This window comes from Pseudomonas sp. PAGU 2196, assembly GCF_022179005.1.
In the GTDB taxonomy this organism is placed as follows: Bacteria; Pseudomonadota; Gammaproteobacteria; order Pseudomonadales; family Pseudomonadaceae; genus Aquipseudomonas; species Aquipseudomonas kermanshahensis.
Window position 1 is genome coordinate 45,511 of sequence record NZ_BNTL01000004.1, and the last position, 115,050, is coordinate 160,560.

At 63.0% G+C, this 115,050-nt stretch carries 96 protein-coding genes and 3 tRNA genes (1 of these 99 only partly in view); 59 read left to right on the plus strand and 40 right to left on the minus strand.

Annotation, left to right across the window (positions count from 1 at the left end):
• The first annotated feature begins 67 nt into the window (after window positions 1-67).
• The 9 genes from MFF34_RS04625 (at window position 68) to MFF34_RS04665 (ending at window position 9,587) form a co-directional block, all read left to right on the plus strand.
• Window positions 68-152, plus strand: a tRNA-Leu gene (locus MFF34_RS04625).
• Between the two features lie 36 nt (window positions 153-188).
• Window positions 189-264, plus strand: a tRNA-His gene (locus MFF34_RS04630).
• A gap of 295 nt (window positions 265-559) precedes the next feature.
• Window positions 560-859, plus strand: a complete 300-nt coding sequence (locus MFF34_RS04635) for a DUF6388 family protein (protein ID WP_238210583.1) — start codon at window positions 560-562, stop codon at window positions 857-859.
• Between the two features lie 247 nt (window positions 860-1,106).
• Entirely contained in the window at window positions 1,107-2,420 is a 1,314-nt protein-coding gene (gene tig / locus MFF34_RS04640; protein ID WP_085273229.1) for a trigger factor, read from the plus strand.
• 91 nt (window positions 2,421-2,511) lie between these two features.
• A complete protein-coding gene (gene clpP / locus MFF34_RS04645) occupies window positions 2,512-3,153 on the plus strand; it encodes an ATP-dependent Clp endopeptidase proteolytic subunit ClpP (RefSeq protein ID WP_027593952.1) in 642 nt (213 codons plus the stop codon).
• Window positions 3,154-3,261: 108 nt separating this feature from the next.
• A complete protein-coding gene (clpX, locus tag MFF34_RS04650) occupies window positions 3,262-4,545 on the plus strand; it encodes an ATP-dependent Clp protease ATP-binding subunit ClpX (protein ID WP_033699106.1) in 1,284 nt (427 codons plus the stop codon).
• 166 nt (window positions 4,546-4,711) lie between these two features.
• Window positions 4,712-7,108: an endopeptidase La gene (gene lon, locus MFF34_RS04655; RefSeq protein WP_027593950.1), complete on the plus strand. Its 2,397-nt coding sequence runs from the start codon at window positions 4,712-4,714 to the stop codon at window positions 7,106-7,108.
• 152 nt (window positions 7,109-7,260) lie between these two features.
• The gene (locus tag MFF34_RS04660) at window positions 7,261-7,533 is read left to right on the plus strand and encodes an HU family DNA-binding protein (protein ID WP_027593949.1); all 273 of its coding nucleotides are present in this window, start codon (window positions 7,261-7,263) and stop codon (window positions 7,531-7,533) included.
• A gap of 182 nt (window positions 7,534-7,715) precedes the next feature.
• Window positions 7,716-9,587, plus strand: a complete 1,872-nt coding sequence (locus MFF34_RS04665) for a SurA N-terminal domain-containing protein (protein WP_186679025.1) — start codon at window positions 7,716-7,718, stop codon at window positions 9,585-9,587.
• A gap of 73 nt (window positions 9,588-9,660) precedes the next feature.
• Here MFF34_RS04665 and MFF34_RS04670 read toward each other — a convergent pair whose 3' ends face one another.
• A complete protein-coding gene (locus MFF34_RS04670; RefSeq protein WP_238210585.1) occupies window positions 9,661-10,701 on the minus strand; it encodes a patatin-like phospholipase family protein in 1,041 nt (346 codons plus the stop codon).
• Window positions 10,702-10,863: 162 nt separating this feature from the next.
• Here MFF34_RS04670 and MFF34_RS04675 point away from each other — a divergent pair, with 162 nt between their 5' ends.
• From MFF34_RS04675 to MFF34_RS04685, 3 genes are all read left to right on the plus strand, one after another.
• Complete coding sequence (locus MFF34_RS04675; RefSeq protein WP_027593946.1) at window positions 10,864-11,142, plus strand: hypothetical protein; 279 nt, start codon at window positions 10,864-10,866, stop codon at window positions 11,140-11,142.
• A 14-nt stretch (window positions 11,143-11,156) separates the two neighbouring features.
• A complete protein-coding gene (locus MFF34_RS04680) occupies window positions 11,157-11,924 on the plus strand; it encodes a CHAD domain-containing protein (protein WP_238210587.1) in 768 nt (255 codons plus the stop codon).
• A 117-nt stretch (window positions 11,925-12,041) separates the two neighbouring features.
• Window positions 12,042-12,839: an acyl-CoA thioesterase II gene (locus tag MFF34_RS04685; protein WP_238210589.1), complete on the plus strand. Its 798-nt coding sequence runs from the start codon at window positions 12,042-12,044 to the stop codon at window positions 12,837-12,839.
• 16 nt (window positions 12,840-12,855) lie between these two features.
• On the opposite strand, the gene MFF34_RS04690 is transcribed toward MFF34_RS04685, so the two are convergent.
• The 3 genes from MFF34_RS04690 to MFF34_RS04700 all read right to left on the minus strand — a co-directional run bounded on the left by MFF34_RS04690 (window position 12,856) and on the right by MFF34_RS04700 (window position 15,704).
• The gene (locus MFF34_RS04690) at window positions 12,856-13,224 is read right to left on the minus strand and encodes an Mpo1-like protein (RefSeq protein ID WP_099453475.1); all 369 of its coding nucleotides are present in this window, start codon (window positions 13,222-13,224) and stop codon (window positions 12,856-12,858) included.
• An 88-nt stretch (window positions 13,225-13,312) separates the two neighbouring features.
• On the minus strand, window positions 13,313-14,791 hold the full coding sequence (locus MFF34_RS04695; RefSeq protein ID WP_099429934.1) for a methyl-accepting chemotaxis protein: 1,479 nt from the start codon (window positions 14,789-14,791) through the stop codon (window positions 13,313-13,315).
• Between the two features lie 115 nt (window positions 14,792-14,906).
• Window positions 14,907-15,704, minus strand: a complete 798-nt coding sequence (locus MFF34_RS04700) for a TatD family hydrolase (protein WP_238210591.1) — start codon at window positions 15,702-15,704, stop codon at window positions 14,907-14,909.
• Between the two features lie 158 nt (window positions 15,705-15,862).
• Between MFF34_RS04700 and MFF34_RS04705 the strand changes: the two genes are divergently transcribed.
• From MFF34_RS04705 to greB, 4 genes are all read left to right on the plus strand, one after another.
• A complete protein-coding gene (locus tag MFF34_RS04705) occupies window positions 15,863-17,269 on the plus strand; it encodes a transglycosylase SLT domain-containing protein (RefSeq protein ID WP_238210600.1) in 1,407 nt (468 codons plus the stop codon).
• A 112-nt stretch (window positions 17,270-17,381) separates the two neighbouring features.
• A complete protein-coding gene (locus MFF34_RS04710; protein WP_085273231.1) occupies window positions 17,382-17,819 on the plus strand; it encodes a DoxX family protein in 438 nt (145 codons plus the stop codon).
• Between the two features lie 208 nt (window positions 17,820-18,027).
• Window positions 18,028-18,345 (plus strand): hypothetical protein, encoded by a 318-nt coding sequence (locus MFF34_RS04715; protein ID WP_027593938.1) that lies wholly within the window; start codon window positions 18,028-18,030, stop codon window positions 18,343-18,345.
• 11 nt (window positions 18,346-18,356) lie between these two features.
• The gene (gene greB, locus MFF34_RS04720; protein ID WP_099429931.1) at window positions 18,357-18,827 is read left to right on the plus strand and encodes a transcription elongation factor GreB; all 471 of its coding nucleotides are present in this window, start codon (window positions 18,357-18,359) and stop codon (window positions 18,825-18,827) included.
• A 115-nt stretch (window positions 18,828-18,942) separates the two neighbouring features.
• Here the strand turns inward: greB and MFF34_RS04725 are convergent, their stop codons facing one another.
• Window positions 18,943-21,450: an ABC transporter permease gene (locus tag MFF34_RS04725; RefSeq protein ID WP_238210602.1), complete on the minus strand. Its 2,508-nt coding sequence runs from the start codon at window positions 21,448-21,450 to the stop codon at window positions 18,943-18,945.
• A gap of 4 nt (window positions 21,451-21,454) precedes the next feature.
• Window positions 21,455-22,138 (minus strand): ABC transporter ATP-binding protein, encoded by a 684-nt coding sequence (locus tag MFF34_RS04730; protein ID WP_027593935.1) that lies wholly within the window; start codon window positions 22,136-22,138, stop codon window positions 21,455-21,457.
• A 10-nt stretch (window positions 22,139-22,148) separates the two neighbouring features.
• Between MFF34_RS04730 and MFF34_RS04735 the strand changes: the two genes are divergently transcribed.
• From MFF34_RS04735 to MFF34_RS04745, 3 genes are all read left to right on the plus strand, one after another.
• On the plus strand, window positions 22,149-22,754 hold the full coding sequence (locus MFF34_RS04735; protein WP_238210604.1) for an arylesterase: 606 nt from the start codon (window positions 22,149-22,151) through the stop codon (window positions 22,752-22,754).
• 58 nt (window positions 22,755-22,812) lie between these two features.
• Entirely contained in the window at window positions 22,813-23,094 is a 282-nt protein-coding gene (locus MFF34_RS04740) for a hypothetical protein (RefSeq protein WP_099453482.1), read from the plus strand.
• 119 nt (window positions 23,095-23,213) lie between these two features.
• A complete protein-coding gene (locus tag MFF34_RS04745) occupies window positions 23,214-24,191 on the plus strand; it encodes a L,D-transpeptidase family protein (protein WP_085273233.1) in 978 nt (325 codons plus the stop codon).
• A 121-nt stretch (window positions 24,192-24,312) separates the two neighbouring features.
• On the opposite strand, the gene oprI is transcribed toward MFF34_RS04745, so the two are convergent.
• Window positions 24,313-24,564, minus strand: coding sequence for an outer membrane lipoprotei OprI (gene oprI / locus MFF34_RS04750; protein ID WP_003259780.1), 252 nt, complete (start codon window positions 24,562-24,564; stop codon window positions 24,313-24,315).
• Between the two features lie 506 nt (window positions 24,565-25,070).
• Between oprI and MFF34_RS04755 the strand changes: the two genes are divergently transcribed.
• A complete protein-coding gene (locus MFF34_RS04755; RefSeq protein WP_025338432.1) occupies window positions 25,071-25,352 on the plus strand; it encodes a GNAT family N-acetyltransferase in 282 nt (93 codons plus the stop codon).
• 38 nt (window positions 25,353-25,390) lie between these two features.
• Here MFF34_RS04755 and MFF34_RS04760 read toward each other — a convergent pair whose 3' ends face one another.
• Window positions 25,391-26,467: a 3-deoxy-7-phosphoheptulonate synthase gene (locus tag MFF34_RS04760; protein ID WP_099429929.1), complete on the minus strand. Its 1,077-nt coding sequence runs from the start codon at window positions 26,465-26,467 to the stop codon at window positions 25,391-25,393.
• A gap of 233 nt (window positions 26,468-26,700) precedes the next feature.
• On the opposite strand from MFF34_RS04760, the gene MFF34_RS04765 reads away from it, so the two are divergent.
• From MFF34_RS04765 to cysB, 3 genes are all read left to right on the plus strand, one after another.
• A complete protein-coding gene (locus MFF34_RS04765; protein WP_238210606.1) occupies window positions 26,701-27,648 on the plus strand; it encodes a putative 2-dehydropantoate 2-reductase in 948 nt (315 codons plus the stop codon).
• Between the two features lie 105 nt (window positions 27,649-27,753).
• Complete coding sequence (locus tag MFF34_RS04770; RefSeq protein ID WP_027593929.1) at window positions 27,754-28,251, plus strand: universal stress protein; 498 nt, start codon at window positions 27,754-27,756, stop codon at window positions 28,249-28,251.
• A gap of 129 nt (window positions 28,252-28,380) precedes the next feature.
• Window positions 28,381-29,355, plus strand: coding sequence for an HTH-type transcriptional regulator CysB (gene cysB / locus MFF34_RS04775; protein ID WP_027593928.1), 975 nt, complete (start codon window positions 28,381-28,383; stop codon window positions 29,353-29,355).
• Window positions 29,356-29,410: 55 nt separating this feature from the next.
• Here cysB and MFF34_RS04780 read toward each other — a convergent pair whose 3' ends face one another.
• From MFF34_RS04780 to MFF34_RS04800, 5 genes are all read right to left on the minus strand, one after another.
• Window positions 29,411-30,145, minus strand: coding sequence for a phosphoadenylyl-sulfate reductase (locus MFF34_RS04780; protein WP_238210614.1), 735 nt, complete (start codon window positions 30,143-30,145; stop codon window positions 29,411-29,413).
• A 104-nt stretch (window positions 30,146-30,249) separates the two neighbouring features.
• Window positions 30,250-31,593: an aminodeoxychorismate synthase component I gene (pabB, locus tag MFF34_RS04785; RefSeq protein WP_238210616.1), complete on the minus strand. Its 1,344-nt coding sequence runs from the start codon at window positions 31,591-31,593 to the stop codon at window positions 30,250-30,252.
• Window positions 31,594-31,814: 221 nt separating this feature from the next.
• Window positions 31,815-32,795, minus strand: coding sequence for an alpha-L-glutamate ligase-like protein (locus tag MFF34_RS04790; protein ID WP_099429926.1), 981 nt, complete (start codon window positions 32,793-32,795; stop codon window positions 31,815-31,817).
• Window positions 32,795-34,330, minus strand: coding sequence for an inactive transglutaminase family protein (locus tag MFF34_RS04795; protein ID WP_027593924.1), 1,536 nt, complete (start codon window positions 34,328-34,330; stop codon window positions 32,795-32,797). The genes MFF34_RS04790 and MFF34_RS04795 overlap by 1 nt, the downstream gene beginning before the upstream one ends.
• Window positions 34,331-34,335: 5 nt before the next feature.
• Window positions 34,336-34,872, minus strand: coding sequence for an ATP-dependent zinc protease (locus tag MFF34_RS04800; protein ID WP_027593923.1), 537 nt, complete (start codon window positions 34,870-34,872; stop codon window positions 34,336-34,338).
• A 293-nt stretch (window positions 34,873-35,165) separates the two neighbouring features.
• Between MFF34_RS04800 and MFF34_RS04805 the strand changes: the two genes are divergently transcribed.
• The 6 genes from MFF34_RS04805 (at window position 35,166) to prpD (ending at window position 43,732) form a co-directional block, all read left to right on the plus strand.
• Entirely contained in the window at window positions 35,166-35,882 is a 717-nt protein-coding gene (locus MFF34_RS04805) for a GntR family transcriptional regulator (RefSeq protein WP_027593922.1), read from the plus strand.
• Complete coding sequence (gene prpB / locus MFF34_RS04810; RefSeq protein WP_027593921.1) at window positions 35,879-36,769, plus strand: methylisocitrate lyase; 891 nt, start codon at window positions 35,879-35,881, stop codon at window positions 36,767-36,769. Before MFF34_RS04805 ends, prpB begins: the two co-directional genes overlap by 4 nt.
• Window positions 36,770-36,943: 174 nt before the next feature.
• Entirely contained in the window at window positions 36,944-38,071 is a 1,128-nt protein-coding gene (gene prpC / locus MFF34_RS04815; RefSeq protein WP_238210618.1) for a 2-methylcitrate synthase, read from the plus strand.
• A 165-nt stretch (window positions 38,072-38,236) separates the two neighbouring features.
• The gene (acnD, locus tag MFF34_RS04820) at window positions 38,237-40,825 is read left to right on the plus strand and encodes a Fe/S-dependent 2-methylisocitrate dehydratase AcnD (protein WP_238210619.1); all 2,589 of its coding nucleotides are present in this window, start codon (window positions 38,237-38,239) and stop codon (window positions 40,823-40,825) included.
• A 163-nt stretch (window positions 40,826-40,988) separates the two neighbouring features.
• Window positions 40,989-42,179, plus strand: coding sequence for a 2-methylaconitate cis-trans isomerase PrpF (gene prpF / locus MFF34_RS04825; RefSeq protein ID WP_238210621.1), 1,191 nt, complete (start codon window positions 40,989-40,991; stop codon window positions 42,177-42,179).
• A 68-nt stretch (window positions 42,180-42,247) separates the two neighbouring features.
• Complete coding sequence (gene prpD / locus MFF34_RS04830; protein ID WP_238210630.1) at window positions 42,248-43,732, plus strand: 2-methylcitrate dehydratase; 1,485 nt, start codon at window positions 42,248-42,250, stop codon at window positions 43,730-43,732.
• Window positions 43,733-43,940: 208 nt separating this feature from the next.
• Here prpD and acnB read toward each other — a convergent pair whose 3' ends face one another.
• Complete coding sequence (acnB, locus tag MFF34_RS04835) at window positions 43,941-46,550, minus strand: bifunctional aconitate hydratase 2/2-methylisocitrate dehydratase (RefSeq protein WP_099429920.1); 2,610 nt, start codon at window positions 46,548-46,550, stop codon at window positions 43,941-43,943.
• 404 nt (window positions 46,551-46,954) lie between these two features.
• Here acnB and MFF34_RS04840 point away from each other — a divergent pair, with 404 nt between their 5' ends.
• A complete protein-coding gene (locus MFF34_RS04840; protein WP_238210798.1) occupies window positions 46,955-47,434 on the plus strand; it encodes a DUF1289 domain-containing protein in 480 nt (159 codons plus the stop codon).
• Between the two features lie 120 nt (window positions 47,435-47,554).
• Here MFF34_RS04840 and queD read toward each other — a convergent pair whose 3' ends face one another.
• A complete protein-coding gene (gene queD / locus MFF34_RS04845; RefSeq protein WP_033699061.1) occupies window positions 47,555-47,911 on the minus strand; it encodes a 6-carboxytetrahydropterin synthase QueD in 357 nt (118 codons plus the stop codon).
• Between the two features lie 134 nt (window positions 47,912-48,045).
• On the opposite strand from queD, the gene MFF34_RS04850 reads away from it, so the two are divergent.
• The 5 genes from MFF34_RS04850 to MFF34_RS04870 all read left to right on the plus strand — a co-directional run bounded on the left by MFF34_RS04850 (window position 48,046) and on the right by MFF34_RS04870 (window position 52,095).
• Window positions 48,046-48,354: a PepSY domain-containing protein gene (locus tag MFF34_RS04850; RefSeq protein WP_238210641.1), complete on the plus strand. Its 309-nt coding sequence runs from the start codon at window positions 48,046-48,048 to the stop codon at window positions 48,352-48,354.
• Window positions 48,354-48,668, plus strand: coding sequence for a PepSY domain-containing protein (locus tag MFF34_RS04855; protein ID WP_238210643.1), 315 nt, complete (start codon window positions 48,354-48,356; stop codon window positions 48,666-48,668). The genes MFF34_RS04850 and MFF34_RS04855 overlap by 1 nt, the downstream gene beginning before the upstream one ends.
• Window positions 48,669-49,337, plus strand: coding sequence for a response regulator transcription factor (locus MFF34_RS04860; protein ID WP_027593911.1), 669 nt, complete (start codon window positions 48,669-48,671; stop codon window positions 49,335-49,337).
• The gene (locus MFF34_RS04865) at window positions 49,334-50,653 is read left to right on the plus strand and encodes a sensor histidine kinase (protein ID WP_238210645.1); all 1,320 of its coding nucleotides are present in this window, start codon (window positions 49,334-49,336) and stop codon (window positions 50,651-50,653) included. The genes MFF34_RS04860 and MFF34_RS04865 overlap by 4 nt, the downstream gene beginning before the upstream one ends.
• 284 nt (window positions 50,654-50,937) lie before the next feature.
• Window positions 50,938-52,095: an HPP family protein gene (locus tag MFF34_RS04870; RefSeq protein ID WP_238210658.1), complete on the plus strand. Its 1,158-nt coding sequence runs from the start codon at window positions 50,938-50,940 to the stop codon at window positions 52,093-52,095.
• Here MFF34_RS04870 and MFF34_RS04875 read toward each other — a convergent pair.
• Entirely contained in the window at window positions 52,069-52,935 is an 867-nt protein-coding gene (locus tag MFF34_RS04875) for a LysR family transcriptional regulator (RefSeq protein WP_238210667.1), read from the minus strand. The genes MFF34_RS04870 and MFF34_RS04875 overlap by 27 nt on opposite strands.
• 181 nt (window positions 52,936-53,116) lie before the next feature.
• On the opposite strand from MFF34_RS04875, the gene MFF34_RS04880 reads away from it, so the two are divergent.
• Entirely contained in the window at window positions 53,117-55,006 is a 1,890-nt protein-coding gene (locus MFF34_RS04880) for a propionyl-CoA synthetase (RefSeq protein ID WP_238210669.1), read from the plus strand.
• 114 nt (window positions 55,007-55,120) lie between these two features.
• On the opposite strand, the gene zapE is transcribed toward MFF34_RS04880, so the two are convergent.
• Both zapE and MFF34_RS04890 read right to left on the minus strand, forming a co-directional pair.
• Window positions 55,121-56,206, minus strand: a complete 1,086-nt coding sequence (gene zapE / locus MFF34_RS04885; RefSeq protein WP_238210671.1) for a cell division protein ZapE — start codon at window positions 56,204-56,206, stop codon at window positions 55,121-55,123.
• 117 nt (window positions 56,207-56,323) lie between these two features.
• Window positions 56,324-56,566, minus strand: coding sequence for a hypothetical protein (locus MFF34_RS04890; RefSeq protein ID WP_027593905.1), 243 nt, complete (start codon window positions 56,564-56,566; stop codon window positions 56,324-56,326).
• Between the two features lie 269 nt (window positions 56,567-56,835).
• On the opposite strand from MFF34_RS04890, the gene MFF34_RS04895 reads away from it, so the two are divergent.
• Window positions 56,836-56,910, plus strand: a tRNA-Gln gene (locus tag MFF34_RS04895).
• Window positions 56,911-57,155: 245 nt separating this feature from the next.
• Here the strand turns inward: MFF34_RS04895 and MFF34_RS04900 are convergent.
• Genes MFF34_RS04900 through MFF34_RS04910 form a run of 3 tightly spaced genes read right to left on the minus strand, consistent with a single transcriptional unit; the run spans window position 57,156 to window position 62,283 of the window.
• On the minus strand, window positions 57,156-59,543 hold the full coding sequence (locus MFF34_RS04900; RefSeq protein ID WP_238210678.1) for a hybrid sensor histidine kinase/response regulator: 2,388 nt from the start codon (window positions 59,541-59,543) through the stop codon (window positions 57,156-57,158).
• Window positions 59,544-59,556: 13 nt separating this feature from the next.
• Complete coding sequence (locus tag MFF34_RS04905; protein WP_027593903.1) at window positions 59,557-60,018, minus strand: response regulator; 462 nt, start codon at window positions 60,016-60,018, stop codon at window positions 59,557-59,559.
• A gap of 15 nt (window positions 60,019-60,033) precedes the next feature.
• Window positions 60,034-62,283 carry an ATP-binding protein gene (locus MFF34_RS04910; protein ID WP_238210800.1) on the minus strand — a complete coding sequence of 750 codons (2,250 nt, stop codon included), beginning with the start codon at window positions 62,281-62,283 and terminating at the stop codon, window positions 60,034-60,036.
• A 307-nt stretch (window positions 62,284-62,590) separates the two neighbouring features.
• On the opposite strand from MFF34_RS04910, the gene MFF34_RS04915 reads away from it, so the two are divergent.
• From MFF34_RS04915 to MFF34_RS04945, 7 genes are all read left to right on the plus strand, one after another.
• A complete protein-coding gene (locus MFF34_RS04915; RefSeq protein ID WP_238210681.1) occupies window positions 62,591-63,118 on the plus strand; it encodes a spore coat U domain-containing protein in 528 nt (175 codons plus the stop codon).
• A gap of 30 nt (window positions 63,119-63,148) precedes the next feature.
• Window positions 63,149-63,685: a spore coat U domain-containing protein gene (locus MFF34_RS04920; protein WP_099429911.1), complete on the plus strand. Its 537-nt coding sequence runs from the start codon at window positions 63,149-63,151 to the stop codon at window positions 63,683-63,685.
• Window positions 63,686-63,703: 18 nt separating this feature from the next.
• The gene (locus tag MFF34_RS04925) at window positions 63,704-64,237 is read left to right on the plus strand and encodes a spore coat protein U domain-containing protein (RefSeq protein ID WP_238210683.1); all 534 of its coding nucleotides are present in this window, start codon (window positions 63,704-63,706) and stop codon (window positions 64,235-64,237) included.
• Window positions 64,238-64,240: 3 nt separating this feature from the next.
• Window positions 64,241-64,744 carry a spore coat U domain-containing protein gene (locus tag MFF34_RS04930; RefSeq protein WP_238210685.1) on the plus strand — a complete coding sequence of 168 codons (504 nt, stop codon included), beginning with the start codon at window positions 64,241-64,243 and terminating at the stop codon, window positions 64,742-64,744.
• A gap of 39 nt (window positions 64,745-64,783) precedes the next feature.
• Window positions 64,784-65,560: a molecular chaperone gene (locus MFF34_RS04935; protein WP_099429910.1), complete on the plus strand. Its 777-nt coding sequence runs from the start codon at window positions 64,784-64,786 to the stop codon at window positions 65,558-65,560.
• Window positions 65,561-65,722: 162 nt separating this feature from the next.
• Entirely contained in the window at window positions 65,723-67,966 is a 2,244-nt protein-coding gene (locus tag MFF34_RS04940) for a fimbria/pilus outer membrane usher protein (RefSeq protein ID WP_371918142.1), read from the plus strand.
• Entirely contained in the window at window positions 67,963-68,931 is a 969-nt protein-coding gene (locus MFF34_RS04945) for a spore coat U domain-containing protein (RefSeq protein ID WP_238210687.1), read from the plus strand. Before MFF34_RS04940 ends, MFF34_RS04945 begins: the two co-directional genes overlap by 4 nt.
• Before the next feature lie 53 nt (window positions 68,932-68,984).
• On the opposite strand, the gene MFF34_RS04950 is transcribed toward MFF34_RS04945, so the two are convergent.
• Entirely contained in the window at window positions 68,985-70,133 is a 1,149-nt protein-coding gene (locus MFF34_RS04950; RefSeq protein WP_238210689.1) for a M14-type cytosolic carboxypeptidase, read from the minus strand.
• 209 nt (window positions 70,134-70,342) lie between these two features.
• Between MFF34_RS04950 and MFF34_RS04955 the strand changes: the two genes are divergently transcribed.
• A complete protein-coding gene (locus tag MFF34_RS04955) occupies window positions 70,343-71,308 on the plus strand; it encodes an ABC transporter substrate-binding protein (protein ID WP_099429906.1) in 966 nt (321 codons plus the stop codon).
• Window positions 71,309-71,441: 133 nt separating this feature from the next.
• On the opposite strand, the gene MFF34_RS04960 is transcribed toward MFF34_RS04955, so the two are convergent.
• Together MFF34_RS04960 and MFF34_RS04965 are read right to left on the minus strand one after the other, a co-directional pair.
• Complete coding sequence (locus MFF34_RS04960) at window positions 71,442-71,684, minus strand: hypothetical protein (protein WP_238210691.1); 243 nt, start codon at window positions 71,682-71,684, stop codon at window positions 71,442-71,444.
• A complete protein-coding gene (locus tag MFF34_RS04965; RefSeq protein WP_238210693.1) occupies window positions 71,677-72,459 on the minus strand; it encodes a VacJ family lipoprotein in 783 nt (260 codons plus the stop codon). The genes MFF34_RS04960 and MFF34_RS04965 overlap by 8 nt, the downstream gene beginning before the upstream one ends.
• 168 nt (window positions 72,460-72,627) lie before the next feature.
• Between MFF34_RS04965 and MFF34_RS04970 the strand changes: the two genes are divergently transcribed.
• Complete coding sequence (locus MFF34_RS04970; protein WP_238210695.1) at window positions 72,628-73,341, plus strand: response regulator; 714 nt, start codon at window positions 72,628-72,630, stop codon at window positions 73,339-73,341.
• On the plus strand, window positions 73,338-74,693 hold the full coding sequence (locus tag MFF34_RS04975) for an ATP-binding protein (RefSeq protein WP_238210697.1): 1,356 nt from the start codon (window positions 73,338-73,340) through the stop codon (window positions 74,691-74,693). The genes MFF34_RS04970 and MFF34_RS04975 overlap by 4 nt, the downstream gene beginning before the upstream one ends.
• 14 nt (window positions 74,694-74,707) lie before the next feature.
• On the opposite strand, the gene MFF34_RS04980 is transcribed toward MFF34_RS04975, so the two are convergent.
• The 3 genes from MFF34_RS04980 to dkgB all read right to left on the minus strand — a co-directional run bounded on the left by MFF34_RS04980 (window position 74,708) and on the right by dkgB (window position 77,643).
• Complete coding sequence (locus MFF34_RS04980; protein ID WP_027593888.1) at window positions 74,708-75,172, minus strand: nuclear transport factor 2 family protein; 465 nt, start codon at window positions 75,170-75,172, stop codon at window positions 74,708-74,710.
• Between the two features lie 340 nt (window positions 75,173-75,512).
• Complete coding sequence (locus MFF34_RS04985; protein ID WP_027593887.1) at window positions 75,513-76,694, minus strand: MFS transporter; 1,182 nt, start codon at window positions 76,692-76,694, stop codon at window positions 75,513-75,515.
• A 145-nt stretch (window positions 76,695-76,839) separates the two neighbouring features.
• Window positions 76,840-77,643 carry a 2,5-didehydrogluconate reductase DkgB gene (gene dkgB / locus MFF34_RS04990; protein ID WP_238210719.1) on the minus strand — a complete coding sequence of 268 codons (804 nt, stop codon included), beginning with the start codon at window positions 77,641-77,643 and terminating at the stop codon, window positions 76,840-76,842.
• Between the two features lie 288 nt (window positions 77,644-77,931).
• Between dkgB and MFF34_RS04995 the strand changes: the two genes are divergently transcribed.
• Both MFF34_RS04995 and MFF34_RS05000 read left to right on the plus strand, forming a co-directional pair.
• Window positions 77,932-81,960, plus strand: coding sequence for a leucine-rich repeat domain-containing protein (locus tag MFF34_RS04995; RefSeq protein WP_238210721.1), 4,029 nt, complete (start codon window positions 77,932-77,934; stop codon window positions 81,958-81,960).
• 89 nt (window positions 81,961-82,049) lie between these two features.
• Window positions 82,050-87,266, plus strand: a complete 5,217-nt coding sequence (locus MFF34_RS05000) for an NEL-type E3 ubiquitin ligase domain-containing protein (RefSeq protein ID WP_238210723.1) — start codon at window positions 82,050-82,052, stop codon at window positions 87,264-87,266.
• A 70-nt stretch (window positions 87,267-87,336) separates the two neighbouring features.
• On the opposite strand, the gene MFF34_RS05005 is transcribed toward MFF34_RS05000, so the two are convergent.
• On the minus strand, window positions 87,337-87,831 hold the full coding sequence (locus MFF34_RS05005; RefSeq protein ID WP_099453512.1) for a DUF934 domain-containing protein: 495 nt from the start codon (window positions 87,829-87,831) through the stop codon (window positions 87,337-87,339).
• A complete protein-coding gene (locus MFF34_RS05010) occupies window positions 87,815-89,467 on the minus strand; it encodes a nitrite/sulfite reductase (protein ID WP_099429897.1) in 1,653 nt (550 codons plus the stop codon). The genes MFF34_RS05005 and MFF34_RS05010 overlap by 17 nt, the downstream gene beginning before the upstream one ends.
• 215 nt (window positions 89,468-89,682) lie before the next feature.
• Between MFF34_RS05010 and MFF34_RS05015 the strand changes: the two genes are divergently transcribed.
• Window positions 89,683-90,759 (plus strand): ABC transporter substrate-binding protein, encoded by a 1,077-nt coding sequence (locus MFF34_RS05015; RefSeq protein ID WP_238210725.1) that lies wholly within the window; start codon window positions 89,683-89,685, stop codon window positions 90,757-90,759.
• A gap of 74 nt (window positions 90,760-90,833) precedes the next feature.
• Complete coding sequence (locus tag MFF34_RS05020; RefSeq protein WP_238210727.1) at window positions 90,834-95,570, plus strand: hypothetical protein; 4,737 nt, start codon at window positions 90,834-90,836, stop codon at window positions 95,568-95,570.
• 288 nt (window positions 95,571-95,858) lie between these two features.
• Here MFF34_RS05020 and MFF34_RS05025 read toward each other — a convergent pair whose 3' ends face one another.
• Together MFF34_RS05025 and metH are read right to left on the minus strand one after the other, a co-directional pair.
• Window positions 95,859-96,077, minus strand: a complete 219-nt coding sequence (locus MFF34_RS05025) for a DUF2970 domain-containing protein (protein WP_099453514.1) — start codon at window positions 96,075-96,077, stop codon at window positions 95,859-95,861.
• A gap of 161 nt (window positions 96,078-96,238) precedes the next feature.
• Window positions 96,239-99,946, minus strand: coding sequence for a methionine synthase (gene metH, locus MFF34_RS05030; protein ID WP_027593879.1), 3,708 nt, complete (start codon window positions 99,944-99,946; stop codon window positions 96,239-96,241).
• Between the two features lie 136 nt (window positions 99,947-100,082).
• Here metH and MFF34_RS05035 point away from each other — a divergent pair, with 136 nt between their 5' ends.
• The 5 genes from MFF34_RS05035 (at window position 100,083) to MFF34_RS05055 (ending at window position 105,645) form a co-directional block, all read left to right on the plus strand.
• On the plus strand, window positions 100,083-102,422 hold the full coding sequence (locus tag MFF34_RS05035; RefSeq protein ID WP_374707379.1) for a fatty acid cis/trans isomerase: 2,340 nt from the start codon (window positions 100,083-100,085) through the stop codon (window positions 102,420-102,422).
• A gap of 234 nt (window positions 102,423-102,656) precedes the next feature.
• Window positions 102,657-103,691, plus strand: a complete 1,035-nt coding sequence (locus MFF34_RS05040; RefSeq protein WP_238210729.1) for an acyltransferase — start codon at window positions 102,657-102,659, stop codon at window positions 103,689-103,691.
• Window positions 103,692-103,749: 58 nt separating this feature from the next.
• Window positions 103,750-104,334: a Fe-S biogenesis protein NfuA gene (nfuA, locus tag MFF34_RS05045; protein WP_012271640.1), complete on the plus strand. Its 585-nt coding sequence runs from the start codon at window positions 103,750-103,752 to the stop codon at window positions 104,332-104,334.
• Between the two features lie 214 nt (window positions 104,335-104,548).
• Window positions 104,549-105,157 (plus strand): SCO family protein, encoded by a 609-nt coding sequence (locus tag MFF34_RS05050; protein WP_027593876.1) that lies wholly within the window; start codon window positions 104,549-104,551, stop codon window positions 105,155-105,157.
• On the plus strand, window positions 105,157-105,645 hold the full coding sequence (locus MFF34_RS05055; RefSeq protein ID WP_238210731.1) for a copper chaperone PCu(A)C: 489 nt from the start codon (window positions 105,157-105,159) through the stop codon (window positions 105,643-105,645). Before MFF34_RS05050 ends, MFF34_RS05055 begins: the two co-directional genes overlap by 1 nt.
• 35 nt (window positions 105,646-105,680) lie before the next feature.
• Here the strand turns inward: MFF34_RS05055 and MFF34_RS05060 are convergent, their stop codons facing one another.
• The 8 genes from MFF34_RS05060 to MFF34_RS05095 form a co-directional block, all read right to left on the minus strand.
• Window positions 105,681-105,908 (minus strand): hypothetical protein, encoded by a 228-nt coding sequence (locus MFF34_RS05060; protein WP_033699008.1) that lies wholly within the window; start codon window positions 105,906-105,908, stop codon window positions 105,681-105,683.
• Between the two features lie 76 nt (window positions 105,909-105,984).
• Window positions 105,985-106,818, minus strand: a complete 834-nt coding sequence (locus MFF34_RS05065; RefSeq protein WP_085273250.1) for an AraC family transcriptional regulator — start codon at window positions 106,816-106,818, stop codon at window positions 105,985-105,987.
• Window positions 106,815-107,129, minus strand: coding sequence for an AzlD domain-containing protein (locus MFF34_RS05070; protein ID WP_027593872.1), 315 nt, complete (start codon window positions 107,127-107,129; stop codon window positions 106,815-106,817). The genes MFF34_RS05065 and MFF34_RS05070 overlap by 4 nt, the downstream gene beginning before the upstream one ends.
• Window positions 107,126-107,827, minus strand: coding sequence for an AzlC family ABC transporter permease (locus tag MFF34_RS05075; RefSeq protein ID WP_238210734.1), 702 nt, complete (start codon window positions 107,825-107,827; stop codon window positions 107,126-107,128). The genes MFF34_RS05070 and MFF34_RS05075 overlap by 4 nt, the downstream gene beginning before the upstream one ends.
• A gap of 90 nt (window positions 107,828-107,917) precedes the next feature.
• Window positions 107,918-108,613, minus strand: a complete 696-nt coding sequence (locus MFF34_RS05080) for a sel1 repeat family protein (RefSeq protein WP_027593870.1) — start codon at window positions 108,611-108,613, stop codon at window positions 107,918-107,920.
• A gap of 156 nt (window positions 108,614-108,769) precedes the next feature.
• The gene (locus MFF34_RS05085; protein ID WP_238210735.1) at window positions 108,770-109,864 is read right to left on the minus strand and encodes a hypothetical protein; all 1,095 of its coding nucleotides are present in this window, start codon (window positions 109,862-109,864) and stop codon (window positions 108,770-108,772) included.
• A 25-nt stretch (window positions 109,865-109,889) separates the two neighbouring features.
• Window positions 109,890-110,516 carry a LysE family translocator gene (locus MFF34_RS05090; protein WP_099429887.1) on the minus strand — a complete coding sequence of 209 codons (627 nt, stop codon included), beginning with the start codon at window positions 110,514-110,516 and terminating at the stop codon, window positions 109,890-109,892.
• Window positions 110,517-110,518: 2 nt separating this feature from the next.
• Window positions 110,519-111,295 (minus strand): YqcI/YcgG family protein, encoded by a 777-nt coding sequence (locus MFF34_RS05095; RefSeq protein ID WP_027593867.1) that lies wholly within the window; start codon window positions 111,293-111,295, stop codon window positions 110,519-110,521.
• A 160-nt stretch (window positions 111,296-111,455) separates the two neighbouring features.
• Here MFF34_RS05095 and MFF34_RS05100 point away from each other — a divergent pair, with 160 nt between their 5' ends.
• Entirely contained in the window at window positions 111,456-112,376 is a 921-nt protein-coding gene (locus MFF34_RS05100; protein WP_027593866.1) for a LysR substrate-binding domain-containing protein, read from the plus strand.
• Here MFF34_RS05100 and MFF34_RS05105 read toward each other — a convergent pair.
• Window positions 112,361-113,266 (minus strand): LysR family transcriptional regulator, encoded by a 906-nt coding sequence (locus tag MFF34_RS05105; RefSeq protein WP_238210737.1) that lies wholly within the window; start codon window positions 113,264-113,266, stop codon window positions 112,361-112,363. The two genes, MFF34_RS05100 and MFF34_RS05105, sit on opposite strands and share 16 nt — an antisense overlap.
• 119 nt (window positions 113,267-113,385) lie before the next feature.
• Between MFF34_RS05105 and MFF34_RS05110 the strand changes: the two genes are divergently transcribed.
• The gene (locus MFF34_RS05110) at window positions 113,386-114,576 is read left to right on the plus strand and encodes an MFS transporter (protein ID WP_238210739.1); all 1,191 of its coding nucleotides are present in this window, start codon (window positions 113,386-113,388) and stop codon (window positions 114,574-114,576) included.
• 223 nt (window positions 114,577-114,799) lie between these two features.
• On the plus strand, window positions 114,800-115,050 hold the start of the coding sequence (locus tag MFF34_RS05115; RefSeq protein ID WP_238210740.1) for a DNA polymerase II. Its footprint extends 2,110 nt past the window's final position; 251 of the gene's 2,361 nt are visible here — the first part of the coding sequence; it begins with the start codon at window positions 114,800-114,802; its stop codon lies beyond the right edge, outside the window.

Genomic DNA, 115,050 nt, shown 5'->3' on the forward strand with positions numbered 1-115,050 from the left:
CCATCGTCCACCCCATATTTTACAGAGGCGCCTTGATAGTATCTGGCGCCTTTGTTTTAAGCGTTACGCGGACGTGGTGAAATTGGTAGACACACTGGATTTAGGTTCCAGCGGCGCAAGCTGTAAGAGTTCGAGTCTCTTCGTCCGCACCATGCTTCTGTAAGGTTGTACCGCAACACCGCAATATGGTGGGCGTAGCTCAGTTGGTAGAGCGCCGGATTGTGATTCCGGTTGTCGTGGGTTCGATTCCCATCGTCCACCCCATATTTTTCGAAGGCGCCTTGATCGAAGATCGGGCGCCTTTGTTTTTTTGTGTTGCGAAAAAGCCGCTGATTGCGGCTTTTTTTGTGCGTTTTTTTGGTGGGGTGTTCAATTAGAACCTTGTAGGGCTTTTGAGATAGAGCGCCGCGCGGGCGGCGCTCGACCTCAAAGGCGCTGCAAGGCTCAAATCGAACACTTCACAATCCACCCCTTGCAATCCTCTGGTGACACCCCAATAAAAGCTGATAGATTTCAGCCGGTTGAAACACCGGCCCCGCGGTCGGCAGAGGATAACCCCATGATTGCAAAAGAAGCCCGTCAGGCCCTGGCGCTGCAGCGCTTCGCCGAAGCCAATCCGCAACTGCTCGAAGAAATCCGCGAGTTGGATGCGCGTGAGCAAGCTCAGCAGATCGAGTGGGCGTTCGAAGATGCGGCGCAGGAGCAGGGCGTCGAGCCTTGGGAGCTGGCGCTGCAACTGATCGCCGAAAGCCCCGAGCAACTGCAGGCCATGCGCCTGGAGACCCATCGCGAGGTCGCTGAGGCGCTGGGCATGGCGTGGGAAGAGTACTGCCAGTTCAACGAGATCGACCCTCAATAAAGGAAGCGATTTTGTCGGCAGCAGTTGTTTGACAAGTTATTACGGCTGCGCGTCGCCAAAGGCGTTGCGCAGCCTCAATTGAAAGGGGCTCGGCGGTAAGCCGTGCGGGCCTTGCAAGTTAATCGACCGGCGTGGTTTCCCGTCGTCCCGAGTGGGGTGACTTCTGCTGCGCGACTCACTAGAATGCTTGCCCTTGATTCTGGAGTCGGGCTAACGCCGGCTAACGTCTGTGCAACGAGGAATATCCATGCAAGTTTCTGTTGAAAACACTTCCGCTCTCGAGCGCCGCATGACCATCGCCGTCCCGGCCGAGCGCGTCGAGACCGAAGTCAACAAGCGTCTGCAACAGACTGCCCGTCGTGCCAAGGTTGCAGGCTTCCGTCCTGGCAAGGTACCGATGAGCGTGATTCGTCAGCGTTTCGAAGCTGACGCCCGTCAGGAAGTGTTCGGTGATCTGGTCCAGTCTTCGTTCTACGAAGCCGTGGTCGAGCAGAAGCTGAACCCGGCCGGCGCTCCAGCCGTCGAGCCGAAGTCCTTCGAAAAGGGCAAGGACCTGGAATTCGTCGCAATCTTCGAAGTGTTCCCAGAGTTCACCGTTGCTGGCCTGGAGTCGATCAACGTCGAGCGCCTGAGCGCCGAAGTGGCTGATGCCGACCTGGACAACATGCTGGAAGTCCTGCGCAAGCAGAACACCCGCTTCGAAGAAGTTGATCGCGCCGCGCAGAACGACGACCAGGTCAACATCGACTTCGTCGGCAAGGTCGACGGTGAAGTGTTCGCTGGCGGTTCGGCCAAGGGCACCCAACTGGTTCTGGGCTCCGGCCGCATGATCCCAGGCTTCGAAGAAGGCCTGGTTGGCGCCAAGGCTGGCGAAGAGCGCGTTGTAAACGTGACCTTCCCAGAGGACTATCAGAACCTGGACCTGGCCGGCAAGGCCGCTGAGTTCACCATCACCGTCAACAGCGTTTCCGCCCCTGCGCTGCCTGAGCTGAACGAAGCCTTCTTCGCTCAGTTCGGCATCAAGGAGTCGACCCTGGAAGGCTTCCGCGCCGAAGTTCGCAAGAACATGGAGCGTGAACTGCGTCAGGCAATCAAGGCCAAGGTCAAGAACCAGGTCATGGACGGTCTGCTGGCTGCCAACCCGATCGAAGTGCCAAAAGCCCTGCTGGAAAACGAAGTCAACCGTCTTCGCGTGCAGGCTGTTCAGCAGTTCGGTGGCAACATCAAGCCTGAGCAACTGCCGGCTGAGCTGTTCGAAGAGCAAGCCAAGCGCCGTGTGGTCCTGGGCCTGATCGTCGCTGAAGTGGTCAAGCAGTTCGAACTGAAGCCAGACGAAGGCAAGGTTCGCGAAATGATCGAAGAAATGGCTTCGGCTTACCAAGAGCCTGAGCAGGTCATCTCCTGGTACTACAAGAACGACCAGCAACTGAACGAAGTCCGTTCGGTTGTGCTGGAAGAACAAGTTGTAGATACTGTTCTGCAGAAAGCGACTGTGACCGACAAATCGGTCTCGTACGAAGAAGCCGTAAAACCAGCCCAGGCACCTGCCGAAGCCGAGTAATACGCTACTCTCGTAGGAAACCCCCACAAGCCAGCCTTCGCGCTGGCTTGTGCGTATTCAAGCCATGACTATTTGGGAGTGAGCGCAGGACATGTCCCGCAATTCTTATATTCAGCAGAGCTCTGACATCCAGGCCGCAGGCGGCCTGGTCCCGATGGTTATCGAGCAGTCCGCCCGTGGCGAACGCGCTTACGACATCTACTCGCGCCTGTTGAAGGAGCGTGTGATTTTCCTGGTTGGCCCGGTAGAGGATTACATGGCCAACCTCGTCGTTGCGCAGATGCTGTTCCTCGAAGCGGAAAACCCGGACAAGGATATCCATCTGTACATCAACTCGCCGGGTGGCTCGGTCACCGCTGGCATGTCGATCTACGACACCATGCAGTTCATCAAGCCGGACGTTTCGACCATCTGCATCGGCCAGGCCTGCAGCATGGGCGCGTTCCTGCTGACTGCCGGTGCCAAAGGCAAGCGTCACTGCCTGCCGAACTCGCGCGTGATGATTCACCAGCCGCTGGGCGGCTTCCAGGGCCAGGCTACCGATATCGAGATCCATGCCCAGGAAATCCTCAATATCAAGGCGCGTCTGAACGAGCTGCTGGCCTACCACACTGGCCAGGATCTGGAGACCATCAAGCGCGACACCGAGCGTGACAACTTCATGAGCGCCTCGCGCGCGGCCGAGTACGGCCTGATCGACTCGGTATACGACAAGCGGCAACTGGCCTCCTGATCCCAGGGGCCAGAGCAGGTGGGTGCCGAAAGCGCCTACCTGCGGACTTGAAAAAGCCCGCAATTGCCTTCATCTTGTGTTGCAAGCCTACCGGATTGGATCGATCGAATGACTGACACCCGTAACGGCGAGGACAGCGGCAAATTGCTCTATTGCTCCTTCTGCGGCAAAAGCCAGCACGAAGTGCGCAAATTGATTGCCGGGCCCTCGGTATTTATCTGCGACGAGTGCGTCGACCTGTGCAACGACATCATCCGTGAGGAGGTGCAGGAAGCCCAGGCCGAGAGCAGCGCGCACAAATTGCCTTCGCCGAAAGAAATCAGCGGCATCCTGGACCAGTACGTGATTGGTCAGGAGCGCGCTAAAAAGGTGCTGGCCGTAGCGGTATACAACCACTACAAGCGCCTTAACCAGCGTGACAAGAAGGGCGACGAAGTCGAACTCGGCAAGAGTAACATCCTGCTCATCGGGCCTACTGGCTCGGGCAAGACCCTGCTCGCCGAAACCCTTGCACGCCTGTTGAACGTACCGTTCACCATTGCTGATGCCACCACCCTGACCGAAGCCGGTTATGTGGGTGAGGACGTCGAGAACATCATTCAGAAACTGCTGCAGAAGTGCGACTACGACGTGGAAAAGGCCCAGATGGGCATTGTCTACATCGACGAAATCGACAAGATTTCGCGCAAGTCGGACAACCCGTCCATCACCCGTGACGTCTCGGGCGAAGGCGTGCAGCAGGCGCTGTTGAAGCTGATCGAAGGCACCGTTGCTTCGGTTCCACCGCAAGGTGGGCGCAAGCACCCGCAACAGGAATTCCTGCAGGTTGATACCCGCAACATCCTGTTCATTTGCGGTGGCGCGTTCTCTGGCCTGGAAAAGGTCATCCAGAACCGCTCCACCAAGGGTGGCATCGGCTTCAGTGCAGAAGTACGTAGCAAGGAAGAAGGCAAGAAAGTTGGCGAGTCCTTGCGTGAAGTCGAGCCGGACGATCTGGTCAAGTTTGGCCTGATCCCAGAGTTCGTCGGCCGTTTGCCAGTGCTGGCGACGCTCGATGAGCTGGACGAGGCTGCGTTGATGCAGATCCTCACCGAGCCGAAAAACGCACTGACCAAGCAGTATGCCAAGCTGTTCGAGATGGAAAGCGTCGACCTCGAGTTCCGCAGCGATGCGCTCAAGGCCGTTGCTCGCAAGGCTCTGGAGCGCAAGACTGGCGCCCGTGGCCTGCGTTCCATCCTCGAAGGCGTGCTGCTCGACACCATGTACGAGATTCCTTCGCAGAAGGATGTCAGCAAGGTGGTGATCGATGAGAGCGTCATCGAAGGGACTTCGCAGCCGCTGATGATCTACGAGAACAGCGAGCCGCAAGCCAAGGCCGCACCCGACGCCTGATTCAGGTGATGCTTGGGTGATGGTTGCAAGCAAGAAAGGGGCCTACGGGCCCCTTTCTGCTTTTCCTGCGCAAGCGCTTGTAATTTCCCAAGCGTGCCCCCACATTAGGTCCAAGCATCATTTCCACCGGTTTCCGGCCATCAAGGCCGCTGTTAGAGGCGAAATCATGAAGACCACCCTCGACTTGCCTCTTTTGCCATTGCGCGATGTCGTTGTTTACCCGCACATGGTCATCCCGCTGTTTGTGGGGCGCGAAAAATCCATTGAAGCCCTAGAGGCCGCGATGACGGGCGAGAAGCAGATTCTGCTGCTGGCCCAGAAGAACCCCGCCGATGACGATCCAGGCGAAGATGCCTTGTACCGCGTCGGCACCGTTGCCACCGTACTGCAATTGCTGAAGCTGCCTGATGGCACCGTCAAGGTGCTGGTAGAGGGCGAGCAGCGTGGCGCGGTAGAGCGCTTCACGGAAGTGGAAGGGCACATCCGTGCCGAAGTCTCCCTGATCGACGAAGTCGACGCCGCCGAGCGCGAGTCGGAGGTCTTCGTGCGCACGTTGCTGTCGCAGTTCGAACAGTACGTGCAGCTGGGCAAAAAAGTCCCTGCCGAAGTACTGTCCTCGTTGAACAGCATCGAAGAGCCTGGGCGCCTGGTCGATACCATGGCCGCTCACATGGCGCTGAAAATCGAGCAGAAGCAGGAAATTCTCGAGATTGTCGACCTGGCGACCCGCGTCGAGCACGTGTTGGCGTTGCTGGATGCCGAGATCGACCTGTTGCAGGTCGAGAAGCGCATCCGTGGTCGGGTCAAGAAGCAGATGGAGCGCAGCCAGCGCGAGTACTACCTGAATGAGCAGATGAAGGCTATTCAGAAAGAGCTCGGCGATGGCGACGAAGGCCACAACGAAGTCGAAGAGCTGAAAAAGCGCATCGAAGCCGCTGGCCTGCCCAAAGATGCCCTGACCAAGGCCCAGGCCGAGCTGAACAAGCTCAAGCAGATGTCGCCGATGTCGGCCGAGGCTACGGTGGTTCGCTCCTACCTCGACTGGCTCGTGCAGGTGCCGTGGAAGGCCCAGAGCAAGGTGCGCCTGGACCTGACCAAGGCCGAGGAAATCCTCGATGCCGACCACTATGGCCTGGAAGAGGTCAAGGAACGCATTCTCGAATACCTTGCCGTGCAAAAGCGCGTCAAGAAAATCCGTGGCCCGGTGTTGTGCCTGGTCGGCCCGCCTGGCGTCGGTAAAACCTCGCTGGCCGAGTCGATTGCCGCTGCCACCAACCGCAAGTTCGTGCGCATGGCCCTCGGCGGTGTGCGTGACGAGGCCGAGATCCGTGGCCACCGTCGCACCTATATTGGCTCCATGCCAGGTCGTCTGATCCAGAAGATGACCAAGGTCGGCGTGCGTAACCCGCTGTTCCTGCTCGACGAAATCGACAAGATGGGCAGTGACATGCGTGGCGACCCTGCCTCGGCACTGCTCGAAGTGCTCGACCCTGAGCAGAACCACAACTTCAACGACCACTACCTGGAAGTCGACTACGACCTCTCGGACGTGATGTTCCTGTGCACCTCCAACTCGATGAACATCCCGCCAGCGCTGCTGGACCGGATGGAGGTCATCCGTCTGCCGGGCTACACCGAAGACGAGAAGATCAACATCGCAGTCAAGTACCTGGTGCCCAAGCAGGTCAAAGCCAACGGCTTGAAGAAGGAAGAGCTCGAGGTCGATATCTCGGCGATCCGCGACATTATTCGCTACTACACCCGCGAAGCCGGTGTGCGGGGTCTGGAGCGGCAAATTGCCAAGGTCTGCCGCAAGGTGGTCAAGGAACATACCGGCCAGAAGCAGGTCAAGGTCAAGGTGTCCAGCGAGCAGCTCGAGCACCTGCTGGGCGTGCGCAAGTTCCGCTACGGCCTCGCCGAGCAGCAGGACCAGATCGGCCAGGTAACCGGCCTGGCATGGACCCAAGTGGGCGGCGAGTTGCTGACCATCGAGGCCGTGGTCATCCCTGGCAAGGGCCAGCTGATCAAGACCGGTTCCCTGGGCGATGTCATGGTCGAGTCGATCACTGCCGCGCAGACCGTGGTACGCAGCCGCGCCCGCAGCCTGGGCATCGCAGCCGACTTCCACGAGAAGCACGATGTGCACATCCACATGCCTGAAGGCGCTACGCCGAAGGATGGCCCGAGTGCCGGTGTTGGCATGTGCACCGCGCTGGTGTCGGCCCTGACGCAGATTCCGGTGCGTGCCGATGTGGCCATGACCGGCGAGATCACCCTGCGTGGCCAGGTGCTGGCCATTGGCGGGTTGAAGGAAAAACTGCTGGCGGCACACCGTGGTGGTATCAAGACGGTGATCATTCCCGAGGAGAATGTTCGCGATCTGAAGGAGATTCCGGAAAATATCAAACAGGATCTTCAGATCAAACCGGTCAAATGGATTGACGAAGTCCTGCAAATTGCGCTGCAATACGCCCCGGAGCCCTTGCCAGATGTGGCTCCGGAGATTGTCGCGAAGGAAGAGAAGCGCGACAGCGACGCGAAGGAAAGAATCAGCACGCATTAGTAGTTTTTGGCTGGGGGGCTTTCCTTGACAGTTTTTTCGGGGCCTTGCTATAAAGCGGCACGCTATTGTTATCAGGCCACCCAGCACTCGTTTGATACGCTTTTCATTACATACTTAGAAACAAACTCAATAGAGAAATAAGGGGACTTAGAGTGAACAAGTCGGAACTGATTGACGCTATCGCTGCATCGGCTGACATTTCCAAAGCTACCGCAGGTAAGGCTCTGGACGCTGTGATCGACTCCGTAACGGGTGCCCTGAAAGCAGGCGACGACGTCGTTCTGGTTGGCTTCGGCACCTTCTCGGTCAAGGAGCGCGCCGAGCGCACCGGCCGCAACCCGCAAACCGGCAACGCCATCAAAATCGCTGCTGCCAAGGTTCCAGGTTTCAAGGCTGGCAAAGGCCTGAAAGACGCCGTCAACTAAGTCGTCTCTTTCAGCCGGGCCCGGCTTCGCCAGGTCCGAGCACGTTAAGGCGGGTCGCAAACGTTCCCGCCTGACACGTTTGCTAAGAAAAGGCGCATCCTCGGATGCGCCTTTCTTTTATCAGGATTCTACCCACGCTCCGCGGTTGTCGACGCAGTGGTACAGCCGTTTCTGGGGGACGCATGCTGCAAAATATCAGGGACAATTCACAAGGTTGGATTGCCAAGACCATCATCGGCCTAATCGTCGTGTTGATGGCGTTGACCGGCTTCGAGGCCATTTTCCAGGCTGCCAGCCATAGCCAGGACGCCGCCAAGGTGAACGGCCAGACCATCAGCCAGAACGAGCTGAGCCAAGCGGCCGACATGCAGCGCCGCCAGCTGATGCAACAGCTGGGCAAGGATTTCGACCCTGCACTGCTGGATGACAAGCTGCTGCGTGATGAGGCGCTCAAAGGCCTGATCACCCGCAAGCTGTTATTGCAAGGTGCTGAAGATGCCAAGTTCGCCTTCTCCGAGGCTGCGCTGGATCAAGTGATCCTGCAAACCCCGGAATTCCAGGTTGACGGCAAGTTCAACGCCGATCGTTTCGACCAGGTCATTCGCCAGATGGGCTACGGCCGCCTGCAATTCCGCGACATGCTCGCCGAAGAAATGCTCATTGGCCAATTGCGTACCGGCCTTGCCGGCAGCAGCTTCGTCACTGACAAGCAGGTCGAGGCGTTTGCACGCCTTGAGAAGCAGACCCGTGATTTCGCCTCCCTGACCTTCAAGGCCGACCCGGCCGCGGTCAAGGTCAGCGAAGAAGAGGTCAAGGCGCACTACGAGAAGCACGCCAAGGAATTCATGTCGCCCGACCAGGTGGTCATCGATTACATCGAGCTGAAAAAGTCGGTGTTCTTCGACCAGGTCAAGGTCAGCGACGACGAACTCAAGGCCCAGTACGAGAAAGAAATCGCCAACCTCGCCGAGCAGCGCCATGCCGCGCACATTCTCATCGAGGTCAACGACAAGGTCACCGACGCCCAGGCCAAGGCCCGTGCCGAAGAGATCGAGCAGCGCCTGGCCAAGGGTGAAAACTTCGCCGCACTGGCCAAGGAGTTCTCCCAGGACCCAGGTTCGGCCAACAGCGGTGGTGACCTTGGCTTCGCCGGCCCGGGCGTGTACGACCCAGCCTTCGAAGATGCCTTGTACAAGCTGAAGGATGGCCAGGTGTCGGCCCCGGTTCGCACCGAGTTCGGTTACCACCTGATCAAGCTGCTGGGTGTCGAGGCGCCGGAAGTACCGAGCTTTGCCAGCCTGAAAGACAAGCTCACCCGTGACCTGAAGATTCCGCTGGTTGAACAGCGCTACGTCGACGCCAGCAAGCAGTTGCAGGATGCCGCGTACGAGGCGTCAGACCTGGCTCAGCCGGCGCAGGACCTGAACCTGAAGGTGCACACCTCCGCAGCCTTCGGCCGTGAGGGTGGCGAAGGTATCACCGCCAACCGTGCGGTAGTCCAGGCGGCGTTCTCGGAAGAAGTGCTGGAAGAGGGTGCCAACAGCACCGCCATCGAGCTCGATCCGGAAACCACCGTGGTGCTGCGCGTCAAGGAGCACCGCAAGCCAGAACAACTGCCGCTGGAAGCCGTGGCCAAGAACATCAGCGAACACCTGGCCAAGGAGAAGGCGACTGCCGAGCTCAAGACCAAGGCGGACAAGCTGATTGCCGGCCTGCGTGATGGTTCTGTTGCCGCTGGCAGCGTCCATGAAGGGCAGGGCTGGAAAGCCTACGAGGCGGTGACCCGCGGTGAGGAGGGTATCGACCCGGCCGAACTGCAGGCCGTGTTCCGCCTGGGCAAGCCGCAAGCCAAGGACAAGCCGGTGTACAGCAGCGTGGTCCTGGGCGATGGCAGCCTGGTGGTCTTGCAGCTCAAAGGTGTCAACGAAGGCGCCGCCGCCACCGACGAAGAGAAGCAGCAGATTCGCCGCTACCTCGCGTCGCGTGCCGGCCAGCAAGACTTTGCGGCTTACCGCAAGCAGCTGGAAGCCAATGCTGATATCACCCGTTACTGAGTGATCACTGCATGACAAGACAGGCCGCATAATGCGGCCTGTCTTGTTTCTGGCCTTTTGTAGGAGCGGCCTCCTAGCGCTTCACCCCTTCGTAGTTGTCCAGCGTGTCCCGCGCAATCTCCCGCCCCAGGGCGATTAGCTCGGGGGCCTTGTAGAACTCGAAGAACCGGCACACCCGCTTCGGTACGTTGATCAACACATCTGGCGGGTAACCGGCGATCTTGTACTGGGCCAACGATGTCTGCATCACCTCGAAGCTCTGGTTGATCAGGTCCAGCAGCGAAGCCGGCCCCACGTTGTCGATGATGAACGAGCCGGTGGCCGACTTGGGTGCGCCTTCGCGCTCGGGCGCGGCCGCGGGCTGCTGGCCTTCCGGGTCGGCGACATCCGCCAGCCATGGGCTGGGTGGGGCCAGGCCTTCGGCAACGATTTCCTGTTCGATACGTATCAGTTCTTCCGCCGGCTTGCGCCGGAACGGCAGGCGCGAACCCAGTGAGCTAAGTAGCGAATCGAAGCGCATCTTGAAGGCTGCCGGGCGTTCGATCACCGGCAACTGGTACTGCTTCTGGTTGGTGGCGTTGAGGTTGACCGCGATGATCAGGTCGCAGTGGCTGGACACCACCGGCACGATCGGCAGCGGGTTGAGAATGCCGCCATCGACCAGCATGCGGTTGCCCTGCATCACTGGGGTGAACAGGCTAGGGATCGCCGCCGAAGCGCGCATGGCCTGGTGCAGGCAACCTTCCTGAAACCAGATTTCCTGCTGGTGGGTGAGGTCGGTGGCCACGGCGGTGTAGGGAATGCGCAACTGTTCGATGTTGATGTCGCCGACGATCTTGCGGATCTGTCCGAAAACCTTGTCACCGCGGATCGCACCGAGGCGAAAGCTGACGTCGACCAGGCGCAGTACATCCAGATAGTCGAGGCTTTCGATCCAGTTGCGATACTCATCGAGTTTGCCGGCGGCGTAGATGCCGCCAATCACTGCCCCCATGGAGCAGCCTGCAACGCAGGCAATGTCGTAGCCACGCCGCTCTATTTCTTCGATCACTCCGATGTGTGCATACCCTCGTGCACCCCCCGACCCCAACACCAGCGCCACGCGTTTACTCATGATTTTCCCTCAGCCTGTGCAACCATGGTTTAACAATGCACCCATTGCTGCCTGTGCTTCAATGTAGACCGCGCTGATCTACGCTAAGCAAAGCCCACACGCGGGCACTTTTTGCTTGCCCATGCGTCGAACAGCCACTCTTTTGACTTTGAGGAATTACCGATGAAAGCCTGGATCTGCCTTCCACTGATTGCCCTGGCCCTTGCTGGCTGTGCGGGCAAGACGGCCTACCGTGACAGCTGCGCGACCCAGCTGGATGCCGCCTGGAAGGAGCTCGACCTGGCCAAGGCCGAAGGGTTTGCCGGTACTGTGAGTTATTCGAAGGCGTTGTCGCTGCTGACGGGGGCCAAGACCCAGCAGCAGTTCGAAGGTTTTGAAGGGTGTACCAAGAAGGCCGAGAAGGCGCGTTTCTACATTCGTGAGTCGCGCGCTGGCCGCTGACCGAGGAGCGTCCCATGTCTGCCATGCTCGATCATGTCGTGTCACAAATCCTGGCCTTGCAAGTGCGCCTGCTGGCCTGCCGCGAGCGGCTTGCCGCGGATACCGACAGCGAGGCACTGCACGACCTGCGCATCGCTGTACGGCGCTTGCGCAGCCTGCTGCGGCCGCTGCGGGGGTTGCCGGGTGTCGAACAGCTGGAGGGCGCTGCCAAGTCCCTGGGCACATTGACGACGCCGTTGCGTGACCGGGAGGTGCTGGCGGTCGAGTTGGTCGGGCGAGGCTTGGTCGAGGCCGGGCAGCGGCGGCTGGCAGGGCGGGGCAAGGCCTTTGCCAGTGTCGCTGGCAGCCCGCAACTGACCCGCCTACTGGCGATCGTGGATGCGTTTCCGTTGTTCCTGCGTGCGGCGGATCGCGAGGGGCTGGCGGGTGCGCTGGAAAAACGCATCGACAAACGCCTGGTTCAGCAATGGCGCAAGCTGCGCAAGGCACTGGCCGATCCGGCCCACGATCGGCATCGGCTGCGGCTGTTGATCAAGCGTGCACGCTACGGTGATGAGGCGTATCCGCAGCTTGAGCATGCCGGAAAAAAACTGCAACGCCTGCTGAAAAAGGCCCAGGGCGACCTGGGCACTTGGCATGACCGCCTGCAATGGTTGCTGCAAGCGCGCGAGCACGCCGACCTGGCGCCGTGCAAGATCGACTGGGAGCAAGAGCTGCATGAGGCGGAGCGTCAATCCGACCTCACGCTGGAGGCTTTGCAGGTGGCGTTGAAGCAGCGATAGCCCGGCATATGACCGATTTAGGGCCTGATCGGTGTAGGCGGGCTGGTTAGTATGTTTCGATGCAGGGCGCGTGCACTACGTGCCCACGGATCGATACGCTGCAGGAGCCTACGTGCGATGAACTTCACTGAACTGCTCGACGCCGTGCGAGCGAATGCTGAATCGGTAACTGTCCCCCCGACATGGGCCCAGGGCCGCGCGGCCTTCGGCGGGTTGATGGCTGCCATGGTCTATGAGGCAATGCGCCTGAAGTTGACCGATGACCGCCCTGTGCGCTCCTTGGCCATCAGCTTCGTGGCGCCTGCGGCGGCGGATGTACCGATTTGTTTCGAGGTCGACGTGCTGCGTGAGGGCAAGGCTGTCAGTACCTTGCTTGGCCGAGCGGTGCAGGAAGGGCAGGTGGTGACGCTGGTACAGGGCAATTTCGGTGCAGGCCGCCCCTCGGTGGTCAACATCCAGGCGCAACCGGCGTTTGCCATGAAGCCGCTGGAGCAAGCTGCCCCAGAGCTGCCTTACATCAAAGGCGTGACCCCGGAATTCATGCGCCATGTAGCCCTGCGCTGGGCGGTGGGTGGGCTGCCGTTCAGTGGCAACGATTCACGGCAGATGGGCGGCTGGGTACGCTTGCGCGACATCGCCGACGAAGCGTTGAACGTGTCTCACCTGCTGGCTTTGGTAGATGCTTGGCCACCGAGCCTGTTGCCGCACCTGAAACAGCCGGCAGCCGGCAGTACGCTGACCTGGACCATCGAATTCATCCAGCCCACACCAAAGCTGTCGACACTGGACTGGTGCCGCTATTGCGTCGAGACCGAGTACGCGCGTGATGGTTATGGGCATGCCGCCGCCGCGCTCTGGTCGGAAAAGGGCGAGTTACTGGCGCTAAGCCGCCAAACGGTTACAGTTTTCGCCTAGATGTCCTCTACAGCCTTCAGTGGCGATGCTTGTGCCGTTCGCGCCAGGCCCGCCACCAGGCACCGCTCAATACAAAGCGTGGAAAGGTGATGAACTGTTCGGTCAGCAGGCGCTGTACGGCGTCCTTGCGGTTGGCAAACGGCTCGGGTTGTTGCGCTTCCAGTCGATGCCCGTGTCGTTGCAGGCCCAGGCCAGCGATTAGAGAAATGATGCCAACGGCAATCTGACCCAGGTCCAGGGCAAACAGGCCGGACAGCACCAGCAGCACACCGAGAATGAACAGAGGTACGGCAATCAGGTGCAGCGCCAGGTTGGTCGGGTGGCGATGGTTATGGTGATAGCCACGCCATTGCCAGGCGGGCAGATTGGGCAGGCGTTTGCTCATGGGCATTTCCTCTCGGTCATGCCCAAAGCTTAGTGCGGCACCCGGGAGGGGGCCAATCGAGCCTGGCTATCGTGGCTAGCTAAGCTGACTATAGCTTGAGCTGGCCTATGGCCTTGTTCAGCTCGCCAGCAAGGGTCGCTAATTCGTTGCTGGTGGTGGCCGAGCCGACGGTCTGTTGCACGGTGTGTTCAGTGACATCACGGATGCTCACCACCGCCCGGTTCATTTCTTCGGCCACCTGGCTCTGCTCTTCGGCAGCCACGGCGATTTGGGTATTGCTTTCGCGCATCTGCGCCACTGCACCGGTAATCTCGGCCAGCGCCTCACCGGCTGCCTGGGCCTGTTTAACGCAATCGTCGGCCTTGTACGAGCTTTCCTGCATGAACTCCACTGCATCGCGGGTGCCGGACTGAAGCGCGGAGACCATGGTGGTGATCTCGTCGGTCGAGGTCTGCACGCGTTTGGCCAGGTTGCGTACTTCATCGGCGACCACCGCGAAGCCGCGGCCCAAGTCGCCCGCGCGTGCTGCTTCGATGGCGGCGTTCAGTGCCAGCAGGTTGGTTTGCTCGGCAATGCTGTGGATCACCCCCACCACGCCGTTGATCTTCTGGCTGTCCTCGGCCAGTTGGCGGATCATCTCGGCGGTCTGCTGCACGCCGCTGGACAGCCCTGCGATCGAATCCTGTACGCGGCTGACCACTTCCTGGCCGCTGCCGGCGAGCGTATCGGCCGTCTGCGAGAGGTCGCGGGTAGCGCCGGCATGCTGGGCAATGTGGTGCACCGTGGCCGACATCTCGTTGATGGCCGTGGCGGCCTGGTCGGTTTCACTTTGCTGGCCGAGCATGCCGTGGCGCACGTCGTTCATGCTAGACGCCAGGCGCGCTGCACCGGCGTCGAGTTGCGCGGCGGTGAGGGCCACGGTGCTGACCACACGGTGGTAGGTCGACTGCATGGCATTGAAGGCCCCTGCCATCTGGCCGACTTCGTCGCCACATGCCAACGGCACCCGCGCCGACAGGTCGCCGGTCTTCTCCACGTGCAGCATGACGTCCTTGAGGGTGTTGAGCTGGCTGAGCAGGAAGCGGATCAGCAACTGCGAAGCTCCGAGCATGGCCAGCATCAGGATCAGTACGCACACGGCGTAGTTGGTGAAGCGTTCGAAGAACACCTGGCGCACGCTTGGCGACTGGGCCAGTACGGCAACCTGCTGGTCGCCGTGTTGCAGCACCTGGGCGCCGCGCAGCGGGTTGTCGCCCAGCAGCCACGCGGCGGGCAGGTCGACCCAGCCCTGGGCGTTGCGCAGGGCTTCGATCGGTTCGCCAGCAAAACGTGGCGTCTGGCCCGGCAACCAGCTAATGACATTGGCTTGCCGGGGCAGCGCTTGCCCGGCAGGCCAGGCGGACAGCAGCTGGGCTTGTGCCGCAGCTTGCGCCTGGGCCGCGTCGGCGCGGGCGCGTTGCTCCAGGTGCACGGCGTAGAGCACCAGCAGCAAGGTCGTGACAAAGGCCACCGCGTTGACGGCCCAGAACTTGTACTTCAGGGAAACATTGCTAAGCCAGGCACCCATGGGCAGGTCTTCTCTGAGTTGAGCGGAAACAATATCGGCAAGGTGCCATCATTGTGCCTGCACCCGACAGAGGCATTCTTGATATGTATCAAGAAAAAACAGGGCAGGGGCCAGCTCAGACTAGTCGAAAGAATGCCCGTGCCGCCGCCGTCGTATGGGCTGCCGTGTGCTCCACGGGCTCGCCCCGGTGCAACGCCACTTCCCTCAGCACCTCCGGTAGAAACGCCGGTTCGTTACGGCCGTTTTTAGGCTTGGGCCTCAGGCTTCGCGGCAGCAGGTAGGGCGCATCGCTCTCCAGCATCAGACGGCCTTCCGGGATGTTGCCGACCAGGGGATGCAGGTGCGTTCCGCGGCGTTCATCGCATATCCAGCCGGTTATGCCGATGTGCAGGTCCATGTCCAGATAGGCGAACAATGCTTCACGCTCGCCGGTAAAACAGTGCACCACGGCACCGCTCAGGTGGTCGCGGTAGACCTTGAGGATGGCCAGTAAGCGCTCGCTGGCATCACGTTCGTGCAGAAACACCGGCAAGCCCAGTTCGGCAGCGAGCGCCAGTTGAGCTTCCAAGGCCTTTTCCTGCAGCGGGCGAGGGGAGAAGTCGCGGTTGAAGTCCAGGCCGCATTCGCCCACTGCCCGTACCCGTTGCTCATTCAGCAATTGGCGCAGCTGACGCTCGCTGTTGGCATCCCAGGATTTGGCATCGTGAGGGTGCACGCCAGCGGTGGCGAACAGGTGTTCAGCGCTTGCATCCAGCTGCTGGCACAGCTCCAGCGCCTGCTCGCTGACCGCCAGGCTGGTGCCCGTCAGGACCATTTGCGCCACGCCAGCTTCGATGGCGCGCTCGACGATGGCCGCCTGTTGGTCGTGGAAACTGCTGTTGGTCAGGTTGACGCCGATATCGATCAGTTGCATGGTGCTATCTCGTGCCGCGGGGCGGCCAGCATAGCAAAATCCGCGTTTTTCGGAAAAAACCAAGAACTTCATGCTGTTGCCGTGGTCTTCTGCCGTCATTTATCACGAAGCGGCGATGCCACATGAACGCCGCCCACCGACCTCGGACACGCTCTCGCATGCTGCGATACCTGCTGACCTTCCTGCTGATGCTTGGGCTGACCACTGCCGGTGCTGTCCAGGCACGCCTGCCAGGGCCGCAGCAGAATATCCCGCCCAGCAAGCTGCGTGACCTGCAGCAGATCCGTAGCAGCAAGGTGCTGCGGGTGTTGGTCAATCAAAGCCGCAACAGCTCTGGCGAGGTCAAGGGCGAGCCGGTCGGCATCGAATACTATCGCTTGCGTGCGCTTGAGCATTACCTGAATGCCCGGGCTGGCGATGGGCAGCAGATTCAGCTGAAACTCATCCCCCGCGCCAAAGAGCAGTTACTGGGTGCCCTGCAGCGCGGCGAAGGGGACTTGGCTGCCCCGGGCGAACTGCTCGACCCGGTGGTGGTACGGGGCGTCAGCAGTAGCGCGCCGGTGCTCGACCAAGTGCCGCTGTTGCTGGTCGGGCGCAAAGGCGAGCGCAGCTTCAGCCATGTCGAGCAGTTGTCGGGGCGTACGGTCGCCTTGACCAGTGCCAGTGCCGCCGGGCCTTTGATCCAGCAGGTGAACCAGCAATTGGCCTTGCGCAAGCGTGCGCCGATCAAGGTGGAGTGGGTCGACTCAACCCTGGCGGTGGAAGACGTGCTGGAAATGGTCCAGGCCGGTATCTATCACCTGACGGTGGTCGAGCGCCCGATTGCCCTGCGTTGGGCCAGGGTGATGCCGCGTCTGCGCCTGGACAGCCGTGTGCACCTGGGGGCGCCGCAAGCCATGCGCTGGTACGTGGGGCGCGACGCGCCGCAGCTGCTGGCCAGCGTCGATCGCTTTCTGCAGGGTTACCGCGCACCGGATAACCAGGATGCCGCGTTCGAGCGCATCTACCGTCGCCAGTACCGCGTACACAACCCCTTGGCGAGCAAGGATCGGCAGCGGCTGAGCGCAGTGCGTGCGGTGCTGCAGAAGCATGGCGAGGCGCAGCAGATCGACTGGCTCAACCTGGCCGCGCTCGCCTTCAAGGAATCGACACTCAACCCATCGGCCCGCGGCACGGGCGGCGCCCATGGCCTGATGCAGATTACCCCGTCGGCCGCGCAACGGGTCGGGGTGAGCAATACCGCCACGGTTGATGGCAACGTCCAAGCCAGTGCCCGCTACCTGGCGCTGATCCGGCGCAAGTTCTTTGCCAGTGCCCAGATCAACGAGCGAGAGCGCATGGCGTTTGTGCTGGCGGCCTATAACCTGGGGCCTGAACGGGTCCAGGCGATGCGTGCCGAGGCCCGCCGTCGGGGGCTCAACGGCAACCAGTGGTTCTTCCAGACCGAGCGCATTGCGATGGAGCAGGTGGGCATGGGGCCAGTCAACTTCGTCAACAGTGTCAACAAGTACTTCCTGGCGTTCAACCGTGAGCGTGCTGTTCTGGAGCGAGTAGCCAAGCGCTGACAAATCGATTTTGTCGATTGTTATGTTGGGGTTTTTGCGATTTTCATATTCATTGAATTGATTATGATGGCGCCATTCCAACACAACTTCCCGGATTCAAGGACGCCACATCATGAACACCACCTCCCTCAACGCAGTGATCGCAACCCGTGCAGGCGCTGGCCTCAGCGTAATCCGTATCCTGGTCGGCATCATCTTCATGGCGCATGGCGCGCAGAAGCTGTTCGGCCTGTTTGGCGGCTATGGCCTGGAGGGCACTGGCCAGTGGATGGAAAGCATCGGGCTGGCACCGGGTTACCTGATGGCCTTGCTGTCTGGCAGCGCCGAGTTCTTCGGCGGCCTGGCCCTGGTGATCGGCCTGCTGGCACGCCCAGCGGCCCTGGCGCTGACGGTCACCCTGGTGGTGGCGATCTTTTCGGTGCACATCGGCAACGGCCTGTTCATGGCCAACAACGGTTATGAATTCGCCTTGGCGCTGCTGGCCGGCACCCTGGCGGTGATGATCGAAGGTGCAGGTCGCTTCTCCCTCGACCGCCTGATCGCCCGCTGACAGGCCCCTGGCCTCGAGCTGCATCGTGCAGCTTGAGGCTTGAATCTTTGCGCTTGTAGCTCTAGCATACCGCCTGCGCCGATTTAAACAGCTACTTGCGGGGCGCAGGAGAGGCCCCCTCCGGGTCATCCGAAATACCGCTAAAGCGCTGGTTCGGTGACGCCTCCCACCGCTGCCCAGCGGGATTCGCGAGGCGGAGAGAAGCACCATGAGTTGCCCACGTAGCCCACGTACTAGTGTCTGTTTGAGCCCGTTGCCTGCAAACGAGGCCTCCCGTACACCGCGCATCCTGCTCGGTGGCCAGCATCAGCCTACCCTTTTGCGTCATCTCGAAGGCCTTTCACGTCGCAAGGGCCAGGCGCGTGCCTTTCTTATCCAGTTCACCGAAACCTGCTGCCATCTCGCGCAGTACGGCAACGACCGTTTCGATTTGGCGGTCATTCAGGCCCCGGCCTCTGCCGAGGCCGCCGAAGTCATTGGCCATCTCACCCGCATCGCTCGTCAAGGCCTGATCACCCGCCGTTGAGGAGAACGCTGTTGAGCACCAATATCATCACCACCGAAGGCCATGAGGCCCTGAAAAAAGAGCTGGATCACCTGTGGCGTGTCTACCGCCCCGAGATCACCCAGAAGGTGACCTGGGCGGCATCGCTGGGTGATCGCAGCGAGAATGCCGATTACCAGTACAACAAGAAGCTGTTGCGCGAGATCGATCGCCGGGTCCGGTACCTGCGCAAGCGCCTTGAAGATGTAAAGGTCGTGGCGTATTCGCCAGAGCAGGAAGGGAAGGTGTTTTTCGGTGCCTGGGTCGAGATCGAGAACGACGAGGGCGAGACCAAGAAGTTTCGCATTGTCGGGTATGACGAGATCTATGGACGTAACGACTACATCTCGATCGACTCACCCATGGCCCGTGCCTTGCTCAAAAAGGAGGAGGGCGACGAGGTGGTGGTGCAGACCCCGACCGGCGACGCGGCCTGGTACGTCAACAGCATCAGCTACGTGTAGGAACGGCCCTAGGGGTATAACGCGGTCGGTGTGGGAGCGGCCTTGTGCCGCGATGGGCCGCAGAGCGGCCCCAGCATTCTTAAGTGAACAGCATTACGCTCCTGTAGCGGTTTTTTCATCCCTCCCGCAACACCGTCAACGGGCTGGCATTGAGCGCCCGCCTTGTGCCGAGCACCCCTGCGCCACCCACCAGCACTGCCCCTGCCAGCGGTAGCACAAGCAGCCACGGGTGCGGGTTCCATTGCAGGTCGAAGGCATAGCGGTACAGCACCAGCGTGATCAACTCGCAACCCAGTGCAGCCAGCAACCCGCTGGCTGCGCCTAGCAGGCCAAACTCGATACGTCTTGCCTTGACCAGCAGTGGCCGTGCCGCGCCCAGTGCCCGCAGCAGGGCGCCTTGGCGAATGCGTTCGTCCAGTGTTGCCTGCAAGCCGGCGAACAGCACCGCCAAGCCTGCCGCCAAGACGAACAGCAGCACATACTCGACCGCCAGGGTGACCTGGGCAAGGATGCTGCGCAGCTGATCCAGCAACGCGTCAACCTGCAGGATGGTCACCGCCGGGAAAGCCCGTGACAGCGCGACCACATCCAGGTCATGGCCTGGGGCCAGATAGAAGCTGGTGAGGTAAGTCGTGGGCAACCCCTGCAGCGTGCCAGGCTGGAAGATCATGTAGAAATTCGGCTGGAAGCTGTCCCAGTGCACGCTGCGCAGGCTGCTGACCCGGGCCTGGCGTTGCTGGCCACCGATATCGAAGGTCAGCAGGTCACCCAGTTGCAGCTTCAGACTCGTGGCCAGTTCGGCCTCCACCGAAACGCCCGGTATCTCGTCGCCCGACGGCAGTGCCTGCCACCATTCGCCTGCCGTCAGTGCATTGCCATTGGGCAGTTCGGCGGCCCAGGTCAGGCTGAGGTCGCGTTGAACGGCGCGCTCGCCGGCGGAGTCTTTGCTGACGATCTGCTGCACCGGTTGCTGGTTGATCTGGATCAGGCGGCCGGGCGTTACCGGGTACAGCGGTGCCGAGGCCGCATTGACCTGCTGCAGGTGCTGAGCGAAGGGCTCGCGATCATCCGGCAGGATGTTCAGGGCAAAGTGGTTGGGGGCATCCTTGGGCAATTGTGCCTGCCAGGTGTCGAGCAGCTCGGCACGCAGCAATGCGACCAGCGCCATGGCCAGCAGAATCAGGCCAAAAGCCAGGGCCTGGCCAGCGGCAGCCAACGGATGGCGCAACAATTGCCCGAGCCCAAGGCGCCAGGCAAGCGGGGCACCGACCAACAGTTGGCGCAAGCTGCGCAGGCCCAGTAGCAGCAGGCCGCCGAGCACCACCGCCGCGACCAGGCCACCGCCCAGCAGTGCGAAGGTCAGCAGCAGGTCTAGGCTCAGGCGCCACATGATCAGGCCCAGGGCCAACAAGGCGGCGCCATACACCAGCCAACTGCTGGGTGGCACTGGCAGCAGGTCACGGCGCAGCACGCGCAGCGGGGGTACCTGGCCGAGGGCGGCAATGGGCGGCAGGGCGAAGCCAGCCAGGGCGACCAGCCCGGTGCCGATGCCGGCCAACGCGGGTACGACACCGCCTGGCGGAACCACGCTCGGCAGCAGGCCGTGCAGCAGCCGGAACAGGCCCAGTTGCGCCAACCAGCCGAGCAGGGCGCCTGCCACGGCAGCCACCAGGCCAAGCATGGCCAGCTGTACACAGTACAGACCCAGGGCCTGCCGACGGGAAAGGCCCAGGCAGCGAAGCAGCGCACTGGCATCCAGGCGCCTGGCGGCGTAGCGGCTGGCCGACATGGCCACGGCGACGCCGGCCAGCAATACCGCCACCAGGCTTGCCATGTTCAGGTAGCGCTCGGCTTTGCTCAGGGCGCCCCCGATCTGGCGGTTGCCATCGCGGGTGTCGAGCAGGCGCTGGTTGGCCGCGAGGTTTTTCTCCACGGCCTGGCGATACTGGGCCAGCGCTTCGACGTCGCCGCGCCACAGGTCGCGGTAGGACACCCGGCTGCCCGGCTGGATCACCCCGGTCGCCGCTAGGTCCGCCAGGTTCATCATTACCCGCGGGGTCAGGCTATAGAAGTTGTTGGCGCGGTCCGGCTCGTAGGTCAGTACGCGGCTCATGCGCAGGGTTTTCATGCCCACGTCGATGCTGTCACCGATCGCTAGCCCCAGCGCGGCCAGCAGCCTTGGTTCGACCCAGGCCTCCCCGGGCGCCGGGCCACCCCCGGGGGTTTCCTCGGCATAGGGGGCGGCGGCACTGCGGACTTGCCCGCGCAGGGGGTAGGCGCCGTCGGCGGCCTTGACGCTGGACAGCTGGATGCCGCTGTCACCGCCCACCACGCTGGTGAATTCGACCACTTGGGCGTGGCGCAAGCCGAGGGCCTTGCCTGCGCTGATCTGTTCGTCCCGGGCAGGTGCGCTGCCTTGCAGCACCAGGTCGGCACCGAGGAATTCGCTGGCACGTAATTGCATGGCGCCGTTGAGGCGGGCACCGAAGTAACCAATCGCCGTACTGGCCGCAACGGCCACCAGCAGGGCAAAGAACAGCACGCGCACTTCGCTGGCGCGGATGTCGCGTAGCAACTGGCGCAACGCCAGGCCGCACAATCGGGAGAAGGGCATGCTGGTCATGGGCTCAGACCTCCACCGGGGCCACCAGGCGGCCGGCGTCCAGGCGGATAAGGCGCCGACAGCGTCTGGCCAGGCGTTCGTCATGGGTGACCAGTACCAAGGTGGTGCCGCGCTCCTTGTTCAATTCGAACAGCAGGTCGCTGATGCGCTCGCCCGTGTGGCTGTCGAGGTTGCCGGTGGGCTCGTCGGCGAACAGCACGGCAGGTTGTGCCGCGAACGCGCGGGCAATCGCCACCCGTTGTTGTTCGCCACCGGACAGCTGGCGTGGCGTGTGGCTCAGGCGCTTGCCAAGGCCAACCCGTTCGAGCAAGGTGCGGGCGTGTTCGCGGGCATCACGGCGGCCGTCCAGCTCCAGAGGCAGCATGACGTTCTCCAAGGCGTTGAGGCTGTCCAGCAACTGGAATGACTGGAATACGAAGCCGACATGCTCGGCGCGCACACGGGCGCGCTGGTCTTCGTCCAGTGGGCCCAGGTCATGCCCGGCGAGGATGACCTTGCCGGCGCTGGGCTGATCGAGGCCGGCGAGCAGGCCGAGCAACGTCGACTTGCCGGAGCCCGAAGCACCGACGATGGCCAGGCTGTCGCCTTGGGCGAGATCGAGGGAGAGGGCGTGGAGGATGGTCAGATCGCCTTCCGCGCTGGGGACCACTTTGCTAAGGTTCTGCGCAACGAGAATGCTGGGGCCCATGGAGAATCCAATGCGAATGTGGTGGTTGAGTGCCGGTCTGGCCTTGTATTGCTTGGCCCAGAGCGCCACGGCGGGAACGGTGCTGGTGGTTGGCGATAGTATCAGCGCTGGTTTTGGCCTGGATAGCCGCCAGGGGTGGGTCTCTTTGTTGCAGACCCGGCTCAAGGACGAAGGTTTCGATGATCAGGTGGTCAACGCATCGATCAGCGGCGACACCAGTGCAGGAGGCCAGGCGCGGCTGCCGGCGCTGCTTGCAGCGCACAAGCCGGCGGTGGTGGTGATGGAGCTGGGCGGCAATGACGGGCTGCGCGGGCAGCCGCCGCAGCAATTGCAACAAAATCTTGCTTCGATGATTGAGAGCGCTCGGCAAGCAGGTGCCAAGGTGCTGCTGCTGGGGATGCGCCTGCCGCCCAACTATGGGGTGCGTTACACCACGGCGTTTGCCCAGGTGTATGAACAGTTGGCTGCGGAAAAACAGGTGCCGTTGGTGCCGTTTTTCCTGGAGGGTGTGGGCGGTGTGCCGGCGCTGATGCAAGCTGATGGCATCCATCCTGCGCAAGGTGCCCAGCAGCGCCTGCTGGAAAATGCCTGGCCGGCGATAAAACCCTTGCTGTGACGCTTTAAACGGGGCCGGCTTTCGGCTAAGGTTGCGCCCCCCGTTTCGAGAGCCCCCGATGCCGCGCCCTGCCTGGTCCCTTTATGCCTACCAACTGATCGAGCCTGACGAACAGCTCGACCTGTTTGCCTGCCAGGAAATCCGCGTCCACCTGGCGGCCCGCCAGCTTGAGCTGGGCGTGCCGGTTGACCGTACCTTGTGTGGCGGTTTGCTGCCCGCGCAGCCGCGCTGGTCCGGGGTGCAACGGTCGATCTACCGCGACGACCGCCTGTGCGCGCTCTGCCGCGCCATTCTCGACGCCCAGCGGCGCGGCATGCGCCCGGTGTGGCCGCAGCTTTGATGCCAAACCTGACACACCTTTCATCATCTGAAACGCTTGCGTGACGCCAATGCCTCCCGCTTGCATCGGTGCGGGTGTACAATCGATCCTCTTGACCCACCTTTCGAAGGATTTACCGGATGTTGCCGCGCTTTCCTGCCGTCACCCGTAGCCTGTCCCTGGCCGCCCTGCTGGTAGCGGGCCCCGCTGCTGCGCTGGAGCTGCCATTGCCACCCCCCGGTGAAGACATTGTCGGCCAGGTGCAGGTGATCAAGGCAAAGTACGAAGACACCTTCGCCGATATCGGCACTGCCAACGACCTTGGCTACTTGGAAATGATCGCCGCCAACCCGGGCGTCGACCCTTGGTTGCCGGGTGCCGGTACTGAAATCATCCTGCCGACCCGCTATGTGCTGCCGCCGGGGCCGCGCGAAGGCGTCGTCATCAACCTGGCCGAGTACCGTCTGTACTACTACCCGAAAGGGCAGAGCGTGGTGTACACCTTCCCGCTGGGCATTGGTCGTGAAGGTTGGGGGTCGCCGATCGCTAACACAAAGATCACCGCCAAGACCCCGAACCCGACCTGGACCCCGCCCGCTTCCATTCGCGCCGAGCACGCCGCCGACGGCGACATCCTGCCGACCGTGGTGCCTGCCGGGCCGGATAACCCGCTGGGCCCGTTCAAGTTCACCCTGGGTGTACCGGGTTACCTGATTCACGGTTCCAACAAGAAGTTTGGCATTGGCATGCGCACCAGCCACGGTTGCTTCCGCATGCTTAACAACAACGTGGTCGAGCTGTCGAAGATGGTGCCGGTAGGTACTCCGGTGCGCATCATCAACGAGCCTTACAAGTTCGGTATCAGTGCTGGCAAGGTCTACCTCGAAGCGCACACTCCGTTGGACGATCAAGGTAATCCGTCGGTGGTGGATAAGCACACTGCGGTTATCAATGCACTGCTCAAGCGTGAAGACCTGGCGAACAACCTGCGCATGAACTGGGACATGGTGCGTGACGTGGTCGCCGCTGAAGATGGCATGCCCGTCGAAATTGCCGTGCCGGTCGATAATCAGGGTACGGCGCCGATGGTTTCGAGCATCCCGCCTGAACTGCAGTAAGCGTTCGCGAGCTGCCCAGGGCCTGCCTTAGTGCAGGCCTTTTCGTTTGTACTGCTTGTTGCGCGGAAATAAAAAAGCCGACCCACAAGTGGGTCGGCTTCATAACAATCCGTGAGGACTATTACTTGCGGCTGGCTTTGTCCAGCATACGCAGAGCGCGCTCATTGGCTTCGTCAGCGGTCTGCTGAGCCTTCTGAGCGGCTGCCAGTGCGTCGTCAGCCTTACGATAGGCTTCGTCTGCACGAGCTTGAGCGCGAGCTGCTGCGTCTTCAGTCGCAGTCAGACGAGCTTCGGTTTCTTTGGATACGCTGCTGCAACCGGTAGCCAGAACTGCGGCCAGAGCCAGAGCAGAGAATTTCAGAACGTTGTTCATCGTGTTCCCCTTCAAGGACTTTCTATTAAAGAGCCATCTCTCGGAAAAGAGAAACTGGCCGGCGTACATAGTACCCATTACTTGTAGTAAGTAAACTGACAGAGCGCAAGAACTGCAAAAAAAATGTTGCTCCAGGTCACGCCGACAAGATTTGCGACGCGTTTGTGAAAAAAACGTACAGGGGCCGCAACCGTCTGTACTACGGGAACTTTTTTGTTGAACTAACGGTGACTTTGTCTGTCGTTCAGCGTCTTAAGCCCTGCAACATCCGGCTGCTGTTGGCGTAACGGGAAGAGCCCATTAGCGACGTTTTTTGCCGTTTTTTAACCGTTGCCACCTTGAGCAATCCTGCTTGCCGCGCCTACTATCTTGTGAATGCCCGAGGGTAGAACGATTGCAATCGTCCTGTGGTCCAAGGGGCAACAGGTGGCGTAGAGGATTCTGTGCCGGATAAACCACCATCGGTTAAGGTATGGGTCTGCCGAGAAGACCTGCGAGGAGTAGTGATGAGCGAAGCGCTGACCATCCACCATGACCAGGCCGGTCATCAGTTCGAGACCAACGTGGACGGTCATCGTGCCTATCTGACGTACATGGATCTGGGCAAGCAGACGCTGGACATCTATCGCACCTTCGTGCCTAACGCCCTGCGCGGGCGTGGCATTGCCGCAGCGCTGACCGAGCGGGCCCTGGAGTATGCCGAGCAGATGGGGTACACGGTGATTCCGTCGTGCTCTTATGTAGAACGCTACATGGAACGCCAGCAGCGTCATTCGAGCAAAGTCTGAACCTGTAAAAAAAGGGCCGCTTAGCGGCCCTTTTTTTGTCAGCCGCGCTGGCGCTGCGGCAGTACATCCTTGAGCTTGGCGTGCATGCTGCGCAAGGTCTTCTCAGTCGCAGACCAGTCAATACAGGCGTCGGTCACCGAAACACCATATTGCAGTTCGTTCAGGTCTTTCGGAATCGACTGGCAGCCCCAGTTCAGGTGGCTCTCGACCATCAGGCCGATGATCGACTGGTTACCTTCGAGGATTTGGTTGGCGACGTTTTCCATCACCAGTGGCTGCAGGGCCGGGTCCTTGTTGGAGTTGGCGTGGCTGCAGTCGACCATGATGTTGGCCTTGATCTTGGCCTTGGCCAGGTCCTGTTCGCACAAGGCGACGCTGACCGAATCATAATTCGGCTTGCCATTGCCGCCGCGCAGCACCACGTGACCGTAAGGGTTGCCCTTGGTGGTGACGATCGAGACGCCGCCTTCCTGGTTAATACCAAGGAAGCGGTGCGGTTTGGACACCGACTGCAGTGCGTTGATCGCAACGGTCAGGCCGCCATCGGTGCCGTTCTTGAAACCGACCGCCGAAGACAGGCCCGAGGCCATTTCGCGGTGGGTCTGGGATTCGGTAGTGCGGGCGCCGATGGCCGACCAGCTGATCAGGTCCTGCAGGTACTGCGGGGAGATCGGGTCGAGCGCTTCGGTAGCGGTCGGCAGGCCCATTTCAGCCAGGTCCAGCAGCAGTTGGCGGCCGATGTGCAGGCCGTCCTGGATCTTGAACGAGTCATCCAGGTACGGATCGTTGATCAGGCCTTTCCAGCCTACGGTGGTGCGCGGCTTCTCGAAGTACACGCGCATGACCAGATAGAGGGTGTCGGACACTTCCGCAGCCAATACCTTCAGGCGTTCGGCGTACTCGTGGGCAGCCTTGATGTCGTGGATGGAGCAGGGGCCGACCACGACGAACAGGCGATGGTCCTTGCCGTCGAGAATATCGCGCACCACTTGGCGGCCGGCAGTCACGGTCTGCAGGGCCGTGGCGCTGAGGGGGATTTCCTTCTTGAGCTGATCGGGCGTGATCAGGGTCTCGTTGGAGGCAACGTTTAAGTCGTCGATCGGTAAATCAGCCATCGTGTTACTCGTCAGGTCACGGGTGCCGGCCGCCAGCAATCCCCGTGCGGCCCAGCAGCAAGAATGTTCGCAGCGGGGAGCCGAACCTTAGCGCGTTACAGGTGGCGCGACAATGGGCTTTGGCCCGTCAGGGCAGGGATTTTCCCGTGCTGGCGGCGCCGTTGCGCGATTGGGGTGCCCAGCGGGCCGGAACCGGTGTAAAAAAGCGCTCTGACATTTACCTGGAGATCGGCATGCATCCGCGCAAACCACGTATCGGGATCATCGGCAGTGGTGCCATCGGCGGCTTTTATGGGTTGATGCTGGCGCGGGCCGGTTTCGACGTGCACTTTCTACTGCGCAGCGAATACGAGGTGGTGCGCGACCAGGGGCTGGTGCTTGAAAGTGCTGTGCATGGCGCGTTGCAGATGCAGGTTCAGGCGTATGCCAATGTTGCCGACATGCCGCAGTGCGACTGGCTGCTGGTGGGCGCCAAGGCCACCAGCAACGACCAGCTGGCGCCGCTGATCGTGCAGGCCGCTGCACCTGACGCACGCGTGGTGCTACTGCAGAATGGCCTGGGTGTGGAGGAGCAACTGCGTCCGGCATTGCGCGACGACATGCACCTGCTCGGCGGCCTGTGCTTCATTTGCGTCAATCGCCAGGCCCCGGGGGTGATCCGCCATCAGGCACTGGGTGCGGTCAACCTGGGCTATCACAGTGGGCCGGCAAGCGAGGGTGGTGCTGCGCTGGTCAAGGAGGGGGCAGGGCTGTTCCAGGCGGCGGGTATCGATTCGCAGGCCATGGACAACCTGAGCCAGGCCCGTTGGCAGAAGCTGGTGTGGAACGTGCCGTATAACGGGCTTTCGGTGTTGCTCGGCGCCAGCACCGCGCCGCTGATGGCCGACCCGCATAGCCGGGCGCTGATCCAGGCGTTGATGGACGAGGTGGTGCAAGGCGCTGCAGCGTGTGGCCATGTACTGCCCGAGGGGTATGCCGAGCATCTGTTCCAGGTCACCGAACGGATGCCCGACTACTGGCCAAGCATGTACCACGACCATGCCCAGCAGCGCCCGCTGGAGCTTCAGGCCATTTATGGCGAGCCGCTGGCGCGCGCACGGGCGGCGGGCTGCAGCTTGCCGCGCATGGAGATGCTGTGCCAGGCGCTGTCATTCATCAGCCGCGATACACGCCCCATCTGACGCCTCCTGCGGCCCGCGCTAGCAGCACGCCGGACGGCAAAGCGTGCTTGCGGCGCGCTGCTAAGCTGAAGCTTGCTCTGCCGCAGCGGCAGTCGAGGAGGTCGAATGATCCGCTCCATGCTGTACGCCACCGACCTCGGTGTCTACGCCCCTTTTGTCATGCAGCACGCCCTGGCATTGGCGCGCACGTTCAATGCGGAGTTGTATGTGATTCACGCCGTGGAGCCCATGGGCCAGTTCGCCGAGTCGCTGCTGCAAAGCTATCTCGATGAGCAGACGCTCGACCAGTTGCACAGCCAGGGCGTCAACACGGTCATGGCCAATATCGAACAGCGCGTGCTGGAAAATTTTCGCGATGAACTGGGCGAGGAGGCGGACCTTGCGGTCATCAAGGCGGTGCGTGTGCGCCAGGGTGACCCTGCCCAGGTCATACTCGACCAGGCGCAGCGCTTGAGCGTCGATTTGCTGATTTTCGGAAGCCACAGTGCCGGTGCGGGCGTTGATGTGCCGCTGGGGCGAACGGCGGTGCGGTTGCTGCAGTTGTCGCCTGTGCCGGTGTATATGGTGCCGCTTGCACAGCACCTGGGACGTAGGAAAACGTGAAGCTGGCCGTGGGCTATTACTGGGGCGCGTGTAACAAAATAGTTCTAGATTTATTTCCAGAACCACTAATATAGTTATATATCGTCGCTGCCTGCTGCCGCTGACTCACCGCTGAACCGAGGGAAACCTATGAAGCTTCAACAACTGCGCTACATCTGGGAAGTGGCGCACCACGACCTCAACGTCTCCGCGACGGCGCAGAGCCTGTATACCTCCCAGCCAGGTATCAGCAAGCAGATCCGTTTGCTCGAAGATGAGCTGGGCGTTGAAGTCTTTGCCCGCAGCGGCAAGCACCTGACCCGTGTCACGCCGGCAGGTGAGCGCATCATCAATACCGCTGGCGAAATCCTGCGCAAGGTCGAGAGCATCAAGCAGATCGCCCAGGAATTCTCCAACGAGAAGAAGGGCACCCTGTCCATCGCCACCACCCACACCCAGGCCCGTTACGCGCTGCCGCCGGTGATTAGCAGCTTCATCAAGCAGTACCCGGAAGTGGCCCTGCACATGCACCAGGGCTCGCCGATGCAAATTGCCGAGATGGCCGCTGATGGCACTGTCGATTTCGCCATCGCCACCGAGGCGCTGGAGTTGTTCGGCGACCTGATCATGATGCCGTGCTACAAGTGGAACCGCTGCGTGGTGGTTCCGCAGGGGCACCCGCTGACCAAACTGCCAAAGCTGACCCTGGAAGCCGTTGCCGAGTACCCGATCGTCACTTACGTGTTCGGTTTTACCGGCCGTTCCAAGCTGGACGAAGCCTTCAACCATCGCGGCCTGACGCCGAAAGTGGTGTTTACCGCCGCCGACGCCGACGTGATCAAGACTTACGTGCGCCTGGGTCTGGGTGTGGGCATCGTGGCCAAGATGGCCGTTGACACCAAGCTCGACAGCGACCTGGTGGCCCTGGATGCCAGCGAACTGTTCGAGGCCAGCATCACCAAGATCGGCTTCCGCCGTGGCACCTTCCTGCGCGGCTTCATGTGCGACTTCATCGAGAAGTTCGCCCCGCACCTGACCCGCGAAGTGATGGCCAAAGCCATTCAGTGCCATAACAAGCAAGAGCTTGAAGAGCTGTTCGAAGGCGTCGAGCTGCCGGTGCACTAAGCCGTTCGAGCATGAAAAAACCGGCCCAGTGGGCCGGTTTTTCTTTACCTGTCGATCAGCCCTTGCTGATCAGGTTGCCGGCGTGCAGGCCGCATTCCTTCTGGGTCGACTCTTCCCACCACCAGCGGCCTTCGCGCTCGTGCTGGTTCGGCAGCACCGGGCGTGTGCACGGTTCGCAGCCAATGCTGATGAAGCCGCGCTCGTGCAGGCTGTTGTAGGGCAGCTCGAGCATGCGGATGTAGCCCCACACTTCTTCGCTGCTCATCTGTGCCAGCGGGTTGAACTTGTACAAGGTGCGCTCGGGGGTAGAGAAGGCGCTGTCGATCTCCAGTGCCGCTACCTGGCTACGCGTGCCTGGGCTCTGGTCGCGACGCTGGCCGGTGGCCCAGGCGCTTACCGTGGCCAGTTTGCGGCGCAGGGGTTCGATCTTGCGGATGCCGCAGCACTCGCCGTGGCCGTCCTTGTAGAAGCTGAACAGGCCCTTTTCCTTGACGAACGGGTCGAGCTTGCTGCGATCCGGGCTGAGGATCTCGATCGGCAGGTTGTACTGCTCGCGGACCTGGTCGATGAAGCGGTAGGTCTCTGGGTGCAGGCGGCCGGTGTCGAGGCTGAAGACCTTGACCTGTTTGTTCAGCTTCCAGGCCATGTCGACCAGCACCACATCCTCGGCGCCGCTGAAGGAGATCCACAAGTCGTCGCCGAAATGCTCGAAGGCGAGTTTCAGGATGTCTTGCGGGGACTTGTTGGCATAGGTCGCGGCGAGGGCGGCGACGTCGAAGGGTTGGCTCATCAGGCGGTTTCCATCTTGGCTGTGGCGCTGTGCGCTCGTAATGAGGTGATGGTAACAAAAAATGCTGGGTTAGACGCCTGGCATAAAGGCCTTGTGGCGCCGAATCAGAGCTGTTGCAAGGTCTCCATCAGCACCCGCACCTTGGCAATCGATTCTTCGTATTCCGACGCCCAGTCGGAGTCCGCCACTACTGCGCCGCCGCCCCAGCAACTGGCTTGGCCGTCCTTGATCAGCACACTGCGGATGGCGATGGAGCTGTCCATCTCGCCGCGCACATCCACATACAGCAACGAGCCGCAATACAGTGCACGGCGGCTGGGCTCCAGTTCGTCGATGATCTGCATGGCGCGGATCTTCGGCGCCCCGGTGATCGAGCCGCCGGGGAAGCTGTCGCCGATCAGGTCGAGTGGGTCCTTGTCGGTGGCCAATTGCCCGGTAATGCTGCTGACCAGGTGGTGAACGTTGGGGTAGCTTTCCAGGCTGAACAACTCGGGCACCTTGACCGAGCCGATCTGGCAGGTACGGCCCAGGTCGTTGCGCAGCAGGTCGACGATCATCAGGTTTTCCGAGCGGTCCTTGGGGCTGTGCAGCAGCTCTTCGGCGTTGCGGGCGTCCTGGTCGGGGTTGCTTGAGCGTGGCCGGGTACCCTTGATCGGGCGAGTCTCGACCAGCCCCTGGCTGACGCGAATGAACCGCTCCGGCGAGAAGCTCAGCAGTGCGCTGCCATCGGCCAGTTGCTGGTAACCGGAGAATGGCGTCGGGCACGCTTTGCGCAGCGCCTGATAGGCGCGCCACGGGTCGCCCTGGCACGGTGCGCGGAAGCGTTGTGTCAGGTTGATCTGGTAGCAATCGCCGGCCTGAATGTAGCGTTGCACCTGGTCGAACGCTGCTTGGTAGTGCTCGGGCTTCAAGTCGCCGGTCATGTTGGCCAGCAGGTGGAAATCGCCAGTTGCAGCACAATCGGGGGCTTCGAACAGGGCAATCAGGCGCACGCGCTCAGCGCTTGCCAGGCTCGGGTGGAACACCAACTGGCTGGTTGCCAGCGTGTGGTCGGTCACCAATGCCCAGCGGTAAAGGCCAAGTTGCGCATCGGGCAGGCCGAGGTCATCGATGGCCAGGCTGGGCAGGTTTTCCAGGCGCCGGCCGAAGTCGTAGCTGAGGTAGCCGATCAGGCCGCCGGCAAACGGCAGTTCCACTCCAACCGGCAAGTCGGCGTGGCCCAGTTGCGCCAGCCCTGCGCGCAGCCGTTGCAGGAAGGTGCGGCCGTCCTCGTCTGCGTGGGCTTGCAGGTGTTGCACGGGCCAGGCGCTGAGCAAGTCGAAGCGGCCGCGTTCGGCACCGGGGCGGGCACTGTCGAGCAGAATCGCGCCGGGCGCCTGGCGCAGGCGGGCGAAATAGGCGGCAGGGTCAGGCTGGTAGGGCAGGGGGTGGAGCGTACAGGTCGGCATCAGTGTGGACGGCGATGTAAAAGCGAGGAGGGCGATTGTAGACCTGTGTAGGAAATGCGCCTAGCGCTGGAACGACATTCAAACGTTGTGTTGAAGCCGAGGGCTGCTTTGCAGCCCATTCGCGGGTCAAGCCCGCTCCCACAAATACGGTGTTGCGCTCAAGCTGTGGGAGCGGGCTTGCCCCGCCAATGGCTCGCGAAGCGGGCCCCGTCGTTACTGACTCAGCGCGGATGCACGTGCCCGAACAGCCCTTGCGAGACACGAACGCGCTGTTCGGCATCCTCGGTCACACCGTCCTTGGCCAGCGCCTCGATGTGCGCCTCGATGGCGTGGGTGCGCTGGGTCAGCCCGCAGTCGTTGGCAATCTGGATGTTCAGGCCTGGGCGGGCGTTGAGTTCCAGAATCAGTGGGCCCTTTTCCTGGTCCAGCACCATGTCCACACCGATGTAGCCCAGGCCGCACAGCTCGTAGCAGCCGGCCGCAAGCTTCATGAAGCCGTCCCAGTTTGGCAGTTGCACGCCGTCCACGGCGTTGGTGGTGTCCGGGTGCTTGCTGATGATGTTGTTCAGCCAGGTGCCGCGCAGGGTCACCCCCGTGGCCAGGTCGACACCCACGCCAATGGCGCCCTGGTGCAGGTTGGCCTTGCCGCCGGACTGGCGGGTCGGCAGGCGCAGCATGGCCATGACCGGGTAGCCCATCAGCACGATGATGCGGATGTCCGGCACGCCTTCGTAGCTGATGCTCTTGAAGATCTGGTCCGGCGTTACCCGGTACTCGATCAGCGCCCGGTCGCGGTGGCCACCCAGCGAGTACAGGCCGGTAAGGATGCTCGAGATCTGGTGCTCGATTTCCTCGTGGCTGATGATCTTGCCCGACACCGTGCGGTAGCGGTCCTCGAAGCGGTCGGCGATCACCAGGATGCCGTCACCGCCGGCGCCTTGCGCCGGCTTGATGACGAAGTCACTGCGCCCGCCGATGATCTGGTCGAGCTTCTCGATCTCTTTCTCGGTCTCGATGACGCCGTACATTTCCGGCACATGGATGCCGGCCGCGAGCGCGCGCTCTTTGGTGATGATCTTGTCGTCGACGATCGGGTACAGGTGGCGCTTGTTGTACTTCAGGACATAGTCCGCGTTGCGCCGGTTGATACCCATGATGCCCCGGGCCTCCAGGGCTTTCCAGGTCTTGATCAGTCCGAACATCAGGCATCAGCCTTCTTCAGGAACGCCTTGAAGCGAACGAGCTCGGTCAGGCGGTAGCCGCGGTAGCGACCCATCGCCAGCATGAAGCCCACCAGAATCAGCAGCACCGCCGGGAAGGTGAAGACGAAGTACACCAGCTCCGGCACCATCATCAGCAGGTGCGCGACGGACGCTGCGAACAGGGTGCCGATGGCCACTTTCATGGCATGGCCACCGCCGCGCTCTTCCCAGGTGATCGACAGGCGTTCGATGGTCATGGTCAGGATCACCATCGGGAACAACGCCACCGACAACCCGCGCTCCAGGCCCAGCTTGTGGCTGAACAGGCTGATGGCGGCGATCAGCACCACCACGAAGGTCAGCACCACCGACAGGCGTGGCAGCATCTGCAGCTTGAGGTGTTCGAGGTACGAGCGCAGTGACAGGCCCAGGGCCGTGATCACCGTGAACAACACGATCCCGAAGCCCAGTTGGGTCTCGCGGAAGGCCAGGGCGATCAGTACTGGGGTGAAGGTACCCAGGGTCTGCAGGCCGATCAGGTTGCGCAGCACCAGGATCACCAGCACGCCGATCGGGATCATCACCATGATCATGAAGGTCTGCTGGGTCTGCAGCGGCAGGCCGTACAGCGAGTACTCGAGGAAGTCGGCGTCGGTGTTCTCGTCGGTCAGCTTGGCCAGGCGGATGGCGTTCATCTCGCTGTTGTTCATGCTGAAGGTGACGTTGGCTTTCTTGCCGCCATCGACGGTGATCAGGTTGTCATCACCGGTCCACCACAGCAGGCGGTCGTTGGGCAGGCCCTGCTCGCCGGTGTCCGGGTTGAAGTACAACCAGTCGTTGCCGTTGAAGCTGCGCAGCCACAGCTCTGGGGTCTGCGGGGTGTCGGCGACCAGGCGGATGGTGTGGACCTTTTCCATCGGCACGTGGGCGATGGACAACAGCAGGTCGATGACCTGGGCCTTCTTCATGGCCGAGGTGTCGCCGGCCAGCAGCAGCTTGACGTTGTCGTCGTTGAGGTTGTTGACCCGCTTGATGGTCTCGCTGACGAAGGTTTCGACGTCGGCCGAATGCTGGCGGATAGGCGCCATCAGGGCTTCGGCGGCGATCTTCTCGGGGCCGTCGACTGCCAGGCTGTCACGGAAGGTCGGGCCCTTGATGGTGGTCTTTTCGTTGCTGTAGCGCTTGGTCAGCACCAGGCGGTAGTAAAGCGTCTGGTTGCCGCTGGCGCGGCGTGCCGACCAGGTCACCTTGCGGTTGCCGTCGGCACGGTTGACGCTCACCCCATAGTTGTTGGAGATGAAGCTCTCGTTGAGGCTGACGTAGTCGCGGTTCAGTGGCGGCACGAACATCTGCACCTTGACCGGGTCCTTGGTGCTGGCCACGAACTCGACCTTGGCGTCGATATTCCACAGGTCGTCGGTTTCGTCTTCGGTCACCGGGATGCCGAGGAAGAAGATCTGATAAGCGGTGACCGCCACGCCCAGCAGCACCAGGACGGTGATCAGGACTTTCAGATGGAGGGTAAGAGAGCGCATCGGGATTACTCTGCTTTAGGAGCGTCGGTGGCACAGGCAGGTTTGCCGGCCGCGTATTTAAGGCTTGGGTCGACCAGCGCGTCGAAGTGCTTGAGCGCCTCGGAGCCGATCAGCAGCGGGAACTGGAACGCGCTGCGGTCGGTGAGGTTGACTTCGATGGTGCGCAGGGCCTGGCCCATGCAGATTTCGAGTTCGATGACCGGGCGCGCGGTGTAGGCCTTGCCCGATTCGGCATCGTAGTCGCCTGCCCGTCGCTTGATCTTGCTGACGCGCGCGAGGGGGCGTTCGATCGGGTGCGAGTGGGCGGCATCGATGGCCAGGTAGAAACGCACCCAGCTCTCGCCGTTGCGCTTGAAGCGCTTGATGTCGCGGGCGCTGAGCGAGGCGGTCTTGGCACCGGTGTCGAGCTTGGCGGCCACTTCCAGGTCCAGGTCGCCCAGCTTTGCGTATTCGTTGAGACCGTACACGGTCTTGCCCGCCGCTTGGCCGATGGCCGGCAGCAGGGTGAGGCATAGCAGCAATAAAACGGGTGTAAGTCTCATAATCCTGGCGCGGTACTGTGCAGGGTTCGGGGCAAGGCGACTGGCAACGACTGCGCAAGCTTCCTCGTTCATCTGTCAACAACATGAATAGATGACAGACACGCTATCCATACTCCGTCGGAGGCGCGGCATTCTATCACGCCGACGTCTTGACGCCAGCGCGTCGCGATCTGACAGCGGCGGGGCAGGGTTAGTTCGTTATTAGACGATTGTCGACAATGTTCATTTTGTCTTTGACTGATAGCGCTTAATTAGCTAATTTCTGGCCATGTGATTATCAGGGTGTCGACAATATGCTGGACCTATCCACTCCCAGCCCAGCGTTGGCGGACGAAACGGAAACCTTGTCCGAAAACGTCTTTCGGCGCATCCAAGCGGCCATCGTCAAGGGCGACATCGCCCCGGGCAGCAAGATCTCCGAGCCGGAGCTGGCGCGGACCTACGGCATCAGCCGCGGGCCGCTGCGCGAGGCCATCCACCGCCTCGAAGGCCAGCGCCTACTGGTGCGCGTGCCGCATGTCGGGGCGCGGGTGGTGTCGCTCAACCATGCCGAGCTGATCGAGCTGTACGAAATTCGCGAATCGCTCGAAGGCATGGCCTGCCGCCTGGCCGCCGAGCGCATGAGCCAGGCCGATATCGACGAACTGCGCCGGGTGCTCGACACCCATGAGCGCGATGCGGCGTTCCAGGCGGGTGTCGGCTACTACCAGCAGGAAGGTGACTACGACTTCCACTACCGGATCATCCAGGGCAGCGGCAACCAGACCCTGGTCAAGATGCTGTGTGGCGAGCTGTACCAGCTGGTGCGCATGTACCGCATACAGTTCTCCGCCACGCCCAATCGGCCACGCCAGGCGTTTGCCGAACACCACCGGATTCTCGATGCCATCGCCGACCGTGACGGTGAACTGGCTGAACTCCTGATGCGCCGCCACATCGGCGCGTCCAAACGCAACATCGAGCGTCACTACCTGGACGCCAACGACAATAGCCCACGAGGTGATTCATGACTGTGAAGAGCACGCCCGGCCAACGTTTCCGCGACGCGGTTGCCGCCGAACATCCCTTGCAGGTAGTCGGCGCCATCAACGCCAACCATGCCCTGCTGGCCAAGCGCGCCGGCTTCAAGGCCATCTACCTGTCCGGTGGCGGCGTGGCCGCAGGCTCCCTGGGCCTGCCGGACCTGGGTATCAGCGGCCTGGACGATGTGCTCACCGATGTGCGCCGCATCACCGACGTCTGCGACGTGCCGCTGCTGGTGGATGTCGACACCGGTTTCGGTGCCTCGGCGTTCAACGTGGCGCGTACCGTGCGCTCGATGAGCAAGTTCGGCGCAGCTGCGATCCACATCGAAGACCAGGTTGGCGCCAAGCGATGTGGCCACCGCCCGAACAAGGAAATCGTCACCCAGCAGGAAATGGTCGACCGTATCAAGGCCGCCGTCGATGCCCGTACCGATGACAGCTTCGTGATCATGGCGCGCACCGATGCCCTGGCCGTCGAAGGCCTGAATGCTGCGCTGGACCGTGCCGCAGCGTGCGTCGAGGCCGGCGCCGACATGATCTTCCCGGAGGCCATTACCGAGCTTTCGATGTACAAGACCTTCGCTGACCGCGTGCAAGCGCCGATTCTGGCCAACATCACTGAATTCGGCGCCACCCCGCTGTACACCACCGAAGAGTTGGCGTCGGTCGACGTGTCGCTGGTGCTGTACCCGCTGTCGGCATTCCGCGCCATGAACAAGGCGGCCGAGAATGTCTACACCGCGCTGCGTCGTGACGGCACCCAGAAGAACGTGGTCGACACCATGCAGACCCGCATGGAGCTCTACGATGCCATTGGTTACCACGCCTTCGAGCAGAGCCTCGATGCGTTGTTTGCCCAGAAGAAAGGATAAGTGACCGCCTGTGCTGGCCCTTTCGCGGGACAAGCCCGCTCCCACAGGTACAGCGCAAGTTTCAAAAGCTGTGTTGGACCTGTGGGAGCGGGCTTGTCCCGCGAAGAGGCCGGTACAGGCAAACCGAATTAGCCAGCAAGAAATCCATAACAAATTCAAGAAAGGAGAAACACCATGGCCGAAGCAAAAGTACTCAGTGGCGCAGGCCTGCGTGGCCAGGTGGCCGGCCAGACCGCACTGTCGACCGTTGGCCAGGCCGGTGCCGGCCTGACCTACCGTGGCTACGACGTCCGTGACCTGGCGGCCGGTGCTGAATTCGAAGAAGTGGCCTACCTGCTGCTGTACGGCGAGCTGCCGACCCAGGCCGAGCTGGCTGACTACAAGCGCAAGCTGAAGGGCCTGCGTGACCTGCCGCAAGCCCTCAAGGAAGTGCTCGAGCGCATCCCGCGCGACGCCCACCCGATGGACGTGATGCGCACCGGCTGCTCGGTGCTGGGCACCCTAGAGCCCGAACTCACCTTCGAAGCCCAGCACGACAAGACCGACCGCCTGCTGGCGCTGTTCCCGGCCGTGATGTGCTACTGGTACCGCTTCACCCACCATGGCGTGCGCATCGACTGCACCAGCGATGAAGACACCCTCGGCGGGCATTTCCTGCACCTGCTGCACGGCAAGAAGCCGAGCGAGTTGCATGTCAAGGTGATGAACGTGTCGCTGATCCTCTACGCGGAGCACGAATTCAACGCCTCGACCTTCACCGCACGCGTCTGCGCTTCGACCCTGTCCGACCTGTACTCCTGCGTCACCGCCGCCATCGGCTCGCTGCGTGGCCCGCTGCACGGCGGTGCCAACGAAGCGGCGATGGAGCTGATCGAACGCTTCCAGAGCCCGCAGGACGCCACGGCCGAGCTGCTCAAGATGCTGGAGCGCAAGGACAAGATCATGGGCTTTGGCCATGCCATCTACAAAGAGTCCGACCCGCGCAACGAGGTGATCAAGGGCTGGTCGAAGCAACTGGCTGACGAGGTCGGTGACAAGGTCCTGTACCCAGTGTCCGAAGCCATCGACAAGACCATGTGGGAGCAGAAGCGCCTGTTCCCTAACGCCGACTTCTACCATGCGTCGGCGTACCACTTCATGGGCATTCCGACCAAGCTGTTCACCCCGATCTTCGTCTGCTCGCGCCTGACCGGCTGGGCGGCGCACGTGTTCGAACAGCGTGCCAACAACCGCATCATCCGCCCGAGCGCCGAGTATGTCGGCGTCGAACAGCGCCAGTTCGTGCCGATCGAGCAGCGCTGAGTTGCAGACCGCTGGGGCTGCTTCGTAGCCCTTTCGCGACGCAAGGCCGCTCCCACAAGGAGAGCGCTAAACCCATGTGGGAGCGGCCTTGTGTCGCGAAAGGGGCGCACAGCGCCCCCATGGACTTAACTGCCACCGACTACCGTGACCGAGCCTGATAACTATATGAACACCGCATTCCGCAAGCACCTGCCAGGCACCGACCTGGACTACTTCGATGCCCGCGCGGCAGTCGAGGCTATCAAGCCCGGCGCCTACGACGGGTTGCCCTACACCTCGCGCGTGCTCGCCGAAAACCTGGTGCGCCGCTGCGGCCCTGCCACCCTCGACGCCTCGCTCAGCCAGCTGATCGAGCGCAAGCGCGACCTCGACTTCCCGTGGTTCCCGGCGCGCGTGGTGTGCCACGATATCCTCGGCCAAACCGCCCTGGTCGACCTCGCCGGCCTGCGTGACGCCATTGCCGACAAGGGCGGCGACCCGGCCCAGGTCAACCCGGTGGTGCCGGTGCAGTTGATCGTCGACCACTCCCTGGCGGTCGAGTGCGGTGGTTTCGACCCGCAGGCGTTCGAGAAAAACCGTGCCATCGAAGACCGCCGTAACGAAGACCGTTTCCACTTCATCAACTGGACCAAGAAGGCGTTCAAGAACGTCGACGTGATCCAGCCGGGCAACGGCATCATGCACCAGATCAACCTGGAGAAGATGTCACCGGTGATCCACAGCGACCGCGGCGTGGCCTACCCGGACACCTGCGTTGGCACCGACAGCCACACCCCGCATGTCGACGCCCTGGGCGTGATCGCCATTGGTGTCGGCGGCCTGGAAGCCGAGAACGTGATGCTCGGCCGTGCCTCGTGGATGCGCCTGCCGGAAATCGTCGGCGTCGAGCTGACCGGCAAGCTGGCACCGAACATCACCGCCACCGACCTGGTGCTGGCCCTGACCGAGTTCCTGCGTAAACAGAAAGTCGTCGGCGCCTACCTCGAGTTCCATGGCGAGGGAGCCCGTGCCCTGACCCTGGGCGACCGCGCGACCATCTCCAACATGGCCCCTGAATACGGCGCCACTGCAGCGATGTTCGCCATCGACCAGCAGACCATCGACTACCTCAAGCTGACCGGTCGCGAAGAGCAGCAGGTCAAGCTGGTGGAAACCTATGCCAAGGCCACCGGCCTGTGGGCCGACAGCCTGGCCGGCGCCGTCTACGAGCGTACCCTGAGCTTCGACCTGTTGAGCGTGGTGCGCAACATGGCCGGCCCGTCCAACCCGCATGCCCGCGTGGCCACCAGCGACCTGGCGGCCAAGGGCATCGCCGGGGCCTGGGAAGATGTCCCGGGGCAAATGCCGGACGGCGCGGTCATCATCGCCGCCATCACCAGTTGCACCAACACCAGCAACCCGCGCAACGTGATCGCTGCGGGCCTTTTGGCACGCAATGCCAACAAGCTGGGCCTGACGCGCAAACCCTGGGTCAAATCCTCGCTGGCGCCAGGTTCCAAGGCTGTGCAGCTGTACCTGGAAGAAGCAGGGCTTGAGAAAGAGCTGGAGCACCTGGGCTTTGGCATCGTCGCTTTCGCCTGCACCACCTGCAACGGCATGTCCGGTGCGTTGGACCCGGTGATCCAGCAAGAGATCGTCGAGCGTGACCTGTATGCCACTGCGGTGTTGTCGGGTAACCGCAACTTCGACGGGCGCATCCACCCTTACGCCAAGCAGGCGTTCCTGGCTTCGCCGCCGCTGGTGGTGGCCTACGCCATCGCCGGGACCATCCGGTTCGACATCGAGAAAGACGTGCTGGGCGTGGTCGACGGCAAGGAAATCCGCCTCAAGGATATCTGGCCGAGCGATGAAGAAATCGACGCCGTGGTGCGTGCCTCGGTCAAGCCGGAGCAGTTCCGCAAGGTCTACATTCCGATGTTCGCCATCGAGGAAGACCGTGGGCCGAAGGTGGCGCCGCTGTACGCCTGGCGCCCGATGAGCACCTATATCCGCCGTCCGCCGTACTGGGAAGGTGCCTTGGCCGGTGAGCGCACCCTGCGTGGCATGCGCCCGCTAGCAGTGCTGCCGGACAACATCACCACCGATCACCTGTCACCGTCCAACGCCATCATGATGGACAGCGCGGCGGGTGAGTACTTGGCGAAAATGGGCCTGCCGGAGGAGGACTTCAACTCCTACGCCACCCACCGTGGCGACCACCTGACCGCCCAGCGCGCCACCTTTGCCAACCCCAAGCTGTTCAACGAAATGGTGCGCAAGGATGACGGCAGCGTGAAGCAGGGTTCGTTGGCGCGCATCGAGCCGGAAGGCAAGGTGACCCGCATGTGGGAGGCGATCGAGACCTACATGGAGCGCAAGCAGCCGCTGATCATCGTCGCCGGTGCCGACTACGGCCAGGGCTCGTCCCGTGACTGGGCGGCCAAGGGCGTGCGCCTGGCGGGTGTCGAGGCGATCGTGGCCGAAGGCTTCGAACGCATTCACCGCACCAACCTGGTCGGCATGGGCGTGCTGCCGCTGGAGTTCAAGCCGGGTACGGACCGCAACACCCTGGGTCTGGATGGCAGTGAGACCTATGATGTGCTTGGTGAGCGCAAGCCGCGTGCAACGCTGACGCTGGTGGTTACCCGTCGCAATGGCGAGCGGGTCGAGGTGCCGGTGACCTGCCGGCTGGATACCGCCGAGGAAGTGTCGATCTACGAGGCGGGCGGGGTGCTGCAGCGCTTTGCCCAAGACTTCCTCGAAGCTTCTGCTTGAGTTTTTGGGGCTGCCTTGCAGCCCATTCGCGGGGCAAGCCCGCTCCCACAGGGTAAGTGTGGCGCTGCCGGTTTGCACTGTACCTGTGGGAGCGGGCTAGCCCCGCGAATGGGTCGCGTAGCGGCCCTAGGGTTATTGCATATTCAAACAGGACACTTAAGCAATGGCACACGCACCACAAATCAAGATCCCCGCCACCTACATCCGTGGCGGTACCAGCAAAGGCGTATTCTTCCGCCTGGACGACCTCCCCGAGCCGGCGCAGATCCCAGGCCCAGCCCGCGATGCGCTGCTGTTGCGGGTGATCGGCAGCCCCGACCCCTACGGCAAGCAGATCGATGGCATGGGCGGCGCGACCTCGAGCACCAGTAAAACGGTGATCCTCTCGCGCAGCATCAAGCCCGAACACGACGTCGACTATCTGTTTGGCCAGGTCAGCATCGACAAGGCCTTCGTCGACTGGAGCGGTAACTGCGGCAACCTGTCTGCCGCAGTCGGTTCCTTCGCCATCAGCAGCGGCCTGGTCGACCCGGCGCGGGTGCCGCGTAACGGCATCGCCACCGTACGTATCTGGCAAGCCAACATCGGCAAGACCATCATCGCCCATGTGCCGATCACCGAAGGTGAAGTACAGGAAACCGGTGATTTCGAGCTCGACGGCGTGACCTTCCCGGCGGCCGAGGTTCAGCTGGAATTCCTGGACCCAGCTGCCGATGAAGAGGGCGCAGGTGGGTCGATGTTCCCTACCGGCAACCTGGTAGATGACCTGGAAGTGCCAGGGGTTGGCACGTTCAGGGCAACCCTGATCAATGCGGGTATCCCGACCATCTTCGTCAATGCCAGCGATATCGGCTACACCGGCGCCGAGCTGCAGGACGCGATCAACGGAGACCCGCAAGCGCTGCTGCGCTTCGAGGCAATCCGTGCCTATGGCGCCGTGCGCATGGGCCTGATCGAGCATGTCGACCAGGCGGCCGGGCGTCAGCACACGCCGAAAGTGGCCTTCGTCGCGCCACCGAGCACCTACACTGCGTCCAGTGGCAAGGTGGTTGCGGCGGCTGACATCGACCTGTTGGTGCGTGCATTGTCCATGGGCAAGCTGCACCACGCGATGATGGGCACTGCCGCGGTCGCTATCGGTACCGCTGCCGCCATCCCAGGCACGCTGGTCAACCTCGCCGCCGGCGGGCGCGAGCGCAGTGCCGTACGGTTCGGTCACCCTTCAGGCACCCTGCGGGTTGGCGCCGAAGCGCGTCAGGTGAAGGGCGAATGGACGGTGACCAAGGCAATCATGAGCCGCAGTGCTCGCGTGCTGATGGAAGGCTGGGTGAGGGTGCCTGGCGATAGCTTCTGACGCACCACTGGCGCTCGGCGTTCGATGACTGGGGCTGCCAGGCAGCCCCACAATCACAGGAGCTGCAAATGAGCGCCAACGTGGACCTTAACCAGCGCCCGGACTACGACCGGGTGCTGCAAACCCTCGCCAACTACGTCCTCACCTACCGGGTCGAATCCCCGGAGGCACTGGACACCGCGCGCAACTGCCTGATGGACACCCTAGGCTGCGGCCTGCTGGCCCTGCGCTTCCCCGAATGCACCAAACACCTCGGCCCGTTGGTGGAAGGCACGGTGGTGCCGAATGGCGCCCGCGTGCCCGGCACCGCCTACCGCCTCGATCCGGTCAAAGCCGCCTGGGACATCGGCTGCATCGTGCGCTGGCTGGACTACAACGACACCTGGCTGGCCGCCGAGTGGGCGCACCCTTCAGACAACCTCGGCGGCATTCTGGCCGTGGCCGATCACCTGTCGCAAAAACACGTAGCAAAGGGTGAAAGCCCACTGCTGATGCGCGAAGTGCTCGAAGCCATGGTTATGGCGCACGAGATCCAGGGCGTGTTGGCGCTGGAGAATTCGTTCAATCGCGTGGGCCTGGACCACGTGATCCTGGTCAAGGTGGCCTCCACGGCCGTGTGCGCCAAGCTGATGGGGGCCAGCCGCGAGCAACTGCTGTCGGCATTGTCGCATGCCTTTGTCGATGGCCAGGCGCTGCGTACCTACCGCCATGCACCCAACGCAGGCTCGCGCAAGTCTTGGGCTGCTGGCGATGCGTCCAGCCGGGGTGTGCGCCTGGCCGATATCGCGCTGCGTGGCGAGATGGGTGTGCCTGGCGTGCTCACGGCGCCGCAATGGGGCTTCTATGACGTGTCATTCAGTCATACCAACAAGGACCTGGCGCTCAAGCCCTCTGCCCAGCAGGAGCTGCGCCTGCCACAGCCCTTGGCCAGCTATGTGATGGAGAACGTGCTGTTCAAAGTCAGTTTCCCGGCCGAGTTCCATGCCCAGACGGCCTGTGAAGCCGCCGTCCTGCTGCACCCGCAGGTGCGCAATCGCCTGCATGAGGTGGACCGTATTGTCATTACCACGCAGGAGTCGGCAATTCGCATCATCTCCAAGGTCGGCCCACTGGCCAATGCCGCTGACCGTGATCACTGCCTGCAGTACATGGTGGCGGTGCCGCTGATTTTTGGCCATCTGGTGGCCGAGCATTACGAGGATGTCTTCCACGCTGCCCACCCGAGTATCGACCGCTTGCGCGACAAGATGGAGGTGGTCGAGGACCCGCGCTTCACCCGTGAATACCTGGAGGCTGACAAGCGTTCGATCGCCAACGGCTTGCAGGTGTTTTTCAAGGATGGCAGCAGCACCGAGCAGGTCGTGGTGGAGTACCCGGTCGGGCACAGGCGTCGGCGTGGGGAGGGCATACCGTTGCTGGAGGCGAAGTTCAGGGAGAACCTGGCGACGCGGTTTGCGCGGCAGCGGTGTGAGGCGATTTTCGAGCTGTGCGAGGATCAGCAAAAGCTGGAAGCGACGGCGGTGCACAGGTTTGTGGATTTGTTCGTGATTTGAGGTTGCCAGTGCGCTCCTCTTCGCGGGGCAAGCCCGCTCCCACAGGGGCCGAGCAAACCTTGACTGCCCCCAGAAAATTGGATGGGTGTCCAACTTCTTGGGGACAGTCCAAACCCGTGGGAGCGGGCTTGCCCCGCGAAGAGGCCCGAGAGGGCAATAAAAAACCCCGGCATTTCTGCCGGGGTTTTTTCTTACAGCTTACTGCTGATTACGCCTGAACAACCGGGATCTTGGCGTTGGCCGCAGCCTCGCGGAACTCGGCGATCTGGTCGAAGCTCAGGTAGCGGTAGACGTCGGCAGCCATGCTGTCGATGTCCTGCGCGTACTGCATGTACTCTTCGACAGTCGGCAGTTTGCCGATGATCGAAGCGACAGCAGCCAGCTCGGCCGATGCCAGGTACACGTTGGTGGCGTCGCCCAGACGGTTCGGGAAGTTACGGGTCGAGGTAGAAACCACGGTCGAACCGGTCTGCACACGTGCCTGGTTACCCATGCACAGCGAGCAGCCTGGCATTTCCATGCGCGCACCGGCTTTGCCGTAGATACCGTAGTAGCCTTCTTCGGTCAGCTGGTGAGCGTCCATCTTGGTTGGCGGAGCCAGCCACAGACGGGTCGGAATGCCACCCTTGACCTTCTCCAGCAGCTTGCCGGCTGCGCGGAAGTGGCCGATGTTGGTCATGCACGAACCGATGAACACTTCGTCGATTTTCTCGCCCTGTACCGAAGACAGCAGGCGGGCATCGTCCGGGTCGTTCGGCGCGCAGAGCACAGGCTCTTTGACGTCGGCCAGGTCGATTTCGATGATTTCGGCGTATTCGGCATCGGCGTCGGCCGACAGCAGCTCAGGCTTGGCCAGCCAGGCTTCCATGGCCTGGGCGCGACGCTCCAGGGTGCGGGCATCGCCGTAGCCTTCGCCGATCATCCAGCGCAGCAGGGTGATGTTGGAAGTCAGGTACTCGGCGATGGCCTTTTCTGGCAGCTTGATGGTGCAACCGGCAGCCGAACGTTCTGCCGAGGCGTCGGACAGTTCGAACGCTTGCTCGACGGTCAGTTCGTCCAGGCCTTCGATTTCCAGGATGCGGCCGGAGAAGGCGTTTTTCTTGCCCTTCTTCTCGACGGTCAGCAGGCCCTTCTGGATGGCGTAGTAAGGGATGGCATGAACCAGGTCACGCAGGGTGATGCCAGGTTGCAGCTTGCCCTTGAAACGCACCAGGATCGACTCTGGCATGTCCAGCGGCATGACGCCGGTGGCGGCAGCGAAGGCCACCAGGCCGGAACCGGCCGGGAACGAGATGCCGATCGGGAAGCGGGTGTGCGAGTCGCCACCGGTGCCGACGGTGTCAGGCATCAGCATGCGGTTCAGCCAGCTGTGGATGATGCCGTCGCCTGGGCGCAGCGACACGCCGCCACGGGTGCGGATGAAGTCTGGCAGAGTGTGGTGGGTGGTGACGTCGATCGGCTTCGGATAGGCGGCAGTGTGGCAGAACGACTGCATGACCAGGTCAGCGGAGAAGCCCAGGCACGCCAGGTCTTTCAGCTCGTCGCGGGTCATCGGGCCAGTGGTGTCCTGGGAACCGACGGTGGTCATCTTCGGCTCGCAGTAGGCACCTGGGCGCACGCCCTGGCCTTCTGGCAGGCCGCACGCACGGCCGACCATCTTCTGCGCCAGGGTGAAGCCCTTGGTCGAAGCGGCAGGCTGTTCCGGTTTCTTGAACAGGTCGACAGGGCCCAGGCCCAGCTCGGCGCGGGCTTTATCGGTCAGGCCACGGCCAACGATCAGCGGGATACGACCACCTGCGCGGACTTCGTCCAGCAGCACTTCGGTTTTCAGCTCGAAGTTGGTGACCAGTTCGTCGCTGCCGTGACGGCGCACTTCACCTTTGAACGGGTAGACGTCGATGACGTCGCCCATGGCCAGGTTGGTGCAGTCGAACTCGATCGGCAGGGCGCCGGCGTCTTCCATGGTGTTGTAGAAGATCGGGGCGATCTTGGTGCCGAAGCAGAAGCCACCGGCGCGCTTGTTCGGCACGTACGGAATGTCGTCACCGAAGAACCACAGCACCGAGTTGGTGGCGGATTTACGCGAAGAGCCGGTACCGACCACGTCACCCACGTAGGCAACTGGGAAGCCTTTGGCCTTGACCGCTTCGATCTGGGCCAGAGGGCCGACCGAACCTGGCTGCTGTGGCTCGATGCCGTCACGGGCCATTTTCAGCATGGCCAGGGCGTGCAGCGGGATGTCAGGGCGCGACCAGGCGTCCGGGGCAGGAGACAGGTCGTCGGTGTTGGTTTCGCCAGGCACCTTGAACACGGTCAGGGTGTACTTGTCGGCGATGGCCGGACGCGAGGTGAACCACTCGCCGGCAGCCCAGGACTCGAGCACGGCCTTGGCGTGGACGTTGCCCGCCTTGGCTTTTTCGGCCACGTCGTGGAAGGCATCGAACATCAGCAGGGTGTGCTTGAGCTTTTCGGCCGCGACGGCGCCCAGTTCGGCGTCATCCAGCAGCGCGACCAGCGTTTCGATGTTGTAGCCGCCCTGCATGGTGCCCAGCAGCTCGGTGGCGAGCTTGCGGTCGATCAGCGGGGATTTGGTTTCGCCCTTGGCCACGGCGGACAGGAAGGCAGCCTTGACATAGGCAGCTTCGTCGACCCCTGGCGGTACACGGTTGGTGATCAGGTCTACGAGGAAGGCTTCTTCGCCGGCCGGCGGGTTTTTCAGCAGCTCGACCAGGCCTGCAGTTTGTTCGGCGTTCAGCGGCTGGGGCACGATACCCAGGGCGGCACGCTCTTCGATGTGTTTGCGGTAGGCTTCAAGCACAGTTATTACCCTCATCAGTGGTCCCTAAAGGGAGTCCGGGACGCTCATCCAGCATTCCCTGCACCCATGCGCAATGACGGCTTCTTGGGCCGCCCAGCCAGGGTCGCAGAGAATCCTTACAGAAGCTGCTTTCAAAGTTTTACGCCTGCAGAACGGGGAGCTGATGAGGGCTGGCACGGGCATGCGAGGGTGCATGGCCCGGGCCAACGCCGTTCTACCGGATTAACTGTGCTCGTGACGCTTTGAAAACAGCTTCCAACGGACATTGTTGCCTTGAAAAGGCCGGATGATTCTACGGCAAAAAAAGCCTGAAGGTAAGGCGGCGAAGATGACTTTAACGAGTGACCCTGGTTAGACAAAGGGCTAACATGGGCCCGTGTTCCACCGCCAAGCCGTTGTTTTTCATGTCCAACAAGTCCATCAAGACACCTTGCGTCGGCCTGTGCTCCACGGTGTACGGAGACACGGTATGCCGTGGCTGCAAGCGTTTTCACCACGAAGTGATCAACTGGAACGGCTACGACGATGCGCAGAAGCGTGCCGTGTGGCTGCGTCTGGAGCAATTGCTGGTGCAGGTGATGATGGCCAAGCTGGAAGTCTTCGACAAAAGTCTGCTGCGCCTGCAGTTGGAGCAGCGCTCCATCCGTTTCGTCGAGCAACAGTCGGAATATTGCTGGGCCTACCAGTTGATCGCCCGTGGGGCCCGGATGATCCGTGATCTGGAGGCTTACGGCATGGTATTGCTGCCGGAGTTTCGAGGTTGGGAGTTGCCGCAACTGCGCGACGCCATCGACCGCGAGTTCTTTCTACTGTCCGAGGCGCATTACCAGCGGTATATCGCCCCGAGCTTCTTGCGCGATGCCCTGGAGAATGGGAACGGCTGAGATTTCACTGGCCTCTTCGCGGGGCAAGCCCGCTCCCACAAGTGCCCCACACTATTCAGAATTTGCGGGGCACGTGTGGGAGCGGCCTTGCCCCGCGAAGAGGCCGGAAAACTTCTCGGCTCAGTCGCCGGTATATTCGCACCCGCTGGTGCAGGTCTCGTGAATGCGCACCTTCGACAGCTCTGGCAGCAACGGCTTGACCTGCTCCCAGATCCACTTGGCGATCACTTCGCTGGTGGGGTTTTCAAGGCCTGGAATGTCATTCAGGTAGTTGTGGTCCAGCTGTTCGTAGATCGGCTTGAAGATCGCCTTGATCTCGGAAAAATCACGAATCCACCCGGTGTGCGGGTCAAGTGGGCCGGTCAGGTGCAGGCCGACCTTGAACGAGTGACCATGCAGGCGACCACACTTGTGCCCGGCAGGGACGTGCGGCAGGCGGTGGGCCGATTCGAATGTGAACTCTTTGAAAATTTCCACGCTGTCAGAACTCTGTATGAATCAAGAATGCGCGCAGTTTATCATGGCGCCAGCTGTTTTCAGGTTGAATTAAGGACCGCTGGGTAATCTTAACCCCGTAGACAACTTGAACATCTCTCAGGAGAGAAGACACGATGAAAACCTTGACTGCCCTGTTCACCGCCGCCGCCCTTGCCCTGGGCGCCAATGCCGCTTTCGCCAAGGACGTTCAGCCTGACGAAGTGGTCAAACTGGTCAACGCCAAGACCATCAAGTCGCTGGATGAGCTGAAAGCCACCGCCATGGCCAAGCACCCAGGCGCCACGGTCACCGACTCGGAACTTGAAGACGAATACGGCCGCTACATCTACAAGGTCGAGCTGCGCGACGCACAGAACGTCGAGTGGGACGTCGACCTGGATGCCAAGACCGGTGAAGTACTCAAGGACGCACGAGACAACTGATGATCCCCTTACCGCGGCCGGCGCGATACCTGGCGCTTTCGCTGCTGGCTGTCTGCTCCCTGGCGGCTGCCCGTGATCTGGATCAGGACGAGGCCCTGGCGTTGCGCCAGAAGGGCGTCATCCTGCCGCTCGAGCAGCTGCTGGAAACCGCCCTGGGGCGTTACCCCGGGGCGCGTTTGCTGGAGGCCGAGCTGGAAGAGGACGACGATCGCTACGAATACGAAGTCGAGTTGCTGACTGCCGAAGGTGTGGTCCGCGAAATCAAGCTAGACGCCAGTACCGGTGCCCTGCTCAAAGACGAGGAAGACGACTGAATGCGCCTGTTGCTTGTCGAGGACAATGTCCCGCTGGCCGATGAACTGATCGCCGGCCTGCAGCGCCAGGGCTACGCCGTTGACTGGCTGGCCGATGGCCGCGATGCGGTGTACCAGGGCCAAAGCGAACCCTACGACCTGATTATCCTGGACCTGGGCTTGCCAGGCTTGCCGGGGCTCGACGTGCTGGCCCAGTGGCGTGCCGCTGGCCTGGCCACGCCAGTGCTGGTGCTGACCGCCCGCGGCTCCTGGGCCGAGCGCATCGAAGGCCTCAAGGCCGGTGCCGACGACTACCTGAGCAAACCCTTCCACCCCGAAGAGTTGCAGTTGCGCATCCAGGCGTTGCTGCGCCGTGCCCGTGGCCTGGCCAACCAGCCCACCTTGGAAGCCGCCGGGCTGCACCTGGATGAAAGCCGGCAGTGCGTGAGCCGTGACGGTGTCGATATCCAGCTGACCGCTGCCGAGTTTCGGCTGCTGCGTTATTTCATGCTGCACCCGCAGCAGATCCTGTCCAAGAGCCACCTGGCCGAGCACCTTTACGATGGCGAGACCGAGCGCGATTCCAATGTCCTTGAAGTGCACGTCAACCACCTGCGCCGCAAGTTGGGCCGCAGTGTGATCGAGACGCGCCGCGGGCAAGGCTATATCTACGCCGGGAGCGTCGCGTGAAGTCGATTCAGGCGCGGCTGAGCCTGGGTCTGGTGGCCGTGCTGGTGGTGGTGGGTGTGGTGCTGGCGCAACTCACTCTGTGGCTGTTCGAGGCGGGCCTGCAGCGCTACCTGGAAAACGGTTTGCGCAAGGAAAGCGAGAACCTGCTGGTGGCCTTGGTGCGGGGGCCTTCAGGTTTGCAGTTGGATGAGCGGCGCATTTCTGCGGCCTATCAGCGGCCGTTTTCCGGGTATTACTTTCGCATCGATTTTGACAACGGCACTTGGCGCTCGCGTTCGCTGTGGGACCTGGACATGCCCAAGCCCTCCGCCCCTGGGCTTTCCGATAGCCACGAGCTGGGCCCAGAGGGGCAGCAGTTGCTGGCGCTGCGTGCTGACTATCGCCGTCTAGGCCAGGACATCTCGATCAGCGTGGCGCAGGATTACTCACCGGTGCGTGAAGGCTTCCGGCGCATGCAGCAGATCGGCCTGGGCATGGGGCTGGTGGCGTTGATACTGGTGTTGGTGCTCCAGCGCGTCACGGTTAAGCGCTCATTGCGCCCGCTGGAGCGTGCCCGCCAGCAGATCGCCCAGCTGCAACAAGGGCAGCGCTCGCAACTGGATGCCGAAGTGCCTGTCGAGCTGGCGCCGCTGGTGGGGCAGATCAACCACTTGCTGAGCCACACCGAAGACAGCTTGCGGCGCTCGCGCAATGCCCTGGGCAACCTTGGCCATGCGCTGAAGACGCCGTTGGCGGTCTTGCTGAGCCTGGCGTCCAGCGCGCGCTTGGAGAGCCTGCCCGACGTGCGCGAGCAAATGCGCGCGCAGCTTGAGCACATTCAGCAGCGCCTGGCCCGCGAACTCAACCGCGCTCGCCTGGCGGGTGACGCTTTGCCCGGTGCCCAGTTCGACTGCGATGCCGAATTGCCGGGGCTGTTGGGCACCTTGGGCATGATCCACGGCGAAGGCCTTTTGCTTGAGCGGGACGTACCGCCGGGTCTGCTGTTGCCGTGGGACCGCGAGGACGTTCTGGAGTTGCTGGGCAACCTGCTGGACAACGCTTGCAAATGGGCAGATTGCGAAGTGCGCCTGGGCATTGCACCGAGCGACGGCGGTTACCGGCTGTGGGTCGACGATGATGGCCCAGGTATTCCAGAAAGCCAGCGCCTGCAGGTGCTGGAGCGGGGCTCGCGGCTGGATGAGCAGGTCGATGGGCATGGCCTGGGGCTGGGCATCGTGCGCGATATCGTCGAGGCCTGGGGCGGGCGGCTGGCGCTGCTTCAGAGCCCGTTGGGCGGGTTGCGGGTCAGCATCGACTTGCCGCGCAGGGTTAGATAATGCTGGGGCCGCTTCGCGCCCCTTTCGCGACGCAAGGCCGCTCCCACAGCATTGCCGCAACGGGCCTGTGAGCAGATCACCACTGCAAAAAAATTGCAGTACAGGCGCATTTTTTTGAATTGGCCCTCGCCAATCCCACCCGGCACAATCCCCGCACGAAACTTCCCAGTTTCCATCTCTCCACGGACGGAGCCCCTTGCGCTATTGCTCTGGCAATACAGGGCCCAGGCCAGCGCGGCTGGGCTTTCTTTTTAATCAGAAAAACTACGATTTCGATTATTCACATGCCTGCCTCGCGTTCCGAAAGTCGTCTGCAGCGGCTGTTACCCGCACCCCTGAATATCCCCCCCAAAGAATGGCTGCGCGCAGGTGTTGGCGCCTTGCTTGGCTTGTTCCTGGCCGGCTGGCTGACCAGCATGGCCTATGGCCCTGGCATCGCTTTGCACCTTCTGGGCCCTTTGGCCGCCTCGGCCGTGTTGGTATTTGCCGTGCATTCCGGGCCTTTGGCCCAGCCCTGGCCCGTGCTGGGCAGTTACGCCCTGGCGGGCGCCGTCGGCCTGGCCATGCGCCAGGGTTTCGGGCCCGAACTTTGGGTGGCGGCTGCTGCCCTGGCGCTCTCGGTACTGGTGATGTGCCTGTTGCGCTGCCTGCACCCGCCGGGCGGCGGTGTGGCGGTCAGTGCGGTGCTGGCCGACCCCGGCCTGGCCGGCCTGGGGGATCACCTGCTGGAGCCGGTGCTGCTCAATGCGCTGATTCTGGTGGCAGTGGCAGTGGTCTACAACCGCCTGACTGGCGTGCGTTACCCCAAAGGCACGGCCTCACGCAAAGAGCTGCATCACACCCACGATCCGCTGCCCAGCGAGCGTGTCGGGGTCAGCGGCGCCGACCTGGACCAGGCCCTTGAAGAGCTGGGCGAGTTCGTCGATGTCACCCGGGACGAGCTGGAGCGCATTATCCTCGCCACCGAACAGCATGCCTTGCAGCGCAGCCTGGGCGGTATCACTGCAGCCTCCGTGATGTCGCGCGATGTGCAGTTCGCGTCACCGGACACCACCCTGGAGCAGGCGTGGAAGCTGCTGGCCAGCCACCACCTGAAAACACTGCCGGTGCTGCAGCACGGCAAGCTGGTCGGCATCGTCAGCTTAAGTGACCTGGTAGGGCCGGCCATGCAACGCGGGCGGTTCCGCTGGCGCGGCCTGTTCGGGCGCAAGGCAGTGCGCATGGAGCAGGTGATGAGCCGGCGGGTGGTCAGTGTCAGCAGCCAGCACCCGCTGGAACGCCTGCTGCCCTTGTTGTGCGAGCAAGGGCTGCACTGCCTGCCGGTGCTCGACAATGGCCAGCTGGTCGGGGTGGTCACCCAGACCGACCTGATCGCCGGCCTCAAGCGGCAATTGCTGAGCGCCGCCGGCAGTGCCTCAGATAACCGGGTCCCAGCGCTGTGACCAATCGCTGGCGCCGGCAGCCACCAGCTGGCGAAGTATCGCGAAGGCCTGTTGCAGCGCTTCGCTGTCGCGCTTGCGCGGGTACACCAGAAACGTCGGGTAGGTGAACTCCGGCGCCTGCGGCACGCGCTCGAACACGCCGCTGTCCAGGTAAGCCTGCACCACGCGGGTACGGAAGTAGCCACTGCCGCCCTGGTCGAGGATGAACTGCAGGGCCAGCGGCCCGAGGTTGAAACTCAGTGCCGGGCGCGCGCAGTCGGGCAGGGCGGCGTCGTGTTGGCGGCGGAACGCCTCGCCCCAGTCGATGTAGATGTACGGTTCAGGCTGATCGACCCGGCGCACGCGGATCAGCTTCTCTTCCATCAACTGCTCGACTTGCAGGCCTGGCCCGTAGGTCGGCTGATAGACCAGCGCGGCGTCCAGCAGGCCCATTTCGACCTTGCGCAGCAGCGATTCGCCGTCGCTCACTTCGCTGCGGATGGCATGGCTGGGCAGTTCGCGGTGCAGCGCACTGACCCAATCGAGCATCATCGGGTTGCCCAGGCTCACTTCGCCGCCCACATGCAGTACCTGCTGACAACCTTCGGGCAGCGGCAGGTCGCGGCGCGCCGCTTCCCAGGTCTGCACCAGCTGGTTGGCATAGCTGACGAAGGCCTCACCATCGCTGGTCAGGCTGGCGCCGTTGCGGCTGCGCACGAACAACTGGCAGCCCAGTTGCTGCTCAAGGCGCTGGACCCGCGCCGTGATCGCCGTTTGTGACACGAACAGGCGTTCGGCGGCGGCGACCAGGCTGCCGCAGCGCACGATTTCCAGAAAGGTACGGGCCTGATCAATGTCCATGGGCTGCTCGGTGGCTAAAAGGGGCGGCCTATTCTAGAGGCTTTGCACCGTTATGGGGCGTATTCGTGTTGTCTGCAAATTTGCAGGTCGGTTGTGACTTTAGTCCCATGGCGCGCCCGGCGTGGCGGTCCATACTCAAGTTTCGCCCTTCAATAACAACAAGTACCGGGTTCCCTTCGACATGAGCTATCAGCACAGCTACGCCCATTCCATCGCCGACCCTGCCGTTTTCTGGGCCGAGCAAGCCGCGCACCTGGCCTGGCACCGCAAGCCTTCCCTGACCCTGCAGGAAAACCCAGACGGCACCCACCGCTGGTTTGCCGACGGCCGCCTGAACAGCTGCCACCTGGCACTCGACCATCAGATCGAACAAGGCCGTGGCGAGCAGTTGGCGCTGATCTACGACTCGCCGGTGACCGGTACGCAACAGACGTATACCTACCGCCAGCTACGCGACGAGGTGGCACGCCTGGCCGGTTTGCTGCGCCAGTTGGGGGTCGGCAAGGGCGATGGGGTGATCATCTACATGCCCATGGTGCCGCAGGCGGCCATGGCCATGCTGGCGTGCGCGCGGATTGGTGCAGTGCATTCGGTGGTGTTCGGCGGTTTTGCCGCCAACGAGCTGGCCTTGCGCATCGATGATGCCCGGCCCACGTTGCTGCTGACGGCGTCCTGTGGCCTGGAGTTCGACCGGGTAATCGAATACAAGCCGCTGGTCGATCGTGCCCTGCAGTTGGCCCGTCACCAGCCGCGCAACGTGCTGGTCCTGCAACGCCCCCAGGCCACCGCCCAATTGCAGCCCGGCCGCGACCTAGACTGGCAGCAGGCGTTGGCAACGGCCGAGCCGGTGGCCCCTGTCGAGCTGGACGCCGGTGACCCGCTGTACATCATGTACACCTCCGGCACCACTGGAAAGCCCAAGGGCATCGTGCGTGAAAACGGCGGCAACGCGGTTGCGCTGTGCTATGCCATGCGCCACATCTACGGCATGCAGGCGGGCGATGTGTGGTGGGGTATTTCTGACGTGGGTTGGGTGGTGGGCCATTCGCTGATCGTTTACGGGCCGTTGATGAGCGGCTGCACCACGGTGTTCTACGAGGGCAAGCCGATCCGCACCCCGGACGCCTCAGCCTACTGGCGCGTGGTCGAGCAATACAAGGTCAACGCGTTGTTCTGTGCGCCGACCGCCATGCGCGCCATTCGCAAGGAAGACCCGGACGGTGCGCTGATCAAAGGGCACGATCTGAGCTCGCTGCGCCAGTTGTTCCTGGCCGGGGAAAAACTTGATTCAAGCACCCACGAATGGTTGGAGCGGGTCACTGGCAAACCTGTGCACGACCATTGGTGGCAAACCGAGACCGGCTGGCCGGTCACCGCGCCCTGCGTTGGGCTGGAGGGCAGCGCGGCACGTGCAGGGTCGAGCAACCGCGCGGTGCCGGGTTACCACGTGCGTGTCCTGGACGATGACGGCCATGTGCTGGGGCCGAACCACCAGGGGTCGATTGTGATCGCGCTGCCGTTGCCGCCTGGGTGCAGCCAGACGCTGTGGGGCGATCACGAGCGCTACCTGCAAGCGTACCTGCGCACTTACCCGGGCTACTACCACACGGGCGATGGCGGCTACCTGGACGATGACGGCTTCGTCTACATCATGGGGCGCACGGACGACGTGATCAACGTCTCTGGGCATCGCCTGTCCACCGGTGAAATGGAGGACCTGGTGGCGCGTCACCCGGCCGTGGCCGAGTGCGCGGTGATCGGCGTGCATGACGATATCAAGGGTCAGGTGCCGTTGGCGCTGGTGGTGCTGAAAGATGGCGAGGGCATTGCCGAATCGCAGTTGCTGGTGGACCTGGTTGGCAGTGTGCGCGAAGAAATCGGTGCGCTGGCGTGTTTCAACCGGGTGCGATTGGTCAAGCGGCTGCCCAAGACCCGGTCGGGGAAAATTTTGCGGGCGGTGCTGCGCAAGATTGCCGATGGGCAGGATTATGTGCCGCCGTCGACCTTGGATGATCCGGCGGTATTAGGGGAGATCGAGGCGGTGTTGGCGGACCTGCCACGGGCGGGTTGATTCGGTGGTAGTGATGGCCCATTCGCGGGGCAAGCCCGCTCCCACAGGAAGCCCAGGGCTTTCAGGTTCGGTGACATGCCGGTGGGAGCGGGCTTGCCCCGCGAATGCGCCAGTTCAGCCAACAAAGTACTCAGGCCCCACCTGATGCAACTGCCCCAAGCGGCTGCGGGTGCGCATCAGGTCGGCAATCGCTCCGCCCAGGCTTTCGTCCAGCGGCCGCCGCCCGATCACTGTCACCTGCTTGTCCTGGTCATACAGTACATCCACCAGGTTAACGAACCGCTGCTGCGCTGCCAGCGAACATTCCGACAGGTCGTCCAGCCCATCGATGACCCACGCATCGTACTGCGCCGCCAGTGCCAGGTAATCGATCACCGCGGTGGGCTGTTCGCACAGGTCGTCGAAGGCGAACATCACCTGCCGGTCGATACTGGCCAGCACGCGCAGGCTGCGTTTATTGATGTCCAATGTGGCCGGCTGCGCGTCCGGTACGTTCACCGCCTGGCGTTGCTCGGCAGTGCCCGGCCACACATAGTGCCCCTGGGTAAAACGCTGATGCTCGCGGTTGGCCGGCAGGCTGCGAAAGTCGGTGTCGCCACCGACTTCCAGCACTCGCATGCGTCCGTTGATCAGGCGGATCACCGGCAGGAAGCGTTCGTGGTACAGCGGATTGGGCAGCAGGCCTTCAGGTGCATAGTTCGACGTTACCAACAGGAAAACCCCACGCTCGAACAGCGCGGTGAACAGCCGAGTGAGCAGCATGGCATCGCCGATGTCATGCACATGGAACTCGTCGAAGCACAACACCCGGCACTGGCCAATCAGCTCGTCCAAGGTAGCGCCCAGTGCATCATCCAGCGCGCGGTGGCGGTGCATGCCCTGGTGCAGGCGGGCAAAAAAATCATGGAAGTGCAGGCGTCGTTTGGCCTCTACCGGCACAGCCTGGAAAAACCCGTCGAGCAGCCAGCTTTTGCCGCGGCCGACCGAGCCGTGCAGGTACAGGCTGCACGGTTGCCCGTGTTCCAGCTGCGCCAGTTGCTCGGCCATGCTGTGGATGACCCGGCGTTGGCCGTCGCTGAGCTGGTAGCCACGGCTGCACGCCTTGTCTTCGAACCAGGCCAGCAGTTCGCTTTCAGGGGCAGTGTTGGCGCGCAGGCGCTGGCCAAGCTGACGCAGCGGGGTAGGGATCCAGGCAGGCAAATCGATAGCTCCTTGGTCGATGGCGGTGCAGGGCGCAGCTTGCGCGACGGTCGCCATTTTGACCAATAGAGAAAGCAGTGGGCAATGATCGCCTGACGAGATAGGTCGAGCGCCCGCTTAGGCTTTGCGCTCCAGCTGGCGCTCGATCATGTACTTCACCGTCAAGCGGCGCTCCTTGAGGTGGCGCAGGTCTTCGTCGACGAAGTTGCCGGCCGAGATCGATTCGGCGGCCAGCACCTGGTTGTCGATGTCCATGTACTCGTCCAGCAGGCGGTCGAGGGCTTTGTCTTGCTGGCGACGTTGCTGGACGATTTCCCGCGGGTAATGCAGGTCTTGGTAAAGGTCGTGTGAGACAGGCATGGATACCTCCTTGGTCAATGAATGCGCCTATCTGATTGGAAAGGCGAAATGCGATTGTGTTGAAGCCATGCAGGCGGAAAGCGACGGATGGTTGCCAAGATGGGGTATTGGCAGAGGGAAGGGACTAACTTGCTGTTTTAAAGCATTTTTTTTACATCAGGGGGTTCACAGGCCGAAAGAATGTTGTTAAAGTGCCGCGCATTCCAAGACAACAACCCAGTTGTCACTCAGTTGGAATTGTCAGAGCAGCGTTTGCTGCATCTCGATACAGGGGCGTCGCCAAGCGGTAAGGCAGCAGGTTTTGATCCTGCCATGCGTTGGTTCGAATCCAGCCGCCCCTGCCATTTTCTGATTCAACTCATTATTTCTTCCCGGTGCTTAGCCAGATAAGCGCTGGGTTTCGTCGTTTCCGGTTTTTAGTCCTGGCATGCCCGCCAAACTGTAGGAGCAGCCTTGTGCTGCGAAGAGGCCAGTGACAGTCAGGGAATGTCCGCTGCGGCTGCCGGCCTCTTCGCAGCACAAGGCTGCTCCTACAGTTAGCGTGCATACAGAAGGTACAGTTGTCGTGCATACAACAGGTGCTGTAAAGCTACGCCGAGACCCGCAGCAATTCACTCAGCACCCGCGCCAGTTCATCGGCCTGCACCGGTTTTTGAATCACCAGGCTGCCGGGCAGTTCCAACCCTTCCAACTCCGCATACCCCGTCAGAAACACCACCGGTAAACGCGGGTGTCGCTCGCGCGCTGCCAGGGCCAACTGCGCGCCATTGAATTCGGGCATGGCGAAATCGGTCAGCAGCAGGTCGATGCCGTCGTCGAGCAATGCCAATGCCTGTTCGCCACTGTGTGCCTGGCGCACCTGATAGCCGTACTGGCGCAGCACATCGCCGAGCATGTCGCGTACCAGGTGGTCGTCATCCACCAGCAAGACAGTGTGGTTTTGGCCACTGTCACCGATCGGCTGGGAAACCTCTGGCATCACGGGCTCGCTCTGCGCTTCACCTTTGACCGCCGGCAGGTACACCGCCACCTGTGTGCCGCGCCCAGGCACGGTGTCAATGCGCACGCCGCCGCCCGACTGCTTGGCGAAGCCAAACACCTGGGCCAGGCCAAGCCCCGAACCCTTGCCGATGTCCTTGGTGGTGAAAAACGGCTCGAACACTTTGGCCAGCACGTCTTCGCTCATGCCGCAGCCGGTATCGCGGATGCTCAGCATCACGTACTCGCCGGGGTCTGGGTCTTCCGGGCGCTGGGGGCGGGCCTCGATGTGGGTGTTGCGGGTGTAGAGGGTCAGTTGGCCGCCGTCGGGCATGGCGTCGCGGGCATTGATCGCCAGGTTGAGGATGATCATCTCGGTCTGGGTCGGGTCGGTCAGTGCCTGCCACAGGTGCGGGTCCAGGTCCAGGCGCACCGACACGTTACCGCCCAGGGTGCGGCGCAGCAGTTCTTCAAGACCGGCCAGCGTCCGGTTCAGGTTCAGCGGCACGGGCTCCAGGCGCTGGCGCCGGGAGAAGGCCAGCAACTGCGAGGTCAACTTTGCACCGCGTTCGCCTGCTTCACGGATGTGTGTGAGGCGGGTACGCGCTTTGTCCAGGTCGGCCTTGTTGAGGTCTCTTTCAAGGAAGCTGGCACCGGTGAGGATCACCGTCAGCAGGTTGTTGAAGTCGTGCGCCACACCCGCGGTCAGCTGGCCGACCGCTTCCAGACGCTGCATTTGTTGCAGCGCGGCCTCGATACGCTCGCGTTCGGTGATTTGTTCACGCAGGCGGGTGTTGGCCTCGGCCAGCCCCAGGGCGGACTCACGCTCGCTGGTGATGTCGCGGGCCACCACATACAGCAGGGTGTCTTCGGGTACCACCACCCAAGATAGCCAGCGCTGCTGGCCGCCGGCATGCAGGATGCGGCCGACAAAGCGCGCGCTGGTGCGGCCGTGGGCGAGGGCGGCCAGTTCCGTGAGGAAAAGCTCCTGATCGGGCTCGGGCAGCAGGTGCAACAGTGACGTCTGGCTCAGGCGTTCGCGCGAAAGGCCCAGGCTGGCTTCCCAGGCTGGGTTGAGGGCGACCGGTGTGAGGTCTTTGTTCAGCACCGCCAACAAGTCTTGCGACAGCTCCCAGGCGCGGTCGCGTTCACGGGTACGGCGCTCGACCCGTTCGCCAAGCATCTCGTTCAGTTGCTTGAGGGCGAGGGTGGCCTGGCGTTGGGTGTGAATGTCCTGCAGCACGCCAGAAAAGCGCACGCACTGGTCATCGACGAACTGGCTCTGGCCACTGCTGAGCAGCCAGCGGGGTTCCAGGCCGTGGGGTTGCGCGATGCGGAACTCGACCCGGTAGTGGCCGCCGCTCTCGGGGCGCATGGCATGCTCCACGGCGTCGCGGACCATGGCCAGGTCTTCGGGGTAGATACCGGCGAAGAACACGTCCAGGGTCATTTCGGTGCTGGTGGGCAGCCCGAACAAGGTCTTGCAGCGGTCGTCCCACAGCAACAGGCCTTCCTGTGGGCGCAGGTCCCAGGTGCCCATGCCGGCGGCGTCGATGGCGATGCGGGCGCGCGCCTCGACATCCGCCAGCGCTTCTTCGGCGCGGCGCCGACGCTGGCGTTCCTGCACTTCGGTCAACGCCCGGCGCACGGCCTTTGGCAGCAGCGGCAGGTTTTTTTTCAGTACATAGTCGGTGGCACCCAGGCGGATCATCTCCACCGCGTGCTCTTCACCGTAGATGCCGGAGAGGAAGATGAACGGGGTGTCTGGCGCCAGGCGCTGGGCGATGGCCAGCACGTCGGTACCGGACGAGCCGGGCAGCACACAGTCGCAAAGGATCAGGTCGTAGTGGCTCTCACGCAGGGCGTGTTCGACGCCGACATGATCGAACACCAACTGCGACTGAACGTGCAGCCCGCTACGCTCCAGGCGCAGCAGGGTCAGCTCGGCGTCCATCGAGCTGTCTTCGACCATCAAGAGTTTCAGCGGCGTTGGCAGCATCTTCGCGTTGGCCTCAGTTGCTGCCGCGGCGGTTTAGGCGCAGCGAGCCGGGTGGCGGTTCGTTGAGCACGGCCCAGAACACCCCGAGGTCGGAGATGGCGGCGACGAATTCCTTGAATTCCACGGGCTTGACCACGTAGGCATTGACCCCCAATTCGTAGGCGCGCAACAGGTCGGGCTCCTCCCGCGACGAGGTCAGCATCACGGTCGGGATGCTGCGCAGGTCAGGGGTGGTGCGAACTTCCTTGAGCACTTCCAGGCCATCGACTTTGGGCAGTTTCAGGTCCAGCAGCAGCACGGCGGGGTTGCCACCGTCGCGTTCGGCATAGGCATTGCGGCGCAACAGGTAGTCGAGCGCATCGGCGCCGTCACGCAGCACGATGACTTCGTTGGCCAACTGGCTGCGCTCCAGCGCCAGCAGCGTCAGCTCCAGGTCCCGGGGGTTGTCTTCTACCAGCAGGATAGGTTTGAGCATGATGGTACAGGGGCCTCATGTAGTCGCGGCGGGGCGCGGGAGGGTGAAATGGAAACTGGCGCCCTGGTCGATCTGGCCTTCGGCCCAGACACGGCCGTCATGGCGCTCAATGATGCGGCGTACACTTGCCAGGCCTATCCCGGTGCCTTCGAAGTCTTCCATGCGGTGCAGGCGCTGGAACACGCCGAACAGCTTGTTGGCGTAGGCCATGTCGAAGCCTACGCCGTTATCGCGGATGCACACCTCGACCTCGTCTGTGTGCTCCTGGGCGCGGATCTCGATGCGCGCAGGGTCGCGACCGCGGGTGTATTTGATGGCGTTGCCAATCAGGTTTTGCAGCGCCAGGTTGATGAACGCCGGGTCAGCGATCACCTTGGGCAGGGGGGCGATGTCCCAGACAATTTCGCGCCCCTGGTAGTCCGGTGCCAGCTCGGCGCGTATGGCGTCGACCAGGGCATTGAGGTCGACATCCGACAGGCGCAGGGCCGAGCGGCCCATTTGCGAGAAATTCAGCAGGTTGTCCACCAGGCTGCCAGCGAACTGCGCGGCTTCGCCTATGTGCTGCAGAAAACGCCGGCCGCGCTCGCTCAGGCCTTGGCCTTCGATTTCGCCGAGCAACTCGGTGTACCCAGCAATGTGCCGCAAGGGCGCACGCAGGTCGTGGGACACGCTGTAGGAAAAGGCTTCGAGTTCTTTGTTCGAGCGGCGCAGTTCGCCGGCCAGTTGTGCCAGCTCTTCGGCCTTGCGCAGGACGATACCCAGCACGGCAGTGCGCAGCTCCACCACGCCTTCGACGATCAACGGGTCCCAGGCTTGGCAAAAGCCGCGTACTTCTTCCTGCCAGCGTTCAAAGCTGTGCCGTGGGTCGAGTTGGCCTTGCGGGCCGACCTGTTTACTTGGCTGCCCGGCCCAGTTGACCGTGCGCACCTGCTCGGGGCGGAACCACAGCAGGTAGTGCGAGTGGATTTGAGAGATGGCCACTGCCAGCACACCGCCGACATGGTCTGCCAGTTCAGGCAGCTCGTCGATGTCGCGGCGTACGTTGTCGCTGTGAAAGACCGTGTCCTCACCGCGCTGGGCCAACCAGTGCACCAGCGCCGTGACTTGCGCCTGCGGTGGCGTCTTGCCGATCAGGTCACAACGGTCGGCGGAGATCACTGCGGCGCCGCTGGCTCCGGCGAACTCCAGCAGCACATCGGGCAGGTCGCGCAGGCCCTCACTGACGCTGTCGTGATCGGCCATTGACGAGATCATCCGCACGATGTGCTGGCGCAGGTCGAGCAGCGTACGCGTGCTGGCGTGGGATTCACGCGACTCGATCTGCAGCGACAACACGCTGGCCAGCAGCTCACAGGCGGTACGGGTACGCAGGTCCACCGGGCGTGGCTGGTCATGGTGGCAGGACACCAGCCCCCACAGTTGCCCGTCGACCACGATCGACAGCGACATCGAGGCCAGCGTGCCCATGTTGCGCATGTATTGCAGGTGCACCGGCGACACGCTGCGCAGCGCGGCGAAACTCATGTCTAGCGCCTTGCCGGTGCGGGGGTTGGCGGCGGGTACCAGCGTGGAGGGCTGGTAGTTGGCGTCTTCGATCACGCGGATGCGGTTGACCCGATACAGTTCGCGCGCCTGGCGCGGGATGTCCGAGGCGGGGAAGCACAGGCCCAGGTAGCTGGGGTAGCCGGGGTCGGCCACCTCGGCCAGCACCTGGCCGTTGCCTTCGCTGTCGAACCGGTACGCCTTGACGCGGCCGAACCCGGTGATGCGCTTAAGCTGTTCCACCGACTGCTGCAGCAGGTCTTCAAGGCTGGCGGCCATGTGCAGGTTGCCGACGAAGCTGCGCACCAGTGGGTAGTAATCACCTTGCTCAGCCAGGTCGGCCGGCAAGCGCACGGGCTCGAACTCGACGATCAGCACCTGGTCGTGACGGTGGGCCAGCACGCGCAGCTTGTCGCGCCAGGGCGCACCCGGGCGCAGGCACACGTCGCCGATATGGAACGGAAAGGCCTCGTCGTCGGGCAGGCGTGCAAGGTGCGCGCGCATATCGAAGCCGTCACCGACCAGCTCGGCCAAGGCGCAGCCCAGCAGCTCCCTGGCGGGCAGGCCTAGCCAGTGCTCGGCGTTTTCGCTGGCCTGGAGGATGTGCAGGTCGGTCTCGTCCAGCACCAGCAGAAACCCGTGGGGCTGGATGCTGCCCGGCACCTGGATCGGCTCCTGGGCACAGCGCTCTACGGCCTCAGCGAGGGGGTTGTCTGCAGTTATCAATGAAAACGCTCCTGTCATGCCCGCCCATACAGCGGTCACGTGTCTGGTGCAGGACGATGGTTGACATGCACCGTACCAGAATGTCGGCTGATTTGCCGGCTCATGGCCATTGGAGGCACTGTGCGACGAGGGGTTCGGTGGCATCGAAGATTTTTTCGCGGTGGCCGCGAACGCCCGCTATCGCTTTATCGCTAATACAAAAAAATGGCTTGAAGCCATCACTGCTATTGCACCCCGCTGCTACGCTCCAATGGGTACACAGCTTCAATGCAAAGCGTCAGCACACAGCGATAAGGATTATAAAGTGACGGAACGCTTTTTGGCCGCGTTGTTTGGCCTGTTGTTGAGCGGCAGTGCCGTAGCGACGGACTTTCTCGTTGAAGTGCGGGTCCTGGTGCAGCGAGGCTGCATGCTGGTCAACCAGACGCGAGATGCCGGGGCACAAGCGCTGGGCCTGATCGACCTGGGCAGTGCCGCGCGGCTCGATGGCCCAGGCGCGCCCTTGAGCGGTGTACTGCACAGCCAGCGGCCGCCACGCCTGGAATGCAACCCCGACACGCCCTATCAGGTGCGGGTCGATGGCGGCCAGCACGGTGGCGCAGGTGAACTGCGCTTTCTGGCCAACGACGACAGCAAGGCCCGGCCTATTCCTTATCGCTTGTACCGCGACCCCGCCTGGCGCGAGCCGTTGGCGGTCGATGTCGCGCACTCGGCGCGGGTGCCGAGCAGCGGTTCGATCGAACTGCCGCTCTATGCCCGCATCGACAAACTGGCCTGGGTACCACAGGCAGGCCTGTATGGCGACCTGCTCAAGATCACGGTCACCTGGTAAGGACGCCACCATGCACAAGGATGCGACGCCATGAACCGCACCTCGATCCTGCTGCTTACCCTCGGCCCGCTGCTGTTGCCCGGTGGCGCGGCCCATGGGACCACGACCGGGTTCATCCAGGCGCGGCTGGTGATCAGTGCGGCCTGCCAGATCAGCAGCGGCACCGACCAGCCTGCAACCCTGGGCAACCCTGGCCTGATGGACTTCGGTGAGCGTGGCCCGAATTGGGACCAGCCACTGCGCAGCCGGGTCGACGAAGTGGCCGGCGAGGGCAGCTTGCAGATCAGTTGCACGCCCGAGGTCAGGGCCTTCAACGTGCGGATCAACGGCGGCCTGAATGGCAATGACGGCGTACGGCGCCTGAGCAACGGCCGTGAACTGATCCCTTATCAACTGGCGGTGGACCCGGGTGGCAACAGCCGCTACGGCATCGGCCAGGCCCGCGCCTTCACCATCAGCAGCACTCAGCAGATACCGATTCCGATCTACGGCGTGGTAGTGGCGCAACCGCGCGCGCTGCCTGCCGGGCTGTACCGCGACACCCTGAGAGTGACCCTGGACTGGTAACCACGCAAGGAGACTCCGATGCGCACGAACCTCACCCGCTGCATCCTCGCCGGCCTCGGTTTGGCCTTGGCTTCCCAGGCCCAGGCCGCCTCGGTGACCGGTAACATCACCTCGACGCTGACACTGATCGCGGCCTGCCAGGTCAATGGCAGTTCCGCGAGCTCAGGGTTGAACTTCGGTACCCTCAACTTCGGCACCCAGGATGCCCTGTTCGGTACTGCCAACGCCCAGGTGCTTGGCGGCACGGGTAGCGCCCTGAGCATCCTGTGTTCGGCGGGCAGCATCCCGGCGATCCGCGTGCGGGCCGGTAGCCACGATGGCCAGTCCAGCGGCGGCACGCGTGCACTCGCCGATGGCGCCGGCAACTTCGTGCCCTACGACTTCTACACCGATACCGGGCGCACCCAGGTTCTGGTCATTGACGCCACCATCACCTTGCCGACCAGTACCGGCGTGGCCCAGACCGTCAACCTGTATGGCCAGGCACGCGGCAAGGCGGGCCTGCCAGCGGGGGTGTACACCGACACGGTGGCCGTCGAGCTGACCTTCTGAGCCATGCGCGGTTGGCTGGCAAGTGGCATCACGGGTATCAGTGTGCTGCTGGCCACGCCCCTGGGGGCGGTGCCCACCAGCACGTTCCAGGTGAATGCGCAGATCGTCGCCGGTTGCCTGGTGGTCGGTGGTGTGAGCAACTATGGGACGCTCGACTTCGGCACCCAGTCGGCGCTGGCCAGTGGCACCCTGAGCACCTCGCTGGGGGGCGCCAGCGTGACGTTTCAGTGCACACCCGGGGTAACCCTGAACATGAGCCTGGACGGCGGCCAGAACAACGCCAGTGGCACTCGCAACCTCAAGCGTACGGGCGGCACGCAAGTGTTGGCCTACCAGTTGTACCGCGACGCGGCGTACAGCCAAGCCTTCGGCATTGGCCAGAGTGTGGCGGTCAGTTACACCGACCCCACGTCCATCAAATTGCCGGTGTACGGCAGAACCCAGTTGACCGGCACGCTGCCGGCAGGGACCTACACCGATGTAGTGCAAGTGACGGTGACCTGGTGAAACGGCCAGCACCCATGACAGCAGTCTAAGGAGAGTGGCATGTGGGCAGGCGCGAAGTGGGCGCGTGGTTTGATCGGGTTATCGCTGCTGGCAAGCCTGCCGGCGGGGGCAGCCACCTCGGTGCTGATCTGGCCGATTGACCCGGTGCTGGAGGCTGACCAGAAGGCCGGCGCACTGTGGCTGGAAAACCGCGGCACTGCGCCGGCGAACCTGCAGGTGCGGGTGTTCGCCTGGCGCCAGGGTGATTACCAGGAGCAGTTTCAGGCACAGCGCGACATCATTGGCAGCCCGCCCGTGGCCAATATCGCCCCGGGGCAAAAGCAGTTGATCCGCCTGACCCGTACCGGCAGTTCGCCCGCCGGCCAAGAGCAGGCCTATCGCATCATCATCGACGAAATCCCCCCAGCAGTCCCGGCAGACAACGCCAGCCAGGGCGCTACGGCCGCGATCCGCCTGCAGATGCGTTATTCGGTGCCGCTGTTCGTCTACGGCGAAGGGTTGTGGGGCAAGGCCGACCCTGAAGGCAAACGTAATGCCGAAGGGGTGGGCAAGCCGCAATTGAGCTGGCACGCAGTGACCGTGCAGGGCAAACCCTACGTCGAGCTGCGCAACACCGGCCCGGTGCATGCGCGCCTGACCGATGTGGTGGTGCAGCAAGGCAGCCAGAGCAAACCGTTGGCCGAAGGCCTGCTGGGCTATGTATTGCCCGGTGCCAGCATGCGTTGGCCGGCGCCGCTGGCGCCGAGCGCCGGCAGTGTGCTGAAAGGGCGGGTCAATGGCCAGAACGTGGCGGATGCCATCCGCCAAGGTCAATGAGCCTGCGGCTGAATGAAGGGCAGGGGCCAGGGAGGACCCGGCAATGGTCGGAAACCGTGTGTGAAATGGCTGTCGGCGACGCCGCGCCGCTGGTGCCTGGGGCTGGCCCTGTTCGGCCCCTGCCTGGCGCTGGCCGACGACCTGCCGCCACCACCCACGGAGATGTCCGCCATCGCCGACGCCACGCTGTACCTCGACCTGCTGGTGAACCAGATGCCCAGGGCTGAACTGGTGCCCGTGCAGCAACGGGCCGGGCAACTGTTTCTGGGCAGTGATGTGCTGCGCGCGGCCGGCATCAGCCTGCCGGGCGACCCCCAGGGCGAGGTGGCACTGGATGCCGTGCCAGGCCTGCACGCCGACTACGACAGCCAGAACCAGCGCCTGCTACTGCAGGTGCCGCCGGCCTGGTTGCCGGACCAACAGGTGGGCGATCGCAACCTGTACCCGGCCAGCGATGCGCGCAGCAGTTTCGGCGCCTTGTTCAACTACGACCTGTACCTGAATGACACCGATGAGGGTGGCACCTACCTGGCAGCCTGGAACGAACTGCGCCTGTTCGACAGCTGGGGGACGTTCTCCAGTACCGGCCAGTGGCGCCAGTCGTTCAATGGCGCCCAGGCCGACCAGTCGCGCCAGGGCTTCCTGCGTTACGACAGCACCTGGCGCTTCACGGATGAACAACGGCTGCTCAGCTACGAAGCCGGTGATTTCGTCACCGGTGCCTTGCCCTGGACCAGCGCGGTGCGGGTCGGCGGCCTGCAACTGTCGCGCGATTTCGCGGCTCGTCCGGACCTGGTGACCTACCCGCTGCCCGCATTCGCCGGAGAGGCGGCGGTACCGACTTCGCTGGACCTGTTCATCAACGGCTACAAGTCCAGCACCACCGAGCTGCAGCCCGGCCCGTACACCCTGACCAACGTGCCGTTCATCAACGGTGCAGGCGAGGCGGTGGTGGTAACCACCGACGCCCTCGGCCGGCAGGTGTCGACCACGCTGCCGTTCTATGTCACCAGCAGCCTGCTGCAAAAAGGCCTGTCGGACTTCTCGGTGGCTGCCGGTAGCCTGCGCCGCGATTATGCAGTGCGCGATTTCAGTTACGGGCCAGGGGTCGCCTCGGGGAGCTTGCGCTATGGCCTCAGCGACAGCTTTACCCTAGAGAGCCACCTCGAAACCGCCGAGTCACTGGTGCTGGGCGGCTTGGGTGGCAACATGCGCCTGGGCAACTTCGGGGTGCTGAATGCGGCCTTGGCACAGAGCCAGTTCGACGGCGAGAAGGGCCATCAGGTCGCCCTTGGCTACCAGTACAACAGCCAGCGCATCGGCTTCAGCTACCAGCGCCTGCAGCGCCATGGCGACTACGCCGACCTGTCGCGGGTCGACAGCCCAGACATGCAGTTGAGCCAACGCAGCGAGCAGGTCACCGTCAGCCTCAACCTCAATGAATATGGCAGCCTCGGCGCTGGCTATTTTGACGTACGCGCCGCAGACGCTTCGCGCACGCGCCTGATCAACCTGAGCTGGAGCAAGCCGCTGTGGGGCAACAGCAGCATCTACCTGTCGGCCAACCGCGAAATCGGTGACAGCCAGTGGGCTGTGCAGGCGCAACTGGTCATGCCGTTCGACCTTAACGGTACCCTGGCGTTAAGCGCAGAACGCAGCAAGGAAGGCGAGGACCTGCAGCGGGTCAACTACAGCAGGGCGGTGCCGGTGGGTGGCGGCGTCGGGTACAACCTGGGGTATGCCACCGGTGGCAACCGCGATGCCTATCGCCAGGCCGATGTCACCTGGCGCCTGCAGTCGGTGCAGTTGCAGGCCGGTGTATACGGCAGCAGTGGCGAGATGACCCGTTGGGCAGACGCCAGCGGCTCGCTGGTCTGGATGGACGCCGGGGTGTTCGCCGCCAACCGCATCGATGACGCCTTCGTGGTCGTCAGCACCAACGGCTATGCCGATGTGCCGGTGCGCTATGAGAACCAGCAGATCGGCCGCACCGACAGCAGCGGCCATTTGCTGGTGCCGTACAGCAGTGGTTACTACCGGGGCAAGTATGAGATCGACCCGATGGACCTGCCGCCTGACATCCTGGCACCCGAAGTGGAGCAGCGTGTGGCGGTGCGTCGTGGCAGCGGCTACTTGCTGGAGTTCCCGCTCAGGCGCGTGCTGGCGGCGAGTATCGAGTTGGTGGACGCTAACCAGCAGGTGATCAAGCTCGGCAGCCGAGTGACCCACGAGGAAAGTGGCAGCCAGGCGGTGGTTGGCTGGGATGGGTTGGTCTACCTGGAGAACCTCTCGCCGCACAACCGCCTGCAGGTGGCGCTGGAGGGCGGAGGGCAGTGCCAAGTCGAATTCGACCTGCCTGAAGGCGCAGGCTCGGTCCCCTTGATCGGCCCATTGGTGTGCCGATGAAGACCTGGCAGCGAGGGTTGTGGGCGTGCGCGCTGCTGCTGCCGGCAGGTGCGGCGTGGGGCAAGTGTTTGTCGGTGCCAACCTCGCCCGCAGCGTTTGGCACCATCAGCTCGACGCTGGTACGTAGCACGATACAGACCGCCTTCAGCAGCAATTCGGGGTTGCAGTGCAACGGCTCGGTGCTCAGTGTGCTCGGCAGTGGCGATACCTTCAAAGCGACCATTCTGCCGGCTACCGGAGGTTTGGTCGGCCCCACCGGTGACGTCATCCCCTACACGCTGTATGCCGACAGCAGCACCAACTACCCGATCACCCGTGGCGTGGCCTTCGATTTTGCCCGCAACGGCATTCTTGACCTGCTCGGGTTGCTCAACGGTACACCCAAGGCGGTGCCGATCTACATGCGCACGCAGCTCAACAGTAACGTCGCGGCAGGGCTTTACCAGGAGACGCTGAGCGTCAACTGGGCCTGGAACTACTGCGATGGGATAGGCATTGGCGGTTTGTGCATCGGCCGAGATAACAGTTCCGGCACTCAGTTTCTCACGGTCAGCCTGACGGTGAGCAACGACTGCCAGATCACCACACCCACCATCAGTTTCGGCAGTGCGCCGGTGGTGTCGGGGTTTGCCACGGTGAACCAAGGCGTGAGCCTGTCATGTACCAAGGGCACCAGCTACACGGTGGGGCTGGATGACGGGCAGAACGTGTCGGGTGGGCGGCGCAGGATGAAGTCGGCGGCCAACAACTACCTGGCCTACGATATCTTCAAGAGCGCCAGTACAGTGCGCTGGGGCTCGGTCACCGGTGCCCGGCGTTCGAGCAGTGATGCCGATATCAACCCAGGGGTGGGTACGGGGACAGGCAGCCAGGTGTTCAACTACAACGCCAAGGTGTACACCGACCAGGCCACACCGCCGGCGGCGAGCTATACCGACAGTGTGACGCTGGACGTGCAGTTTTAGCGTTCTACTGAACCTGCCCCTTCGCGGGCAAGCCCGCGAAGGGGCCTTGAAGGTCAGCGCAGATCGTCAGCCATCTTCAGCAATGTCTCCAACACTGCCCCTGCCAGTGCCTTCGACCGCGCCCCTGACCATCCGGTAACGGCATTGGGTGCATCGTCATGGTCCTTGAAGGGCATTTCCAGCGTCAGTGACAGGCAGTCATGGGCCATGCCCACCGCATTGCACGCCAGCGTGGTATTGGCTTGCCCAGGCTCATCACGTGTATAGCCATGCACGGTCTGGAAGTCCGGGGTCACGCTGCACAGCGTGCTCCGGAACTGCTCCTCCAGCTTAGCCAGGCGTGGTGTGTAACCGGGGTTGCCCTCGCACGCCGCAGTGAACACATGGGGGATCTCTTCATCCCCGTGCACATCGATGAACGCATCCACCCCGTACTGCTTCATCTGCGCCTGGGCAAAGAACACCTCAGGGCTGAACTCGACGCTGGCGTCCTGCCAGGCACGGTTGAGGTCCTTGCCCTTGAAGTTGGTGCGCAGATGCCCGAGGAAGGCGCCGTCCGGGTTCATGTTGGGGATCAGGTACAGGTCGGCTTTTGCCAGCAGTTGCTGCACCCGGCCATCGTTGGCTTGCAGGCGGTCGATCACGCCCTCCATGAACCACTCGGCCATGTGCTCGCCCGGGTGTTGCTGGGCAATCAGCCACAGCTTGCGCTTGCCGGCTGCGCCGTCGCCTGCACGCAGCAAGGGGATGTCGCGCCCTTGCACACTGCGGCCGCTGGCCAGCAGTTCGACACCGGGGATCTGCTTGGCGCGCTCGATCAGTTGATTGTGGCGCGCGCGCGGGTAGGGCTCGAAGTAGGCGAACCAGATCTGTTCCTGCTCGGCAGTCACTTCGAATGACAATGCCTTGCCATCGAACTGGCTGGGTACGCGGAACCAGGTCTGCTGGTCGTAGGAGGCCACGGCGTTGTACCCGGCCCAGGCATTCTTGTAGGAGGATTCGGAGGCGTTATCCAGGCTGAAGCGATGGACCTGGCCCGGCGTCAACCCGCTGACCTTGAAGTGAAACCACTGGAAGTGGCCGCTGTGGGTGTCCGGCCGGATGGCCAGGTGGACCTTGGCAGGGTTGCTGGCATCCAGTACCTGGATGTTGCCGGAATCGAAATCGCAGTCGATCTGCAGGGGGGACAGCGTCACGGTCATCGCCGGGCTCCTTGACGGGCTTTGTTGTGGGGTTACTGTACACCGGTTGCGCGCTTGAGTGATGCAGGTGGCCTGTTGCTTCAGGTGTCGAGGGTTCGATAGTCACTGGTTTGTGCTTTGTTTTGCATATTAGGTTATCGCTAAAATTAATTTCATTTATTAATTAGCTGCCGCTAGAGTCCAGGTTCCCTACCTGCAAGGAGCCGCGGATGTCCATCCGATCCCACCTTCTGATGATTGCCGCCAGTGCATTGCTGGCGACCCAAGCCTTCGCAACCGAACGCCTGACCCTGCGCATTGGTGACCAGAAAGGCAACATGCGTGCGCAGCTGGAGGCCGCCGGTGCCTTGCGCGACTTGCCCTACGACATTCAATGGGCCGAGTTCCCCGCCGCTGCGCCCTTGGCCGAGGCGCTGAATGCTGGGGCGATCGATGCCGGCATCATCGGCGATGCACCGTTGCTGTTCGTGCTCGCCTCCGGGGCGCCGGTGAAGGCGATCGCCGTCGACAAGTCCGACCCTTACGGCACGGCATTGTTGGTGAACCCCGACGCGCCCTTCAACAGCGCCGCCGACCTCAAGGGCAAGCGCATCGCCACGGGCCGCGGGTCGATTGGCCATCACCTGGCGCTCAAGGCGCTGGACCAGGCTGGCCTGTCGGAAAAGGACGTGGAGTTTCGCTTTCTCGGCCCGGTCGATGCCAAGATTGCCTTGGCCAATGGCGCGGTGGACGCCTGGTCGACCTGGGAGCCCTACACCGCGCTGTCCGAGTTGAGCGGTCAGGGCAGGGTGCTGGTCAATGGCCGTGGCCTGTCCAGCGGCAACAGCTTCCTCGCAGCCACCGACAGCGCGCTGGAGGATGCGCCACGCCGGGCCGCACTGCAGGACTACCTGGCACGCCTGGCCGGCGCCCAGGTCTGGGCGTATCAGCACCTGGACAGTTATTCGAAAACCCTCGCGGCGATCATCGGCTTCCCTGAAGAGGCCGCGCGCCTGCAGTTCGAACGCCGCCAATTGCGCTGGCAGGCCATCGACGCCACCACCATTGCCGAACAACAGGAAACCGCCGACTTCTATAAGGCCCACGGCCTGATGAGCCAACGGCTGGATGTGGCACCGACCTTCGCCAGCGGCTTCAGCGTGCCCGCAGCCGATGCACTGGCCGCTCAACGCTGACCCTGTGGCGGGCTTGCCTGCGAGAGGCCACGGCAGTTACAGGGTTTCTCCGTAGTCGAAGGCGATCACCGACAAACAGATGGCGCCCTTGCTGCTTGCCGCAGCCAGCAAGATCACGCTCTGAAGCTCCTCTTCAGGATGGCTCGTGCACCAGGCTTTGCCGGGCCATCCATTTCAGCAGCGTTGTGATGGGCACACGGCGGTGCACTTCGTGACGCTGCTGTGCAGCAGCGCCGTCGCCCGTGCGCTCGCGATAGCGGCTCAGAATCAGATGCTGGCCATCCTCGGAAACCCGCGCCTCGAGCTCGTGCAGCACCTGCTGGCGAGTGTCGCGCTGCAGACGCCTGAACAACACCACCGGCTGAGCATCATTCATCGATGGGCACCCCTGTGCAGCTCGCTGGCCGTTTGCCAGGCGCGCCTGCCTTGCCTTCGGCTACCCACTCGGCGCGCTGTTGGGCGGTGTAGTCACGCACGGCCAGGTAGTAATCAGGCAGGATGCGCAACGTGTCGGTAACCGGCAGCGCTTCGGCGCGGCCATCCACCACACTGCCTGCCATGGCCACATTGCCCAGGGTGTCGACCGTGTCGCTGTTGTCGCCGAACGGGTCGACCGCCAAGCTCAGCAAGCTGCCGGTCGCATCGCGCAGGTTGTGGGTGCCCAGCAGCGGCAGCTCGACGATCGGGCCATCGGCAATGTTCCACACGCCGAAGGTTTGGCCAAAGTCCGACGTGTGCCGGGGTAGCCCCATTTTCCCGGACACATCGATCAAGCCGGCGACGCCTAGGGTCGTGTTAAACATGAAGCGCGTCAGGCTGGTCATCGCCCGTTCGCCGTTGCCTTGCAACAGGTCGTTGACCAAGACCTTGGGTTCGCCGAAGTTGGCGGCGAAGTTGTGCACGCCCTGCCGGGTGAAATCAGGCAATGCGCTATAGCCACGGGCGACCGGTGCCAGCAGGTAATCATCGACACTGCGGTTGAAGGCGAACACGGCGCGGTTGGCGGGCTCGGCGGGGTCGCTGAGCTGATACGCCACAGGGCCACAGGCACTGGCAGGTGGCCGCTGGCTGCAGCCGCCGGCAGCGAGCAATGACAAGGCCAGTAGCGCATGGCGGGCTGAAAACCAGGCAGTGGGGGTAGCGGTGGGCATGGGCACATTCCTGACAAGAACTGGCGCCGATGGTGTGGCCGGTTGATTGCCTGGGAATGTCTGGATTATTGCCCGGCTGACGCTTTGTTTCCGGGTTGAAATATATGACGACAGCCCTGGGATGGCCGTAAAGTAAGCCTTTACTCCCTCTGTTCGCGGTGCCCTGGTGTGAGCCATTTGCTGATTGTCGACGATGATGTCGAAGTACTCGACCTGCTGCAGAAGTTTCTCCGCCAGCACGGCTACGAGGTCGATGTAGCCAGTGATGGCCAAGGCCTTTGGCAGGCACTTGAACGGCGCGTGCCGGACTTGGTCATTTTGGATGTCATGCTGCCGGGCGACAGTGGTCTGGTGCTGTGCCAGCGCTTGCAGGCCGAGTACAAGGTAGCGGTGATCATGCTCACCGCCATGGGCGAACTGAGCGACCGTGTGGTGGGCTTGGAGCTGGGCGCGGACGACTACCTGACCAAGCCGTTCGCCGCTCGCGAGTTGCTGGCCCGGGTGCGGGCGGTGCTGCGCCGGGCAGGCGAGAGTCTGGGCAGCCCAGTGCCTGCCTCGTCGCGTGCCGTACTGGAATTCTCTGGCTGGCAGCTGGACGTGCTGCGACGTGAGTTGCGCTCGCCGGAGGGGGTCATGATCCCCTTGTCCAACGGCGAATTCGAGCTGCTGCTGGTGTTCGCCGAGCACCCCAGGCGCGTGCTCAGCCGCCAGCAACTGCTGGACCTGGCGCGTGGCGAAGCGCACGAGGCCTACGACCGCAGCATCGACGTGCAGGTGAGCCGGCTGCGGCGCAAGCTTGAGAGCGACGGCGACAGCGAACCGTTGATCCGCACCTTGCGCAACGTCGGCTACCTGTTCACCGCCAGCGTGACCAAACGATGAGGCTGCTGGCCTGGGCGCGCAGGGCCCTGCCACGGCCACGCGTCACCATTGCCCGCTGGATCGCGCTCACTACCCTGGCGGCCATGCTCAGCCTGCTGCTGCTCAAATGGCTGTTCAGTGTGCTGCTCAGCGTGTGGGCGCAGCCGCCGTTGCTGGAAAGCGGCTTGATCGAGAAGGTTGCTACCGTCGCCCGCATGGTCGACGCCGCACCTGTGGCGCAGCGGCCGACCTTGGCCAGCGCCGCAGGTGATGTGTCGTACAGCGTGCAATGGCTACTGCAGCGGGACGAGGCCGGTTTGCCAGCCCTGGTAGATAACGAATTTCACCAAGGTGCGCCGACATTGCGCGCACTTCTGGCGCGCCCGGACGCGCAGATCGAAGTCTACGGGCCGTCCGACTTGCCCGCGCAGGCGCAACCGCGTGGCTATGCGCTTCTGATCGAACTGTCAGACAAGTCATGGCTGCTCTATCGCGCCACCGACCGCAGCTGGGGGCTGGATGAACTGCCGCGCAACCTGATCATTGTGGCGCTGATGATCGTCTCCAGTCTGGCGCTCGCGCTATTTGCCACACGCTACCTGGCCCGCCCTCTGGAGCGCTTCGCCGAAGGTGCGCGGCGCTTTGGCAAAGACTTCAACGCGCCACCGATCCCAGTGGTCGGCCCTTACGACCTGCGCCAGGCCATTCTGGCTTTCAACGCCACCCAGGCCCAGCTCAAGCATTTTCTCGACGACCGCACGCAGATGCTCGCGGCGATTTCCCATGACCTGCGCGCCCCGTTGACACGAATGCGCCTGCGCGCCGAGTTCATCGAAGAGGGCGAACTGCAGGCCAAGTTGTTCAAGGACGTGGACGAGATGCAGGCGATGGTCGACGCCGCGCTGCAGTTTTTCCGCGATGATGCACGGCTGGAGCCGGCCACGGCGTTCGACCTGGGCGAGCTGTTGTCGACCGTGGTCGACGACTTCAAGGATGCGGGGGTGGACATCGACCTCAGCGGGCCGCGCCGGTGGGTCTATGTGGGCCGCCCCATTGGTATCAAGCGGGTGATGGTCAACCTGATCGAAAATGCGGTGAAGTACGGCACCGAGCCGACGGTGCAGTTGGCGATCACTGACGAGCAGATCATCATCCGCGTTCTTGACCGAGGCCCGGGCATCCCAGAGCACTTGCAGGCATGCGTTTTCGAGCCCTTCTACCGCATCGAAGGCTCACGCAACAAGGACACCGGCGGGGTCGGCCTGGGCTTGCCGGCGGCGCGCGCCATCGTCCTCGAACAGAGCGGTAGCGTGACCCTGAGCAACCGCCAGGGCGGTGGGCTCGAGGTCACGGTCACGCTGCCTGTCGGCTGACCCACCGGTGGCGATCAGAGGCCCAGGTCACTGAGCCCGGGGTGATCGTCCGGGCGCCGCCCCAGGGGCCAATGGAACTTGCGATCCGCCTCGGCGATAGGTTGCTCGTTGATACTCGAATGGCGGTTCTGCATTAGGCCATCCTCGGCAAATTCCCAATTCTCATTGCCATAGGCACGGAACCACTGGCCGCTGTCATCGTGGTACTCGTAGGCGTAGCGCACGGCAATGCGGTTGCCGGTGAAGGCCCACAGCTCCTTGATCAGGCGATACTCCAGTTCATGGTTCCACTTGCGTGTCAGAAAGGCCTCCACCTCGGCCCGACCACGGGGGAACTCGACACGGTTACGCCACACGGTATCGGGCGTGTAGGCCAACGCCACCTTGGCGGCGTCGCGGCTGTTCCAGCCGTCTTCGGCAAGACGGACCTTTTCGATGGCGGTTTCGCGGGTGAAAGGGGGCAGCGGTGGGCGGGGCATCGTAGGCACTCCTCAGGTGGTTTATAGCTAGGAGCGTAGTCATCGAGGGCGGTACAGGGAATCGGCGTGCCCGGCACTTCATAATTGCGGGCGGCGGAATAATGTTGGGATGCGGAGGTCGCAAGTGAGTCCCTGACTCTGTGGGGGCAGCTGTCTTGTGGTGCTTGATCCGGCCTCTTCGCGGGCAAGTCGGACCGCCGCACCTGTGGGAGCCGGCTTGCCGGCGATGCAGGCGACGCGGTTTATGGCACCGGCTTTGCCGGTGTTCGCCGGCAAGCCGGCTCCCACGGGGCCCTGCTAAATCAATGAAACATCTCCTCTAGGGGAGGTTCTCAGGGGTTTAGGCTGCGCCGTCCAGCGCTGTGCCCGTCGCCTTGGCGCGCCCGCCGAGCCATACCAAAAGCAGCCCCGCAGCCGCCAGCAGCCCACCTGCCATCGGTACCGCCGCGTAGCCCAGGTTCAGGCTGATCACCCCACCCCCGAGCGCAGCGCCCACGGCATTGCCAAGGTTGAATGCGCCGACGTTGATCGAAGAGGCCAGCCCTGGAGCCTCGGCGGCGGCGGTCATGACGCGCATCTGCAGTGGCGGCACTACGGCGAAGGTGAACACACCCCACACCAGCAGCGCGAGGGCGGCGCCCAGGTGGCTGCCCAGCACCAGTGGCATCAGCAGCATGATCACCGCCAAGGCACCCAGGAAGATCCGTGCCGCGCCGTCCAGTGACCAATCGGCCAGGCGGCCGCCGAGGCTGTTGCCCAAGGTGAAGCCCACGCCGATCAGGACCAGCCCGAGGGTGACGAAGCTGTCCGAGGCACCGGTCAGCTCGGCCAGCACCGGCGCCACGTAGGTGTACAGGGTGAACATGGCGCCGGCACCCAGCACGGTGGTGGCCATGGCCAGCAGCACGCTGGGGCGGGCAATCACGGCCAGTTCCTTGCGCACATGGGGCACGCTGCCGCGTTCGCCCTTGGGCAGGGCGTACCACAGCGCGGCCATGGCCAGCAGGCCGAGTACCGCCGTGCCGGCAAACGCCATGCGCCAGCCGACCTGCTGGCCGACCCAGGTGGCGGCAGGCACGCCGCCGATATTGGCGATGGTCAGGCCCATGAACATGGTCGCCACGGCGCTGGCTTGTTTGTCTTTGGGCACCACGCTGGCAGCAACCACGGCGCCCAGGCCGAAGAAGGCACCGTGGTTGAGGCTGGTGACCAGTCGGGAGGCCAGCAGCGTGTAGTAGTCCGGCGAAAGTGCCGACAACAGGTTGCCCAAGGTGAAGATGGCCATCAGCGACATCAGCGCGGCGCGCTTGCCGAAGCGGCTGAACAGCAAGGTCATGATCGGTGCGCCGACCATCACGCCGATGGCGTAGGCGGTGATCAGCATGCCGGCGCTGGGGATGCTTGCATCGACGCCTTGGGCGATCACGGGCAACAGGCCCATGGGGGTGAATTCGGTTGTGCCGATGCCGAAGGCGCCGATGGCCAGGGCGAACAGGACCCGTTTGGGAGAAAGCGTACTCATCGAGCGCTCCGGATTGGATGAAGGGGGGAGGAGCAGCCTTGTGCTGCGAAGAGGCCGGTGAGCACAGCGAAGATTCATGCTGGGTTCACCGGCCTCTTCGCAGCACAAGGCTGCTCCTACAGTGCAAGCGGCAGCGGCGGGTCAGTCAGTCCCAGGCTGGCGCCAGGCCATCCGGGCTGACTTCACGCCCGTTGCGTTCGAGCGTGGCGATGCGCGCCATGTCGTCGGCGTCCAGGCGCAGGTCGCGGGCGAGCAGGTTGCTGGCCAGGTTCTCGCGTTTGGTCGACGACGGGATCACCGCATAGCCCAATTGCAGGGCCCAGGCCAAGGCGACCTGCGCGACGGTGGCTTTGTGCTTGGCGGCGATCTCGGCCAGCACCGGGTCTTTCAGGACCTTGCCATAGGCCAGGGTCATGTAGGAGGTGACGGTGATGCCCTGATCCTGCAGGAACGCGGCCAGCTTGGCATTTTGCAGGTAAGGGCTGAGCTCGATCTGGTTGGTGTCGATTTCGCCCTTGCCAACGACCGCGATGGCCTGCTGGGTCAGGTCGATGTTGAAGTTGGACACACCGATCTTGCGCGTCAGTCCTAGCGCTTTGGCCTCAGCCAGGGCTGCCATGTACTCGGGCAGCTCGACGCCATTGCCCGGTGCCGGCCAGTGGATCAGCAACAGGTCGACATGGTCGGTACGCAGTTTGGTCAGGCTTTCGCGCAGGCTGGGGATCAGCTTGTCGGCGGCGTAGTTGTCGACCCAGATCTTGGTGGTGATGAACAGCTCGCTGCGCGGCACGCCGCTTTCGGCGATGGCTTGGCCCACTTCGGCTTCGTTCTTGTAGATCTGTGCGGTGTCGATGGCGCGGTAGCCCAGCTCCAAGGCCGACTTGACCGAATCGATGACCGCTTGGCCGGTGAGGCGGAAGGTGCCCAGGCCGAAAGAGGGAATGCTCATGGAAGTGCTCCTGATCAGTGAGAGGTGGATCGAATGAAGGCGAGTGGCCCGGTTCGATACCTGTTCGAGTGGGGAGCAGTGTGCGGGTTTCAGATGAATTGATTAAGGCGGGTCTGCGCCAAGGTCATTTGACCTGTAGTCACGAATGGGTGGGATGACTTTGATCGCGGCGCATGCAATCGAAGCCGTTGCACGCGCGGGCTCACGCCTCGGTTGACATAAGTACTGCGGATGCTCGACGCAACACTGCTTAGCTGCGGCCTGAACTCTCAATCGTAAAGGCTGCCAATGACCACCCCGTCGCCACAACCCAATCTCGTCGACACCCTGATTGCAAGCCGCCTGCCCGCGTGGCTCAGCACCGTGTCTCTCGACCACCTGGGCAAGTTGCGGGCAAGCCTGCAGCAGCAACAGCGCACCCAGCATCGGCTGGCAGCGCTGTTTGCGCGTATTGCGCCACTGGATACATTCGCCCAGGCGCTGCTTGACCGGGCATTGAGCGAACGGCAGTTGCCGGGGCTTGATGTTCGCCAGCTGAAGTTGCGCCACACAACCCTCATTCCAAGCAGCTCCGTAGCGCCCGGGGGGCTGGGTAACGCGGTGCGCGAGGTCAGTGAAGTGACGCTGCTGGCCGCCGCGCTGCACAACTTCGCTGCGCAAGAAACCTCGCCTGCCGGCAGCCTGCAAACCCGGGTGATCGTGGATGCTCAAGGGGCAGTGCAGGCGCTGAGCCCAGAGGCCTTTATTACGTTATGCCGAAGCGTGGATGTCGGTGGGCAGTACCAGCGCCAGCTTGAATCTATCCTGCTTGCATCGGGGGACGAGGGCACGCGGGTAGCTGCGTTGCTCGAAGAAGGCGGCCGCGCCAACTTGGAGGCCGACGTGCGGCTGGCGGCAATCAAGGGTGAGATCGACGAGCGCACGTACCTGCAGTGCCTGCCGATCATCTCCAAGGCTGCCGCAGTGGCGTCCGACCCGACCCGATTGTTGCCGTTCGAGCTTCGTGTGCTGGGCAAGGTGCTGCACGGGGTCGTGGCGTTCGAAGCGCGTCGCGAGGGCGTGCCGAATGCGCCACTCGAAGGGGTCGTGCTGTGGGTGCCGGATGATGCCCAAGGTGCGCTGCGGCGATTCGATTCGTGGGCGGCGCTGTGGCGCAGTTTGGGCGAGAGGTGCCGGGTGAATGGCTATCCGGCCTTCATTCAGCGGTTTGTCAGCGAGCGCGACCGGCTTGCCTTCAACCAGGCGCTGCGCCGCTTGTTGCAAGCCCGAACGGGCGGCCTGGCGCTGCAGCTCGATGGCCGCAGCCAGGCGATCGAGCAGCCTCTGTTTCAGCATCTGCGTCAGCGGCGCCTCGCTATCGTGCTTGACGATGCGAGCGTGCTGGCCACGCCGACCGCCCAGGTAAACCAGGCCGAGCGCGAACGGCGCAAGCACGATTATGAACGTGCTGGGCTTGATCTGTTGGGGCTGGCCAGCCTGTTCGTCCCCGTGCTGGGCCTGCCGTTGCTGGGCATCGCTGCGCTGCAGATCACCGATGAAGTCTATGAGGGGTACGCCGACTGGCAGCTCGGTGATCGTGAGGGGGCACTGAACCACTTGTGGGGTGTTGCTGAAGACCTGGCGGCGGGCGTGGCATTGGCGTCGATCGGTGTGGCCGCGGGGCGCTTGATCGAACGATCTGCCTATGTCGATGCACTGGTGCCCGTGCTGACCGAACGCCATGACCTGCGCCTGATCGATGCGACCTTGCCCGGCTACGCGGTGCCCGATCAGGGGTTGGCCGTTGGCGAGCGAGCGCAAGTGGCCGGCCAGGTGCGATTGCGCACCCACGTGGCGACCTATGAGGTTGTAGAAGATGCCCAGGGGGCCGGGCTGCGCATCCGTCACCCCGGCAGGCCGGGGGCGTACTCGCCCTTGCTCGACAGCAACGGCGAGGGTGGGTGGAGTCATCAGTTGGAAACCCCGCAGCACTGGCAAGGGGCGCCGCAGTTGATGCAGCGCTTGAACAGCGCGTGGGCGTCGCTCGACCCTTTGACGGCCGAGCGTGTCATGCACACGACCGGCTTTGATGAAGCGCGCCTGCGGCGCCTGCACCTTGAGCATGCGCCAGCACCGGCACGGTTACACGACGCCTTGCAGCGCTATCAGTTGCATGCGCAGTATCCTGAATTGCACGGCGATGCCTTCGAGCTGCACCTGAGTGGGCTGCAACGCCCCCTGGAGGCGGCAGAGCAGCTGTTGAAACGTGACTTCCCGGGCCTTTCCCCGCGCGCTGCGCGGCAGATCACCCAGCGCGCCGGGCCTGATGAGGTCGAGCGCATGATCGGCACCCAGCGCGTGCCGCTTGCCTTGGCCAGCGAAGCGCGCTGGCTGTTGCGTGACAGCCGCCTGGACCGTGCCTGCGCAGGCTTCTATCAAGCGGCGGCGGTGAATGCCGACACCGAGCGGTTGGCATTGGGCCTGCTCGCTGATGTGGCGCCCTGGGCACAAAGCGTGCGGGTCGAACTGCGCAATGACAGCCCGAGCGGGGACCTGCTCGCCCACGTCGGGGCAGAAGGGGCCGCTGACGTGCGTTACCTCATCAGGCGCGGCCAGGGTTACCAAGCGTCGCCTGCAGCCAGCGAAAATGACACCCTGTTCCAGGCACTGTGGTGGCACCTCGATGAGGCGCAAAAACAGGTGCTAGGTGAGGGTGGCCAGACGGGCGAGCAGCTTGGGCATGCCTTGGCAGTGCGGGCCGGTGAGCAACGCGAGCGTGCGGCAATGCTGCTTGGCATGGTGCCGAAGGAGGGCGCGATACGTCCGCCCGTGCGCTTCGGCGATGGTCGGCTGGGCTACCCACTGAGTGGTGGCGATGCCCTGCGCCCACCGCGCGGTCAGGTGCTCACCACGGCAGATATGCGCGCTCGCCAGTCCATTCGCGCCGGGCTGCACCAATTGTTCCCGCACCGCCCGGCACAGGATGTGATGTGGCTGGCGCTGCAGCTGGCGCAAAGGCCTGGGCGCACGGTCTGGGCAGCCTTCAGTGAACTGGCCAGGCAGGTCGAACGCCTCGACTTGAGCTTGCGCGCTTGGCGGGGGCAGGCCACGGCCGTCAATTACCATCGACGTCAGCGCGTCGGGCAAATGATTCGCGAGGCCTGGGAGCCAGATTTCTATGGCCCTGGCGGGGTCGATGAGTTGATTGTACGCAACGAGCCTGTGGGCAACCTGCCCGTGCTGCCGGCAGATCTTCACTTCGGGCACCTGCACAGACTGTGCTTGAGCAATGTCGGGATGAGCGCGCTGGAGGGGGATTTCCTCGGCCGCTTCTCTCAGTTGCGAAGCTTGCAGTTGAGTGGCAACCGGCTGGTGGAGCTGCCTGGGCTAGGCAGCCTGCGTCGTTTGGTCAGCCTGGATGTGCAGCATAACCGGTTGACTACCCTCGAGGGGGTGCAGCACCTGTCGTCATTGACCCAACTGATCGCGAACGACAACGCGCTCACGCAGGTGCCCGGTTTGGCAACCCTGACCCGGCTCACGCGCCTGGACCTGCGGGGCAACCAGCTGGCGGTGCTTGACGGTGTGCAGGGGCTGACGCTGCTGACCCAACTGGACCTTAGTGACAACCTGCTGTCAGCACTTCCGGAGCAGATTCACCGGTTGATCCGGCTGCAGTACCTCAACCTGAGCAACAACCAGTTCACGTCGCTGCCAGGGGGTATCGAGCGCATGGTCGGCCTGACCCAGTTGAACCTTTCAGGTAATCGCCTTGGCGAGCTACCGGGCACACTGAGCGGGCTGACCAGGCTGTTGCAGCTGCACCTGGCCGAGAACAGGTTGCGCAGCGTACCTGCGGTGATTGGCAATATGCCCAGCTTGAGAATCCTCAATTTACGCGGCAACCAGCTTGAGGCGATACCCGAGGGTTTGGAGCGGCTGCGGCAGTTGACCGAGCTGTACCTGGGGGACAACCAGATCGTCATCGACGTGGTAGGCGGCCAACGGCTGGAAGCGTTCAGCGAGCTGCGGACGTTCAGTTTGAAGGGCAACCCGATAGGCATGATCCCGCCACTGCGCAACCTCGACCACTTGCGCCATCTGTCGCTGCGCGCGACCGGCTTGAGTGAGTTTCCCTTGGTGTTTCTGGAACGTCATGCCCAGGTGTACGTGGACCTCGCCGACAACCTGATCGTCGAGCTGAGCGAGCGAGCATTGGCGTGGATTCGGCAATACCCCAACCGGCTCAACCTGAACAACAACCCCCTTGATGAGCAAGACCTGGCGCGTTGGCGGGCGGCGTGGGCGCGGTTTGACACACTGAGCCAACGCGGCTGACGCCGCTGTGGGCGAGGTGCTTTGCATAGTTACCGCAAGCGCCTCGCCCTGCACTGGTGCAATCGCAGCTCCGGCCCAAGGAGCCTGCGATGCCAGATCTACCCTTTGCCAACGACTCCACCGACGCCCTGATCGCCAGCCGTTTGCCTGCCTGGCTGACGGCGGCCTCGCTGGAGGCCCTCTACGGCCTGCACGAAAGCCAGCGTTGGCAGCAACAGGTGCAGCATGAGCTGCACAGCTTGCTGGCACGGATCACGCCATTGGATGCGTTTGCCGCGCCGTTGCTGCAACACGCATTGCAGAAACAACACCAACTGACAGTCGATGTGCGTCAGGCCACCCTGCGGCGCAGAACCTTGCAGCGCTTTCCGTCGTTCGTTGCCCAGATCCCAGATGGGGTCAAAACGCAGGTCTACCAGCACAGCCTGTTGCAGTCGGCACTGCACAACTTCACCGAGGGCGAAACCCTCGCCACTGGGCTCATGCAGGGGAGTGCGGTGTTGGACAGCGAGGGGCAAATTCTCGGTCTGTTGCCCAAGGCATTCACCTTGCTGTGCCGCTCGCTCGACCTGGGCGGCCAATACCAGGCTTACCTGCGGGGGCGGTTGACCCCTGGCGGGGAGGCTGGCCGGCAAATCGAAGCGTTGATGGAGGAGGGCTTTCGCGCAAGCCTGGAGGCCGCTCTGCGACAGTCGCTGGTCAATGGAGAGATCGTGGCGCATGCCTGTGAGCAATGTACGCCGCTGGTGGCCATGGTCGCGACCAAGTCAGCGATCGCCGGGTTCGAACCGCGGCAGATCAGGGTGTTTGGCCAGCGGGTGCGAGGGGCCGTGGCCTTCCAGGTCCGTCATGCTGGCCAAGAAGGCGTGCTCTGCTGGATCCCCGATGACCCTCACGGCCCGTTGACCTGGTTCGCCTCCTGGGACTCGCTGTTCCTAACTTTGGGCAAACAGTTCCGCTTGCCGAAGTACGTCGAGTTCTTCCAGCGGTTCATCGGTGAGCGAGACCGAGAAGCCTACACGCGAGCCCTGGACAACGCGTTGAAACGTGCGGGCCAAAATGCACCTGTTCAGCTCGACGGCCGCCACGAGGAGATCGAGCTGCCGTTGTTCGCGCACTTGCGCAAGCAGCAGATCGATACCCTGCTGGACAACGCCAAAGTGCATGCCGTGCCCACCGCCGCTGTGGATGCCCAAGAGCGGGACCGGCGTTTGCACTTCTACCTGAGCTTTGCCCTTGATGCACTGGGCTTGGCGAGTTTCGCCTTACCGGTGCTGGCGTTGCCGTTGTTGGGCATCACAGCGCTGCAGGTGGCGGGCGAGGTGTACGAGGGGTATGCCGATTGGCAGCTGGGTGACCGGCAGGGCGCACTGGAGCATGTCTATGCCGTGGCCGAGACCGTGATCATGACAGCAGCCAATGTCGGTGCGGCTGCTGCCTCGCATCGTTTGGCCCGTGCAGCCGTGGTCGATGAATGGGTCCCCGTGCAGGCCGGTCCGCACGGGTTGAAACTGTGCGACCCCGAGCTCCCCGGCTATGCCGTCGAGGGGCCAGGCGCTGTGGGGCAACTGACCTTGGCAGAGGGGCGAGAGTACCTGCGTACACCGGTAGCAAGGCACTTGACCGAGCTAGACGCTGAATCGCAGCAACGGCGCATCCGCCACCCTGTCCGCGTCGATGCCTATGCGCCCTTGCTTGAGGGCAATGATGCCGGCGGCTGGCAGCATGAACTCGAACGCCCCCTCGAGTGGCAGGGGAGTGCGCAGTTGTTGCGTGACCTGGGCCATGACCTGGCGCAACTCGATGACCAGGTGGCCCATGAAGTGTTGCGCGCAACCGGGCTCGACGAGGACCAACTGCGCCGACTGCATGTAGAGCACGCACCGCCCCCCGCGCGGCTGCTGGATGCCGTGCAGCGTCATCAACTGCATGACCAGTTGCCCTGGTTGCGGGACGAAGGCTTCGAGCGTCATCTGCAGGCGCAGCAAGCGCCCTCCACGGCGGACGAAGCCCTGTTGCAGCGTGACTTTCCCGGGCTCACGGTGAACGTGGCCAGGGAGATCATCGAGCACGCTACCGAGGCACAGGTCGAGCACCTACAAGCACGCCAGCGCGTACCGCTGGCCTTGGCCGAGCAGGCGCGCTGGTACCTGCGGGATGCGCGCCTGGACCGCGCCTGTGCCGGTCTGCTGCAAGCGGCAGCGCTCAATCGCGACAGCGAGCAACTGGCCTTGGCCTTGATTGCCGACCGGGCGCCCTGGCGAGCTGTACGCATAGAGCTGCGCAGCGGCACGCTGACCGGCGAGCGGACCGCCTGGGCGGGTGCACCGGCAGCCGATGAAGTGCGCAGCGTGCTCAAAACTGCCAAGGGCTATCAGGCCTTGGATGCCTACGGGCGCCCCTTGCCTGCGGCCAAGGCCGAAGACAGCCTGTTCCAGGCGCTGTTGCTGCAGCTCGACCCGTGGCAGCGTCGCGCTCTGGGTGAAGCCAGTGAATCCCCACAGGCACTGGCCGATGCCTTGTCACTGTGGGCCAGCGAGCAGCGTGACAAGGCCGCCACCCTGCTGGGCATGGCGCCGGTCGGGCTGGGTTTTCGGCCACCGGTGCGGCTGGGCGATGGTCGCCTGGGCTACCCCCTGAGTGGGCGTGGCGAAAGCAGCAATCGCGCACTGCGCCGGGGTATTCAGCGGCTGTTCCCCGATTACGATGACAGCGCCCTTGAAGCCTTCACGAATACCGCCCGTGAGCAGGGGCTGACGCCCTGGAGCTACTACTTGCAGCTGTGCGAAGCGCTGCGTGCACTGGATCAGGCGTTAGGGCGCTGGCGCCGGCAATCGTCCGGGCCGATACAGTTGATCAGGCGCACGCGCGTGGCACGGCGCATTCGGCATGCCTGGCAGCGACGCGTACGTGATGCCAGTGGCAACCCCATACTGGTCCTTGACGGCACACGGTTGGGCAGCCTGCCCGACCTTCCGCCGACGGTGAATTTTGATCATGTGACCGCGTTGACGCTGCGCAACCTTGAGTTGACGGCGGTCAACGCCGATTTCCTCGCCCGTTTTCCGCGGGTGAACCAACTGGACCTGTCGCGAAACCGGCTGACAGCCATACCCGACACCTCGCACATGGTGAACCTTGAATGGGTCGATCTCAGTCACAATCGCATCGTTGACGTCAGTGAGGCGCAGGCCGCCTTGCTGCGGGCCAACCCCGACAGCGTGCGTTTACACGGCAACCCGCTGTCCCCGGTTGCGCTTGAGCGTTTGAACGTTGCCCCGCCCCCGCCGGTCGTGGAAAGGGTGGATGAACATGAACGGTGGTTCGAGGGGCTGAGCGAGGCGGAAGCCGCCCGTCGTCGCGGGCAATGGGAAGCGCTAAGCGCCGAAGCCGACAGCGATGCGTTCTTTGGGTACCTCGCAGAACTGCTGCACTCAGAAGACTTTACCCGGCAAGCGCAGGGTATGCGGCGTCGTGTCGGTGAATTGCTCACTGCCATGTTTCACCATACCCATGTGAGGCGTGCAGTGCTCGAGCAGGCCGCCATGCCGCGCGGGCGGGCCGACCTCGATGTGCTGGTCATCAGGCTGCAAGTTGCCTTGCGCACCGATGGCCTGCGAGGCCGGCGGGTCGAGCGTGAGTTGCGCAACCTCGGCCGTGAGCTGTTCCGGCTCGATCAGGTCGACCGCTTTGCCGCACAGCACATCGAGCGCTTGCAAGGGCGGCCAGGCCAACGCGATCAGGACGAAATCTACTTGGCATTCCGGGTGGGGCTTGCAGAACCGTTGAGCCTCTACGGCCAGCCGGCCCACCTGGACCTACAGCATGTCGACACGGTGACGCTGGGCGACCTGGCCGAGGCCGAGGCTGCCGTGCACCGGGCCGAGACGCCAGAGGCGCTCAGCCAGTTCCTGGCGCAGCAGGCGTTCTGGCACGACCACGTGCGGGTCGAATACAGCGCGCAGTTTGCAGCCATTCGCCGCAGGTACGGTACGCGTCTGGCCGCGCTGGTGCCAGAGCCGGGCCAGGACCATGCGCCAAGCGGACCGGTCAATGCGATCGTTGCCCAGCGCAGGGAAGAGGAGCAGGTACTCACGCTCACCCTTGCGCGTGGCAACCCGTGGACCTGGTATCGGCTTGAGCCCCCGCATGGGCCCGGCACCCTTGCCTATGCGCATTTGTCGCGGCAGCTTGAACACAGCTTCGAGGCGTGGCGCGGGCAACCCAGTGAACCGGAATATGCTGCGCGGTCGTACATCGCCGGTGTCCTGCGCGAAGCCTGGCAGTCAAATTACCGAGATGAACTGCCGTCTTTGGGCTCATCCGGCGATGGGCTGGCGGTCAGTTCGCTTCCCGAACTGCCGGCTGGCATCCAGTTCGAACGCCTGCGCGCGTTGTCACTACGCAACCAGCGACTTGCCACGCTCAGCGGCGATTTCCTGCGCCGCTTCCCCAACCTGGAGGACGTCGACCTCTCAGGCAATCAGCTCTCGGCCTTTGAGGGGCTTGAGCATCTGCCGCGCCTACGCAGGTTGAGTCTGGGGGGTAATCTACTCGAGACCTTGGACGGCTTGGGCAATGCCAGGCAACTGACGGACCTGGACCTCAGTGGCAATCAGCTTGGCGAGTTGCCGGCCGGTATCGAGCAGTTGGAGCACTTGGCCAGTCTCGACCTTTCTTTCAATCAAATCGCTGTGCTGGATGACCGCGCAGGGCAACTGCCGAACCTTGAAAACCTGCAGCTGGGTGGCAACCTGCTGGACGATGTGCCACGCAGCCTTGGCAACCTTGCCCGGCTAAGCATCCTCAACCTCAGTGCCAATCGGCTGACCCGCGTGCCGGAGCAACTGAATGGCCTGGGCCGCTTGTCCCGTCTGGATCTGCGTGACAACGCGATTGTTTTGGACGCCCGAAGCGAGTTGCGACTGGAATGGTTCTCCCGGTTGCAAGTCCTGAGCCTGGAGGGTAACCCGTTGGGCATGGCGCCGAGGCTGCACTACAACGTGCAACTGCGCTACCTATCGCTACGCGCGACCGGTTTACGCAATGTGCCCTTGGCGTTGCTGCAGCGTCATCCCGACATGGTCGTGGACTTGCGTGGCAACCGTATCGCGGCATTGAGCGAGGAGGCACTCGGCTGGATCGAGGCCCATCCGGAGACCGTAAATCTTGAGCAGAACCACTTAAGCGAGGCGGTCATGGGGCGGGTGCGCAATGCGCTGGCGCGCCTGCAAGCCGAGTGGGCGCGGGCGGCAGAAGCGGGGGCGGTGAGCGTGACAAGGAAGCCACCGGGGCGCAGGGGCTGACGGGGGCGGGTGAAGAGGGGTATGTAACAACACCCCTGCCCGCCAGAGCGCGGGCCAGGGGTGATGATGATCAGCGGCGGCGGAACAGCGGCAGCGGCTGGTCGGCGGCGGCCTGGTAGGTCACCGAGAAGTCCTTCAGGCTTTGCAGTGCGTCTTCCGGGTCCTTGTCGGCACGGATGGCAAACGCATCGAAGCCACAACGGGCCATGAAGAACAACTGGTCGCGCAACACGTCGCCAATGGCGCGCAGCTCACCGGTGAACTTGTAGCGGTCACGCAGCAGGCGCGCGTTGGAGTAACTGCGCCCGTCGGTGAAAGCCGGGAAGTTCAAGGCGATGACCTGGAAGTGCTGCACGTCTTCGCCGATCTCTTCCGCTTCTTCGTCGCTGTCCAGCCAGATGCCCAGGCCACCGTCGCGGGCCTTGAGCACGTGGGCATGGTCGCGCCACAGTTGCAGCGGGACGATGTAGTCGTCGCAGTTGGTCAACTCGTCGAACGACGTTTCCTTGGGCAGCAGGTGCCAGGTTTCATCGACGATCTGGTTGTTTTTAATGATTCGCTGCATAGACGCGTTCCTTGAAGGGGTCGATGCCGATACGCTGGTAGGTGTCGATGAAACGCTCTTCCTCGGTACGCTGTTCAACGTACACGGCGATCAGCTTTTCAATCACATCGGCCATGGCGTCCTGGGCGAAGGATGGGCCGAGGATCTTGCCCAGGCTCGCGTCACGCGCAGCGTTGCCGCCGAGGGACACCTGGTAGAACTCCTCGCCTTTCTTGTCCACGCCGAGGATGCCAATGTGGCCCACGTGGTGGTGGCCGCAGGCGTTCATGCAACCGGAGATGTTCAGGTCGATCTCGCCGATGTCGAACAGGTAGTCCAGGTCGTCGAAACGGCGCTGGATGGATTCGGCGATCGGGATCGACTTGGCGTTGGCCAGCGAGCAGTAGTCACCGCCCGGGCAGCAGATGATGTCGGTCAGCAGGCCGATGTTCGGCGTGGCAAAGCCACCTTCGCGCAGCTCCAGCCACAGGGCGTGCAGCTGGCGCTGCTCAACGTCGGCGAGGATGATGTTCTGCTCGTGCGAGGTGCGCAGGAAGCCGAAGCTGTAGCGCTCGGCGAGGTCCGCCACGGCGTCCAGCTGCTTGTCGGTCAGGTCGCCAGGGGCAACGCCGGTGGGCTTGAGCGACAAGGTCACGGCCACATAGCCAGGGCGCTTGTGGGCGCGGGTGTTGCGCGAGCGCCAGCGTGCGAAACCGGGGGCTTCGGCGTCTTGGGCGCTGTAGTCGACGTTGTCCAGGGCTAGGTAGTCCGGGTCGACGAAGTGGCGCGAAACACGCTGTACTTCGTCTTCGGTCAGGGTGCTGTTGCCGCCGCGCAGGTGGACCATTTCGGCCTCGACCTTTTCGGCGAACACTTCAGGCGTCAGCGCCTTGACCAGGATCTTGATCCGCGCCTTGTACTTGTTGTCACGGCGACCGTAACGGTTGTACACGCGCAGGATGGCGTCGAGGTAGCTGATCAGGTCCTGCCAAGGCAGGAACTCGTTGATGAACGCGCCGACCACCGGGGTACGCCCCAGGCCGCCGCCAACCAGTACACGGAAGCCCAGCTCGCCCGCTGCGTTGCGCACCGGCTCCAGGCCGATATCGTGCACTTCGATGGCCGCGCGGTCTTCTTTCGAGCCGTTGATGGCGATCTTGAACTTGCGCGGCAGGTAGGCGAATTCCGGGTGGAAGGTGGTCCACTGGCGGACGATCTCGCACCAAGGGCGCGGGTCGATGATTTCATCTGCGGCAACACCGGCGAACTGGTCGGTGGTGGTGTTGCGCAGGCAGTTGCCGCTGGTCTGGATCGCGTGCATCTGCACGGTGGCCAGCTCGGCGAGGATATCTGGGATGTCTTCCAGCGCCGGCCAGTTGTACTGCACGTTCTGGCGGGTGGAAATGTGGGCATAGCCCTTGTCGTAGTCGCGAGCGATCTTAGCCAGTGTGCGGACCTGGCGCGCGTTCAGCTGGCCATAGGGCACGGCGACACGCAGCATCGGGGCGAAACGTTGGATATAAAGGCCGTTCTGCAGGCGCAGAGGGCGGAATTCTTCTTCGCTCAGCTCCCCGGCCAGGTAGCGGCGGGTCTGATCACGGAACTGCTTGACGCGGTCCTCGATGATCCGCTGATCGTACTCGTCGTATACGTACATAAAAGTCCTGTCTCAGGCTGCATGCAGCTATTCGCGCGCACGGCCGCGCACTCCGGTTCGGAGCTGGGGAACGATATCAGAGTGTGTTTATGCGCTAAAGTGATGTTTTTGCATATGAAAAGAACCAAACGAACTAAGTGAGACTGACTGGCATTTGTTCGTCCGCCTGTGCCGTGGGTTTATACTCGCGGGTTTGTTGCAAGGGGTGTAACCGCATGCTCAAGGCGCTTTGCCACAGCTTGTGCCTGAGCCTGCCGTTGGCAGCCAATGCGCAGGCTGCTTCCGTCGTGTTCCTTAACCCCGGCTTGTCCACCGAGACATTTTGGGTCAGTTATGCGCGCTTCATGCAGGCAGCGGCTGACGACCTGGGCATGACGCTGCGGGTCGAATACAGCGAGCGCAATGCCGAGCGAACGCTGAGCCAGGCACGGGCGCTGCTCAAGGGCCCGCACCGGCCGGACTACCTGGTGCTGGTCAACGAACAGTATGTGGCGCCGGAAATCATCCGCCTGTCGAAGGGGACCGGGGTCAAGCTGTTTCTGGTCAACAATGGGCTGACGGCCAGCCAGGCACAAAGCATCGAGGCGCAGCCCGAGAAGTACCCCCAGGTGCTGGGCACGCTGACCACCAACGACGAGCAGGCCGGTTACCAGATGCTGCACCAGATGGTTGCCTTGCTCCCCCGCACTGACGGGCCGGTGGACCTGGTGGCCTTCGCCGGGGTCAAAACCACGCCGGCCTCGCAACAGCGTGAAGCGGGCATGCGCCGCGCTTTGGCCGACTTCCCTCAGGTGCGCCTGCGCCAGGTGGTGTATGGCGGCTGGAGCCGTGAGCGCGCTTTCGAGCAGGCGCGTGTGTTGCTGCAGCGTTACCCGAACACCACGCTTGTGTGGTCGGCCAACGATGAGATGGCCTTCGGCGCCATGCAGGCATTCGAGGCGGCTGGGCGCATGCCAGGGCGCGATGCCGTGTTCAGCGCCGTCAACAGTTCGCCCGAGGCGTTGCGGGCGCGGGTCGACGGGCGCCTTGGGGTGTTGATGGGTGGGCACTTCACCTTGGGTGGCTGGGCCATGGTCATGCTGCACGACGATGCGCGGGGGCTGGTGGTCAATCGCGATGGCCTGCGTGAGCACAGCGTGCCCGCGCTGCAGTCGATTGACCAGGCAAAGGCGCGGCGTTGGCTCAAGTTGCTCGAGCAGGCTGATCATGGTGTCGATTTTCAGCCCTACAGCGCCGAGGGGCGCCCGGCTGACTACACGTACCCGTTTCTGACCGCACCCATGGACTACTGAATGGCATAGGTAAGTACCGCTGCAGGGCATTGGCGCCTTGTTCAGATGACAGCCTCTAATCAAAGGAGCCTGTCATGCCCAACTTGCCTGCCGTCGACAGCGTTAGCTCGGCTCAAGTCGATACGAATATCACGCTATACCCCAGTGGTCATGAACCCCTCCTGCTGACCGCAGATGAAAGCAATGCTGCAGCCCTGATGGCCAAGGCCCTCGGTGCAATGGAGGCGTTCTACGGGACATTGAACAAGGCGCAGCGCGCGCGGCTGGACGCTTTGTATGGCACGCCCCGGGTGGGCGCCGATGCACTCATGAAGGTCGTACAGGACGCCAAGTCACAGGTCAGCCGCCACCTCGCCACGTTATGTGGGCGCGATGTGCAGGTGGACGCTGTGCGTATTCACACGGCCCGCACCGAAAAGCCCGATGTCAGCGAGCCGCTGTGGGCCTGGCTCGCTCGCGGTACACCCGTCCAGCTTGCCCAGCCCCGGCTGACCCGGGATGCCAACGATTTTGTCGACAACAGTTGGCTGACGCTCGGAGGCGGTGCCTTGGCCAAGCAGGACGGCAGCCAGGTAACGGTCGATGAAGTTGTCAGCATTGGCCGTGAGCTGGACATCGGCGCATCAATTGCCACCCAGTGTGATGCCTGGTTGGCGCAAGCGGAGGTGGCCTCGACAATCAGGTGCGAGTCGAATGCCAACTTCGAGATAGCGCTGCTCAATGCCCTGAAAGTGGGGCAGATTACGCCTGCTCAGCACCTGCAACTGCAAGCGAGCGCTGGCGTGTCGCTGGCCGGGATAGTGAGCTATGGCTTGCCAATCGCGGGGCTGACACTGCACAGAGGCAACTTCATGTTACGCGTGGAGGGGCATGACCTGCCGGTGTACGCCCTGAGTACAGCCAGCGGCGTTTACGTCTATGCGGGCCTGTTCCCCGAGGGCCGGTTGTTCGTTGCGGACGCCGTGCAAGGTTTCAGTGCCATGCAGGTATTCAGCGAGGCGTTTCGCCGCGACCTTTGGGGCACCCGGCGTGAGCGTTCGGGGTGGTCATGGTCGCTGCTGACACCCTCGGCACAGCGGGCGGTTGGCGCCAAGATGCCGCAGCCGTTGGCAAACAGCACGGCCTACCCAGCAAGCGCCTATTGGGCCCATGGCGCCGGTGTTTACGCGAGCAAGGCTGACTATGATCGCGGCGCAAGCGGCGTGCGCTTTACTGCACCGTATCCGTTGTCGCAGTCCACGGTCACCGGCCGATTGGCAAGCGCCTATGGCGCCTTGCTGGTGGGGCGGGTCAAGGAGCATTTCACGCCCAATCAGAGCAGCAGCCTGGAGCATGCCCAGCGCATCGGCGCCGAGGTGCTTGCCTTCGTGCTGGACGTCATCTTGATTGCGGTCCCTGGCGATGTGAAGTTCCCAGGCCGGGCGCTACTGTTCAAGGCCATGTTCGCCAAGCAGCTGGCCATTGACCTGCCGCAGAACCTGGTGCAATCGAAGTGGGACGAGGCAGCCGAAACACTGGTGGATTTTTTCGAAACCGTGCTGGAAATGCAGCTCCTGCGTAAGGCGGGCACGCTGGTCAGGTCGCGGCTCGACAAGCTCAACCGAACGCTATTGCCGGGTCGCACGTTCCCTTCTGCCGATACCGGCGCTGTCGGCGCCCCGCCAGTCACGGCCGTGCAGCGTTTGCGCAGCATGTTGCCCCCTACGCTTCACGGCTTGAGCGATGATGCGATGGCCACATTGCTGCGTCACGCAGGGACCAGCAAGCAGGCCTTGAATGCCATGTGGCGGGGGAAGGCCCCGATGGACATGGCGCTTGCGGCGGCGGCCAGCGAAGCGATGAACCGTGAGCTGATCGGGCAAACGGCGTCGCTGCTGGCAACCCCGCAGTACACGCAGCTGCCGGAAGCTGTGGAATGGCCGGTGGTGGGCTGGTTGGCCCACAGCCTGAATGTTCGTATCAGCGTCGAGGATACCGACGGGCACTCGCTCAGGGTATTCGAGCCTGAGCGCGGGGCAGCGGACGGTGAAGGCGCAGCGAGGCGTGAAGTGGTGTTGACTCGGCATGACCGATGGCACTACGGGAGCGGCCAGGAAAATGGCAACGGCGAGACAGCCGATTCGCTGTTCCTCTACGTGCAGGCGCCCACCCGGGCCGGGCTGGTCGTGGACAATCGCGGCGAGTTGGCAGCGCGCTTGAAGCATGATGCGGTAACTCAGTTCGAGCGACCGGAGCAGGCGTACCTGCTGCAGCGCGCCATCCACCACGACAACCGACCCCGTGGCAGCGTACCCAAGGGTGAAGGCGCACTGCTGGCCGTGTCGGTGGAGGGCCATGACAACCTCCCCGAGGGGCGGCTGCAGGGCAGCGATGCCGCTGCGGTAAGCGCGCACAGCGAGCGTTGTGTTGCGCAACCGGGAAGCCCAGCAAACCTGGCCAAGGCCAGGTACCAGGCGGACCTTGCCGCGCTGGCTGGAGCGCCAGGGCCCGCCGGCCCGCAGTCATTGACCTTCAGCGCAGAGTCGCTGTACCTAAGTGCGCTGCTGCGCCTGATCAGCGAACACGACCTGCAGCAGCGCGTTGCAGTGCGGGTGATGGCGGGTGGCAAAAGCGTCGCGGCCTGGGGAAGCGAGCAGGCTTCGCAGGTGCTGGTGCTGCAGCGCCGTGGGGAGGAGGGCGCCTATGTCTATCGGGGGCAACTCGACGGTGGGGATACGATAGCGCCGGCCAAGGGCAGCTCGGCACCGGTGAGTGATGTGCTGTTGCGGGTCATGGACGACGCTGCTCGCGAACGCCTCGGGATCAACATCGGCGATGCGCAGGCGCTGAACGAAGCGGTGATGGGCAAGCTGCTGGCCGATGCCGGGAGCGCCCCAGCGCCAAGTGGCCTGAAAGGCGTGGACGTGCACGCCGACCCTGAGTTGAGTGCCTGTCTGCAGGCCGTGACGCTGCCCGCCGCGCCTGGCGCCGACGGCCTGACGCTGCAGGGCAAAGAGGCCTGGTTGCAGTGGGGCGCTGGCGCGCTGGAGCTGCGCCAGGAAGGGACGTCGTGGCGGGTCCAGGGGCCCGCCATGACGCGAGGGCCGTTGTTGCACCGAAGTTACGGCGAATGGCGCCGCCTGCAGGAACCCGTGGAAGCTGTCGACCAACTGGTTGACGGCCCGGTACAAGGCGCAGCCGTACAGGCCAGGTTGGCGGCGCTGCACGCCCGCGACCCGCTTGCACGCCTCTACCATGATGCAGTCGACAGCGGGGGCGGCGGTGCGAGCTATATCGCCTTTCGTGGCCTGAGTACCACCTTCTACCGTGTCAAGGCCGCTGAACCTGGGGCGGTGGAAGTGGAGGTGGTGCGGCCCGCGGGCACCGGTGGCGGTGTCTGGTTGCATCGGTTGCAGTCTGGCCTGTGGCAACGTGCACAGACCTTGCCTGGGGGTATGGACAATAACGCTGACGCCCAGCCGTGGCGGCCTTGGAGCAGGCCCGGCGCGCAACAACTGCCACGGACATTGGGTTTGTCAGGTTCCACACATGAGGGTACGTTCAGCCTCGCGGGGGGCACGCACAAAGCGTCCAACCGGTTCTTTCCATTTGTACGTCCCAGGCACCGTCGAGCTGAACTCGACAGGCTATTTGCCAATGCACCGGAGGCAGTCCAGCGCAGCAGCGACAGTGCCAACATTGCCGCGAAAGTTGAGCTGTTTCACCATCAATGGCAGTTGCCGGTGGATCTCACAGCGCTGCGTTTCGTTCGCATGCCGGGCGAAATCACCTCGGAAGCCAAGCACATCAGTGGGGCATTGATCGCTGACCTGGTGACGGCGCAACACGCAGGGCAGCCACTGATCAGGCGTGTGCTGGAACCCATGTCAGGGTCGGGCTTCTACAGCAACTTCATCAGGGCCACCGGGTTTCGTGGCGAGATGAGGATCAACGACATCAGCCCTCTGGTCACGCTGACGCAAACTGAGATCGTTCGGCAGCCCGATCGGGTTAAACACCATATCAACAACATCATGCAGGCATTGGTCGAGCTTTGGCAGGTCAACAACCATGACTTTGCCTTCGATCCGCAGACATTGAAAATCAACTTCCCCAATGGCGATGCCTCACGCACATTCGTGAACTCCGCCCAGGTCAAACGTTACCGTGACGACGTGCGACACTATTTTTATACGACGGTGGAATCGCAATACAAATTGCGCGATGGGGATATTGTGGTGTCTCCCGATTCTTCGTTCCTGGCTGACCCCATAAATGGCGAGACCGAGGCGAGGGCCTACATTGCCGCCGCGTTCTACATCATGCAAAACAACTCGACCCGGCACCGGGCGCCTGTGCAGATCAATGAAATGGGCCGGCTCGATCTGCCGATGGCGATCGTCACCCGCGATGGCAATGCGGGCACGGTCTTGTTGCTGGCCAACGGCCTGTCGAACCTTGATGGCCTGAATTACCTGAGCTACCTGCACAGTCATGAGCAAGGGCAAACCACCTTTTCCAGGGTCGATGGTTGGGAAATGCTTCGGGTGGTCGATGGCGAAAGCAACCTGGGGGACCTGGCTATCCTCAGTGGGCACTTCAGCGATGTTTACCTGAGCGAGTTGGAATTCATGGGCAAGGTCAGGGACCATGTCATGCCCTTTGTCCACAACCGTGGCCGGGTCATCATCACCAATGCTTATTCCCCGTACAAAGAGCGTGCTTATCTGGAATTGGGGCTACGGGTGTTCGTGCTGGAAAACCGAGCCGCGGGCTACCTGTTGGTGATGAACGATGCCGTGGCGAGGGATGCAGGCCTTGCCAATGCCTGAGCGTCATCCGTCGACGGACAAAAGACCTTGCTTGAGGAAAGGGCATTGCTCGTCTTAACTGCTGGGGGTGAAGTGCATTCCCATAACCACAACAAGAGGCAATGCAATGGGAAACTCAACCAAGGTCCGCAAAGCTGACAGCAGTGTCGATGCCTGGGCGATTCTTTGCTTGATCGTCCTGGTGGTGGTCACCGCCGTGTATTGGGTCAGCCACCAGTAGACTTCCATTTAGACCGTGATCCAGCCAAGACGCCTGCGGGAGGGATTCCCGCAGGCGTTTTCATGGGCTCAACGCGCGGTCATGTGCATGGCCAATTGCACCAGGCCGATCAGTATCAGAATGAACAGCAGGGTGAACACGGTACCCATCGCAATGAAATGGCTGGCCTTGCCGTGGGTGAAATCGCGTGCGCGGTTCTTGCCGCTCTGCACACCGAAGGCGGCGGCGAGGATGCTGTGCAGCATTTGCCAGAAGGTGGGGGGCTTGCCTTGGCTTGAGTCGTCCATGGGGGCTCCTGGGTATTCGGAGGCAATCAGGGACAGTGTAGGCAATGGAAGGGATGTTGGCTTTGCTGGCCTATTCGCGGGCAAGCCCGCTCCCACAGGGGCGCGCAAATCCCTGTAGGAGCGGGCTTGCCCGCGAATAGGCCAGTCAGGCTAGAACGGTCTTAGCTGTCGTACCCAAGGTTCGGCGCCAACCAACGCTCACTCACGCTCACCTCCTGGCCTTTACGCGCGCTGTAGCTGTCGATCTGGTCCTTGTCGACCTTGCCCACGGCAAAGTACTGCGCCTGCGGGTGGGCAAAGTACCAGCCGCTGACCGCCGCCGCCGGGAACATCGCAAAGTGTTCGGTCAGGAACACGCCGCTTGGGCCTGTCTCGCCAATGGCCGTGCCATCGAGCAGGCGGAACAGGGTTTCTTTCTCGGTGTGGTCCGGGCAGGCCGGGTAGCCTGGGGCAGGGCGGATGCCGCTGTACTGCTCTTTGATCAACGCTTCGTTGTCCAGGTGCTCGTCGCGGGCGTAACCCCAGTGCTCTTTACGCACCTGCTCGTGCAGCCATTCGGCGCAGGCTTCGGCCAGGCGGTCGGCCAAGGCCTTGACCATGATCGAGCTGTAGTCATCGCCCTTGTCCTGGTAGGCCTTGGCCACTTCTTCGGCGCCGATACCTGCGGTGGTGATGAAGCCGCCGACGTAGTCGGTGACGCCGCTGTCTTTGGGTGCGACGAAGTCGGCCAGCGACCAGTTTGGCTTGTTGTCTGGCTTGATGGTCTGCTGGCGCAGGTGATGAAGGGTGGCCAGGGGCTGGCCGTCATCGCCATAGACCTCGATGTCGTCATCGGCGACCTGGTTGGCCGGCCAGAAGCCGAACACGGCGCGGGCACTGATCAGCTTCTCGTCGATCAGTTTGTCGAGCATCTCGCGGGCGTCCTTGTACAGCGACGTCGCGGCCTCGCCGACCACTTCGTCGGTGAGGATGCGCGGGAATTTGCCGGCCAGGTCCCAGGAGATGAAGAACGGCGTCCAGTCGATGTACTCGGCCAGGGTGCGCAGGTCGATGTCTTCCAGCACCTTGACGCCGGTGAAGGTAGGCACGGCTGGCTGGTAGCTTGCCCAGTCATACTGCGGCTTGGCCGCGATGGCCTTGGCGTAGCTCAGGCGCTCGGTGCGGGCACTGCGGTTGGCGGTGCGCTCGCGCACTTCGACGTAATCCTGACGGGTCTTCTCGACGAAGCCGGGCTTGAGCTCCTTGGACAACAATTGGGTTGCCACGCCGACGGCGCGCGAAGCGTCGGTGACGTAGATTACCGCGTCGTTGCTGTACTTGGGTTCGATCTTCACCGCCGTGTGCGCCTTGGAGGTGGTCGCGCCCCCGATCATCAGCGGCAGGTTGAAGCCCTGGCGCTGCATTTCGCGGGCAACGTGGACCATCTCGTCCAGCGAAGGGGTGATCAGGCCGGACAAGCCGATGATGTCGCATTTTTCGTCGCGTGCGGTCTGCAGGATTTTCTCGGCCGGCACCATCACGCCCAGGTCGACGATGTCGTAGCCATTACAGCCCAGCACCACGCCGACGATGTTCTTGCCGATGTCATGCACGTCGCCCTTGACCGTGGCCATCAGGATCTTGCCCTTGGCTTCGGGCTTGTCGCCTTTTTCGGCTTCGATGAACGGGATCAGGTGTGCCACGGCCTGCTTCATCACGCGCGCCGACTTGACCACCTGCGGCAAGAACATCTTGCCGGCACCGAACAGGTCGCCAACCACGTTCATGCCGCTCATCAGCGGGCCTTCAATGACTTCGATCGGGCGCGCGCACTGCTGGCGGCACTCCTCGGTGTCTTCGACGATGTGCGCGGTGATGCCTTTGACCAGGGCATGTTCCAGGCGTTTGCCGACCGGCAGCGAGCGCCAGGCTTCGTTTTCGACTTCCTTGGTGGCGCCGCCGCCTTTGTAGTCGTCGGCGATGGCCAGCAGCGCATCGGTGCCTTCCGGGGTGCGGTTGAGCACCACGTCCTCGACCTTGTTGCGCAGGTCGGCCGGGATTTCGTCGTAGATTTCCAGCTGGCCGGCGTTGACGATACCCATGGTCAGGCCATTGCGGATGGCGTGGAACAGGAACACCGAATGGATCGCTTCACGCACCGGGTTGTTGCCGCGGAACGAGAACGACACGTTGGACACACCACCCGAACTCAAGGCGTGGGGCAGGTGGTCGCGGATGTAGGCGCAGGCTTCGATGAAGTCGACAGCGTAGTTGTTGTGCTCTTCGATGCCGGTGGCGACGGCGAAGATGTTCGGGTCGAAGATGATGTCTTCCGGCGGGAAGCCGACTTCGTTGACCAGGATGTCGTAGCTGCGCTTGCAGATTTCCTTCTTGCGCGCGGCGGTGTCGGCTTGGCCGACCTCGTCGAAGGCCATCACCACCACGGCGGCGCCGTAGCGCTTGCACAGGCGGGCGTGGTGCTTGAACTGCTCGACGCCTTCCTTCATGGAAATCGAGTTGACGATGCCCTTGCCCTGGATGCACTTGAGGCCCGCCTCGATCACTTCCCACTTGGAGGAGTCGATCATGATCGGCACGCGGGAGATGTCCGGCTCGCCAGCGATCATGTTGAGGAAGCGGACCATGGCGGCCTGGGAGTCGAGCATCCCTTCGTCCATGTTGATGTCGATTACCTGGGCACCGGCTTCGACCTGTTGCAGGGCCACTTCCAGGGCTTCGGTGTAGTTCTCTTCGCGGATCAGCCGGGCGAACTTGGCGGAACCTGTGATGTTGGTGCGCTCGCCCACGTTGACGAACAGCGACTGGCGGTCGATGGTGAACGGCTCCAGGCCCGACAGGCGACAGGCCTTGGCGATCTCCGGGATCTCACGTGGCTTGTACTTGGCAACCGCCTCGGCGATGGCCTGGATGTGGCCCGGGGTGGTGCCGCAGCAGCCGCCGATGATGTTAAGGAAGCCGCTGGCAGCGAACTCCTCGACCACCGCGGCCATTTCGGCCGGGGTTTCGTCGTACTCACCGAAGGCGTTGGGCAGGCCGGCGTTGGGGTGCGCCGAGACGTGGGTGTCGGCCTTGGTCGACAGCTCTTCCAGGTACGGGCGCAGGTCTTTGGCGCCGAGGGCGCAGTTGAGGCCGACGGAAATCGGCTTGGCGTGGCGCACCGAGTTCCAGAAGGCTTCGGTGGTCTGGCCCGACAGGGTGCGGCCCGAGGCGTCGGTGATGGTGCCGGAGATCATGATCGGCAGTTCGACGTTGTCATCCTCAAACACCTGTTGCACGGCGAAGATCGCGGCCTTGGCGTTGAGGGTGTCGAAGATGGTTTCGATCAGGATCAGGTCGGCGCCGCCCTCGATCAGGCCGCGGGTGGCCTCGATGTAGTTTTCTACCAGTTCGTCGAAGGTGACGTTGCGGTAGCCGGGGTCGTTGACGTCCGGGGAAATCGAGCAGGTGCGGCTGGTCGGGCCCAGTACGCCGGCGACGAAGCGCGGTTTGTCCGGCGTCTCCAGTGTCTTGGCGTCGGCCACCTGGCGGGCGATGCGCGCGCCTTCGACGTTCAGCTCGTAGACCAGCGATTCCATACCGTAGTCGGCCTGGGAAATCTGCGTGGCGTTGAAGGTGTTGGTTTCGAGGATATCGGCGCCAGCGTCCAGGTAGGCTTTCTCGATCGCGGCGATGACATCGGGGCGGCTAAGCAGCAACAAGTCGTTGTTACCTTTCACATCGCTTGGCCAATCGGCAAAGCGCGTGCCACGATAGTCGTGTTCCTCGAGGCGATAACTTTGGATCATAGTACCCATGCCGCCGTCGAGGATCAGGATGCGCTCTTTGAGTGCGTGCTGGAGTGCTTGGAGACGAGCGCTGCGGTCGGACATAGGAACTACCTGGTCGGGCGAATATCAGAAGGTGCCGAATCATAACAAAGCTGCGCGGTTTTTAGGCGCACTGCCCATTTGCATGAATTTAGCTCATGTTGGCACACAAGCACCCAAGGACGACCAGGCAATCGTGATGGCTTTCAAGAACCAGGACTTTCCGCACATGGTGCATCGTTGTATTCGTGCTTGGGCGGGCGTTTTCGCCTTGCTCATCAGTGGCGCGACCTTCGGGCAGGCTGCCCAATCGAGCCCGGCTATTTCCTACACCCGGGATATCCAGCCGATTTTCACCGAGAAGTGCGTGGCCTGCCATGCCTGCAACGATGCGGCCTGCCAGCTCAAGCTGGAAAGCCCAGAGGGCGCGGTGCGGGGAGCGACCAAGGTGCCGGTGTACCAAGGTGACCGCAGCGCGGCGGTGCCGACTACGCGGCTGTTCTACGACGCCCACAGCGAGGGCGAGTGGCGCAAGAAGGGCTTCTACTCGGTGCTCGACGGCCAGGGCAGCCAGGCCGCGCTGATGGCGCGCATGCTCGAGCTGGGGCACAAGACGCCGCTTACGCCCAATGCCAAGCTGCCCGAGGACATCGTCTTGGGCATCAACCGCAACAACATGTGCCCTTTGCCCCATGAGTTCGACGCCTACGCTGGCGCGCACCCTAAAGAAGGCATGCCGCTGGCGGTCACCGGCCTGACCGACCAGGAGTACACCACCCTGCAACGCTGGCTGGCAGCTGGCGCGCCGGTGGAGTATCAGCCGATTCAGCCGAGCGCGGTCGAGGCCAAGCAGATCGCCGACTGGGAAGAGCTGCTCAACCGCCCGGGTTCGACCGAGGCGCTGGTTGGCCGTTGGCTTTATGAGCACCTGTTCCTTGCGCACATCTACTTCGTCGGCGGGGAGCAGGGCCACTTCTTCCAGTGGGTGCGTTCCCGCACGCCCAGTGGCCAGCCGGTCGATGTGATCGCGACCCGACGCCCCAACGACCCGCCAGGCACCGACTTTTATTACCGGCTGATGCCGGTGCAGGGTGTGATCGTGCACAAGACGCACATCACTTATCCAATGGGGCCGCAGAAGCTCAAACGGGTCAAGCAACTGTTCTACGCGGGTGACTGGCATGCCTCGGCGCTGCCAGGCTATGGCCCGCGCCACCGGGCCAACCCGTTCGAGACCTTCGAGGCGATCCCGGCGGTGGCGCGTTACCAGTTCATGCTGGATAACGCCGAGTACTTCGTGCGCACCTTCATCCGTGGCCCGGTGTGCCGTGGGCAGATTGCAACCGACGTGATCCGCGACAACTTCTGGGCGCTGTTCCAGGAGCCGGCCCATGACCGCTACATCACCGATGCCCAGTACCGTGGCGAGGCCACGCCGCTGCTGGCCATGCCGGGGCAGATCGACGACGTGGGCAGTGTGCTGGGCCTCTGGCATGCCTACCGCGACAAGCGCAACGAATACGAAAAACTGCGCCGCGAAGCCTATGCCGAAATGCCGGCGCCGGGTTGGTCGACGCTGTGGGCCGGTAATGACAATGCACTGCTGAGCATCTTCCGCCACTTCGACAGCGCCTCGGTGACCAAGGGCCTGATCGGGGATGTGCCGCTCACCGTGTGGCTGTTTGACTACCCCTTGTTCGAGCGCACTTACTACCAGTTGGCCGTCAACTTCGATGTGTTCGGCAACGTTTCGCACCAGTTGCAGACCCGCCTGTACTTCGACCTGATCCGCAATGGCGCGGAGGTCAACTTCCTGCGCCTGATGCCGGCCGACCAGCGTGGCGCGATCCTCAGCGACTGGTACCAGAACAGCGGCAAGGTGAAGATGTGGCTCGATTACGAGGACATCGACACTGACACCCCAAGCGGTATCAAGCTGGACCCGGCGAACCCAAAACGCGACTTCGGGCTCAAGCTGGTGCAGCGTACCGGCAGCCTGAATGCGGCGCCTGACCCGATCAACCGCTGCCAGGGGGCTTACTGCTCGCGGCCGCAGATGAACGAAGCGTTCCGCAATGTCGAGCAGTCGCTCAGCCGCCTGGTGTCGCGCCCGGCTGCCGGGCTCAAGGTCATCAACCAACTGCCTGAGGCGACGATGCTGCGTATCGAAGGGCAGGGCGGCCAGCGCCAGGTGTACAGCCTGCTGCGCAACCGTGCGCACAGCAACGTTGCCTTCCTGATGGGCGAGGCTTACCGCTATCAGCCTGGGCTCGACACCCTGACCTTGTACCCGGGCGTGCTCAGCAGCTACCCGAACTTCATCTTCAACATTCCGGCCGAGGACGTGCCCGAGTTTGTCGAGGACATGGAGTATGCGCGTGATGATGCCGACAAATTCGAGCGCATCGTCATGCGCTGGGGCGTGCGCCGCAGCCATCCGCAGTTCTGGCAGTACTTCCATGACCTCAATAGCTATATCAAGGAGACCCAGCCGGTAGAAGCGGGTGTGCTGGACATGAACCGCTACGAGAACCTCTGATCGGCCAACCTGACCTTTCCGAAACAACTGCGGTCGGAAAGGTTGGGTGGTCTTGATCGATTGCAGGGGGCTGCTTTGCAGCCCTTCGCGGGTGAACTCGCTCCCACAGGGATAGCGCTGGCCTCTGGACCGGTGCAGTAGCTGTGGGAGCGTGTTTACCCGCGAACGAGCGCGTAGCGCTCGCCTCTGCATTCGGCCAGCGGCCTCAATGCACCGGCAATCGCAGGGTATTTCATGCTGTATTCGCTTCAGGCACTGCGGGCGTTCGCCGCCTGGGTGGTGGTCTGCCACCATTTCATGCAGATCTTTTTCGACTTCAAGGCCAGTGGGCCCATCGGCCAACTGCTCACCGACCGGGGCGCTGTCGGCGTCGACATCTTCTTCGTCATCAGCGGCCTGGTTATCTACCTCTCCACCCGCGACAAAACCATCGAACCCCGCCAGTTCCTGCTCAACCGGGTGCTGCGCATCGTCCCGGCGTACTGGTTCTACACCTTGGTCATGGCGGGCCTGCTGCTGGCGGCCAGCCGCTGGATGCCGCACCAGGAATTCGACTGGCACCACCTGCTGTTGTCGCTGCTGTTCGTGCCTGCGGAAAACCCCGGCGGGTATGGCCTTTATCCGACCTTGAACGTGGGCTGGACGCTGAACTTCGAGATGTTCTTCTACCTGCTGTTCGGCCTGGCATTCCTGGTCCGCCAACGCCATCAGTTGCTGCTGGTCACTGTCGCGCTGCTGCTGGTGAGTGAAGTGCTGGGGCGGCTGGGTGTGCTCAGCCGCTTCTACAACAACGACATCATTTATGAGTTCCTGCTCGGCATCGGCCTGGGTGTGCTGTATCGGCGCGGCCTGATCCGCCAGGGCATCTGGATGCCCCTGGCGTTGCTCGCGGTGGCGGGGTATGCCATCTACCACCTCGACGCCTCCCAGCGTCTGGTGCACTGGGGCCTGCCGAGCGCGCTGGTGGTGCTGGCCTTTGTCTCCCTGGAGCCGGTGTTCGCGGGTAACCGGCTGCTCAAGGCGCTGGGCGACTGTTCGTATTCGGTCTACCTGATTCACGTGCTGGTGCTGTATGCCGGCTGGTTCGCCAGCCAGCGGCTGCACCTGAACCCGTACCTGGTGTTTGCCCTGTGCGTGCCGTCCATTGGACTAATGTCGTGGTTCAGCTACCAGTGGCTGGAGCGCGGCCTGTACCGGCGAATGCAGGCCTGGCTGGCGGCGCCACGGGGGCAGGCGCCGGCGTATGCGCTTTCCCGAGTCAAATACTAGGACTTTGTACAAGGGCCAGGTTGGCGTACACTTGGCCGCAAGTCTGTGAGGAACTTCCATGAGCGCTATAACCATTACCGACGCCGCCCATGATTACCTGGCCGATCTGCTCTCTAAGCAGAATACGCCCGGCATCGGCATCCGCATTTTCATCACCCAGCCAGGCACCCAGTACGCAGAGACGTGCATTGCCTACTGCAAGCCGGGCGAAGAGAAGCCTGACGACACCGCCGTGGGTCTGAAGAGCTTCACCGCTTACCTCGATGCAGTCAGCGTACCTTTCCTGGAAGACGCGCTGGTCGATTACGCCACCGACCGCATGGGCGGCCAGCTGACCATCAAGGCGCCGAACGCCAAGGTGCCGATGGTCAACGAAGACAGCCCGATCAACGAGCGTATCAACTACTACCTGCAGACCGAGATCAACCCGGGCCTGGCCAGCCATGGCGGCCAGGTAAGCTTGGTGGACGTGGTCGACGACGGCATCGCCGTGCTGCAGTTTGGCGGCGGTTGCCAGGGCTGCGGCCAGGCCGACGTTACCCTGAAGGAAGGCATCGAGCGCACCCTGCTCGAGCGTATTCCGGAGCTCAAAGGTGTGCGCGACGTGACCGACCACACCCAGAAAGAAAACGCGTACTACTGATACCAGGGTTCGCCGCTTCCTTAGCAACAAACTGTTACGAGTTCAACCCCTGCGACAACAGGCCGCAGCCCGTATTCAAAGGGCTGCAGGCCATCTGCGCCTTCGTCGGGTAGAAGCACTTGGGGTGTCATGTAAGAATGCCCCGGTTTTTCGGCTGGCCCGTCCCAAGGGCCGGTACCTTTCCTGTAAAGGATGGCCTGTAAAGGATAGTTCCATGAATGATCTGTATACCCGGCGCGCGGTTGTCGCCGGGATGGGCGTTCTCGGGCTTGGCCTGCTGGCTGGCTGCAGCCCGGCCCGGGGTCTTGAGTTCAAGTACGGCAAGAACATGAGCAACGAAATCCTTGGGCGCAAGTTCAACCTCAAGGACCCCCAAGGCAACCCGCGTACCCTGTCGAGCTTCTACGGCAGCATGCCGATGATTTTCTTCGGCTTCACCCAGTGCCCGGCGGTCTGCCCGACCACGCTGGCGCGGGCGGCGCAAATCAGGCAGTTGCTCAGGGGCCGCGACCGTGACTTGTTCCAGGTGGTATTCATCACCCTGGACCCGGAGCGCGACACCCCCGAAGTGCTCGACGCCTATGTCAAAGCGTTCGACCCCTCGTTCACCGCGCTGACGGGCACCCCCGAAGAAATCGCCGAGGTGGCCAAAGAGTTCAAGGTGTTCTACGAGAAGGTCCCGGCCGGTGATACCTACACCATCTCTCATTCGTCCACCAGCTACGTCTACGATACGCGTGGCACCCTGCGCCTGAGCCTGGGCCATTCCCTGAACGCCAAGGAATGCGCTGAAGACCTGGTCACCCTGATGGAGATTTGCTAATGGCTGTTTCACTGCAACCGATCAAGCGCGGCCTGGCCGCCATCGCCCTGCTGGGCCTTGCCCTGCCTGCCCTGGCCCAGACCACCGTGAGTGATGCTTGGGTGCGCGCCAGCGTGCCGCACCAGCAGTCCACCGGTGCCTTCATGACCCTGACGGCCAGCAGCGACAGCAAGCTGGTGGGCGTTGAATCGCCTGTGGCCAAGACCGTGCAAGTGCATGAAATGACCATGAACGGCGACGTGATGGGCATGCGTGAGGTCAAGGCCGTCGAGTTGCCGGCTGGCAAAGCAGTCACCCTGGACCCGAACGGCCTGCACGTGATGCTGATGGGGTTGAACCAGCAGGTGAAAGAAGGCGAGCAGGTGCCGCTGACCCTGGTCATCGAAGATGCCAAGGGCGGTAAAGAAAAGCTTCAGGTGCAAGCGCCAGTGCGTCCGCTCAACGCCGAGGCAGGCGGTGGGCATGACCACATGCACATGAATCACTGATTGATCTGGGGCTGCGCATAGCGGCCCCAATTCATTCAGCTACGAAAACGCGGCAAGGGCCTGTCGAGGGTCAGCGAGGTCAAGGTCTTGCGTACCTGGGCTTCGTCGGCCTCCAGGGCCTTTAGACTCGCGCGGATCTTGCCGGCGACGGGCACATCGCCCTGCCGGTCGATCCAGTCGGCAATCTCCTTGCAGGCACTGCTCAGGCAGGCCTGACGCTGGTTCATCAGCGATATGAGGGTGGTGAGCTCTCTTTCGGACATGGCAGGATCCTCCAATTCAGCCCTGTCAGTGTAGCAGTGGCCAGCAAGCTTGCCTGGGGCCGGGTGTCGCAGGGCGTCAGCTTGGCAGGCAGGCGCTGCGGTATGCGCCTGGGGTTACCCCATAAGCCTGCTTGAACTGCCGGCTCAAGTGGCTCTGGTCGGCAAACCCAAGCGCAAACGCCACCTCCGAAGCCGCCTGGCCGCGTTTCAAAAACTCACGGGCACGGGCCAGGCGCCGTTGCTTGAGCCAGGCATGGGGCGGCAGGCCGGTGGCCTGGCGAAACACCCGGGCGAAGTGGAAGGGTGACAGGTTGACCGCCGCCGCCAGGGCTTCAAGCGATGGCGGGTCGGCCAGCTGACTCTCCAGCAGTTCACGGGCGCGGGCCACCGCCTGCGGCTCATGGCCCGGTGCAGCGGGTTCGGCGCATTGCCCATGGCGTTGCACCAGGGCCAGCACGGCATGGCGCCAGGCGGTCTGCTGTTCCAGGGCGCTGGCTGCGCCTTCGGACAACTGGTGCAACTGGCTGAAGGCGAGCGCCAGGGCCGGGTCCTGGATCACACTGTCCTTGAAGGTGGGCATGCCGTGGCGGCCCAGTTCCAGCTCCTCCAGCACGCCCGTTACCCGCTCATGCTCTGGGTAGAAACCGCGGTAGCGCCAGCCGGCTTCGTGGGCGGTGGCGCCGGTGTGCAGTTCGTCGGGGTTGATCAACACCATGCTGCCCACCGGGGCCAGGTGTTCGCTGCCACGATGCCAGAAGCGCTGGGCGCCCGACTCGATCACGGTGAACACGTAGCCTTCATGCACGTGCGGGGCGAAGCGCTGCTGGAAATACCGCGCGTGCAGCATTTCGACGTCGCCCAGCGCCGGCGCCTGCCACAGGTGCGTCTGCTCGCGCAGGGGCGTGGTCATGCCAGCCAGCTGCGCAGGAGGAAGAAGATCAACATGCTCACCAGCATGCTCAGCAACACGCTGCGGGTCAACAGCACCAAGGCGACGGCCACCACCGAGCCCAGCAGATAAGGGTTGAGCAGGCTCAGGTTCAGCTGGTGGTCAGGCATGAAAATGATCGGCCCGCAGATGGCGGTGAGCATGCCCGGCACCGCGAAGCCCAGAAACTGCCGGGCATTGGAACTCAGGCGCAAGGGCAGGCGTGGTTCAAGAAACGCATAGCGATTGAGAAACACGATGGCGCCCATGGCGAAAATCAGTAACCAGGTCATGCGCGGCCTCCAAAGCACTTTTGGCAAATGAAGCCGGCGCCCATGCCGAGCAGGCCCGCGGCCACCAGGGCAGTTTCCCAGTGCCAGGCACTGAACAGGACCGAGCAGAACAGCGATACGGCCACGCACACCACCGTGGCCAGGTTGCGCACCAGTGGCGCGATCAGGGCGACGAAGGTGGCGACAATCGAGAAGTCCAGGCCCAATTGGTCGAGGTGCGGGATGTTCTGGCCAAGGACGATGCCTGCCAAGGTGAACAGGTTCCAAGCGATGTAGAAGGTCAGGCCCACACCCAGCGCATACCAGCGATTGAACTGCTGCTGGTCGTAATGGCTGGTCAGGGCAAAGAACTCGTCGGTCAGCAAAAAGCCCAGGCCCAACCGCCAGCGCAGCGGCTGGTTCGACAGCACCGGGCGCATGGACAGGCCGTACAGCAGGTGCTGCGATGTCAGCAGCAAGGTGGTGAGCAGGATCGAGGCCAGGTTGGCGCCGCCCTTGAGCATGCCGATCGCCACCAGTTGTGCAGCACCGGCGAAGACGATGGCCGACAGCCCCTGGCCTTGCCAGGCGCTCAGGTTGGCCTCAATGGCCATGGAGCCGGCCAGCAGGCCCCAGGGGGCGACGGCCAGTGAAAGCGGGAGGATGGCGATGGCGCCATGAACAAAGGCTTGGCGAGCGATGTGTGGGTTGTGGGGCATGGTGGCTGCAACGCGTGTACTCGGTTGGGCAGCATGCCAGAGTGAAGCGGGCGATGGCTTGAACGATCTTGCTGGTTTGTCGACTCGCCGCTATCGATGGCTGGTCAACCAGCGCTGCGCAGTCGAGCATCCGTTGATGTCCACGGCCTTTTGCAGCAAGGCCTGGCGATGCCCTGGGTCAAGGTCGGCCAGCACCCGGTACACCTCGGCCTGGTAGTCACGCTGGCGCCCCCACTGCATGTTCAGGCCTTGCGGCTGGCTGCGGTTGCAGGCCAGTCGTGTGGTGGGCTGTGGGTAGTAGGGAGCGTATTGGGGGGCCATGCTTGGGATCGCCTCCAGCGCAGCGCGATAGTCTGCGCTGGCGTTGTAGGGCGGGCACCAGGTGGCAATGGCCGGTGCCGGTGGCGCGAAGCCTTGCTTGAGGCTCGCCTCCAGCAAAGGGCAGGCAGCGTCCGGGATCTGGGCCACCGGCAGGTAGGTCATGTAGTACAGCGCCAGCCGGTACTGGGCCACGGGGTGGCCAAGCTCCACCGACTTTTTCAGCAGTGCCACGGCGGTGGGCAAGGTGTGCGCGAGGGCCTGGCCCTGGCGGGTGAGCTCCGGGTCGCTGCCCACGGCAGTGCGCAGTGAGCTGGCGCCGTCGTCCTGGCTGTCGGCCTGCTCGAGCAAGGGCAGGGCCTGGCGGTAGAGCAAGTCGGCATGAGGGTCTATGCGCACGTCGAGCGCTTGCGCGGCCAGTGGCATCAAGGCGATCACCAGCGGCGACAGGGTTGCCACACGACTCACAGGCAGGCCTCGTGGGACGGGCAGTCACGACAGGCGGCCAGTGGTTGATGCACGGCTTGGATGTTCATCACAGGTACAGGTACGCCTCGGGCGAATCGGAACGACGACGTATTCTAGCCACCCAAGGGGCCTCGCCGGAAGACCGGCGGGCAACTGTCAGACGAGCTTGATAGGCGTGACCTTGCGCTGAGCGTGTTTTTCCTGGGCCAGGCCCAGCTTGGCGGTAATGACTTTGGCCAGTGCGTTGTTGCCCAGGTCGTTGAGGTGCAGGCGGTCGACGAACAGGTCGGCGCCAAACACGGGCGAGCTGCTGAGCATGCTGTTCATGTCATAGCAGGCTACCGGGTCGGCCTGGTCTTTGATGCGGCGAAAGAAGGCCGTGTGCAAGTGGCTGTCGAAGACCCCGTCCAGCAGGCGCTCGAAGTTCGCGGGCTGCCGCGCCAACGCCGCCAGCATAGCTTGCTCGCCCGCTGGCAAAGTTTCTCGGCACCAGGGCAGCAGCGGCTGAAGAATGAAGGTGAGGGTGGCGTGGCTGTCTGCCAGCAGCCGCTCCCACTGGCGCAGGGTGCGGCCGATGCTGTCGGCCGCGCGGACCAGGCGTTTTTCTGGGGGCGACAGCGGCTGGGCGGCTGGAGGCGCGGGAGGGGGCGCGGCCAAGGCTTGGCCGATGCGCCGCCAAAGCGATTGTCGGCGGGGGGCTGCGGCAGGCGGCATGCCATCGCTGAAACTGTTCAAGGCTTCCTGAAAACCTGTGACGTGATGCGCCTCGCGGGGGCTGGCGAGGATTTCGTAGAGGGCCTCATGGGCCAAGGTATTGAGGCCGCTGAGCACCACCACGTGGCCGAGCTGGCCGAGGCGGTGCTGGTGAGTCAGGAACATCAGCAGTTCTTGGCCAGCATTGAGCCCGCAGCCTGCCAGGCTCAGCCAGACCTCGCCGGTCAGCATCGACAGGTGCGAAGCCACCGTGTGCTCATCGCTGCTGGCACCGACGCCCAAGGCGGTGGAGCCCCCGACCAACAGGTTGATGCGCGGCGCCGTGCCGCGCTCGGCCGCCGAGAAGCGCTTGCCGGCACAGTGGCTGTAGCGCAGGCCGAGCGCATCGGTGTTGATGGTGCCCGAGCGGTAGCCGCTCTCGTGGATGTGCAAGGCGTGTGGCGCACGGCGGCTGCCCAGTTGCAGAAAGCGCTGGTAGTCCTGTTGCAGCGGCGAAGGAAGGCCCAAAACATCTGTGCTCGTGTCGGTCGATCTCATGGGCACTCCTTGCGAGGCATCCGGCTCAGGCCGCTAGTTCCTTGAGGTTGTACAGCAGGCCGCCGGCCGCGATCAGCAGCAGGGCGACGCCCGAGGCCAGGCTGATGACGCGATTGCTGCGCTGCGAAGCGATCTTGCCGATGGCGAAGATGTACAGGCTGAGCACGGCAAAATCGATGGCCACCCACAACAGCGACAGCACCACCATGCTTTTGCCGAACGACTCGGTGATCTGGATGAACTGAGGGAAGAAGGCGATGAAGAAGATGATGTCCTTGGGGTTGGAGATACCCACCATGAACCCTTGCAGCAGGCCGCCACGCCCAGGCCCAGGCGCTTCGTTCGCCGACTCTGGGGTGGGCGCCTGCAGGGCTTCCTTGAGGGTGCCCACGGCGATGTAGCCGATGAACAGGCAGCCCAGCAGGCTCATGCCGCTGAGCCAGGCCTTGTCGATGGCCGCGCTGGTCAGGATGATCCAGGCCGCCGCGCCAATCAGTACCAGGGACGCCCAGTTGGTCCCCACGGCAGTGAACATGGCTTTGCGCGACCCGGAGGCGGCAGCGGTGTTGACGATCAGTGCCACCACTGGGCCAGGGGTGGCGATCAGCAGCAGGACAGTCAGGGCATAGGTGGCGGTGAGTGCGGTATTCACGGTCAATTCTCGATCAGTGTGTCGGCTGTTACATGGGCGTGGAACGGGCAGCGCGACGGGTTGAGCGAACCCGCCTCCTGTAGCTGGTACTGCTTCCACTCGTAGTTGTCGGCATCGCCGAACGCGCCAAGGGTGTCGGGCATGATGCCGTTGTTGTAATGCTGTACCCGCTCGCGGATGCGGGCACGGATACGCTTGCCACTTTCGGTGCTGGCGTTGGCCACTTCGTCGAAGTTTTCCCGCGGGTTGATGACGAAAGTGATGTGTGGCCCCAGGTTGCGGCTTTTCATCTGTTGGTGGCCGGGGAAGTTCATGTTGATGAACAGCGGCATACCGGCGTAGCAGAACGACCAGCCCGTGTCGTGGGGGTCAGTCGGCATCGCCTGTGGCCAGGGGTGCGGGTCGCGCGCGTGCACGCCCTGCAGGACCTTCCAGGCCAGCGCCTGTTGCTCGGCAAGGGTGTATTCGCTGGCGGTTTCGAGAAACACCACCAATGGGCTGCCGATGCGCTGCTTGAGCGGGATCGGTGTGATGGTGCGCACGTAGTCAGCCAGGCCCTGGGCGATGTCGTCGGCCAGTTGTTCGGCGCGGGCGAAGAGGATGTGGCAGGTCTCGCTGGCGACTGCCTTGCGGCCAAACAGGCAGGGGAATTCGGGGTTGGCGAGAATGCTGCGAAAATGTTGTATGGTTTTGTATGTCCAATGTTGCGTGTTCCGCACATGTTCAGCGGCCAGCTCTAGCGCATCCAGGCGATAGCAGTTTCCATAACCCGTAAACATGATTTCCCCAGGCATCTAATTAAGTAACGTTCCAGTCATATGCAGGCAGAATCGTTGGTAATCTTTATTATTTACCCGCATTTTCTGAGACAGACTTAACGTTGTAAAACGCGTGGAACTATGACCTACTATTAGTCTCACTCATGCTTCGGACGTCGCCATGTCGGAACGGATTCAGGCCTTGCACGCCCTGCGTGCTTTCGAGGTGGCCTCTCGTTATGGCTCCTTTACACGTGCGGCGGAGGAGCTGGCGCTGACCCAAGGGGCGGTCAGCCACCACATCAAGACCCTCGAGGCCATGTTCGGCTGCGACCTGTTCGAGCGTCGTGGGCCGAAACTGAGCCTGACCGAGCACGGGCGCCTGCTGTCACAAGAGCTCAAGGTCGGCTTCAAGATCATCGAAAACGCCTGCGCGTTGCTGCGACAGGACCGATATGGCGTGCGACTGAAGGCGCCATCCACGCTCACCATGCGCTGGTTGCTCAGGGCCCTGGACGGCTTCAAGAAGCTCGATGACAGCAGCAGCGTGCAACTGTCGAGCGTGTGGATGGACATCGACAGCGTGGACTTCTATTCGGAGCCCTACGACTGCGCCATCCTGTTGGCCAACGGCCGTTTCCCCGCCGATGTCGAGAGCTTCAAGCTGTTCGATGAGTGGCTGATCCCGGTGTGCCACCCCGATTACATGGCGCAAGCCCAGCCCGACCTTGCCGACCTGCGCCAATGCGAGTTCTTGCACCCGTCGCCGGACCGTCGCGACTGGCGACGCTGGCTGGCGCGGATGGACGCACTGGATATCAGCATCGACCAGGGGCAGGTGTTCGATACCCTCGACCAGGGGATTTCGGCGGCCCAGCAAGGCCTGGGCATCTCGGTGGTGGACTTGGTGCTGGCCAGCTCCGACCTGTCGGCGGGGCGGCTGGTGACGCCATTCAAGCACGCGGTGGCGACCGGCGACGGGTATTACATGACCTGGCTGAAATCCAGCCCCAAGGCCCGGCAGATGCACAAACTGCGTGACTTTCTGATCAGCCAGGTGCCGCCGTTGGCCTACAAGGACATCAACTATTTGTACGGTTGAGGGCTGCCGGGGAGCACCCGCTCAAGCATGAAATCGATGAACACCCGCAGCTTGGGCGGCACCTGGCGCCCCGACGGCCACAACAGGTAGAAACTGCCACGCCGCTCCATGAAACTGTCGAGTACCGTCACCAGCGTGCCGGCGGCCAGTTCGCGGCGCACGCTGAAGTCTGGCAGGCAGGTGATGCCGCGGTGGTTGAGGGCGAAGCAGATGCGTGTCTCGACGTGGTTGCACACCATCGAAATGGGGATGTCATAGCCTTGGTCGGGGTGCTCCTGGCGCAGCGGCCAAGTCTCCAGCTTGCCGTTGCTGGGGAAGCGGTAGTGCAGGCAGGTGTGTGCACTCAGGTCGCGGGGGTGGGTGGGCGTGTCGCGTTCGCGCAGGTATTGCGGCGATGCCACCAAGCGATGCTGGAAGTGGCCGAGAAACTTGGCATTGAGGCGCGAATCCACGGGTTGACCGCCGCGCATCACCACATCGAACCCTTCTCCGACGATATCCACCATGCGGTCGGTGAACTCCAGGTCCAGTTCAACCTCAGGGTACAACGCCATGAAGTCGGCCAGCGCCGGCATGACCAGCCCGGTGACCTGAGGCAGGCTCACGCGTAGCCGGCCGCGCGGGGTTTCACTGGCCTGTGACAGTGCCTGCTCGGTGGCCTCGATCTCAGCCAGGATACGGCGGCTGCGTTCAAGAAACAGCGTGCCTTCGGCGGTCAGCGTGATGCTGCGTGTGCTGCGGTGGAACAGGCGCACACCCAGGCGGCTTTCCAGCCGTGCCACGCGCTTGCCCACGGCCGAAGCACTGATGCCCAACGACTGGCCTGCAGCCACGAAACTGCGGGTTTCGGCCACCCGGTTGAAGACCACGAAGCCGCTGAGACTGTCCATTGTGCACTCCTGATTGCGGACATAAATGTCCGGGGTGAACGGCATTGTACCCATCTTTTTCCGCAATACCCCCGGCATGCACACTGCCGGCCTCGATCACCACTTCAAGGCACCCTGCAATGTCCCAGACTTCTTCCGCACCGCTACTGGGTGACAGCGCCGAGCGCTTACCCTTGAGTGGCCTGCTGGCCCTGGCGATGACCGGCTTCATTGCCATCCTCAGCGAAACCCTGCCTGCCGGCCTGCTGGACCAGATCGCCGGCGGCATGGTGATCAGCCAGGCCATGGCCGGGCAGTGGGTCACGGCGTATGCATTGGGCTCGCTGCTGACGGCCATCCCGCTGGTGACCCTGACCCAAGGCTGGTATCGCCGCCGTGCACTGCTGCTGGCGATTGGTGGCTTCGTGCTGTTCAACGGGTTGACGGCCTTGTCGTCGTCCAATGCCCTTACCCTGGTGCTGCGCTTTTTCACCGGTGCCGCAGCCGGCCTGGCTTGGGGATTGATTGCCGGCCATGCCCGGCGCATGGTGCCGGTGGCCTTGCAGGGGCGGGCGATGGCGGTGGCCATGCTCGGCCAGCCGATAGCCTTGTCCCTCGGCTTGCCCATCGGCACCTGGCTAGGGGCACTGTTGGGGTGGCGGGCCACCTTTGTCGTGGTCACTGTGGTGGCGCTGCTGCTAGTCGTCTGGGTGTTGCGCGCCGTGCCGGACTACCCGGGGCAGGCCGCCGGCAAGCGACCGGCGGCGCTGCAGGTGTTGCGCACACCTGGCGTGGCGTTGGTGCTGTTGGTGATCATGACCTGGATCCTCGGCCACAACATTCTGTATACCTACATCGTGCCGCTGCTGGCGGCGGCGGGGATGGCCGCCGAAATCGGCCAGGTGTTGATGGTGTTCGGCTTGTCGGCGCTGGCGGGCATCGGCCTGGTCGGGCTGTTGGTCGATCGCCACCTGCGCACGCTGGTGCTGCTCAGCCTGGCCGGTTTTGCCGTGGCCACCCTGATGCTGGGGCAGGCGTCCTCGTGGGCCCTGTACCTGAGCATCGCGCTGTGGGGCGTGACCTACGGCGGCGCGCCAACACTGCTACAGACGGCCTGCGCAGATGCGGCGGGCGAGGGCGGTGACGTGGCGCAGTCGATGCTGGTGACGGTATGGAACAGCGCCATTGCCTTGGGCGGGATTATCGGTGGGTTGCTGCTGACCGGGGCGGGCGTCGCCTGGTTTGGCCCCGTGGCGCTGGTATTGATTGGCCTGGCGTGGCTGCTGGCCTGGGCAGGGCGCCGTGGCGGGTTCAAGGCCGGCTCCCGATAGTTTCCAGGCCTACGCGGTCTTTGTAGGAGCAGCCTTGTGCTGCGAAGAGGCCAGTACTGACCATGCAACTCTGCCAGGTTTACCGGCCTCTTCGCAGCACAAGGCTGCTCCTACAGAGGCCGGGTCGGATCTGAGGACAACGCAAGACATGGCAACCCCTGGATTGCCCTGCACAGGGTAGAATCGTCACTTACAGCACAACAGACGATCAGAGGTCCACGCGGTGGAATTGCAGCAGGGCTTTGTCCTGACCCGGCATTGGCATGACACACCCGAAGGCACGTGCGTGGAGTTCTGGCTGGCGACGGACCAGGGCCCGCGCCAGCTGCGCTTGGCGCCGCAAGTCTCGGTGGCGTTCATCGCGCAGGCGCAGGCCGAACATGCGCGCGTGCTGTTGGCCAACGAGCCGGGTGTCGAGCTTAAGCCCTTGCAACTGCGCGACTTCGATCAGCGCCCGGTGCTTGGCTTGTACTG

Excerpts from the sequence above, each read along its gene's own strand:
- MFF34_RS04920 (WP_099429911.1), top strand. The coding sequence starts at position 63,149 with ATGAACCGCACCTCGATCCTGCTGCTTACCCTCGGCCCGCTGCTGTTG.
- MFF34_RS04755 (WP_025338432.1), top strand. The coding sequence starts at position 25,071 with ATGAGCGAAGCGCTGACCATCCACCATGACCAGGCCGGTCATCAGTTC.
- MFF34_RS04725 (WP_238210602.1), bottom strand. The coding sequence starts at position 21,450 with ATGACCAGCATGCCCTTCTCCCGATTGTGCGGCCTGGCGTTGCGCCAG.
- prpD (WP_238210630.1), top strand. The coding sequence starts at position 42,248 with ATGAGCGCCAACGTGGACCTTAACCAGCGCCCGGACTACGACCGGGTG.
- MFF34_RS05060 (WP_033699008.1), bottom strand. The coding sequence starts at position 105,908 with ATGTCCGAAAGAGAGCTCACCACCCTCATATCGCTGATGAACCAGCGT.
- lon (WP_027593950.1), top strand. The coding sequence starts at position 4,712 with ATGAAGACCACCCTCGACTTGCCTCTTTTGCCATTGCGCGATGTCGTT.
- clpP (WP_027593952.1), top strand. The coding sequence starts at position 2,512 with ATGTCCCGCAATTCTTATATTCAGCAGAGCTCTGACATCCAGGCCGCA.
- MFF34_RS04925 (WP_238210683.1), top strand. The coding sequence starts at position 63,704 with ATGCGCACGAACCTCACCCGCTGCATCCTCGCCGGCCTCGGTTTGGCC.
- MFF34_RS04680 (WP_238210587.1), top strand. The coding sequence starts at position 11,157 with ATGTCTGCCATGCTCGATCATGTCGTGTCACAAATCCTGGCCTTGCAA.
- MFF34_RS05000 (WP_238210723.1), top strand. The coding sequence starts at position 82,050 with ATGCCAGATCTACCCTTTGCCAACGACTCCACCGACGCCCTGATCGCC.
- MFF34_RS05095 (WP_027593867.1), bottom strand. The coding sequence starts at position 111,295 with ATGTTTACGGGTTATGGAAACTGCTATCGCCTGGATGCGCTAGAGCTG.
- MFF34_RS04955 (WP_099429906.1), top strand. The coding sequence starts at position 70,343 with ATGTCCATCCGATCCCACCTTCTGATGATTGCCGCCAGTGCATTGCTG.
- MFF34_RS04695 (WP_099429934.1), bottom strand. The coding sequence starts at position 14,791 with ATGGGTGCCTGGCTTAGCAATGTTTCCCTGAAGTACAAGTTCTGGGCC.
- MFF34_RS05070 (WP_027593872.1), bottom strand. The coding sequence starts at position 107,129 with ATGACCTGGTTACTGATTTTCGCCATGGGCGCCATCGTGTTTCTCAAT.
- MFF34_RS05100 (WP_027593866.1), top strand. The coding sequence starts at position 111,456 with ATGTCGGAACGGATTCAGGCCTTGCACGCCCTGCGTGCTTTCGAGGTG.
- MFF34_RS05040 (WP_238210729.1), top strand. The coding sequence starts at position 102,657 with ATGCTGTATTCGCTTCAGGCACTGCGGGCGTTCGCCGCCTGGGTGGTG.
- MFF34_RS04705 (WP_238210600.1), top strand. The coding sequence starts at position 15,863 with ATGCTGCGATACCTGCTGACCTTCCTGCTGATGCTTGGGCTGACCACT.
- MFF34_RS04690 (WP_099453475.1), bottom strand. The coding sequence starts at position 13,224 with ATGAGCAAACGCCTGCCCAATCTGCCCGCCTGGCAATGGCGTGGCTAT.
- MFF34_RS04935 (WP_099429910.1), top strand. The coding sequence starts at position 64,784 with ATGTGGGCAGGCGCGAAGTGGGCGCGTGGTTTGATCGGGTTATCGCTG.
- MFF34_RS04880 (WP_238210669.1), top strand. The coding sequence starts at position 53,117 with ATGAGCTATCAGCACAGCTACGCCCATTCCATCGCCGACCCTGCCGTT.
- MFF34_RS04965 (WP_238210693.1), bottom strand. The coding sequence starts at position 72,459 with ATGCCCACCGCTACCCCCACTGCCTGGTTTTCAGCCCGCCATGCGCTA.
- MFF34_RS05050 (WP_027593876.1), top strand. The coding sequence starts at position 104,549 with ATGAATGATCTGTATACCCGGCGCGCGGTTGTCGCCGGGATGGGCGTT.
- MFF34_RS04780 (WP_238210614.1), bottom strand. The coding sequence starts at position 30,145 with ATGAGCCAACCCTTCGACGTCGCCGCCCTCGCCGCGACCTATGCCAAC.
- MFF34_RS04790 (WP_099429926.1), bottom strand. The coding sequence starts at position 32,795 with ATGTTCGGACTGATCAAGACCTGGAAAGCCCTGGAGGCCCGGGGCATC.
- MFF34_RS04795 (WP_027593924.1), bottom strand. The coding sequence starts at position 34,330 with ATGCGCTCTCTTACCCTCCATCTGAAAGTCCTGATCACCGTCCTGGTG.
- MFF34_RS04945 (WP_238210687.1), top strand. The coding sequence starts at position 67,963 with ATGAAGACCTGGCAGCGAGGGTTGTGGGCGTGCGCGCTGCTGCTGCCG.
- tig (WP_085273229.1), top strand. The coding sequence starts at position 1,107 with ATGCAAGTTTCTGTTGAAAACACTTCCGCTCTCGAGCGCCGCATGACC.
- MFF34_RS04710 (WP_085273231.1), top strand. The coding sequence starts at position 17,382 with ATGAACACCACCTCCCTCAACGCAGTGATCGCAACCCGTGCAGGCGCT.
- cysB (WP_027593928.1), top strand. The coding sequence starts at position 28,381 with ATGAAGCTTCAACAACTGCGCTACATCTGGGAAGTGGCGCACCACGAC.
- nfuA (WP_012271640.1), top strand. The coding sequence starts at position 103,750 with ATGAGCGCTATAACCATTACCGACGCCGCCCATGATTACCTGGCCGAT.
- MFF34_RS05110 (WP_238210739.1), top strand. The coding sequence starts at position 113,386 with ATGTCCCAGACTTCTTCCGCACCGCTACTGGGTGACAGCGCCGAGCGC.
- MFF34_RS04685 (WP_238210589.1), top strand. The coding sequence starts at position 12,042 with ATGAACTTCACTGAACTGCTCGACGCCGTGCGAGCGAATGCTGAATCG.
- MFF34_RS04940 (WP_371918142.1), top strand. The coding sequence starts at position 65,723 with ATGTCCGCCATCGCCGACGCCACGCTGTACCTCGACCTGCTGGTGAAC.
- pabB (WP_238210616.1), bottom strand. The coding sequence starts at position 31,593 with ATGCCGACCTGTACGCTCCACCCCCTGCCCTACCAGCCTGACCCTGCC.
- MFF34_RS04980 (WP_027593888.1), bottom strand. The coding sequence starts at position 75,172 with ATGCCCCGCCCACCGCTGCCCCCTTTCACCCGCGAAACCGCCATCGAA.
- MFF34_RS04960 (WP_238210691.1), bottom strand. The coding sequence starts at position 71,684 with ATGAATGATGCTCAGCCGGTGGTGTTGTTCAGGCGTCTGCAGCGCGAC.
- MFF34_RS05055 (WP_238210731.1), top strand. The coding sequence starts at position 105,157 with ATGGCTGTTTCACTGCAACCGATCAAGCGCGGCCTGGCCGCCATCGCC.
- MFF34_RS04900 (WP_238210678.1), bottom strand. The coding sequence starts at position 59,543 with ATGCTGCCAACGCCGCTGAAACTCTTGATGGTCGAAGACAGCTCGATG.
- MFF34_RS04745 (WP_085273233.1), top strand. The coding sequence starts at position 23,214 with ATGTTGCCGCGCTTTCCTGCCGTCACCCGTAGCCTGTCCCTGGCCGCC.
- acnD (WP_238210619.1), top strand. The coding sequence starts at position 38,237 with ATGAACACCGCATTCCGCAAGCACCTGCCAGGCACCGACCTGGACTAC.
- MFF34_RS04905 (WP_027593903.1), bottom strand. The coding sequence starts at position 60,018 with ATGCTCAAACCTATCCTGCTGGTAGAAGACAACCCCCGGGACCTGGAG.
- prpC (WP_238210618.1), top strand. The coding sequence starts at position 36,944 with ATGGCCGAAGCAAAAGTACTCAGTGGCGCAGGCCTGCGTGGCCAGGTG.
- MFF34_RS04850 (WP_238210641.1), top strand. The coding sequence starts at position 48,046 with ATGAAAACCTTGACTGCCCTGTTCACCGCCGCCGCCCTTGCCCTGGGC.
- MFF34_RS04840 (WP_238210798.1), top strand. The coding sequence starts at position 46,955 with ATGTCCAACAAGTCCATCAAGACACCTTGCGTCGGCCTGTGCTCCACG.
- MFF34_RS04765 (WP_238210606.1), top strand. The coding sequence starts at position 26,701 with ATGCATCCGCGCAAACCACGTATCGGGATCATCGGCAGTGGTGCCATC.
- MFF34_RS04675 (WP_027593946.1), top strand. The coding sequence starts at position 10,864 with ATGAAAGCCTGGATCTGCCTTCCACTGATTGCCCTGGCCCTTGCTGGC.
- MFF34_RS05025 (WP_099453514.1), bottom strand. The coding sequence starts at position 96,077 with ATGGACGACTCAAGCCAAGGCAAGCCCCCCACCTTCTGGCAAATGCTG.
- MFF34_RS05105 (WP_238210737.1), bottom strand. The coding sequence starts at position 113,266 with ATGGACAGTCTCAGCGGCTTCGTGGTCTTCAACCGGGTGGCCGAAACC.
- clpX (WP_033699106.1), top strand. The coding sequence starts at position 3,262 with ATGACTGACACCCGTAACGGCGAGGACAGCGGCAAATTGCTCTATTGC.
- MFF34_RS04950 (WP_238210689.1), bottom strand. The coding sequence starts at position 70,133 with ATGACCGTGACGCTGTCCCCCCTGCAGATCGACTGCGATTTCGATTCC.
- MFF34_RS05075 (WP_238210734.1), bottom strand. The coding sequence starts at position 107,827 with ATGCCCCACAACCCACACATCGCTCGCCAAGCCTTTGTTCATGGCGCC.
- oprI (WP_003259780.1), bottom strand. The coding sequence starts at position 24,564 with ATGAACAACGTTCTGAAATTCTCTGCTCTGGCTCTGGCCGCAGTTCTG.
- MFF34_RS04800 (WP_027593923.1), bottom strand. The coding sequence starts at position 34,872 with ATGAGACTTACACCCGTTTTATTGCTGCTATGCCTCACCCTGCTGCCG.
- MFF34_RS04760 (WP_099429929.1), bottom strand. The coding sequence starts at position 26,467 with ATGGCTGATTTACCGATCGACGACTTAAACGTTGCCTCCAACGAGACC.
- MFF34_RS05005 (WP_099453512.1), bottom strand. The coding sequence starts at position 87,831 with ATGCAGCGAATCATTAAAAACAACCAGATCGTCGATGAAACCTGGCAC.
- MFF34_RS05015 (WP_238210725.1), top strand. The coding sequence starts at position 89,683 with ATGCTCAAGGCGCTTTGCCACAGCTTGTGCCTGAGCCTGCCGTTGGCA.
- MFF34_RS04860 (WP_027593911.1), top strand. The coding sequence starts at position 48,669 with ATGCGCCTGTTGCTTGTCGAGGACAATGTCCCGCTGGCCGATGAACTG.
- MFF34_RS05085 (WP_238210735.1), bottom strand. The coding sequence starts at position 109,864 with ATGAGATCGACCGACACGAGCACAGATGTTTTGGGCCTTCCTTCGCCG.
- MFF34_RS04855 (WP_238210643.1), top strand. The coding sequence starts at position 48,354 with ATGATCCCCTTACCGCGGCCGGCGCGATACCTGGCGCTTTCGCTGCTG.
- MFF34_RS04890 (WP_027593905.1), bottom strand. The coding sequence starts at position 56,566 with ATGCCTGTCTCACACGACCTTTACCAAGACCTGCATTACCCGCGGGAA.
- dkgB (WP_238210719.1), bottom strand. The coding sequence starts at position 77,643 with ATGAGCATTCCCTCTTTCGGCCTGGGCACCTTCCGCCTCACCGGCCAA.
- MFF34_RS04985 (WP_027593887.1), bottom strand. The coding sequence starts at position 76,694 with ATGAGTACGCTTTCTCCCAAACGGGTCCTGTTCGCCCTGGCCATCGGC.
- MFF34_RS04670 (WP_238210585.1), bottom strand. The coding sequence starts at position 10,701 with ATGAGTAAACGCGTGGCGCTGGTGTTGGGGTCGGGGGGTGCACGAGGG.
- MFF34_RS04715 (WP_027593938.1), top strand. The coding sequence starts at position 18,028 with ATGAGTTGCCCACGTAGCCCACGTACTAGTGTCTGTTTGAGCCCGTTG.
- MFF34_RS05065 (WP_085273250.1), bottom strand. The coding sequence starts at position 106,818 with ATGACCACGCCCCTGCGCGAGCAGACGCACCTGTGGCAGGCGCCGGCG.
- prpF (WP_238210621.1), top strand. The coding sequence starts at position 40,989 with ATGGCACACGCACCACAAATCAAGATCCCCGCCACCTACATCCGTGGC.
- MFF34_RS04740 (WP_099453482.1), top strand. The coding sequence starts at position 22,813 with ATGCCGCGCCCTGCCTGGTCCCTTTATGCCTACCAACTGATCGAGCCT.
- MFF34_RS05020 (WP_238210727.1), top strand. The coding sequence starts at position 90,834 with ATGCCCAACTTGCCTGCCGTCGACAGCGTTAGCTCGGCTCAAGTCGAT.
- MFF34_RS04930 (WP_238210685.1), top strand. The coding sequence starts at position 64,241 with ATGCGCGGTTGGCTGGCAAGTGGCATCACGGGTATCAGTGTGCTGCTG.
- prpB (WP_027593921.1), top strand. The coding sequence starts at position 35,879 with ATGACTGTGAAGAGCACGCCCGGCCAACGTTTCCGCGACGCGGTTGCC.
- MFF34_RS05035 (WP_374707379.1), top strand. The coding sequence starts at position 100,083 with ATGGCTTTCAAGAACCAGGACTTTCCGCACATGGTGCATCGTTGTATT.
- MFF34_RS05010 (WP_099429897.1), bottom strand. The coding sequence starts at position 89,467 with ATGTACGTATACGACGAGTACGATCAGCGGATCATCGAGGACCGCGTC.
- MFF34_RS04870 (WP_238210658.1), top strand. The coding sequence starts at position 50,938 with ATGCCTGCCTCGCGTTCCGAAAGTCGTCTGCAGCGGCTGTTACCCGCA.
- metH (WP_027593879.1), bottom strand. The coding sequence starts at position 99,946 with ATGTCCGACCGCAGCGCTCGTCTCCAAGCACTCCAGCACGCACTCAAA.
- MFF34_RS04700 (WP_238210591.1), bottom strand. The coding sequence starts at position 15,704 with ATGCAACTGATCGATATCGGCGTCAACCTGACCAACAGCAGTTTCCAC.
- MFF34_RS04735 (WP_238210604.1), top strand. The coding sequence starts at position 22,149 with ATGCGAATGTGGTGGTTGAGTGCCGGTCTGGCCTTGTATTGCTTGGCC.
- MFF34_RS04730 (WP_027593935.1), bottom strand. The coding sequence starts at position 22,138 with ATGGGCCCCAGCATTCTCGTTGCGCAGAACCTTAGCAAAGTGGTCCCC.
- MFF34_RS04770 (WP_027593929.1), top strand. The coding sequence starts at position 27,754 with ATGATCCGCTCCATGCTGTACGCCACCGACCTCGGTGTCTACGCCCCT.
- MFF34_RS04635 (WP_238210583.1), top strand. The coding sequence starts at position 560 with ATGATTGCAAAAGAAGCCCGTCAGGCCCTGGCGCTGCAGCGCTTCGCC.
- MFF34_RS04995 (WP_238210721.1), top strand. The coding sequence starts at position 77,932 with ATGACCACCCCGTCGCCACAACCCAATCTCGTCGACACCCTGATTGCA.
- MFF34_RS04875 (WP_238210667.1), bottom strand. The coding sequence starts at position 52,935 with ATGGACATTGATCAGGCCCGTACCTTTCTGGAAATCGTGCGCTGCGGC.
- MFF34_RS04805 (WP_027593922.1), top strand. The coding sequence starts at position 35,166 with ATGCTGGACCTATCCACTCCCAGCCCAGCGTTGGCGGACGAAACGGAA.
- MFF34_RS04975 (WP_238210697.1), top strand. The coding sequence starts at position 73,338 with ATGAGGCTGCTGGCCTGGGCGCGCAGGGCCCTGCCACGGCCACGCGTC.
- MFF34_RS04665 (WP_186679025.1), top strand. The coding sequence starts at position 7,716 with ATGCTGCAAAATATCAGGGACAATTCACAAGGTTGGATTGCCAAGACC.